Here is a 115,343-nt window from a genome sequence, read left to right as displayed (position 1 = left end):
TGTGGCTGAGGAGTTTGGAGCGACAACGAACTATAAAACACCAGTTGTTGAATCGCTTGGAACTGGTGGAGGATTTAAGGCATTTTGCGCAGGAGATGGGCTTGATACAACTGATATATCAAATGCTTCAAGACCGATAAAACTAAGCGAGTTTGAACTTTGTGAAAAAAACGGCGTTACTGATATAAGTGGCGTTATGATAGGATATGATGGGATTGCTGTTGCTCAAAGCAAAGATAATAAACCTATAAATTTAACCAAAGAGCAACTTTTCTTAGCCCTAGCTAAAGAAGTTCCAAACGAAGATGGCAAACTTATCCCAAATCCATATAATAACTGGAATCAGATAGATAAAAACCTTGAAAATCGCCCAATCGTAGTGTATGGACCTCCTGCAACTTCAGGCACAAGAGATAGTTTTGAAGAGCAAGTTATGCAAAGCGCTTCAAAAAAATTTAGCTCTTATGGCGATAAAGCAGGTAAATATAAAACCATAAGAGAAGATGGTAAATACATTCCAGCGGGCGAAAATGACAACTTGATAGTGCAAAAACTGGTTCAAGATAAAAATGCTTTAGGGATTTTTGGTTATAGCTTTTTGGTTGAAAACCCAGATAAAATAACTGGCGCAAACATAGGCGGCATCGCGCCAAATGATAAAACCATAGCCGATGGAAGCTATCCAATCGCTAGAAGCTTGTTTTTTTATGTTAAAAACAGCCACAAAAAAGATGTAAAAGGCTTGCAAGAGTTGGTTGATTTATACGTTAGTGATGCGATGATAGGCAAAGATGGCGTGCTAAAGACAATCGGACTTGTCCCTATGTCAGATGAAACGCTAAAGCGTGTTCAAAAAGCAATCAAAGAAGATATAAAACTAACAAAAGAGATGGTAAAAGCCGGAACTGTTTTTTAAGAAAAGGAAGGTCTTGAACTCACTTTTAATCCTAATCGTTGGCGCTATAATGGTGCTAACGATTTATAAATTTGGTAAAAAATACCTTGTTGGTTTTAATAACGGCTATATAAAAAGCTATGATGTGGCGATGGTCGGTAATGATAAAAAAATTGCCCAAAAAGCGGTGATTTGGCTCTTGTTTATCGCTACAAGCATTTCTATTTTTACAACATTTGGAATTTTGCTTTCTATTATCTTTGAAGCGGTGCATTTTTTCTCAAGAGAGGACGCGCTAGGCTTTTTCTTAGGAACAAACTGGTCACCAGATAGTTCGTTTTTAGAAGGTGCTGGAAGAGGCGAAGAAGCAGGAGCGAGTGCTTCAAGTTTTGGGGCTTTGCCGCTTTTTGCTGGAACTTTTTATATAACTATTATCGCTATGTTTATAGCAGTTCCATTAGGAATCTTTAGTGCAATTTACTTAAGTGAGTATGCAAACGCAAAAGCAAGGGGATTTTTTAAGCCGATTTTAGAAATTTTAGCTGGAATTCCAACCGTGGTTTATGGCTTTTTTGCGGCTTTAAGCGTTGCGCCGATTATCGTAAAAATGGCTGGATTTTTTGGTATAAAAAGCTCATACGAAAGCGCTTTAGGTGCTGGAGTTGTTATGGGGATAATGATAATCCCTATAATCTCTAGCCTTTGCGATGATGTTATAAGCTCAATCCCGCGTCGCATAAAAGAAGGCTCACTCGCTCTTGGTATGACAAAGGCTGAAACGATTAAATTTATCGTTGTGCCATCGGCAATGCCTGGTATCATAGCAGCTTGTCTGCTTGGAGTCTCAAGAGCTTTAGGCGAAACGATGATAGTTGTAATGGCAGCAAGTTTAAGACCAAATTTAACGTGGAATCCACTTGAGGATATGACAACAGTTACTGTTAAAATAGTTGAAGCTTTAACAGGAGATCAAGAGTTTAACAGCTCGCTAACTTTGAGTGCGTTTGCACTTGGACTTACGCTTTTTGTGGTTACGTTGCTTATCAATGTTATATCGGTTATGATAATTAGGCGATTTCACAAAAAGTATAAAATCTCAAATTTATAAAGGCTAAATTTATGATAGAACAAAACAATCCTTTTATAGTTGAGCAAATCGCTAAACGCAACAAAAAGGGCGAGAGATTCGAGTATATCGCACTTTCAGCGCTTATGATTTGCATTGCGTTTTTGACATTTTTTCTCTATACTTTAATAAAAGATGGGCTTCCAGCATTTAAACAAGCCTATGTTAAGGTTGAATTTACTCTTAGTCAAGAGATTATAAAAAACCCATATAGCGCAGTTTCTTCACAGCTTCGCCCACTTGTTTCTCGTGCGTGGCTTAGAAATTTACCAGCTAGAGTTAAAAATGATAAGATTGAAATAGGACAAAGTGTGAGCTACTGGGCGCTTAGCTCATCGCAAACCGATCAGTATATAAAAGAAAATTATAACAAACTAACAGATAATCAAAAAAATTTAGTAGATGATATGGTTAAAAATGGGCTTATAAAGCAGCAGTTTAACGGTCTGTTTTTTAAAACTGGAGATTCTAAAATTCCAGAAAGTGCAGGGCTTTTATCAGCTGCTATCGGTACGATAATGACTATGCTTGTAACTATGTCTTTAGCTTTGCCTCTTGGTGTGGCGACTGCGATTTATCTTGAAGAGTTTGCAAAGGATAACAAATTTACACAGTTTATAGAGATAAATATCAACAACCTAAATGCCGTGCCATCGATTTTGTTTGGGCTTTTGGGATTAGCCGTGTTTATAAACATTTTTGGAGTGCCTAGAAGTAGTCCGCTTGTTGGTGGTATGACTTTGGCTTTGATGAGTTTGCCAGTTATCATAGTTAGCTCAAGAAGCGCTTTAAGGGCAGTTCCAGCAACTATCCGCCAAGCTGGTTTTGGGCTTGGACTTACAAAACTTCAGATAGTAAAAGATCATGTTTTGCCTTTGGCGATGCCTGGAATTTTAACAGGCTCAATCATCGCTTTAGCCCAAGCTATGGGAGAAACTGCGCCTTTGATGATAGTTGGTATGATAGCTTTTGTTCCAGATGCGCCAGAGACTATAACTCAAGCAGCAACAGTTATGCCAGCGCAAATTTTCACATGGTCTGGAATGCCAGAGCGAATGTATGTAGAAAAGACAAGTGCTGGAATTTTGGTGCTTTTGACGATAATGTTGGTTTTAAATTCAGTAGCGATTTATTTAAGAAAAAAATTCCAAAGAAAGTGGTAAAATTATGCAAGTTATAGCTAAAAGTAGGGATTTAGACCTTTTTTATGGGGACAAACAAGCCCTTAAAAGGGTAGATATGGATGTTTATGAAAGACAAATCACAGCTTTAATCGGACCTTCTGGATGTGGAAAATCAACCTATTTAAGGTGCTTTAACCGTATGAATGACTTGATTGATAGTTGTAAAATAGATGGGCTTGTTGAGGTTGATGGATATGATATATACGCACCAAACATCGATGTAGTCGCGGTTAGAAAGCGTGTTGGTATGGTGTTTCAGCAGCCAAATCCTTTTCCAAAAAGCATATATGAAAACATATCTTACGCGCCACTTATGCATCAAATGGTTAGGCGTGGTAGCGAGTGTGATGAGCTTGTGGAGAAGAGTTTAAAACAAGCTGGAGTTTGGAATGAGGTCAAAGATAAGCTAAAAAGCTCTGGAACTAGCCTAAGTGGCGGACAGCAACAGCGCCTTTGTATAGCAAGGGCGATTGCAGTTAAGCCTGAGATTATCTTGATGGATGAGCCAACTAGCGCGCTTGATCCCATTTCAACAGGGGTTATAGAGGAGTTGATGAAAGAACTTAGAAAGAGTTTTACTATAGTTATAGTTACTCATAATATGCAACAAGCTACCAGAGTTGCGGACTTTACGGCGTTTTTTCATCTTGGGAATTTAGTTGAGTTTGATGCGACTGAAAAGGTGTTTTCTGCTCCTAAAGAGGAGAGGACAAAAGCTTATGTAACGGGGAAATTTGGTTGATGATGAGAGGTTTTTTACTACTTTTTTTATCGGCGGTTTATGCTTTTTCTTTAAGCATTGATGGGTGTGGAGCTACTTTTGTAACACATGCTTTTGATGAGCTTAGTAAGGCTTATCAAAAAAAGACAAATATATCTATAACTTATACTCCTATTGGTTCAAGTGGTGGCATAAAACAGGTTTTACGAGGTAAAGCTGACTTTGGTGTGAGCGAACTTGAGTATAAATTAGAGGATAACAGTTACCAACTTATCCCGTTTGTTAAAGGAAACATTAGCTTAGTTTATAACTTAGATGGCGTTGATAGGCTGGTTTTAGACGCTGATGTTATAAGTCAAATTTATCTTGGAAAGATTACGATGTGGAGCGATGAGCGGATAAAGGCGCTAAATTTAGGAGTAAATTTACCAGATAAAAAGATAAATGTAGTTCATAGATATGATGGTTCTGGAACGACTTTTGCTTTTACTTCATTTTTAGATAAAAACTCAAAAGAATGGAGAGATAAATTTGGTGTGGCGATGGCGCTGGATTGGGCTGTTGGAGTTGGTAAAAAAGGAAATCTTGGAGTAAGCGAGGCTATAAAACAAACACCGAATTCACTAGGCTACGTTGGTTACTCGCACGCTCGAAATTTTGGGCTTAAAAAGGCAAATTTAGCATATAATGATAAAATTTATAGTTCAGATAAAAAAGGCTACCCACTTAGAAGTTTTAGCTACTTTTTCTTAAAAATAGATGGTGAAAAATCTCAAGATGTGAGAAGATTTATCGATTTTATATATAGAAGTGGCGATGAGATTATAAACGAGTCTGGATTAATACCGCTTGATGAGAACGATAAGGTGAGATTATCGATAAGATAATTTCACTTTTATTTGTAAAATTTATAGATAACTTGCATTTATTAAAGTAGCTTTAGCATAAAAATTAAATTATACTTATAAAAATAGCCAAATTTTTAGCATATTTTATAAACTATTGTTATATAATATTGACAAATAGAAAAAATTCTATCAAGGAGATTATTATGTCAGGACAACGTTTTCATATAAATCAAACTTATTTAAAAAGGGACAATGGTGGAGCTAAAAATCCTAGTTGCATAAACCGCAGCGCCAAAAAACTAATAGCTATAAGCGTTATAGCTTCAGCCATGCTTTTACCGCTTCAAGCAGGAGAGAATATCGAGTGGAATAATGATAGTGAAAGTACTATGCTTAAAACCATTGCAAGCATTAGTAATTCGCTTGGACCAAATGATTTGGAAAATTCTGTATCAGGAAATGAAATCATAGTCAATGATACTTCTGGTAAAAACGATATCGCTGGTGGAGTTTATGGGGCTGTATCAAGTAGCACGAAAGATGTGACCAATAATACTGTTACTATAATAAATGGCAATATAGGTTATGAAGTCAATGGCGGATATAGTTACAATAAAGATGCTAAAAATAATACAGTTGATATAGGTAAGAATGCAAAAATTTTAAGTACAATCTATGGTGGAATTGCTAATAATGGTATATCGGAAGGCAATAAAGTCAAAATTAACGGTGGTAGTGTAAAAATAGTTACTGGTGGAAAATCTTCAAAGATGGCTACAAAAAATGAAGTTACAATCTTTAGTGGAGATATAAATAACTTCGTAAATGGTGCAATTACTAATGGTGGTAAATTAATAGGAAATAAAGTTACTGTAAAAGATGGCTATATAAAAGAAAGCGTTAGAGGTGGTGTCGATGCTATTGGTAGTGGCGAGGTACTAGAAAATGAAGTTATTGTAGAAGATGGAACCATAAAAAGATATGTCGCTGGTGGAGAGAGTTTTAGTGGTAAAGCAAATGAAAATAAAGTCACTATAACTGGTGGAGATATAGGCTATGTCTATGGCGGATATAGTAGCAATTCTAACGGAGAGACTTCATCAAATGTGGTTGATATGTCAAAAGGGACTGTAAACAAAGATATTCGTGGCGGGTATACCAATAAAGGTAATGCTGATTTAAATACAGTTAAAATAACAGGCGGTAAAGTAGGCGGTGGAGTTTCTGGTGGATTTACATCTTATGGGCTAGCGACGTTAAATAAAGTTGAAATTTCAAATGCAAATATAGTAGAAAATATTTATGGCGGATATAGTAGTAACGATAGTGCTTCTTCAAACAAAGTTACTATCTCAAAAACAGATATGGGTGCAAATGTTTATGGTGGGTATAATATTGGATATAGTAGCAAAAGTGAAGTTAAATCAAACATAGTTGAAATAAAAGATGGTAAAGTAAAAGGCGAAGTTTATGGTGGCTATAGTAATGGTATAACTTTGTTAAATAAAGCTACCATCTCAAACGCAAATATAGATAAAAGTGTTTATGGTGGCTATAGTAAGAGAAACAAAGTGACATCAAACAGTGTCCAAATCAATAGCGGAACTATAAAAGGAAATGTTTATGGCGGATATAGTGAAACTAAAATAGCAACACAGAACGAAGCTAAAATCGATAATACAACTATAAATGGAAGTGTCTATGGTGGCTATAGCAAAGAAAATGAAGCTTTATTAAACAGCGTCGAAATCAATGATGGAACTATAAATAAACAAGTTTATGGTGGGTATAGTTCTAAAGGAAAAAGCACTAGCAATACTTTAACAATCACAAATGGTAAATTTAACAGCGACGTATATGGTGGTTGGGCTGATGCAATGAGCAGTAGCGATGAAGGAGATGTTGCTAATAAAAATGTTGTAAATATTTCTGGTGGTGTTATAGTTAGACATCAGTCTGTCACTGGTGGTCACGGAAATGCTGGAGCTAGCGAGAACATAGTAAACATTTCTGGTGGAGATATAGGTGGTATTATATACACAGGAGATGGTAGACATGGAGAAGTGTTTAAAAATATTGTAACTATATCTCAAGATAGAGGCAAAACAACAACTATACAAAGCGATATCTATGGCGGTAGAAGCCAAAAAACAGCTAAAGTTGTAAACAACGAAATTCATATCTTAGGCGGAACTATAAATAATGACTATATAGTTGGTGGCGAGAGCGTCGAAAATATAACTAGTGAAAATAATGTAATAATAAAAGGTAAAACTATAAATCTTACAAAAACTGGCGGAATTTTTGGTGGTAGAAATACTAAAGAATTTGATGCTACAAAAAATAAAGTTGATATTTATAGTGGCGATATAACAATTAATAGTTCAATTTATGGTGGTAGTGCTTTTAAAGGTATGGCTAGTAAAAATGAAGTAAATATCTATGGTGGAAATATAGTAACTAATAATGGAATTCGTGGTGGTTATGCTTCAAACGGTGTTGCTAGTGAAAATAAGGTTTATATAGAAGCTGGTAATATTAAATCAGACATTTTTGGTGGAAGAAGTGCTTTTAATAAAGCCACATCAAACACTGTTGAAATCGCAGGTGGAACTATAGATGGCTATATCATAGGCGGTTTTTCTGCGAATGATAGTCAAGGCAAAACTCTAAGTGGCGCAGCTACTTCAAACACAGTTATCATAAAAGGCACTCCAAACATAACAAATTCAACAATTTATGGTGGTTATAATGACTTAAATCCGGCTGATTCTACATTTGATAAATTTGTTAGTGGAAATACACTAAATTTCTATTCAAAAGGACTAAACGCTAAAAACATAGCAAATTTTGAAAACATTAACTTTATAATGCCAAAAGATACCAAGGCTGGCGATACTATGCTAACCTTAAATGACAGCAAAAAGACAGATTTGTCTATGGCTAAAGTTGGCGTTGCAAAAGATGGTGGTGGAAGCGTGTTAAATGTAAATGACAGAATCAACCTTATAAAGACATCAGCAGGTGTAGTAAAAATGGCTGATATGAGTAACCACACAGATAAAATCAAAGCTTTGGTTGGCGCTACTGGATTTTACGACTTTAAGCTACATACTGATGAAAAAACTCTTTATGTTACAGTCTTAGGCGATGAGCCTGTTACTCCTGTAACTCCGCCTAAACCAGCTATCAAGACAAGACAAGAGGCTAAGTCATTCTTAGAAGGTAGCTTAGCTGGGGCTTCTATGGTAAACCAAGGTGCTGATATGGTTAGTGATGATACGCTAAAAGCTATGAAAGTGGAAACTGGCGAAGGCGGTTTGCATACCTTTGCTAGTATGGGCGGATATGACTTACGCTATGAAACAGGTTCGCACGTAGATGCAAAAGGCTTTAACCTTGCAACCGGAGTTTCAAGCTCGGTAGATGTGCTAAACTATGGTCTGTTCTTTGAGTATGGCAAGGGAGATTATGATAGTTTTAATGGCTTTGATAGCGGCGTTGTAAAAGGAAGTGGAGATAGCAAATACTACGGTTTAGGCGTTTTGTTTGATGTATCACTTGGAAACAACTACAGCTTAGATCTTGGTTTAAGAGCTGGTAGAAGCGAAACTGACTATAAAAGCTATGATTTTTCAAACGTTCTTCCAGACTTTGAGCTAAAAAGAAACTATTTCTCAGCTCATATCGGCGCAAACAAAGCATACCAGATAGATAAGAGCAACGAATTAAGCCTATATGCTAAACTATTTTATAGCCGTTTAAGCTCTGATGAAGCTGAGGTTACAAAAGGCGAATTTGTTAAATTTGATAGTATTACTTCGTTAAGAAGCAAACTAGGCTTTAGATATAACTACTTGCCAAGCGATGTGCTAAAACTATACGCTGGATTAGCATGGGAAAAAGAGTATGATGGCAAGGCAGAGGGCTTTAGCTATAGCACAAACCAAAGCATTCAAGCTCCAGAGCTTAAAGGCGATAGTGGCGTGTTTGAGATAGGCACAAATTATATCTTTGGCGGTTTTGACTTTGGGTTAAATGTTAAAGGATACGTTGGCGATAAAAAAGGCGTAAGTGGTGGCGTTAAAGCTGAGTATAAATTCTAAGCTTTTTAAGCTTGTGATTTGTGCTTTGGTTGATTGTGCTTTAAAACGTTATTTTGCGACTTTGAAAAAAGTTGCATATTTTATACCGTTTTGAAATAAACTATAAAATTGCAAAAGCGGTGGATGATAACACTGCTTTTGCTTTTGCGCTGTTTAAAACTATAAATTTAGCTCAGTTTTTAGTTGGGTTAAATAAATTTAGATTATAAATAAAGTTTAAATTTATGTGTTTGTTTAAAATTTAGTCTAAATTTATGGTTTGTTGGCAAAAAGCTAAATTGTGTAAAAGAGCCAAATTTAGTATTTTATAAATTTGAAAAACAGCTAAAACAGGTTTCTTATCAAATAAATTTTTAAAAGCTTTTTGTATGAATTTATAAGAAATTTAGAGCAATTAGAACTAAATTTTTATAAGTTTTGTCTAAAAATTTTTAAAAGCCACGCAAGCCACATCAAAAATTTTATAAAACTGCTAAAGCGATTTTTTGATTTACTATTAAAAGAATCGATATTTTTCTACTTTAATTTGAGCCGTATTTTATTTTGTATTAAAATTAATTAAACAGTTCAATAAACTCTTTTTTCTTATATAAGTTTCCACCTAAAAATTTACAACTCAACCAACTTTTCAAGAATTTAATAAAATTACAAAATTATTTTTTGATTTCTTGTTTTGAAAGCTGATATTTTTTGCTCCGACTTTATCTAGTTTTTGTTACTACATTAAATTTATTAAACTAATTTTAAGCTTTAAATATTTTGTTATATAAATTTCTAAACGAAAATTTTATAACTCTTGTAACTTCTTTTCTTATATAGTTTTCCACTTAAAAATTTTAAAACCAAACCAACAAAACCAAACCAACAAAACCAAACCAACAAAACCAAACCAACAAAACCAAACCAACAAAACCAAACCAACAAAACCAAACCAACAAAACCAAACCAACAAAACCAAACCAACAAAACCAAACCAACAAAACCAAACCAACAAAACCAAACCAACAAAACCAAACCAACAAAACCAAACCAACAAAACCAAACCAACAAAACCAAACCAACAAAACCAAACCAACAAAACCAAACCAACAAAACCAAACCAACAATTTTTATAAAATTTACAGCTTTAGTTTTTTGCTTTGAACCATCTTGCAAAATTTTATATCTTACTTCGCTACTAAAATTTAAACTTTTATTTTAAAACAATTTTCATTTTAGTTGATAATATAAACTTAGTATTTTAAAGATTTTAAATCGATTTATTTTAAGATAACTGATATTGTATATTAAATTTAGATAATTAGTCTATAGGCTAAATTCTCTTACTTTGAATATTAAGCAAATTTATATAATTTAGTCTCAAAACAAGTTAAGCGGATTTTCTCTTATCAATTTAAGTAAAATTTGATATAAGTTTTCTCTGTTATTAAACCTAAATTCACACTCTTTTAAGTGCAATATAAAATTATCTTTTTTATGCCTTTAAATTTACTTAACCTATGCTTTGCATAACCCCAGAAATTCTCTATACCATTTATGTGATTTTTACCATTAGCGAATTCATTTTTGCAGTGTTTTATACGGTAATGAGCTTTTGCTCCATAATCCACTAAACCATCATAAGCTCTGCAACTATCAGAGTAAATAATACTCTCATTTAGCTCACTAAACTCTCTTAATATTGACACTAGCTCACTTGCACTGCAGTTTTTAACTACTTGTGTATAGACCTTACCATTCTTGTTTTAACATACCAAATACTAGTTGTTTATTAGCTGCACCTATGCCTCTTTTGCCTCTTACTCTTTTAGCTCCTTCTATTTACAGTTACTAGCAAAGCGAAGTAAAAAGTAGCTTTCATCTATTTCTATCTCGCCATCAAATTTAGAAATTTTCTCGCATTCTTGTGCCATTAAAATTCTTATATCTTTTAGAATTTTATTGATAGAATTTCTAGAAGTATTACAAATTTTAGCTATCTTTACAGCTTCTAAATCAAGGCAAAAATACTTGAGAATTTCACAAAATTTCTTTTCAGAAATTCGGGAACGGTATATGTATTTGTTTTTCATCGACAGCATAGTAGTTAAAAACCCCTTTAAAAGTTTTTAACTTGTCTTGAGCCTAAATTTAATATCGTATTTAAATTTTAATAAGCTACCAGCTTGAACTATTTTTTTGTTATACAAGCTTCCATCTGAAAATTTTTAGAAGCAGCAAGAAGCAGATTATATAAATCTACTAAATTTTTTTAATTTATCGCTAAAATAGTCAATATTTTTTTAATTTTAGCCATATTTTATTTTAGCGTTGAATTTAATTAAACAGCTTAATAAATTCTTTTTTCTTAAATAAGCTTCCACCTAAAAATTTTTAAAAGCCACACAAGCCACACAAGCCACACAAGCCACACAAGCCACACAAGCCACACAAGCCACACAAGCCACACAAGCCACACAAGCCACACAAGCCACACAAGCCACACAAGCCACACAAGCCACACAAGCCACACAAGCCACACAAGCCACACAAGCCACACAAGCCACACAAGCCACACAAGCCACACAAGCCACACAAGCCACACAAGCCACACAAGCCACACAAGCCACACAAGCCACACAAGCCACACAAGAAATTATTTTTGATTAAATATGAAAAATATAATATTTTTTTTAGCTTTGATGTTAAACCAAATTTAATTTTATACATTAAATTTTTGCAAACAACTCAAACAACTCAAACAACTCAAACAACTCAAACAACTCAAACAACTCAAACAACTCAAACAACTCAAACAACTCAAACAACTCAAACAACTCAAACAACTCAAACAACTCAAATTTTATGAAAAATGTAAAATCAATCCCCGCTAAAACCATTTTAAAATGTTAAATTTCGTTATTAAAGCTACTATAAATTTATAAAATTTTATCTGTTTAAATTTTTTTAAATTCGCTTTGATTTATTACTAAATTTAATCTTTGTAATTGATGCTAAATTTAAGTTAAAGATATAATTTTTGATTTTAAATTTATATCTTTACTAAATTTGGTGTAGTTGTGGTTTGTAAATTTTAAAAGTATCACGCTTTAAATATTTAAAATTTCAGCTAGATTTTATTTATAAAGGTTTTAATTACTCATAAAAATAGTATGTGGCACTTAAATCATCTTAAAAACCAAAAGAATTTTAATAAACAAATTTATAAAATTCGCGCGAGTATTTTTATTAAAAATAATATTATAATGCTAAAATTATAAAATATAATTATGATAAAAAGCCTAAATTTATTTATAATTTAAACATCTCAAGCCAAATTTGTTTGAATTCATCATATTTTTACTAAGTTTTTTGTATAATAATAAAATTTTTCATTTAAGGTTTAAATTGGCAATTGTAGATTTACTAGAAGTTAGCAAGAAATTTGGAGCAAATTTAGTTTTAGATGGCGTAAATTTCAGCATTGATGAAAAGGAACGCATAGCCATCATCGGTAAAAACGGTGGCGGAAAATCCACTTTAATGAAAATCATATCTGGAGTTTATGAAGCCGATGAGGGGCGAGTCATCATCCAAAATGGTATAAATATACAAATGCTGGAGCAAAATCCTAAATTTGATGAAACCATCACTGTAAAAGAGGCGATAAATTCGCAACTTAAGGATATATTTGATGCGATTGATGAGTATCATAAAACTCTAAATTTAACAGCCGATGATCCCCACAACAGCGAACTTTTAAGCAAGCAAAACGACTTGATAAAATTCATTGAAAGCAAAGATGGCTGGAACATAGAAAATAAAATCGAACGAGTCATAGAACACTTTAACCTAAAAGAGTATGAAAACCGCCCAGTTTGCAGCCTAAGCGGAGGCGAAATTCGCCGTGTTGCGCTTGGAGCTTTGATACTTAAAAAGCCCGATATTTTGCTGCTTGATGAGCCGACAAACCACCTTGATGTTTATATGGTTAAATTTCTTGAAGATATGCTTTTAAACTCAAAACAAACTATCGTTTTTATATCGCACGATAGGTATTTTATAGATAAACTTGCTACTAGAACGGTTGAGATAGATACTGGCGCACTTAGGAGTTTTGATGGTGGATATGCGAGTTATTTGATAAAAAAACAAGAGATTTTATCTTCTCTTGCAAAAAGCCATGAAACGCTTTTAAAACAGCTAAAAAGTGAAGAAGAGTGGCTAAGGCGTGGCGTTAAGGCGCGTTTAAAACGAAATGAGGGAAGAAAACAGCGCGTTTTATCCATGAGAGAAGCGGCTAAGAAAAATCCAGGAATTATAAGAAAAGTTAAACTTGAGCTAGAGAGAGCAAATGTTAGCTTTAACCATGGTGGGCTTAGTCAAAACCGCAAAAAAATGCTTTTTGAGTGTAAAAATTTAACAAAAAGTCTTGGCGGAAAAATGCTTTTTGATAGTTTTAACACAAGGGTTTTGCAAGGTGAGCGTATCGGCATAGTAGGCAAAAACGGAAGTGGGAAAAGCACGCTTTTAAAGGTGCTTTTAGGCGAGCTTGAGCCAGATAGTGGTGTGCTAAAAAAAGGCGATATAAAGATAGGTTATTTTGATCAAAGTAGAAGTACTATATCAGATGATAAGAGTTTAATAGAGATTTTTTGCCCAAATGGTGGAGATCATATCACTGTAAGAGGGCATTATATGCATGTTTATGGGTATCTTAAAAATTTTCTTTTTCCAAAAGAGTATTTAGATAAGCCAGTAAGCGTGCTAAGTGGTGGAGAGAAAAACCGCTTGGCGTTGGCTAAACTCTTTACTCAGCAATATGACTGCTTGATTTTAGATGAGCCGACAAACGACCTTGATATCGCTACAATCAACATCTTAGAAGAGTATTTGATGAGCTTTGAAGGAGCTGTTATCATAGTAAGTCACGATAGATACTTTGTCGATAAGATAACAAATAAGCTTTGGGTTTTTGAAGGAAGCAAGATAAATCAAACTTATATGGAATACAGTGAGTATTTAGAGTTAGAAGATGAAATTGATGAGCTTGAAGATTTGGCAAAAGAGGCTGAAAAAGAGCAAGAAATAAAGCAAAAAGAGAAAACTCAAAACAAAAAACTCAGCTATAAACAAAACAAAATTCTAGAAGAGTATCCAGCTAGAATCGAAGCCATAGAAAAGCGCATAAAAGAGCTAAACCACGCACTATCAAATCCAGAAATCTATCAAAAAATAGGGCTTCAAGAGCTTTTTGAAGAGCTTGAAGAGAAAAAGGGCGATTTACAAAATATGGAAAATGAGTATTTTGAAGTGCTATCTATATCTGAAAATTTAGGCTAAAAAGCCTAAATTTAAAACTTTTTTATCAAAAAAATACCAAAAAGTATCAACAAAACCCCAGCTATCCTACTTAGTGAAATCTCCACAACAGGCAAACCAAAAACGCCATAATGATCAAGCATTATAGATATCAACATCTGCCCCAAAATAAGCGTGGCAAATGTTAAAGAAGCACCTAAAATAGGCGTTGCAACTATAACTATCCAAACATAAAAAGCTCCTATAACTCCACCTAGCCACACGATTGGTGGTGCGGATTTGGTTTGCACGATGCTATAAAAGTCAAATTTGATGATTAAAAGTGCTATGAAAAGCGTGATTGTTCCTATAAGAAATGATGCAAAAGCTGCAAAAAGTGGTTGTTTTATACTTGCGCCAAGTGCCGAGTTTAGCACAGCTTGTAAAGGCAGCATCATACCAGCAACCACAGCAGTGATTATAAAAAGTAGCTTCATTTAAGAATCAAACTTCCAAGTTGAGCGAGCAGTATCAACTTTATCGCAATTTTTCATATAAAGAGTTCGCCATGTATGCTCTTTTGAAAACGTGCTATCAGAGCTTTCGCCCATTTCAAGGCACATATCGCTATATTTATGTTTAATTTTTTGGTTTTTTGTAAACTCGAAAGCTTGCATAAATTTAGCATTTACAAAAGCGCTATCAAGCGAGCAAGGTTGCAAAACTAAAGGCGTGTAGTCTAAAACAGAGTTATTAACCCCAGCTATAGTAACGCACATGTTAGTAACTGGTGAGTAAATCTGCTCATTTTCAAAAACAAACGCCTCATCCGCGTAAAGTCCGGGCTTACAGTTATGACCTTGAAGTGGCATATCATATCTTATATATCTTCCAGAACCAAGCACATCAAGGCAATATCCATCGCTTTTTCTATCTAAGTTATCAACTAGCTTTATGTGATGAGGCTCTTTGGCAAAGGCAAAAACTGCTATAAAAAGTAGGAGAAAAAGTCTCATTTTGACTCTTTTATAAAGTTATAAAAGGCGTCTGCGTGTCTTGTTAAAAAGGCTTTTAGGCTCTCATCTGTGATTTTTCTATCTTGTAGTTTTTCATAAACGCCACCGATTAAAGCTTCGGGTTTGTTTAGAAATCTTAAATCCAAATAAACTCCAATTTGTCTTAAGTGATACTGCATTCTAGCCGTAGCTATGGGGCTAGGACTCGCTCCGATGATGGCTGCTGGTTTTTTAGCAAAAGCGTGGTTTTCAACTCTTGAAATACAATCAAGCGCATTTTTAAGCACGGCTGGAAGCGAGTAGTTATACTCTGGCGAGAAAAACAGCACGCCATCGCATTTTGCTATTTGCTCATTTGCTTTTATAACGATATCTAAATTCTCAACTCCACTATCATAAAATGGAAAATTTGATATCTCTATCTCTTCAAACTCAAATTTATCTTTTGCTAATTCTTGATAGTTTTCAAAAATTTGTCGATTTGCTGAGTCTTTTCTAAGGCTTGCAACCATAACTGCTAATTTCATTTTTTCTCCTTGATTTATAAAATATCAAATTTTATACCAACATAGTAAATAAAAATTGACTATCAAAATTTATGCTATTATTATAAAAAATTTAAAGGAATGCTATGAAAATTCAAAAGATTACAATTTTGGGTGCTGGAGCGCTTGGGCTTATGTTTGGCAAAAAGTTAAGCGAGTTTTATGGAAATGATAATGTTAAATTCCTAGCCGATGACGAGCGAAAAAAGCGGTATTTAAAAGATGGATTTATGGTAAATGGCAAGAGTTTTTTTCCAAATTTTATATCAAATTTAGATGATAAAGTTGATTTTCTTATAGTAGCACTTAAGGCAAACGCACTTGAAGATGGACTTTGCTTAGCAAAAAGTTTTGTTAGTAAAAAAACCATAGTTATATCGTTGTTAAATGGCGTAACTAGCGAAGAGATTATCGTAAAAACGCTAAATTTAGCTCCACTTTTTTGTGTTGCGCAAGGGATGGATGCTACAAAAATCAAGCGCGAGTTAAGCTATACAAAAGAGGGTGCGATTGTTATAGGCGAAAAAGATAAGAGCATATCAAATCGCTTAAATGGCATAAAAGAGTGTTTGCAAAATGCTGGAATTTGTGTAGAGATAGCCGGTGATATAGTGCTTCATCAGTGGAGCAAATTTATGTTAAATTGTGGTGTAAATCAAGTTTTAGCTATCTATAAAGCGCCATATGAGCTGATTCAAAAGGATAGTGATGAGCGAAAGCTTATGATAGAAGTTATGGAAGAAGTAAGAAGCTTGGCTGTTAGAATGGGGATAAATTTAGGTAAAAATGATATAAAAAAGTGGCTTGATATCATAGACTCTCTAAACCCAAAAGGCTACCCATCGATGGTTCAAGATGTGCTAGCAAAGAGAAAAACCGAAGTTGAAATTTTTGCTAAAACTGCTGTGGAGTTAGGAGATAAATTTGGCATTAAAACGCCGCTAAATAAGATGTTATATGAAAAGATAGTAAATTTAGAAAAAAGTTTTTAAAGATTAAATTTAAAAGTTTAAGAGTAAAAAAGTGGCGAACTATTTATAGCTAAAAAGCTATTTTGATTTATAAAAGCCAAATTTAAAAGCTATTTTAAGTGGTATAAAAGTTGCGATTTAGATAAAATTTAAAAGATTTAAAAAGCTATGATAAGCACGGTTTAGTATCTACTAAAAAGGCGTTTTATAAAAACAAAAAAGGGCTAAATAACCAAATTTAGCCCAAATTTTAAGTTTAAACTATCTTCTTACCAACTATTTTTAGCAGTAAAAACATACTAGCACAACCAACTAAAAGCGTTATCCAAACAGGCGCTCCAAAACCAACTGGTATATAGCCAAGCGCGATAGTAAGCACTCCAACGCTAAGTGCGTAAGTCATTTGAGTAGTAACGTGATCTATGTGGTTACATCCTGCTCCCATCGATGAAAGTATAGTCGTATCAGAAATCGGAGAGCAGTGATCGCCAAAAATCGCACCAGTTAAAACTGAGCCGATATTCATAATCATATAGCTATGAAGCGCTTCGCCCTCAAGCCCATTTAGTCCACCAATCGCAAAAGCTAGTGGCACAACCAAAGGCATTAAAATTCCCATCGTTCCATAACTTGTTCCGGTTGAAAAAGAGATGATTGAACCAAGTATAAAGATAATAGCTGGAAGCGACCAGTTAGGAATAGAATCTGAAAGTAGCTCAACAAGGTATTTTGAAGTGCCAAGCTCTTTGATAACTGAACTAAGAGACCATGCAAGAAGCAAAATCACGATAGTGATAATCATCGTTTTCCAACCTTTTAGCCAGACTTGAATCGCTTCAGAAACCTTGAAAATCTTTCTATAAACGCCTAAAAATATCGCAACGATTGTAGCAAAAAGTGCTGATTGAAACAAAACAACAGAAGCGTCTGCATTTCCAAAAGTTTCTCTAAGTGCGTAGAAAGAAAAAGGCGCTGCTTGCACTGCGGCTAAATTTTCACCCTCAAGTGCTGAAAGGCCATTGAAGTAAAATCCAGCAAAAGCAGCAACCATCAAAACCAAAATCGGCACAATAGCGTTTGATGTTTGAAGCTTTACCCCCTCTTTAGGAGTTAGGGTTTTATCTTCTAAATCATCCATTTGTTGGGCATTTGCTGAGGCAACTTCGCCAGTTTGCATAGCTCTTATTTGAGCTTTATACATAGGGCCAAATTCACGTTGCATTAAAGCAGTTGCTAAAACAAAGATAATCATAAAAATGTTATAAAAACGATAAGGTATAGTCTCTACAAAGATAGAAAATGCGTTGATGTCGGTTACACCGATGATTTCATAAGCTGATTTTATCAAAGAAAGCTCATAGCCAACCCATGTCGAGATTATGGCGATTCCTGCTATTGGAGCTGCTGTTGAGTCGATTATAAAAGCTAGTTTTTCGCGTGAGATTCTAAATTTATCCGTTACTGGCTTCATAACTGGACCGACTATAAGGGCGTTTGCATAATCATCAAAAAAAACGAAAATTCCCATAACCCACGTTGAAACTTGAGCTGATACATGGCTTTTAGCTTTTTTAGCAAGCCACTCTGCAACCGCGCGCGTTCCACCCATTTTTGTAATCAGTGCGATAACGCCGCCTATGGCTAAAACTTGAAGCATAATGCCTGCATTCCACGAGTCTGCCATGGAATTTATAACTTTAGAAGTAAAACCTATAAAGCCTTTTATAATGGACATAAAAATGCCATTTTCTGCGACGCTTAACATATAAGTTCCACTAAAAACGCCTAAAAACAGTGATAAAACAACATCTTTTGTGATAAATGCTAAAACTATCGCAACAAGGGGCGGAATAAGTGTAAATATGCCAAATTTAGCCGAGTTAATTGTAGCCAAATCATCGGCAAAAACGCCAAGAGGTATCAACAAAAAAAGCAAGAAAATAGGTAAAATCTTTTTCATGTATAACTTTCTATAAAAATATTTAACCTAGAAGTATAACAAAAAGAATCTTATTTCAAAATTTATATTTTAAAAAATCAAAATATTTTGTCTAATATGTCACAAATTTAAACATTTTCATTATTTTTTATATAAATTTAGAGCTTAAAAAATGCTTTATAGCGATATTTGGCGATGTTGTATTGTTTTTTAAACTTAGTTTTTATACAATCTTGTCTATTTTAAGAAAATTTAATGGAGAATGTATGCTTTTGTTTTTGATAACGCTTTTTTTACTTTATACGACTTTAAAGATTTTGCTTGAGCTTGTGGAGATAAAATTTATAAAAAATGAGATGAAAAATGAGCCAGTTATCTTAGAAAAAGAGGCTTTTTTGGAGGCTGGAAACATCGCAGTTGTAAATAAAAAATTTGATATCATAAGCTTGATTTTTGAGTTTTTTATCACTGTTTGTTGGCTTAGTTTTGGGCTAAAATTTCTTTATAATGCCTTTGTTACAGATGGTTTAATAATGCAAAATTTACTCTTTGTGATGAGCTATATCGTGATCTCTGCGGTTTTGAGTTTGCCATTTGATATATATGCAAAATTTATTAAAGATAAGAAATTTGGTTTTTCTACGATAGATGCGAAAACTTTTATCAAAGACTTGCTAAAGACTTTTGCTTTAACTATAGTGTTTGGTTCGCTTTTTGTCTGGCTTTTGTTGCTTTGTATCGATTTTTTGGGCGAATTTTGGTGGTTTTGGGCGGCTGTTTTATCGTTTGTTATAATTTTACTTATAAATTTTATCTATCCAACTATCATAGCTCCGCTTTTTAATAAAATGAAAAAGCTTGAAAATGACGATTTAAGCGCTAGTATCGAAGACTTGATGAGAAAGTGTGGATTTAAAAGTAGTGGAATTTTTTCAATCGATGCTAGCAAACGAGATAACCGCTTAAATGCCTATTTTGGTGGGCTTGGTGCTACAAAAAGAGTTGTGCTTTTTGACACACTTATACAAAAACTAACAAAAGATGAGATTTTAGCGGTTTTAGGGCATGAGCTTGGACATTTTAAACACAAAGATATAGTTAAAAATATCATATTTTCAGCGATTTTAATCTTTGTAATGTTTTTTATCTTTGGAAATTTACCAAATTCTGTGTTTGAAGCTGTCGGAGTGGCTAAAAGTGGTGGTTCAGTTATAGTTTTACTGATGATACTTTCAACTTTTTTATCATTTATCATCACGCCGCTTCAGTCGTTTTTAAGCAGGGCAAATGAGTTTGCAGCAGATAAATTTGGCGCAGATGTAAAAGATAACAAAGATATGATAAGCGCTCTTAAAAAGCTTGGCGAGCAAAACAGAGCCTTTCCTAAGTCGCACAAAGTCTACTCAGCATTTTATCACTCGCATCCAACGCTTTATGAGCGGATTTGTGAGTTGGAAAAAGATGGTAAAAATGACAGTATCTAAAGCCTTAAAAGAGGGCGAGAAGATTTGCGAGTCAAAATTCGTAGCAAAAGAGCTTTTGAAATTTCATCTAAATTTAAGCGATGAAAAAATTATCTTAAATTTAAGCTTAAATTTGGATAATCAAGATGGCTATTTTACTCTTTTAGATAGATACAAAAGTGGCGAACCGCTTGAATACATCGTTGGTAAGGCTGAGTTTTTAGAAGAAGAGTTTGAAGTAGAAAAGGGCGTTTTAATCCCTCGTTTTGAGACTGAAATTTTAGTGCAAAAAACTTTAGAAGTGGCGAAGGAATTTAAAAATGTAAGAATTTGCGAGATTGGTTTTGGAAGTGGGATTATAAGCATTAGTCTTAAAAAAAGGTTAAATCAAGCCGATATAATAGCAACCGATATCTCACAAATCGCGTTAAAAGTAGCGCAAAAAAATGCGAAAAAACATAGTGCAAAAGTTGAGTTTAAACTCTCATCTTTGCTTGATGAAGTTAGTGAGAATTTCGATATCATCGTATCAAACCCGCCATATATAGCAAAAGATTATAAGCTTGATAAATGGGTTTTAAGCGAGCCAAAAGAGGCTTTGTTTGGTGGAGAGGTTGGAGATGAAATTTTACGAAAGATTATAAATTTAGCTAAAACTAGAGCTAAATTTTTAGTTTGCGAGATAGGATATGATCAAAAACATAGCCTTTCACAAGCGTTAAAAGAGGCTGGATTTGAGTATGAATTTTATCAAGATTTAGCCGGTTTTGATAGAGGATTTGTTGCAAGAAATTTAAATTTAGGGCTATTTTACTAACTTTATGATAGGATTTTGTTATGGATTATAGCTCATCGATGTTGTATAGGTTATACTGTTATAAGGCGTTTGGATATCGCTATATAGATGAAAACGTGCTTATGTTTGATGAGTTTAGCCACTTTCGCACTCTTGATGAGTTAAAAAGCGAGCTTAAAAATTGTCAGCTTTGCCCATTTTCAAAGAGTAGAAACAATGTCGTAGTATCTAAAAAAAGCTTAGCAAAACTTATGGTAGTGATGGAAAATCCAACCGTGAGTGATGATTTAAGTGGTGAGATGTTTGTTGGGAATTTAGCTACGATGTTAAAAGAGATGTTAAAAGAGCATGGTGGCGTGAGCGAAGATGATATTTACGGAAGTTTTTTGGTTAAGTGCAAAGCTCCTAAAAATGGTGCTGTTACGAGCGAATCCGTTCTAAGATGTAGCCCATATCTTTTTGATGAGATAAAAAAACTTAACCCAAAGGTGATTTTAACTGTTGGTGAGATTTGCTCAAAAGTTGTATTAAAAGATGAAAATTTACCAAATTTGCAAATTTCTCATGGTTCGATTTTTAAAGAGGGTGGAGCGTTTGTGATGCCGGTTTTTGATATGGAGTATGTGCTAACAAACCCCAGTAAAAAGGGCTTGTTGATTGAAGATATAAAAAAGATAAGAGAGCTGTTATGAAAAAAATTTTGATTTTACTTTTTTTGGTTTTTGCGGTTGTTGATGCGAAGGTTCAAAGACTTTCAAGCATTCCGCCAGCTGGAGTTGAGTTTATCGATGTTGAACCAGGGATTTGCGATAAGGCGTGCTTGCAAAATTTAGTAAACAACAAGCTTGAATTTAGCTTTTTAGCAAGATATGATGCTAAATATGCTGATGGAAATTTAACAAATTTATATGCAAGACTTGGAGGTGGCGGCAATGCGCTTTTGCTTGCGCAAACCATAGCTCAAAACCAAAAAGATAAAGTCGCAGTTTTAATCCCAGAAAACGTTATAGGTGGTTACTCGCATGTGGTTTCTGATGCGATTTTTTCTTATGTTATATCGCAAAACATAAATGCAGAGGTTAAATTCTACTTAAGTGGAGATGAGTCGCCAAGCGCGTTAAGAAGCGCTTTAAGGCAGATTAAAAATGATAAAATTTCTTTAGTTGTAGCACCTCTTACGGTAAATGGTGCAAAATTTATAGCACAAAACTCAGAGCTTGAAATGCTCTTTTTTGTCCCAACGCTAAACTATGATATGGTTGGGATAAGCAGGGGGAATATCTTTTTTGGCGGGATTGACTATAAAGATCAAATCGCAAAACTGCTTGATGTCGCAAACTCGAAAATAGCACTATTTTCAGATGGAAGTGGGCTTGGAAATACGCTGAATTTTTATGTGGAGAGCTTAGGTGGTGAGATTTTTGCTAAGAATGTTATAAATAACGCTCAAACAACCATTCTTGGTATGGTTGATGATAGTTATAATGACTCAGCCGTTTTTTTAAATTTGCCACTTAACAAAACCGCACTCGTAACAAATCAAATCGCACTTGATAAGATAACGCCAACAGCGCTTTTAAGCACGCAGATAAACTACGCACCAAAGCTTTTAACATCTATTAAATTTAATGATAGAAAGAACCTTTTTATAGCAAATTCTATAACAAACATACCTAAAGATGTGGCAAACACAGCAGCTATTTTTGGGCTTGATATGAGTTATAACTGGGTTGCTTACTCAACTGCGATTGGACTTGACTATTTATACTCGACTTTTAAAAACCCAGAACATGAGCGAATTTTTAGCGAAAGAGTTGTCGGCTCAAGCATTATCTATAACACAAAAATTTATAAAACCACGCAATACGGCTTCATTGAAGTGCAGTAGCGCAAATGTTGGTTAAATTATTTAAAATTTTAACCAACATTTTAAATAATCTTCAAATTTTATTCATAAAGTGACACAACCTGTCATAACAATAAAGTATAATACTTAAAAAATAATTAAGAGTGATTTATGAAAACCTTGCGGGGGGGGGGGAGCATTATGATAGATTCGCAGTTAGAATAACTAGGATTATCGAGCTTTTACTCTGCGGCGAAAAACTTAGCATAGCCGAGCTTAGTGAAGAATTCAACGTAAGTGCTAGAACTATCAGGCGAGATTTAAAACAAAGAATCGCTCATCTTCCTGTTGTCTGTGAAAATGGATTTTATTTTCTTGATTATACAAACTACAATATAAAAAAATATGATTTAATTAAATTTAGTAAAAAAAGCGGTATTTTTGGACTCTATCCAGATGATAATTATGCTGATATACAAAACAATAACTCAATCAAAATAGTTGGTTTTGAGTATGAAAAAATCGACACAACACTCTTTAAAACTGCCAAAAGTGCTATAGAAAACAACCAAAGTTTAAAGTTTGATTATAAAGATAAAAAGCGGATAGTCAATCCATACAAACTTATAAATTTACATGGAATTTGGTATCTATGTGCTAGTGAAAACGACAAGCTTAAAAATTTTACTTTTAAAAACATAAAAGAGTTGGTCGTGGAAGGTTGTTTTGAAAAAAACACTAAATTTGAACGTCTAGTCGATGGCGAAATTTCTACATTTCCAAGTGAAAACTTAACAACTATAAAATTAAAAGCAAGCAAAAACATAAAAGAGTTTTTGCTTAGAAGAAAGCTTTTTCCAGAACAAAAAATCATAGAAGATGCAAAAGGAGGTTGGTTGATTTTTGAAACAAAGGTTGGTTTTTTAAACGATATAAAGGGGGTTATCCGTTATTGGATGCCAGAAATTTTTGTGTTAGAACCGCTTTGGTTAAAAGATGAGTTCTTAAACGAGTTACAAATTTATTTAGAAAAGGAGAGAAAATGTTGCTATACATGTTAGGTGAAGAGGCAAAAAAGATATTTTTAGACTTAGCTATTATATGTACTAGGTCTGATGGTATTATAGATGAAGTTGAGGATAAAATATTGCAAGAGTATTGCGATGAGATGAACTTAAAAGCCCCTGAAAAGCAGTTAAGATATGATGCTATCATAGAAAATTTTACTGAAGATTTTAACGAGTATAGAATAAAAATTGAAAAAAATATATATAGTTTAGATGAAAAAGCAAGCAAGATAGCTTATTTTGAATTGTTTGCTTTAACTATAAAAAGAGATGGGAGTCTAAGCGCTATAGAAACGGATATATTAAAAAGATTGAGAAAAAAAATTAATGAAAGAGATCATAATTTGAGCACTAAGATGAAAAATTTGGCTAAAAATATAGTAGCTAGTTTGAATTTTGTTGATGAAATAGAAGCTATGTATGCAGAAAGTAAAAGGAGTTAAAAATGTTTTTAAACAAATTTAAAAGTGATGATATGAAAAAAAGGTTTATAAAACTAGCTGGAATTTTACTGTTTGATTATGATAACTTTGATGAAGTTATGAATTCTTATATAAAAGAGTCAAATTTAAAAACTGTAAATTTAAGTGAATTAAAAGAGTATGCTCAAGAGATAAGCGTTGTGTTTGAGTTAGAAAAAGAGCTGTTTGAAGAGGAGATAAGGGAGCTTTTGCACAATATAGATATAAGGTATTATTTAGAGGCTAAAATACTAATGTCTAGTTTAAAAAGCGATATTAGACAAGAAATAAATTTAATAGCGATAAGAGAGTTAAATGCTACTGCGGAGGTTTACTCTTTATGCGAAAAATGGGTTGGAAATATTGTAAATTATAATCTAGCTCTTTCAAAAATTATTAATTCATAGATAAAAGATGTTTAGCTGTGATTGTTGTGGGATATGTTGTAGATATATCAAAGGCATTGAAGAGCTTAAAGAATTTGATAATGGAGATGGAATTTGCATAAATTTAGATAAAGATAAAAATTTATGTCAAATTTATAGTTCTCGCCCACCGATTTGTAGGATTGACGAGATGTATAAGGTGAAGTATCATAGATACTTTAGTAAAGATGAGTTTTATAAGATAAATGAAGAGTCTTGTAAAAAACTAAAAGAAATTTATAAAAAAGGATAAATTATGCCATTACCGTTGATACCGATTGCCATTATAGGGGTTAGTGCTATTTTTGGAGCTAAAAAAGCTTATGACACTTATAGCGATTCTGAGGAAAGCAAAAGAGTAAATAAACTTGCTCAAGACATTTATAATGATTCGCTTGAGCTTTTAGATACTAAAAGAAAGAAAACAAACAAGCATATAACAAACTTTGGAAGTTATAAGATGGCTATATTCAAAAATCAAATAAATGACTTTTTAGATAATTTTAAAAAGATTAAAAATTTTGATTTTAACGAAGAGCTTTTTAATGATAAAGAACTCCATATAGATAACCATGAGTTTGAAGAGTTTAAGAACGATGTTTTAAATATGACTACAGTTTTAGGTTCTGTAGCTGGTGCAACAGCTGGAGCGGTGGCTGGATTTGGCGCTTATGGCTCTGTTGGGCTTTTAGCTACTGCATCGACTGGGACAGCTATAAGCACGCTAAGTGGAGTAGCAGCTACAAATGCAACATTGGCGTGGTTAGGCGGAGGCTCTTTAGCAAGTGGTGGGCTTGGCATGGCTGGTGGAATGTATGTGTTAGGCGGCTTAGTAGCTGGTCCAGCTTTAGCTGTAGCTACACTTGTAATGGCAAGTAGTGCTGAAAAAGCTAAAAACGAAGCATATAATAACCTAAATAAAGCAAAAGTTTTAAAAGAGTCAAATAATACCATTATACTAAGTCTTAAAAAGATATCTAAATTAATAGATAGTATAAGAGATACGATAAAAAATACTGTAGATGTATTTAATATGTTTAATCCAAGTTTTATAAGGTTAGTGAATAGAAATATCGACTACGCTACATATGATAATAGCGAGAAAGAGTTAGTTCACAAGATGCTTTTACTAGCTCAAACTATTAAAAATATCATCGTTATCCCACTGCTAGATGAAGAAGGTGAGATAGATAAAAAATGTATAGTTGTAAATTTTAAAACTAAAAAAATACTTAGTAAAATTAAAGATATCGAAGCAGAATAAACAAAAAAGGGCAAATTTGCCCTAATTCTATAAAGGATAAAAAATGTCAAAACCGATATATGAAGAGATAATTGATGAGATAGCAACACAAATTCTTGCAAGGCGTGATTTAAACGTCTTTAAACTAAAAATTAAACTAAGTACCTTCAGTCTAAATACATTCAAAGCTTATGGATCTAGCGTAACTGCTACAAATAATATCTTTTATCAAAGCGATAAGAGAAAAGGCATGCTAAATCCAAACATAGAACCAAAGCAAAAACAAAACGAATCAGATGAAAGCTTTCAAAAAAGAAAAGCCGAATTTGAAGGAAAAAGCGATGAAGAAAAAGCAAAAATGCAAAAAGAAGCCAAAGAAAAGGGCAAAAATGCATACAGTGGTTATATGTTTGAACCATTAGAAGTAGGCAGCTCAAATATAAAAGATAGCCTGTTTGATACTGGCGCTAAAACCTATAGAACCGATGAGATAGCCGACTTAAAAACAGTAGCTGGAATGATTGAAGATGGTAAAAAGCCAGAAAATTTAAGTCCAAAAGATAGAAAAAAATATGAGCATGTATTGCAGAATTACACTGATGAATTAGAGCAGATGAAAGATAAAAATAGTGTAATATCAAAATTAGCTAAAGAATATAATGCTAATGATGAAACGACCGATACGATTAAAATCAGCAAAGATAACGGCAAGACAACAGCTCAACATAAAGTTGTAAAAAATGTCGATAGCATGCTTAAAAAAGTTCCATTAAAAGATGAAAATGGTAAAAACGTAAAAGATGAAAATGGTAATATTGTTTATAAAAAAGATGAAAATGGAAACTATGTCCGTAAATATAGTGAAGTTGACCAGTTTAAAGTTCCGCGCGATGACTATCAAAAACATATAAATGAGTTAGATAAGATAATCAATGACCCAAATACACCAGAAGATAAGAAAAAAGCAGCCCAAGATGTAAAAGAAAAGTTAAAAAAAGAGCAAAATTTTATTTGGAGAAGTATGTGTGAAAATCCAAAAACAACAGCTGTTGCAGTACAAACTGCTGTTGCTACTGGGCACATGGTTCAAGCTGGACTTTCTGATGGAGCTATGGTTGCTTTGTCTACTTTAGTAAACGGAGCTATATATGAGATAAAAGATGCCTTAAGCGAGAATGGCGAAAAAATAAGTGCGTTAGATAGGATAAAAAGACTTATAAAAAAAGCTATGGCTTCTTTTAAAAAAGATGGATTTATCAGAGGCAGTTCTTATGGCGCATTAGAAGTGTTGATGGGAATCGTATCTCAGGTATTTAAATCTTTTTCAAGAATGGTAACATCTATATGGAAAAGTGTTAGAGATTCAGCAAAATCTATTTATAATGCATTTTATGATTTTATTACTGGTAAAGTAAATAGTTTTGAAGATCTACTTTCTACTATAATAAAAGCCATTTTTTCGGCGTCTATTGTTATATTGGCTAATGTTTATGAAAAACAATTAGAAGCTTTTTTTGCTTCAATGGTAGGTCCTACAACTGCAGAATACCTATCTTCTTTTATAGTGATTGTTGTTGGAGCTATAGCAGTTGTTCTTGGAACTAAAGCTATAGAAGCTTCGATAAATTCTTTCTTTGTTATGTTTTCATCCTTAAAAAAATCAAACATGAAACGAGCGAAGATAGAAGCTATGGTTGATAAGTATTTACCAAAGCTTATGGAAGATAATGCAAAATTAGAAGAGATGATCTCAACTAAATTTTTAAATTTAAAGCTGAGTTTAGATAGCTCTTTTGCTGATTTGTAAAAAGCTATTTGCAATGATAACCACGTTGCTTTTGTAAAAAGCTTGGTTGGCATTAATAGTGCTTATGGAACTATACTTGAATATGCTGATTTTAATACGTTTGATAAAGCTATGCTAAGTGATGAGCCGATAAGGTTTTAAAGCCTAATGCTAGAAAATCGACCTATAGCGCTTAAGATTTGGTTTGGTTTCTTAGCAAAAGTTTTTTATGAATCTGTTTTGGTAAAATTTAGTATGTAAATTTAAGATATTTTATGCGTTGATGTTGTTAAAATTTACAGATAAAGTGCGAATTAAAGAGCTTTTATAGCTCTTTAAACTTTATTTGGTTAGAAAATTTAAATTGTTGTTTTGTGGAAATGCTCTTAAAATACAAATATCAAATTTTATTTTATATTTTTTGCTTATAATTCTTATAGTGATTTTGTTTAAATAACACTATAAATTTAGCGCGACAAAAGCTAGTAGAAATTTGTGTCGGCTTTTGCTTAAGAGTTAGTTTTTATGAGTAATATCTTAAAAATTTTAAGGCGTGAATTTGTATAGTTAATCTTTTATTAAAATTTAATGTCTGCTTGTTTCAAATCACTTAATTTAATTTTTCTAAATTTGCATATTTTCATAACAGTTGTAGTTAATTTTTAATTTTCTTGCTTACTTTTCATAAATTCAACTATCTCATCGTCCATTTTAGCTAGTTTTTTATCTACTAAAAATGCAACCGTGATATCGGCTTGAAAGATAAGTTGAGGCGCGCAAGTGGCATTTAAACTACCAACTTTATAAATTTCTTGATGTAAAATCGCACTTGCTTTTTTTGCACTTTTTATAGAAGTTTTTATCTCTAGTAAATCCCCTAAAAATGCTGGTTTTATAAATTTAGCCTCCATTGTTGTTACGACAAAATGCCTATTTGGCGTAAAAGGTGCAACGCTTGAGTTAAAAAACATCTCGCTTCTTGCTCGCTCGCAGAATTTTATGTAGTTTGCGTGGTATACTATTCCGCCAGCGTCGGTATCTTCGTAATAAATTCGAACTTTCATTTCTTAAACTACTTTTACGCTTGTTCTTTTGCTGCTCTTGGAAATCTCATAAAAAATAGTATAAACTGCGCTACCATCATGATTTTCATACACCATTCGCTAGTTTTGTGAATTTGTGCGAACGCTTCGTTTTGCGTTGCGACTACTCCTAAATTCTGCGCATCAACGATATAGTCGGTGAAATAAAAGACAAAAGCAGCACTTAAAACCAAATTTATCAAAGATAGCATTAAGGTTGAAAATTTGAAATTAAAGCTCTCGTTTTTTGCTGTTATGAAATTTAAAATTTCATAGATTATAGATATAACGGCGATTGTAAAAAGAATGTTGTTAAATTTAAGAAAAATTTGAGTCATCAGTTGTCCGCTTTGAAAGTGCGTCAAAATTCCTTCGCCGATGATACTAGCTGGGAAAAATATAACTGGAGCAACCAGCGCGCCAACGCTGATTTCGATACCAATCAATGCGGCTAGTAAAAATAGATATATGTTTAAAACTCTGCTCATAAAGTTCCTTTTTAGCAAAATGAAGCAAGAAGTATACATTAAAATGATAAATGATTAGAAAAGCTCATTTTTGTTAAAGTATGTCAAAAAGTTTTAAAGATGAAAATAAATTTGTTAAATTTAAAAATTGTATGATATTAAAAAGCTTTTAAGTAAATTTAAGATAAAATCATCGTTCTGTATATTTTATAAAAAAGGAAATCCATGAAAAGAACATATCAACCACACAAGACTCCTAAGAAGAGAACACACGGTTTTCGCCTTAGAATGAAGACTAAAAATGGTCGTAAAGTTATAAACGCTAGACGTGCAAAAGGTAGAAGCAGATTGGCAGCTTAGGTAAATTTGCTTCGATAAATGAAGCAAAAGAGTTTAAAAAAATTTACGATGAGGCGAAAAAATGGCATTGCGAATGTGCTGTTGTTTATTTTTTAGCTTCTGAGCAAAAAAAATTTGCAGTTGTAGCTAGCAAAAAAATAGGAAAAGCGGTCATTAGAAATCGTGCTAAAAGGCTTATTAAGGCTGCTTTTTTAAACATTAAAAACGAGCTAAAATCTGGAAGCTTTGTTATCATAACGAAAGCTGGGATAAATGAGATGAAATTTGGCGCAATAGAGAAAAATTTAAGATGGTCGTTTAGAAAAATGGATATTTTAAAGTGAAAAAACTCTCTCTTAAACTTATAAAAATTTATCAAATTTATATATCTCCCGCCCTTCCAAAATCCTGCCGCTACTATCCAACTTGTTCGGAGTATGCGGTTTGGCACTTTAAAAACAGCTCGTTTTTTAGAGCATTTTTTGCAACTTTTTTTAGAATTCTTAGATGTAATCAGCTCTTTAAAGGTGGGATTGACTATCCTGTTACTAAAAAGAGCTTTTCTAAGACAGACATTTTTTCTAGTCAAAGGGTAATCAGACCTAAATTTTGGTTTATACCTTTTAAAAATGGTAATTTTTATATAATCAAATCGTTAGATTTCAAAAAGGAAAAATAAGTGGAAAATCTTTCAATGCAAAAGAGAGTGATTATAGCGACGCTTTTGGCGTTTGTTTTTTTTATAGGTTATGATCATTTTTATCTATCAAAACTTAGACCACAAATAGATACAAACCAAACCGCAACCGTAGAGCAAAACCAAGCCCCATCTACAACTTCAACTTCAAAAGATGTAACAAATGTCGCACCTACTGTTAATACTCAAAAAGATATATTAACTATCAAAGGCGATACTTTTCATGCAACTATCGATGATTTAGGGCGTATAAATTCGTTTAAATTAGATGAAGCGATATATAAAAACGAAAAAGGCGATGCTATAAATTTAGTTGATCCAACTTTTTCGCCTATGCCTTTAGAGATGAGATTTAGCGATGCTAGCTTAAACCAAAAAGCATTTTCAACTCCATATAAAGCCTCTGTTTCAAGTATAGATTTAACAACCGGTGAAAAAAGTGTCGTTTTGACTCAAGATTTAGGCGATTTAGTTGTTACAAAAACTATTAAATTCTATCCAAAAGGCAACTACGAGCTTGATATAAAACTAAGCAAAGAGGCAAAATACTTCATAACTCCTGGTATGCGTCCAAATATCGCAGTAGATGGCTATACGGTGCATGGAGCGTTGATTAGACAAAGCGATGAGAGTTTAGATATCATAAAAGATGGCGGAGTGGAAAAAGGCGGTCAGAGCTTTTCAAACGCAAACATAGCGGCTGTTTTTGACAGATACTACTCAACTTTGTTTTATAGCTTTGATAACTCGCTAAATGTCGTTTTATCTGAAGATAAAAATGAAATCAATCAGCTTTTTGTATCATCAAATGGAGATTTTAAAACAAATGGCTTCATAGGTCCAAAAAATCAAAAACTTCTAGCTAGTATAAACCCACAACTTACCGATATCATCGAGTATGGTTGGTTTACATTTATTGCAAAACCGATGTTTTCGTTCCTTTCATGGCTTCATGGATTTACTGGAAACTGGGGATGGGCGATTGTGCTTTTAACTATTGTTATAAGAGTTGTGCTTTTCCCTTTGACATACAAAGGTATGGTTTCTATGAACAAGATGAAAGATTTAGCGCCAAAGATAAAAGAGTTGCAAGCCAAGTATAAAGGTGAACCGCAAAAAATGCAAGCTCAAATGATGGATTTATACCGCAAGCATGGGGCAAATCCTATGGGTGGATGTCTTCCGATACTACTTCAAATTCCAGTATTTTTCGCGATTTATCGAGTTCTTTTAAATGCTATTGAACTGCAAGGTGCGCCATGGATACTTTGGATACATGATTTAGCTATTAAAGATCCATATTTCATCTTGCCTATTATAATGGGTGCTTCGATGTTTTTACAACAACGTCTTACTCCAACAACATTTACAGATCCAATGCAAGAAAAAATTATGAAATTTTTACCTCTTATTTTTACATTTTTCTTCATAACATTCCCAGCAGGTCTAACGCTATACTGGTGTGTAAACAACATACTTTCTGTAATACAGCAAGTTATAGTCAATAAGATATTTAAAAAGCAAAAAGAGGCAGTTATTTTGGAGAAAAAATCATCATGAAAATTGAAGCAACAACACTTCAAGAAGCGATAACAAAAGCATCTCAAGAGATTGGATGCTCTGTTGTCGATCTTGATATAAAAGTTATCCAACATCCTAGTAAAGGACTTTTTGGATTTTTTAAAAAAAGCGCTATTATCGAGGCTAGATCAGAAAAAGAAATTTATAAAAAACATAGCCAAAAGCAAGAGTCAAAACCAAAAAAAGAGCCAAGACAACAAGAGCAAAAACACGTAGACGCAAAGCCAAATGAGCATAAAAAAAGCGAAAGCATTAAGAGCGAACAAGCTAAAAATGAGAAAAAACATAGTCAAAAAGCTTTTTCTAAAGATGATAGCAGCCAAAATTTAAGCAAAAAAGCAGAAGCTAAACCAGAGCAAAAAAATCTTGCTAAAAAAGATGAAAACAAAGATAAAGCGGCTAATAAAAAAGCTAAAAAAGTTCAACAAAAGCCAAAAACTGCGCTAGAACCAAAGCCAAAAGTTGATATAAATAGCGCTATACCACAAATCGAAGATGGGCTTAAGAAGCTTTTTAGCGGAAATTGCTTTGAGATTGATACTATAACTGTGGCTAAATTTGAGCATGATACAGTATTTATCAAGCTTGATGGAAAAGATGCCGCACTTTTAATAGGAAAAGAAGGATACCGATATAAAGCGTTTTCATATCTGCTTCATAATTGGATAAATTTAAAATTTGGCTTATCAATCCGCCTTGAAATATCAGAATTTCTTAAAAATCAAGAGGAGATGATAACTCAGTATCTGCAAGATATCATCGCTAAGGTTAAAGAAAATGGCAAAGCGCAAACTAAACCACTTGATGGAATTTTAGTTAAAATTGCACTCGATCAGCTAAGATATGAATTTCCAGATAAATATGTAGGAATTCGCTCCTCGCGCCATGGTAAATTTATCGTAGTTAGCGAGTCTAAAAAGAGCAATGACTGACACAATCGTAGCCGTTGCCACAGCTCATGGTATCGGCTCTATATCCATAGTAAGGCTAAGCGGCAAAGATGCTTTAAGCCTTGCTAAAAAACTTATAAAAAGCAAAGATTTAGCCCCACGCTACGCAACATTTTCTAAAATTTACTCAAAAGATGGTGATTTTATCGATGAGGGGATAGTTATATATTTTAAATCACCATTTAGCTTTACCGGAGAGGATATAGTCGAGTTTCAAACTCATGGTGGATTTGTTATATCAAATTTAATAACTGAAGAACTTATAAAACTTGGCGCTAGAATCGCTCAACCAGGGGAATTTAGCAAACGAGCTTTTTTAAACGATAAGATGGATTTGGCTAAGGCTGAGAGTATTCAAGCGTTGATTACTTCAAGAAGCGAAGATGGAGCTAGGGTTTTAGCGCGTTTAATGCATGGCGAGTTAAGCGAGTATGTGAACTCTCTTCGAGATGAACTTGTAAAAACGCTAGCTTATGTTGAAACTTGCATTGATTATGCTGATGATGACTTGCCAAGTGGAATTTTAGAGCAAACTAAGGCTATGCTTGAAGAGAATTATCAAAAATTATCTTCTATCGTTGAAGTTAGCGAGCAGAGAAAAGGCTTAATCGAAGGTTTTAAAATCGCTATTATCGGTAAGCCAAATGTTGGCAAAAGCTCCATTTTAAACGCACTTTTGCACTATGATAGAGCTATTATCAGTGATGAAGCTGGAACTACAAGAGATAGGATTGAAGAGAGTTTACAAGTTGGAACTCATTTAGTTCGCATAATCGATACAGCCGGCATTCGCGATGGAGTTTCAAATATAGAAAAAATCGGCATAGAAAACTCTATAAAAGCGACAAAAGAGGCTGATATCATACTTGCTGTTTTTGATAATAGCCGAGTGGTTGATGATGAAGATAGAAAAATCTTAGAAATTTGTAAAAACAGTGATAAAAAAATCATATATGTGCTAAATAAATGCGATTTACCTGCTAAATTTGAACTAAATTTAGATAACTCACTTCAAATTTCAGCTAAAAATAGCTCAAATTTGATACTTTGCGAGCTTAAAACTTATCTTGATACTAAAAATTATGATGGTATTATGCTTAGCTCAAACAGGCAAATTCAAGCTTGTAAAAATGCTAAAGAGGCGATTTTAAGGGCAAATAATCTTTTAGAAGAGAGCTTGTTGGAGTTTTTTACTTATGAGCTAAATTTAGCCATAACTGAAATTTCTAGCATAACTAAACCTTATGAAAGAAGCGAAATTCTTGATGCGATGTTTTCGCACTTTTGCCTTGGTAAGTAGTAAATTAAGCTAAAATTTAGTAGAATATATAAAATTTTATTAAGGCTTTAGTTTTGAAAGAGAAAATTGAATATTTTTTAGTTTTATTGCTTATGAAATTTGTTAAATTCGCGCCAGTATCGTTTATATATTGGTTTTTTGATAAGCTAGGATTGATTATGTTCTCTTTGCTTAAATCAAGAAAAAAAATAGCTATTAGTAATTTAAAAGCCGCTTTTAAAGACTTAAGCGATGATGAGATAGAAAAGATAGCAAAAGATAGCTTTAGATCTATTACAAGATGTAGTGTTGAATGCTTTTTGCTAATCAATAACAAAATAGATATCGATAGTTTGTTTGATAAGCCTTTTGAGTATGAAAAAGAGATAAGAGAGATTATGAAAGACTCTCAAAATGGAATTATATTTTTTACCGCTCATTTTGGAAATTGGGAGATAGCTTCAAAATATGTAGCAAAGCTTGGTTTTCCTCAACTTGTTATATCAAGAGAGGGAAATAACGCCTTAATAGAAGAAAATATCACATCCCCTTTTAGAGCAATGTATGATAATGAACTAGCATACAAACATGAGGCTATGAGTAAAATCGTAAAACATCTTAAAAAAGGCGGGATAATCGGTATTTTAACAGATTTAAAAGCATCTGGTGCAAATAGTGTTTTGATACCATTTTTTGGGAGAGAGTGCCATACTGTTAAAACTATTGGCTCGCTTTACATGAAGTATAACCCAAAAATAGTTCCATTTTTTACAAGACGCCTTGAAAATGGTAAATATGAGATTATTTTAGAAGAGTTTCCAAAGATTGCTTTAAGTGGTGATAAAGACAAAGATGTAAAAGATATAGTTCAAATTTGTAATAACATATATGAGCGAGTTATTAGAAAATCACCAGAACAGTGGTTTTGGATGCATAATCGCTGGAAAATGGACTAATGCAAACAAAGCTAAAAAATGCTCTTATTTTAAGTGATGGGCGAAAAGGTCATGAAAGCCAGTCTATCGCATTTTGCAAATATTTTGAGTGTGAGTATGAGATACTGCGCGTTTCTTATGCGAATAAATTTTTAAAAACTTTATCTTATGTGTTAGCATTTTTAGGTATTTGGATAAAGATTTTTAAGTCTAAAGAGCTTGATGAAAACTCTAAATTTGACTTTATAGTCTCAGCTGGAAGCACAACCTACTATCCACTTAAGTATTTTTCTTGTAAATTTAATGCAAAAAGTGTGGCTATGATGTCGCCAAGTGGCTATAAAACTGGCTTTGATATAGTTTTTGCTATGGAGCACGATGCTAAAAATGCGCCAAAAAATGCCATCTTAATACCTATAAATTTAACTTGTCTTGAAGAAAAGCACTACTTTTCGCCAACTAAAAAAGCAATCGGGATTGTTATCGGAGGGGATAGCAAGCATTATAAAATGGATGAAAGAGAGATTAAAAACACAATTCTTGAGCTTAAAAATAGTTTCAAAGAGTATGAAATTCTCATTACAACTTCGCCTAGAACTCCAAAAAATGTTGAAGAATTTTTAAAACAAGAAGAGTTTGATTTCAAAGTCATATACTCACAAAAGCAAATCAATCCAATCTATGATTTTTTAACAACTTGCGAATATATATTTATAACAAGCGACTCAACTTCTATGATAAGTGAAGCTGTAAGTTTTGGAAAGGCAAGCGTGCAAGTTTTAAAACTAAAAAGTAAAGAAAAAAATACTAAATTTGATAGATTTTTAGAAAATTTAGAGAATTTAGGACTGATTCATATTTATGATAAAAGCGTGAAAAAAACAGCCAAATTCGATATAAAGCAGACTATAAAAAGGCTTAGTCTGTGAGAATAATTCAAATTTTACCAGAGCTAAATTTAGGTGGCGTGGAGCGCGGAAGTGTTGAATTAGCAAAAGAGCTTGTTAAAAATGGTCATGAAAGTATAGTTATAAGTAATGGCGGAAAACTTGTGCTAAATTTAGAAAATGAAGGCTCAAAGCATTATAAATTTGATGTTTGCTCTAAAAACATTTTAACTTTTTTTTGGCGAATACGAAAGCTAAAAAAGCTTTTAAAACAGATTAATCCAGATGTTATTCACATAAGAAGCAGAGTTCCAGCATGGCTTGTATACTTTGCAAACAAAGAGCTTAAAATCCCAACAGTTGCGACCGTGCATGGGTTTAACAGTGTAAATTTTTATAGTAAAATTATGACTAAATTTGATTGCACCATTTGTGTAAGCAATGCCATAAAAGAGTATCTTATCAAAAATTATAGTATTAATGAAAAGGATTTAAAGGTTATAGCAAGAGGTGTAAATTTAGATGAATTTTCGCCAGATAAATTAGATTTTGAGTTTATAAAAACTTATAAAAATAGCTTTGATATCAATGATAAATTTATAATTGGATTGGTTGGGCGAATAACACAGCTTAAAGATATTGAGAGTTTTATCAAAGCGATAGCGCTTTTAAAAACTGATTTTAATGAAGTTGTTGGGCTAATAGTCGGGGATGCAAGACAAGATAAAATGGAGTATTTAAACTCTTTAAAAGAGCTTGTTAAAAGCTTAAATTTAGAAAAAAATATTATTTTTGCGGGCTCGACTTCAAAAATAGCAGAAATTTATCAAATTTGCGATGTTTTAGTAAGTAGCTCCAAAAAGCCAGAGAGCTTTGGTAGAAGCGTAGCTGAAGCCTTAAGTATAGGAACTCCAGTGGTTGCTAGTAATCATGGCGGAGTTAAAGACATTATAAAAGATGGTGTTAATGGCTATTTTTTCGAAGTTGGAAATGAAAAAGAATTAAGCGAGAGAATAAAACTTGCCAAAGAGCTTAAATTCGATGGATTTGGTTATATAAAAGAAAATTTTAGCTTAGAGAATATGGCAAATAATACTATGAAAATTTATGAAAGTTTAGTATGATTTATATATTAATTTTACTTATTATTGGATTTATCATTTTTTCATTCCGCTTTGCATGGTGGGCTAAAAATATATCATACGAGTATCCAAGAGTTTTGATGTATCATATGATAAGTAGACATTTGCCAAAAAATAAAAGTAAATTTAACCGCTTACGAGTTAAACCAAATGAGTTTGAAAAACAACTTTGTTGGCTTAAAAAAAACGGATTTTCAAGCTACACTCTTAGCGAACTTATTTTGCTTGAAAAAATACCGTTAAAATCAGTTGTTATCACGTTTGATGATGGGTATAAAGATAATTTTACAAATGCCTTACCACTTTTGCAAAAATACGGCTTTAAAGCAACAATTTTTATAGTAAATAACCGCTTTGATGGAAGTTGGGCAACCGATAAGGATTTAAACAAAAAAAGTGATGAGCTAAATAGCGAAGAGATGTTAAGCGATGATGATATTATCCAACTTTTAAAAAGTGAAATTATCGAGATCGGTTCACATACGTTAAATCATGCTAATTTACCATCTCTTAATAGTGATGAGAAATTCCATCAGATAAATCAATCAAAGCTCGAGTTTGAAGCTAAATTTGGCATAAACTGCACTGCTTTTGCATATCCTTTTGGGTTTTTTGATAATGATAGCGTTAAGTGCGTGGAAAAGTCCAAATTTAGTTGCGCAACTACAACTGTTAATAGTGTTTTCACTCCACGTTACTCAAAGTTTGAAATTCCGCGCATTATGATAAGCGGCAGGCAAGGAATTCTTAGCTTTATCCTAAAGATAAAAAAGGGTAGAAGTAGATGAAAAATCGGTTTAAACAAGTAGAATTTGAGTTAAATTTAGTAATTAAAGAAATCTTATGAATTTGGCTGTATTAAATTTAAAAAATTATTTAGCTAAGAAAAGTTGGCAAGAGTGCCTTTTTATATTTTTTGTGGCTGTTTGGATTATGTCACTTCCTTTTAAAAATGCCGTTTATCAGATATCTCAACCGCTTATTATCTTGTATTTTTTAATCTACATTTTCATTACTAAAAACTACAAACCTTTGCTTAAAAATTTAGAAAAAACAAGGCATTTAGCGCTTGGGTTTGGGCTTCTTTTTTTATCTATGATAGTAGCAAATTTTTTAAACCCCGAGCTTTTAGATAAAAAATCATGGCATATTACGTTGATGTTTCTTGTAAGATATGCGATGATGTTTGTTATGCTTGCATACTTTTACACGCTTGGTTTTTTTAGCAAAAAAGAGATTATAGCTGCTGTTTTTGCGTCGTTTTTTTTACTAACTTTTACAGCAATCTATCAAATTTTAGGCGATGTTAATGTGCTTTTTGATATCAAAGAGGGCTTAACTGGAAGTTTGACAAATCGCAATGCAACTGGGCTTATGATGGGGCTTGCTGTTACAAGCAGTATTGTTTTGTTCTCATATAGTAGAAAACTTAGCCCAGTTTTTATGATTTATTTTATATTTTTTATGATTTTTTCTTTTTCAAGATCGGCTTGGGTAGCTAGTTTTACGGCTGGAGTTTGTTTTTTAGTGCTAAATTTTAAGAGTTTTGATAAAAAAGATAAACGAGCTTTGTTGATTTATATCATTGTAATATTGCTTTTTTTATCTATTTTTTGGTTTGGTTTTGATAGCTTAAAGACAAGATTAAACGAGCTTTTAGAGGGAAATTCAAGCAACAGATATCTGATATGGAAGTATTCGTGGAGTATGTTTTTGCAAAACCCACTTTTTGGGTATGGAGTTGATACTTTTAGAAATTTACCAGACAGCGTTGTTAAATTTGATGGTCATTTTAACTCAACTCATAATATGCCACTTGAAATCCTTCTTTACACAGGTATTTTTGGTTTTTTGGCTTCATTTTTTACCATTTTTTTAATTTTTAAACAGTTGTGTAAAAATCTTGTTCTTTTACCAGTTGGAGTTCATTTTTTAGTAGCTACTCAGTTTGATTATGGTGCTTATAGTTCAAAAGAGCTTCTTAGCTATTTAACTATTTTAGTTTTCTTAGCTTATGCAGATGAATTCAGGAAAAAGACATTATGAAAATAGCTTATTTATCTTGTTCAAGATTTTATGGTGGAGTTGAAAAAATAGTCGTTGATACTCTAAACGAGTTGTCTAAAAGTAACGATGTTGCTTTAATAGTGCCAAAAAACTGCGAGTTTTTAGATAGGCTTGATAAAAATGTTAGAGTTTTTGAGTATCAAAGTTATGACAAAAGATATAATATTTTTTTATATATAGAGCTTTATAAATTTTTAAGATTGAATCAGTTTGAAATTTTACACGCTCATGGTGCAAAAGCCGCGCAAATCGGCTTTGTTTTAGAAAAAATTTTAAATTTAAAACTCGTTGCAACCAAGCATAATAACAGAAAAGGAAAAATTTTTAATCGTGTTAAGAATGTCATCGCAGTATCAAAACAAGTCGCTAGCACGATAAATCAGCCAAGTAGAGTTTTGTATTTTGGTATATCGCCTAAGATTATCACGCCAATACTTAGCGATATTTTTACTATCACAGCGGTTGGAAGACTCGATAAAATCAAGGGTTTTGATATCTTAATAAGTGAAGCTGCAAAGCTAAATTTTCCTTTTAAGCTCCAGATTATCGGAGATGGAAGAGAAAGGCAGAATTTAGAAAACCTAATAAAAAAACTAAAATTAAAAGATAGAGTTTTTTTATTAGGCTTTCAAGATGATATCCCACAGCTCCTAGCAAATTCTCATTTACAAGTCATAAGTTCGCACAAAGAGGGCTTGCCTATAACTTTGATGGAGGGAATTTTTTATTCGCCTATTGTAATTTCTACATTAGCAGGGGGGGGGATAGGAGAAATTCTAGACAAAAGATTTATCTACCACCATGAAAATTTGGCTTTAAAGATTGAAGAAATTTATGAAAATAGAGTCAAATTTAGCAAACTTTTTAAAACTACTAATGCTAAATTTAAACAAATTTTAACATTTCAAAATTATATTTTGGAACTTAGAAAGTATTATAAAGGTTTAATGTGAAAAGTTTAAAAATAGTTCATTGTGGCATTTTTAATCATAATGTAAATGGTAGTTTTTTTTACGGTTTAGATCGTAAAATTTCACATGGTCTTATTCAAAATGGACATTTTGTTTATGAATTCAGTTATCGAGATGTAGAGAGAAATCTGCGTATTTGCGGGCTTAAAAATAGCGGATTAAAAAAGATGAATGACAAGCTTGTTGATATTTGCAAAAATATAAATGCTGATGTTTTATTGCTCGGTAAGGCTGAAAAAATATATCCACAAACACTAATCAAACTTAAAAAAATATTACCAAATTTAAAAATAGCTCTTTGGTATGTTGATCATCTTGAAGAAAAAAAAGATTTTTTTGATAAATTTGAGTTGATTGATGCATTTTTTTATGCAAACGCTTTGAATTTAGAAAAACTTTCTTTAAAGTATAAAAATACAATTTTTTCATTTTTCCCAAATATTTCCGATGAAGCCTTTGATAAAAAGTTAAATTTAGAAAAAACAACCGATATTATCTATATAGCAAGAGATTATAAAGAAGATGTAAGACATAAATTTGCACTTTTGCTTGATGAGTTTTGCAAAAAAGAGGGCATAAATCATAAAATTTATGCAAGTCTTGGAAATCCTGCTATTTTTGGGAACGATTTTCACATCGCAGTAAATCAAGCAAAAATAGCGATAAATTTTAACAGAGATGATGAGCTTGAATGCACTACTTCAAAAAAACTTCTTGGAGCAAGCGATAGAATGGCGCAATTTCTAGGTTGTGGAACTTGCACTTTTAGCCCGAAAATAGCTGGTTTTGAAAAGCTTTATGAATATAAAAAAGATATAGTTTATTTTGATAATCCACAAGATTGCTTTTCTAAAATAAAAGAGTATTTAAAAGATGATAAATATGCCAAAATAGCTAAGCATGGACGCGAACGAACGTTAGACATCGCAAATGCTAAACGCACAACTAAATTTATGCTTGAAACGCTATTTGGATTAAATTTTGGCGAAAATTATGAGTGGAGAGAGTTTATGTATAAAAATGGAGAAAAAATTTGAGAATTTTACAAACTCTTACTTTTAACAAATTAGCCGGTGCTGAAAAGCTCTGCATAGACTTGTGTAATAGCTTATCAAAAGAGCATGAAGTCTATCTTTTGGCAAATAGCGGGGCAAAAAAATATCTTAATAAAGATGTTAAATTTATAGAATTTAGTTTCAAAGACAGTCGTTATAATCCATTTTTTTTATATAAAATTGCAAAATTAATCAATAAAATAAATCCAGACATTATCCACTCTCACAGCGTAAAAGAGGTTGAAATCATACATAATGCTAGATTTTTTTTAAATCGTATTGTTAAGATTGTGGTTACAAAGCATATGGTTAAATTTAAAAAACGACTTAAAATTGCTGATTTGTGTGTATTTTTATTAGAAAGTGATGATAGAAATTTAGTAAAAAATTCCACTGTTATTGAAAATGGCATACCATATATTTTACCAAATCCGGTTAAAAAAAGTGATAAATTTAGCATTATATCAGAGGGAAGACTTAGCAAACCAAAAGGTCATCATATTATTATTAAAGCGCTTTCAAAAGTTAATTTTGATTACGAACTTAGTATTTTTGGAGATGGCGAGTATAAAGATGAGCTGCAAAAATTGATTGATGAGTTAAATTTAAATGATAAAATTAAAATAGTTGGTTTTGTAGATAATATACAAGATTATTTAGCAAGTGCTGATTTGCAAATAATAGCGTCTGAATTTGAGTCATACTGCTTAGCTGCTATAGATGGAATTTATTACTCAAAGCTTATGATATCAACGCCTGTTGGGGTTTGTGCGAATGTTTTACCGCCAGAACTTTTATATCAAAACAGCGTGGAAAACTTGACTGAAAAGCTAAATGAAGTTTATGAAAACTATGATAAATTTAGAGAAATTTTTTCTAAATTAAAGCCGATAAAAGATAGGTTTGGTGTAGAAAAAATGAGTGAAAAATATATTCAAGCATATACAAATTTATTATCACCAAATTTAGCCTCTAATTTTAAAAGCGATAAAAATAGAATGAAAATTTTACACACTCTTCATTGGGTTCAGTTTGCTGGGACTGAAAAGGTTTGCGTTGATTTGTGTAACCAGATGAGTAAAAATTACGAAGTTTTTTTACTAAGCAGTCAAAACATATCGCCATATCTTGAAAAAGATGTAAATTTGGTTGATTTTGACTTTGAGCATAATCGCTACAATCCGCTGTTTTTATATAAGATTGCTAAGATTTTAAGCAAGATAAAGCCAGACATTATCCACTGTCATAATACAAAGGAGTTAGAAGCTATGCACCATGCGCGTATTTTTATGAAGCAAAAAATTCCTATCATAGCTACTAAACATACTCTAAGAGTTAAGAAAAACTATAAACTAGCCAATCTTTGCGTTGCGATTTTGGAGGATACTAAAGAGATTTTGCCGCCAAATTCACTTATTATAAAAAATGGCATGGCATATAAAGAACCTAAAAAACTTCCAAGAAGTGATAAATTTTATATAATAAGCTCGGGCAGGCTTGCAGATATGAAAGGTATGGATATAGTGATAAATGCTTTAGCGTTGGTTGATTTTGACTTTGAGTGTCATATATTTGGTCAAGGCGAGAAAAAAGATGAACTTAATGCTCTTATAAACTCACTAAATCTTAGTAAAAAAGTCTATCTTAAAGGCTTTGTAGATAATATAAATGATTATCTTTTTAGTAGTGATGTGCAAATCATAGCCTCTAGGTTTGAACCATATGGACTAGTGGCGATAGATGGGGTTTACTACTCGCCTTTGATGATTTCAACCAATACTGGGATTTGTTCGCAAATTTTACCAAGAGAGCTTATATTTGATACTTCGCCTGAGAGTTTGGCTTTAAAACTGACTGAAATTTATGAAAACTATGATAAATTTAAAGAGATATTTTCAAAAGTTAAAAGCAAAAAAGATGAATTTAGTATAAAAAATATGGCTCAAAAATATATAAAAGCTTATGAAAGTTTGTTAAAATGATGATTGTTTATATTATAATTTTTTGTCTGTTAGTTGCTTTTTCACTTCGTTATAACTGGTGGAGAATGCCACAAAGCTATGCTAAAGCTAGGGTTTTGATGTATCACTCTATAAGCGAACATAAGGGTGAAAAACACGATAAATGGCGAGTTAAACCGCTGGATTTTGAAAAACAAATGCTCTGGCTTAGTCAAAATGGCTTTACTAGCTATAAGATAAGCGAGCTTGCTAGTTTAGAACAAATTCCACCAAAGTCAGTTGCCATAACTTTTGATGATGGATATGAAGATAACTTTACAAACTCTTTTAAGGTTTTACAAAAATACAACCTTAAAGCTACGATTTATCTTGTCCCAAACCAAACTACAAACCACTGGGAAAGCTCAAACACAAGCCATATTTCGCCTATGCTTACACATTTGCAAATCAAACAAATGCAAAGCTCAGGGCTAATCGAATTTGGCTCACACACCTTATCGCACGAAAATTTATCAACCCTTGATGATGAAATTTTAAAAGCTGAATTGCTATATTCAAAAATCGAAATATCAGAACTTACAAACTCCGCTTGCACTGCTTTTGCTTATCCGTATGGTAAATTTGATGAGCGTATTATAAATGCGACAAAAGAGGCTGGTTATACAAATGCAGTTGTTGTAAAACGAGGGTTTTATGAGGCAAAAGATGATAAATTTAGCATTAAAAGAATTGGAGTTTTAGGGACTGAAAGCTTTTTTGATTTCTGGCTTAAATTTACAAGAATTAGGAATAAATTATGATTAAAGCTTCTGTTTTTATCATAGCTCAAGATGAAGAAAAACATATAAAAAGAGTGCTTGAAAGTGTTAAAGACTTTGATGAAATTATTATCGTTGATAGCGGAAGTATCGATAAAACACTTGAAATAGCAAGAGAGTATACAGATAAAATTTTTCATCATGATTTTGAAAACTATGCAACGCAAAAAGAGTTTGCTAAAAATCTTTGCGCCAACGAATGGGTGCTAAATTTAGATGCTGATGAAGAGTTATCAGATGAGTTAAAAAATGAAATCGTGCAAACTATAAAAAGCAACGATATAGACGCTCTTGAGGTCAAAATTTCTACACTTTATCTTGGGAAATTTACACACAAATACGGCAAGCATATTGAGCGAATTAGGTTTTTTCGTAAAAACTCTGGATTTTATCCACAAAAATTAGTGCATGAGAGTATTAAATTCAGCGGAGTTTGCAAAAAAGCAAAAGGGTTGATTAAGGATTATGGAACGCAAGATTTGCAAACTCAAATTAGCAAGATTAACGCCTATTCAACGCTTAGAGCTACAGAAAAGACTAATAAAAACAAACGCTCATCACTTGTAAAACTTATCTTTGTTTTTCCGGCTATTTTTTTTAAATCATACGTCATAAGGCGTAATTTTTTAAATGGAAGAGCAGGATTTATAGGCTCATTTATTAACGCATTTTACGCGTTTTTAAAAGAGGCTAAACTATATGAAATGAATTTATGGAGAAAAAAATAATAAAAAATGATAACACCGTAATCAAAGAAAAAAAACCATATATTAAAACTTCAATTTTAATTGTATTTTTAGCTGGATTTTTACTAGGGCTTACATACTTTGCGCATCGCCATTTTGGTAATTTTACAGCTGCTCAGATGGTTTTTCACTTTGTAAGCGATCTAGGAAATGCGCTTGATGAATACATTGTCTCATTTCGTGAAAAGGTGCTTTTACCGGCTTTTATAGTAAGTTTATTATGGTATTTAATGGCTAAATTTAATGGATTTTTTGGAAGACACTCTTTAAAATTTGCTTTAGTTTTTTTGTGTTGTTCTTTACTGTATTCAAATCATAAAATGAGTTTTTATGATATTTTTACATATAATTTTATCTATTCTGATTTTTATGAGAAAGAATTTAAAACACCAAATTTAAAAGATTTAAATCAAACTAATCCTAAAAATTTAATCATAATCTATGCTGAAAGTTTGGAATCAAAGTATGATTTACGCCACGAAGATGATAAAAATATCATTCCAAATCTTAAAAAAGTAGCCAAACAAGGTCTATCTTTTACATCTCACGATGGATTTGGTGGGCATACTCAGGTTAAAAATACTGGCTGGACGGCAGCTGGACTTTTATCGTACAATTGCGCTTTTCCGCTCTCATCTGTTGATAAAGAAAATCGCTATGAAAAGGCTATTTGCCTTGGCGATGTGCTAGATTATTTTGGATATGATCAAGAGTATCTTTTAGGAAGCGATGCAAGTTTTGCTGGGGCTGGTGAGTTTTTTAAAACTCATAAAGTTAAAATTACTGATTTAAAAACTTTAGGACTTAAAAACGATATTGGCTGGGGAATTTTAGATGATAAGCTTTATAAAATTGCCAAAGATAAACTAAGACAAAAAGCCACTTTAGACAAACCTTTTGCGCTATACATTTCAACAATAAATATGCATTTTCCAGGCAACTCTAGTCCAAATTGTAAAAAATATGATAATCGCTATACTCAAAGTGTGCGTTGTACAGATGATGAACTTAGTGAGTTTTTAAACTGGATTTTAGCTCAAAATTTTGCTAAAAATACTGCAGTTGTTGTGCTAGGAGATCATATCAGTATGGTTCAAAGATATTTTAAAAGCGATGCTAAAAGAGAAATCTTTAATCTTTTCTTAAATTCTGATTTTCAAAATATCAATACAAACCGCAAAGCAAGTCATTTTGATATGCTTCCTACTATTTTGCAAAGCGTAAATATAAGCATTGATGAGTTTGGTTTGGGGCGAAATCTAACTAAAAACAATCCAACTTTACTAGAAAAATATGGACTTGAAGAGCTAAATAAAGAAATCGGTAAACGAAACAAATTCTATGATGAAAAGTTGTTACAATAACTCTTTTAGATAGCGTGATTTTATGGAATAAATTTGCATAAAAGATATAAATTTTGGTATGATATTTTGTAGTTTTTATATTTAAAAACAATTTAAAAGGAGTATTTATGAAGACAAGAATTTTATTGACGATTTTATCGATTTTGGTTTTTACTGGTTGTGGGTTAAGTCCAAGTTTAGATGATAGCGATGATAAATATTGGCAAAAATACTTAGAAAATGACGCTAAAGTTCAAGAAATTTCTTTTATGTTATCTGCAAGTACAAAAGATTTAAAAAAGACGGAAATTGGCGATTACCTAGGTTATGCAGATATAAAAAATGTCCGTCCAAATGGTATCTACACAAGAGAGAAAATCGGTGAAATTTACTCATTTGGAGTAGATAATCAAAGCTTAATTATTATAAATTTAAATAATAATAAGTCTATGAATTTTAACGATAAAAGCGACATTGATACTATGAAAACTTTAAAAAAGATTAAATTTTACGCAATCGGTGGTGGTATGATTGAAACTATAGTTTATAGCGCTAAAGAGCCGGTTTGTAAAGTATTTAACGAAGGAAAAAAGGTAGATGCAAGAAGTGTTACAAACTACTATTTAGGCGATGAAGAGGATATGTTTGCTACTATTATCAACGCAAAAATAGGGCAAAACGAAAATGAAATAAAAAGCTTAAAATATGAGTTTTTTATAAATGAAAGAGATTTAGAAGATATAAAAAAGTCAGCAACTTCAAAAGATTTTAAGAACGATGTGATAGAAAAAGACATCTTAAAACAGCGTAGAATTTTAGAAAATATACTGTGTCTTAAGTGAAGTTATATTAAAATATCATAAATTTATTTAAGGGTGGGAAATGGATAAAAAGACTATTGAAGCACACAAAATCAGCCAAAGTGAGTATGAAAAGATACTAGAAATTTTAGGTCGTGATCCAAATTTACTTGAACTTGGTATTTTTTCGGCTATGTGGAGCGAACACTGCTCATATAAATCAAGCAAAAAATACCTAAATGGCTTTCCTACAAAAGCTCCATGGGTCATACAAGGTCCAGGCGAAAATGCTGGAGTTATCGATATCGGCGATGGTATGGCAGCTGTTTTTAAGATGGAAAGTCATAACCACCCAAGCTTTATCGAGCCGTTTCAAGGCGCAGCAACTGGAGTTGGCGGTATACTTCGCGATGTTTTTACGATGGGTGCAAGAGTTGAAGCGAATATGAACTCGCTTCGTTTTGGCGAAATTAGAGGAAATGATAAGATAAACAAGCACCAAAGATATCTTGTAAAAGGTAGCGTCGCTGGGATAGCCCACTATGGAAACTGCATGGGAATCCCAACAGTTGGTGGAGAGATAAGCTTTGATGAAAGTTTTAATGGGAATATTTTGGTAAATGCTTTTGCGCTTGGAATTTGTAAAAGTGATGAAATTTTTTATGGCAAGGCTGAAGGAACTGGAAATCCGGTGATTTATGTCGGTTCAAAAACTGGTCGAGATGGCTTAGGTGGCGCTGTTATGGCAAGTGATAGTTTTAATGAAGAAAACAAATCCCTTCGCCCAACCGTGCAAGTTGGAGATCCATTTGCTGAAAAACTTTTGATGGAAGCGTGTTTAGAGCTATTTAAGACTGATTATGTTATCGGTATACAAGATATGGGGGCTGCTGGACTGACTTCTAGTAGTTTTGAGATGGCTGGTCGAAGCGGAAGCGGTATGAAAATGCACCTTGATAAAGTTCCTATGAGAGAGGTCAGTATGACTCCATACGAGCTTATGCTAAGCGAAAGTCAAGAGCGAATGCTAATATGCGCTAAAAAGGGTTGTGAAGATAAGATAAAAGCTATTTTTGCTAAGTGGGATTTGGACGCTGAGGTTATAGGAGAAGTTACAAACACTGGCAAGATGGAGCTTTTTTGGTATGGCAAGCTAGCTGCAGAGATACCAATCGATCCGCTAAGCGAAGCAGCTCCTATCTTAGATAGACCTGTTAAAAAACCAGCTTATTTAGATGAGATAAAGGGTTTGAATTTATGCGGTTGTGGCGCTGATAAAGTAAGTAATCAAGAAGCTTTTGATATGCTTTTAAAAGATCCTAATATCTTAAATAAATCTTTAGTTTATGACCAATATGACGCAAATGTCGGTACAAACACTATCAAACAACCAGGAAATCTTGGTGCGGCTGCGATTAGAGTAAAAGAAAATGGCGTTGCAGTTGTTATGGGAATGGACTGTAATACAAGAATGAACTATGTAAATCCACGCATCGGCGGGGCTTTAGCAGTTGCTGCTAGTGGGCGAAAAGTTGCTATGAGTGGGGCAACGCCTTTGGCGATAACTGATTGTTTAAATTACGGAAATCCACTTAATCCAGAGGTTATGTGGCAGTTCGCGCAAGGTTGTGAAGGCATAAAAGAGGCTTGTCGTGAGCTAAACACACCTGTAGTTAGCGGAAATGTTAGCTTGTATAATGAAACAGAGGGTGTTAGCATTCAGCCAACTCCAGCAATAGTTAGTGTCGGAGTAAAAAGTGATGCGAAAATTTTACCAAGCGTGTTTGTAAAACCAAGCACTCCGGTTTATATGATAGGCGATGTAAAAGGCGTATTTGGCGGAAGTTTATATATGAAAGTGATTGAAAAGCTTGTAGCTGGAACGTTGCCTGAGATTGATTATAAAAAAGAAAGAGCGCTTTGGGATTTGGTTATTGAAGCTAACAAGCTTGAGATTTTAGAATTTGCAAACTCTGTTGGCATAGGCGGAGTTGCGATGACTTTGGCAAAGATGAGTTGTGTGTCAAATTTAGGTGGCGAGTTTAAAATGGCTTGCGAAGACAACCGAGATATTTTTGAAGAGAGTTTTTCGCGCGCGGTTGTGGGAGTTAAAGATGAGGCTAAATTTAAAGAGCTTGCTAGTAAATTTAAGCTCAATGTAACTAAGCTTGGAAATGTTGGCGGGGATAAATTTAAGATAAACGATGTTAGTAAAGATTTATGCCAAATGCGTGAAATTTACTACACTGAATTTAGTAAAATAGTCAAACAGGAGAGCTAAATGTTTAATAAAAACAAAGAACAAGAGCAAGTCCAGCAACAAGGCAAAATTCAGATAAAGCAACCACCGATTTTGTTTAGCGAGACTCAAGATATTATAAAAGAGATAGAAAAAAAGCTTGATGCGCCACTGATTACATACTATAACTCAGCAGCTGGTTCTGTGTGTGGAAACGATCCTATGGGGATATATGAGCAGCTTAAAGGCAAAAAATACAAAAAGCTTTATATATACATAAAATCAGATGGTGGAAGCGGCATAGCAGCACTTAAAATAGTATCTATTTTGCGCGATTGCTGTGATGAACTAATCGCACTTGTGCCATCAAACTGCGCTTCGGCTGCTACTATGATGGCGCTTGGCGCAAATGAGATTATCATGGGACCTTTGGCGTTTTTAACTTCAGTTGATACCTCGCTTCGCCACGAACTTAGTCCAGTTACTAGAAACAACGACCTTGCAAATGTCTCTATGGATGAGCTAAACCGCGTTATAAAACTATGGAAAGATAACGAAAAAGCAGGTGATGAAAATGCTTATAAATCCCTTTATAACTATATCCATCCGCTTGTTTTTGGCGCTGTTGATAGAGCAAGTTCTTTGTCTTTAAAAATTTGTAAAGAAATTTTACGTTATCACTTTGAAGATGAAGAGAGAATCAATACGATTAGCCAAAAGTTAAATAGCGGTTATCCGGCGCATGATTATCCGATTTTGTTTCGTGAAGCTAGCGAAATAGGGCTTCATGTCAAAAAAATGAGCGATGAACTTCATGACTTGCTTCAAGACTTAACAGAGCTTTACTCCGAGATGGGGCAACGTACATTCACAGACTTTGATGCAAACAACTATCACGATAATAACATCGCAAACATCATCGAGATGGTTGGAACTCAAATTTACTTCCAAGTCGATAAAGACTGGTTTTATAGAGCTGAAGAGCAACGATGGATAGTGCTAAATGATGAGAGTTCGTGGCGTAAAAACGAGCTTGTAGATGGTAAGTTAAAGAATACGATTTATTATATATGAGCACGATTTTACTCTTTTTATTTGTTATTTTTATCTTTTTTATGCTTAGTAGTGGCGTTTCAAAACGCCCACGACGTCAGTATCAAAGTAGGGATATCGAATTTAGTGAGGCTAAATATCTTGTTGGCTTGCTTGCTAAAGTTGCAAAAAGTGATGGCAGGGTAAATAAGCTAGAAGCAAATTTAATAAGCGAAATTTTAGATGATTTAACCGCTAAAATAGGCGGTTCAAACACACAAAGGGAAGAGCTTAGGCGAGTTTATAATAACGAAAAAGACAATCTTAAAAATGTATTTAAAATGGCTTTTGAGTATAAAACTCGCTTCAATCTTGACTTAAAAACCGCTGTTGGAAGAGTCTATTTTTTCTTAAATATAGCTTATATAGATGGCGTTTTCACTAGTGAAGAAAGGCGCGTGATATCTCAAATTTGTGATGGTTTTGAGATACCTTCTTATCTGCAAGATGAGATATTTGCTAGATTTGAAAGAGATTTTAAAGCTAGAAATTATCAAAGATATCAAAACAGAAACTATCAAGAGCAAAATTATCAAAACCACGCTAGAACGCAGCCTGGCAAGAAAAATCCATATGATGTTTTAGGGCTTAAAGATGGCGCTAGTTTTGATGAGATTAGAACTTCTTATAGAGCTCTTGTGAAAAAATATCATCCAGATATCTTGATGGGCAAAGGTGCAGATGATGAGATAATCAAAGCTGGAACTAAAAAACTTCAAGAGATAAACGAAGCTTATGAGGCGCTAAAAGCTAAATTTGGAAAGTGAATTTAGCTTTTAATAAATTTTTAATTAAGTTATTTTATAGATACTACTTATATATTTATTATATATGATTAGTTAAATTTAATATCATTGAAAGTGATACCGCGTAATGTTTGGCGTATCTTTTTCGCTAATTTTATATAAAAATTAAAAGTTATTTTATCACATGTTTTAGAGTTTTTATAGCTACTGTAATTTTATAAAATTTATCAATATTTTCATCACAACTACCATCTATAAGTTCATAAACTAAGTATTTTCTATCTCTATAGCTATTTTTTGAGCTTTAAAAATAGTATCGATAAGTTCATAAACTAAGTATTTTCCATCTAAAGCAAAACTCAAGAGTTGTTAGCACCATTTGAGAAGAGATAAAATAAAGTATTTATATATAATAATAATTTTTAATTAATTATTTTAATAAAATTTGAGTTATATAATCGCATTTTTCAAATCATTAAAGTCATAACCACGAGTAAATTTATAAGTTGTCTCGTGTTAGTAGCGGAAATTACTACTCTCTTTTATATGTGAGAAAGTAATAGTAGTAAATTTTTTAGCGCCATTTAAATTTGTCAAGCCAATTATAAAACTTTTTTATTAAATACTTTTGGAGTTCTATTTTTTATACAACTTTGTCTTGATAATCTATGTTTTAGTGTATCCAACTAGTAAAATGATACTATTTTTACATACCATCTCAATTTGAAATGCTTTTGGTTGGAAATCCACGTATTTTTGCCTTAACACATTTAAGCCTTTTATAATTTATATATTTTTATCAAATTTAGCATTTAAAATAATTAAATTTAATAAATATGAACTAAATACGGCTGTGTTTAGTTCTGTCTATCTTTAAATTTAAGATTTAAATTTTACTAAAAATTGACATTTGCTAAATTTAGCCTTTAAAATTTATACTCCACTTTTAAACCTCCACTTACTCCTGTTTTTTGCCCTATATAGCTTTTTAAATTTATATTGATATCAAATCCATTTTGATTAAAGATATTGCTACCTAACTCAAACATAGCGCTAGCACCTTTAAGTGAGGCTTCATCTACGCTATAGTCGTAACCTAGACTAGCGCCCTTTGCATTTGCGCTAAATTCATACTCATACGCCGCGCCACCATATATGTTAATATTTTCATCTGTTTTATAAGTATATCTTATGCCAGTTTTTAAACGGATTGAATTTATATCATCGAAGTAAAACTCATCTCCTCTAATGTTTTGATTTTTAGAAAATATGCGAGAGTAAAGCACTCGTGTGTATACATCAACACTGCTAAGACTGTTTAGCAAAAAGACTTTTCCGCCTCCAATATGCCCACCGATGTAATTTCTCTTAAGCTTAAACTCAGCTCTTCCCATAAAATCATCACTTTTATAATCCAACTGAACTTTACCAGCACGAAGTGAGCCATCAAGATAAAAATCATTACCAAGCTCTAAGTCAAAAAGCACTCCACCGCCGTAGTATTTGTTTTCGCCATTACCAAAAACATTGTTTTCAAAGCTATCATAGCTTCCTCTTCCAGCTTCAAAAAACAGACCATAGCTAAGTGAGTCTATAGTTTTTGATACTCCAGTTACAAAGCTTACGCCTTGTGCGTCTATGTGTGAGCCTGTTTTATGTTTTACATTTACTCCACTTATGATACCAAAGATGTTGTTTGCTTTTATTTCGTTAGAATTTATCATATCATTTATCAAATCCCCGCCATAGTTGATAAAAGCAGTTGAAGCTAGGCTTGATTGAAAAAATGACTTTATGGCTGGATTTATCGTTGGTTTTGGTGGTGTTGTATCTTTTGGTTGGTATAGATACAAGCTATTTTCATCTGCATAAATGTCGTATTTCTTAAAAGCAGAAACTCCAATCATAGCGTTGATATGGTTATCTAAATTTTGCGGTTTTATAAGTTTTCCGGCTGTTTTTATCAGAGTAACTCGCTCTTGTGGTTTTAGCTTAAATTTAGAGTCTAAAACAGCAGCGCCTATTTTAGTATTTTCTAAATTTGTCTCAGTAGTATCGCTAACGCTAAGTACTGTATCTGAGGCTTTTACGCCTTTTGGAATGTAAAAATAGATATTTTCAAAATTTCTTATACTAACAACGCTTAAATCTTTTGCATACAAATTTAGCGTATTGCCACTAATGGCATTTTGATTTCCAAACGACATACCGCCTATCAAAGATGAGCCTGTTAAATCTGTATTTTTTATCGTAATAGTATTTTTTATCGTAATAGTATTATTTGTCGCATCTAAAAAAGCTCTTGAGCCTATGATTTGGCTGTTGATTTTACTGCCATCTATAATAATAGTGTTGCCACTAGCCTTACCATTTGACGAGTAGCCACCATAAATAGATCTATTTTCTATAGTTGCGTTTTCGATCGTGACAGCATTATGATTAGCATTGCCATTTGACGAGTAGCCACCATAAATAGATCTATTTTCTATAGTTGCGTTTTCAATCGTGACAGCATTATGATTAGCATTGCCATTTTTACTTCTACCGCCTTGCATATCACCTATATGGTTAATAAAAGTTTTACCAAATATTTTAATTTGATTATTATAGGCATCGCCGTCTTGACTTCTGCCACCTTCTATTTCTTTGCTTTGTATATTTGTATTTGAAATTTCAACCATATTGCCATGGCTGTCATTGTTAGAGTAACTACGCCCACCGGTAATTCCGCTCTTTGATGATTCTTTCGTTGATGTAGAATTGATAATTTCGACTGTATTATTAAAAGATTCTCCTTTATCTGCATGACCACCTGTGATTCCACCAGAATTTATTGTTGTAGATGTGATAGTAACGCTGTTTTCACTAGCTTTTGCGTTGCCTTTTCCACCAGAAACGCTAGAGATTTTTCCACCGCTAATAATGACTTTATTTTTATTGACTTCGCCTGATTCGCTTTTTGCACCAAAGATGGTTCCAGTTACCACATTATTTATTAGATGAACTTCGTTGTTTGACGCATTTTCTTTACTCTCAGCACCAAGAATATTATTCGTTTCTGCAGCGTTTTTAATAATAAGTTTATTAGAATTTGCAGCTTTATTTTTGCTATATCCACCATAAATATATTTATTAAATTTCCCACCTTCTATATTAAGTTTGTTTTCTTTAACTTCATCTGTTTGACTATATCCACCATAAACTCTGCCGTTAATTGTGCTTATATTCAAGGAGATATCGTTATTTGATGGGTTTTTTGGTTTAAACTCGCCATTATCAAGCCAGTTTGCAATGTCTGTATCTGTTATGCTTGTTGTAGCATGTAACAGCGATGCCGATAATACAATGCTTATACTAACAGTAGAAATAAATTTTGTGATAAAGCTGCGATTTTGCATGACAACCTCCATTTTATAAAATTTAGTTACTTAAAATATATTAAATTTAATATATTTTAATATTTGTAAGTCTATATTTTGCTATTTTGCTAAATAATATAATTTTAAATTATCTCTTTTATCATCTTTATATTTGCTGAATTTAAGTATTTAATTTAAATTTTGTTAATATTTAACTATTTTTATCAGCCTTTTACCAAATTTATAGTAAAATTAAATCATTATTTTTAACTAAAAGGTGGGAAATGAGAGCATTAATCAGTGTTAGCGATAAAGATGGAGTTGTGGAGTTTGCCAAGGGTTTGGCTGGTTTGGGGTTTGAGATTTTAAGCACTGGTGGGACTTATCAACTGCTTAAAGATAACGGAGTAGCGGCTGTTGAAGTTAGCGAATACACAAAAAGCCCAGAGATGTTTGAAGGGCGAGTTAAGACGCTTCATCCAAAAATTCATGGTGGAATTTTATACAAAAGAGATGACTCAAGCCACGCCGCACAAGCAAAAGAATTTGAAATAGGCGGTATTGATTTGGTCTGTGTGAATCTTTATCCTTTTAAAGCAACTATCGCTAGAACTAATGACTTTGCTGAAATTATCGAAAACATCGATATCGGCGGACCTGCGATGGTGCGTTCGGCGGCAAAAAATTTCGCCGATGTGTTAATCATAACTGATATTTTAGACTACGATGAAGTGCTTGAAAAACTTCGCTCAAACAGCGCTGATATGGGCTTTAGGCGAAGTTTGATGATAAAAGCATATGAGCATACAGCAAGTTATGATGCTATGATAGCAAACTATATGAACGAGCGATTTAATGGTGGTTTTGGTGATAAAAAGTTTATAACTGGAACCAAAGTTTTTACCACTCGTTATGGCGAAAATCCACACCAAAAAGGGGCGCTTTATGAGTTTGAAAACTTCTTTAGTCAAAATTTCAAAGCCCTAAAAGGCGAAGCAAGTTTTAACAACACGACAGATATAAACGGAGCTTTAATGCTTGCAACTAGCTTTGGCGAGGCTCCTGCGGTGGCGATTTGCAAACATGCAAACCCATGTGGATTTGCTATAAAATCAAATTTGTTTGAAAGCTACACAGAGGCGCTTAAGTGCGATCCAATCTCAGCTTATGGCGGAGTAGTGGCGATAAATGGGACTTTAGATAGAGAACTTGCGCTTAAAATGCATGAAATTTTCATAGAAGTTATCATCGCTGCAAATGTTACAGATGAGGCGCTAGAAGTTTATAGTGATAAAAAACGAACCAAAATTTTCACTCAAGAGAGCAAATTTCTTGTAAGAAGTGATGATAAATTTGACTTTAAACATATCGATGGTGGATTTGTCTATCAAGAGCGTGATTTTATCCAAGATGATGAAGTTAAAAATGCTAAGTGTGTAACTACTAGAAGCGCGAGTAGCGCCGAATTTACCGATCTTGAGATAGCATGGAAGGTTGCAGCTTTAACTAAGAGTAACTGCGTGGTTTATGTCAAAAACTCAAGCTTAGTGGCAATCGGTATGGGTATGACAAGTAGAGTTGATGCGGCTCGTGCGGCTGTGGCAAAAGCGCGTGATTTGGGACTTGATATTAGTGGTTGTGCTTTAGCTAGTGAGGCATTTTTTCCATTTCGCGATAGTATCGATATAGCAAACGAAGTTGGGGTTAAAAATATAGTCCAACCAGGTGGCTCAATACGCGATGATGATGTGATAGCGGCTGCAAACGAGCATGACATGGCGATGTATTTTACAGGGATTAGACACTTTTTGCATTAGAAATGGGCTAAATTTAGAGCATTTATTTTGCTCTAAATTTAATTTTTCACGATAGGGTTTAAAATGCACGAATTTAGTATAGTTTCGTATCAAGATGGTTATAAACAAGAGATTTTAGAAGTTTGGGAAAGTTTAGTTCTTGCAACGCACGATTTTTTACTTTTAGATGATTTTAAAGAGATTAAAGGAGCTGTATAACACTGATTTTAACAAATTTGAGTTATTTTGCTTGATGGATACGGGCTTAAGAGCTGGTTTTGTTGCCGTTAAAGATAAAAAAAGTTTAAATGCTGTTTTTACGCCAGCGATTTTTGGGCGAGGACTTGGAGCAAAGTTACTTGGCTTTGCTATAAACGATCCAAAAGCAGATAAAATAGATGTTAATGAAAAACACAAGAGCTTTGAGACTTTATCAAAAATTTGGCTTTGAGGTTTTTTAAACGCACTTCAAAAGATGGCTCTAGTAGGGATTACCCGCTCTTAAAGATGAAGTTAAAATAAAATATAATTAAAAATAATAAATTTAGTTGTTTTATATCATAAGTATACCTAGAATTTCGTTTTGCATAAATCTCCTTTTTGTGCTATAATCGAACTTATGGAAAATAAATATTTAAAACATATAATATTCGTTACAGCATGGATGTGTGGTTGGATGACCGTAGACCCAAATGAAGATGTTTTTACAAAAATAATTGTTGCTGGTTTTTTACTAATCATTTTTTATCCTTTATCATATGCTTTTTATTGGCTAATTTATAAAACCATCATACTTTTTCGTAAAATTTTAAAACCCTAAAGACTCTTAGCCTTTAAAATCTCTTTTGAGATTTCAATAAATGCATCAAATTCAGCCTTTTTAAACCACAAAAGATGACTCTAGTAGAATGAAGTTGGGATAAATTTAAGTATTTTATTTTGCTTTATATTTAGGAATATAACTAAAAAATATAAAATAAAATAAAAATAAGATATAATATGAATTTATTACTAAAACAAGGCGTATTATGAATAAAGCTTATAGAAGCGAACTTGATGGATTAAGAGCGGTTGCGGTTTTATCTGTAATTATTTATCATGCAGAACTAATGTTTAGGGGGGGGGTATTACTACCAGGTGGATTTTTAGGGGTAGATATATTTTTTGTATTATCTGGCTTTTTGATTACTGGTATACTAATAGATAAATCCCCTACATTATTTGCTTTTTATAAAAGCAGGGTTGATAGAATTTATCCAGCTTTGCTTTTGATGTTATTTCTATCTTGCATTTTTGCTTATATTTATTTGATTCCTTCTGATTTATTAAATTTTAGAAAGCAATTAAAAGGAGCATTGGCTTTTTACTCAAATTATATTTTTATGTTTGAGGATTCTTATATTGCTGATTCTAGTAAATATAAAATTTTACTTCATACGTGGAGTTTGGGGGTTGAATGGCAATACTACTTGGTTTTTCCTTTTGTGATTTACACTATAAAAAAGTTTTTTTCATCGCAATTTGAACAAATACTTATAATTTTGTTTGGCATTTCATTTTTTTATTGTCTTTATTTGATGAAAATAAATAATACATTTGCCTTTTACTCTACGTTCGCAAGAGTTTGGGAACTATTTGCCGGTGGAGTTGTATTTTTGATATCAAAACAGTTAAAAGATAGCAAATTTGATAATTTATTATCAGCTTTTGGGTTAATGATAATTATATATTCTTTGATTTTTTTTAAAGACACAGATGCGCACCCTGGATTTATAAGCTTACTGGTTGTGTTTGGAACTATGATATTTGTACTTTTTATAAAAGAAAATAGTTTAATTTATAAAATTGCTACTCTTAAAATTGCTACTTTTATTGGTATTATTTCTTATTCTTTGTATTTATATCATCAACCTATACTAGTTTTTTATAGGCTTGCTTATGGAGAAATAGGCAAAAAAATATTTGTGATTTTGTTTTTATTAATGGTTTTGGTTTCTTACTTATCATATAAATTTTTTGAAAATCCATTAAGGAGAAGCAAAAGAAATAAAAAATATCTAATATTTTTATTTTTACTTCTTTCTATTATAGCTTTTTATAAAGGCGCTAAATATACAGATGGTTATAAATTTAGACAGCCAGAAAGTGTAAGAGAGGCTTTAAAATATTTCGAAGAGCCTGAGTATGTTAGGATTAAGCAAGATGGTAAAACTTGCAATGCAAGAAAACCGTTATCAGCTTGTAAAGTAAAAAATAATGGAAAAAACTTATTATTAGTCGGAGATTCGTTTGTAGGCGTATTTACCGGTATCATATCCGAACAAAAAAATCTAAATAGCTTATTTTTTAATTATGGGCAATGTCCATTACTAAAAGAGGGTGTTTGGTTTGGTTCTAGGCCAGAATGTTCGGATATAAATAAACTAAGATGGATTGAAATAGAAAAAATGAAGCCATTGAATGTTTTGGTTGGCACAAATTTTGTGCAATTTAATTATGGTAAAAAGCCAGTAGAAAATTATATCGCTGGAACAACTACTAAGTTTAAAGAAAAAGTTCCAAAGGAACAAATTTATAAAAATTTTAGAGAGAGCATAGAAAAGTTGATATCTTTGGGTCATAACCCTATCATATTGTTACAGCCACCAAGACCTATGAAAGATGGTAAGGATTATGATGTAGCAAAAGAGATGAAAAGACAGGTAAATTCAGGAGTGCTAAGCTTTGCGAAAGAATATCAAGCCGTGCCGTCTACAAATATAGATTTAGAAGTGCGTAAAGCTTTAAAAGGTTTAAACGTTACATTTATAGATATGAATGCTAAAATGTGCAAAGATGGCAAGTGTTTAACAATCGATAAAAATGGCTCTTTATACAATAGCGGCTTTCATTTATCGTATTTTGGAGCTAAATTATTTATAGAAGACATATTAAAAAATTTAAAATAATAAAGGTATTGATTTGTATAATTAAATCTTATTTTATAAAATAAAGTTATAGATAAAATTTTATTAAGATGAAAAAGAGCAATTTACTCAAATTTCTAATAAATAAAAGCCGACTTTAAACTATTTTTTACTAAATCTAACTTAAATTAATTAAAACTAGATTAAATTTACTTTTTGCTACTAAAATTTGGTTGAATTTCACGGAAAAATATAAAAAGCTTTATCAAATTTATAGTGATTTTAGCTTTTATAAGCTTGAATGCAGCGCAAAATAGTAAAAATTTAGTTGAAAACAAAGCAAAAGGAGATTATATGCAAAATTTGGTTGAAATTTACCTTGGTGGGGGATGTTTTTGGGGAAGTGAGGGGTATTTTAAACGTATAAAAGGCGTAGTAGAAACTGAGGTTGGATACGCAAATGGCACAACGCAAAACACAAGTTACTATCAGATAGGAAAAACCGACCATGCCGAAGTTGTGCGAGTTAAATTTGATGAAAATGTTGTTAGTTTGGCTGAAATTTTGGCTCACTATTTTCGCATTATCGATCCGCTTTCGATAAACCGCCAAGGCAACGATATCGGAAGACAGTATCGCACAGGGATTTACTATATAGATGAGAAGTTGATAGCGCAAATCAAAGCAAGTTTTAACGCCGAACAAGCAAAGTATAAAGAAAAAATCGCCGTTGAAATAGCGCCTTTGCAAAACTATGTCGTAGCCGAAGAGTATCATCAAGACTATTTGGGTAAAAATCCAAGTGGATATTGTCATGTGGATTTGAGTTTAGCTAGTAAGCCGCTATATGATGAAGCTAAATTTAGCAAGCCAAGCGATGAGGTCTTGCGCAAAAATTTAAGCGAGCTAGAGTATAAAGTCACGCAAGAAAAGGCAACCGAAAGAGCATATAGTAGCGAGTATGATAAGTTTAATGAGCGTGGAATTTACGTTGATATCGTCACTAAAAAGCCACTTTTTAGTTCATCAGACAAGTATGACGCTGGGTGTGGATGGCCAAGTTTTACTAAGCCGATAACGACTGATGCGTTAAACTATCATGATGATTTTAGCCACGCAATGAGCCGAATTGAAGTGACTTCAAAGCTAGGAGGAAGCCATTTAGGACATGTTTTTAGTGACGGTTTGAGAGAAAAAGGTGGGCTAAGATACTGCATAAATGGAGCTAGCTTAGAGTTTATCCCGCTTGAAAAGATGGTCAAGAAAGGATACAGTGAATTTATACCGTATGTGAAGTAAAGTGTAGATATTAGCTAAATTTAAATTTGGCATAGAAATTTATCTTTTTTGATTTGTTGCTAAATTTGGTATAATGATGGCAAATTTTAAAAGGAGTAAATACGTGAAAATTTACGAAACACTAATAAGCGAGCTTAAAAATGAACCAAATTTTGTAAGCGATGAAAATGATTTTAAAAAATGGGTTGTCATAGATAAAGCTAGAATCTACGATAAGGAACTACTTGAAATACTGCTTAAAAATGATGAGTTAAAAAATGAGTTCTTTGTAAAAGTTGATAATGTTTTTGTTTTTAAACAAGATTATTTTATACAATTTTTGGAGGCTAAAAAGTATTTAGACGACAGCTATACAAAATTTAAAAACAAAATTGGTTTAACAATTAATAATAAATTTTTAAACCAACAAAACGATGTTAGCTTAATTTGGCCTTATAAAGATTGTGTTTTAGAAGGTGGTGCAAGCAGAGATGAGATGAAGAAAGATGAGATATTTTTTAACGAAATTTTGGCTCGTGATGAAATAACTCAGCTTTTTGATTCAAAAGTTCTCACAAACTATAATTGCTATGGCGCAACCCCCCCCCGAAAATTTAATCGCAATAAAAATGGCGTAATAACTGATAACCTAATCATAAAAGGCAACAACCTTTTAGTTCTACACTCACTTAAAAAAGAATTCGCAAACCGAGTAAAACTCATCTATATAGATCCTCCTTATAACACGGGAAATGATAGCTTTAAATATAATGATAACTTTAATCATGCTACTTGGCTAACATTTATGAAAAATCGCCTTGAAGTAGCGAAACAGCTTTTAAGAAATGATGGTGTGATTTTTGTTCAAATTTCAAATACATCTAGTTCAATCAAAGAATCGCCAGAAATTGGATATTTGCAAGTGTTGCTTGATGAAATTTTTGGCAGGAAAAATTATATTTCTATAATAACATGGAAAAAGAAAGGAAACCCTAGCAATACAGATGGAGCTTTGGGAACTATAACTGAAAGTATTTTATTTTATGCAAAAAATAGCGATACTATAAAAGCTATTATAGAATATTATAAAAGAGAATATAAATATACTGATGAACATGGAGATTATAATTTAGAACTACCTTTAAAAACAGATGAAGGAGATTATAAGAGAGAAAGTATGAAATTTGAAATCAATACATCTAAAGGTAAGTTTACACCACCTATCGGAAAGAGGTGGACTTATGGAGAAGTTGTTATAAAAGATATAATAAATCAATCAAAATTTACTATTGTTAATGACAAATTTTATATAAAAAAATATCGAGAAGATTATTCTTTGGGTGACAATAAAAGAAAAAATAATTTATTGTTAGATTGTGGAAGCTTAAAATCTGCAAAAAATCATCTATCTGCTTTGGGTTTTAACAGAGAAGAGTTTGATACTCCAAAACCAGAGGAATTAATTAAAGAAATTATTGAAATTGCCACCCAACCTAGTGACATCGTCTTAGATTTTCACCTTGGCAGTGGAACAACTGCAACAGTTGCTCATAAGATGAATCGCCAATATATCGGTATAGAACAGATGGATTATATAGAAACTATCGCGGTAGAAAGACTTAAAAAGGTTATTGAAGGCGAACAAGGTGGCATTAGCAAAGCAGTTAAATGGAAAGGTGGTGGAAACTTCATCTATCTTGAACTTAAAAAATATAATGAAAATTTCATAGAATGTATCCAAAAAGCCAAAACAAAAGATGATATTTTAGAGATTTGGCAAAACATAAAAGAAAAGTCGTTTATAAATTACAATCTTGATATTAAGGCACAAGATGAGAATTCAGTAGAGTTTAAAAAACTAAGTTTGGATGAACAAAAAAGGCATTTGTGTGAAATTTTAGATAAAAATCAGCTTTATGTAAATTTAAGCTCATTAAACGACAAAGAGTTTGAATGTAGTGATGAAGAAAAAGAGATTACAAAAGCTTTTTATAAAACTTATGAGGGTTAAAAATGACAGACAAGTTTTTATATGAAAGTCTAAATAACGATATTGTTGATGAGTTGATATCAGAGATTGAATTACCAAAGTGCATAGGAGATAATCTAAAATTTAGCATTAGAGAGTATCAAACAAAGGCTTTTAAAAGATATGTGTATTTATATAAAAAAGGTTTTAATGTTTCTAAGAAACAAACTTTAAAAAGACCAGTTCATCTACTTTTTAACATGGCAACAGGAAGCGGCAAAACTCTTGTAATGGCGGGGATAATTTTATATTTATATGAAAAAGGTTATAGAAATTTTCTATTTTTTGTAAATAGTACTAATATTATCCAAAAAACAAAGGATAACTTTTTAAATCAATTTGCTTCGAAATATCTTTTTAAAGATAAAATTATTATAAATAACAAAGAAATTTTTATAAAAGATATTGAAAATTTTGATGGAAGTGATATGGATAATATAAATATCAAATTTACAACCATTCAAGGGCTTCATGTGGATTTAAACAATATAAAGGAAAATAGCATAACTTATGAGGATTTTGAAAATAAAAAGATAGTTTTGATAGCTGATGAGGCTCATCATATCAATGCAACTACTAAATCAAAACAAAAAACTTTTGATGAATTGATACCAAGCTGGGAAAATACAGTAGAAAAAATTCATAAATCAAATTATGAAAACATTATGCTTGAATTTACCGCAACTATGGATTTTAGTAATGAAAATATAAAAAATAAATATCTTGATAAAGTGCTTTATAAATATGATTTAAAAGAATTTCGTCTTGATGGTTACTCTAAAGAAATTCATCTTTTTAAAAGTAATTATGATGAAAAAGAGCGGATAATTCAAGCTTTGATTTTAAATTTATATAGAGCAGAGATTGCGACTATGAATGGGATAAATTTAAAGCCGGTTGTGTTATTTAAAGCCAAAAGCACAATAAAAGAATCTCAAGATAATAAAGAAAAATTTCATAATCTTATCGATGAATTTGACTTTAAAGTAGTAGATAAATTTAGAAAACAAAATAAGATAGAAATCATAGAAAAAGCATTTAAATTTTTTGATAAAAAGCAAATTTCAAGTAGTGAAATTTCAAAACGAATAAAATCAAATTTTAAGTTTGAAAACTGCTTAAGTGCGAACAATGATGAAGAAGCTGAGAAAAATCAAATTTTACTCAACACGCTTGAAGATGAAAACAACCCTATACGGGCTATTTTTTCAGTTCAAAAGTTAAATGAAGGCTGGGATGTGTTAAATCTTTTTGATATAGTAAGACTTTATGAAGGTCAAAATACAGGCGGTGCAAATAAAGACAGAATAGGCAACACAACACTTAGTGAGGCTCAGCTTATAGGACGAGGGGCGAGGTATTTTCCTTTTAGTTTAGATGTCAAAGAAAATAAATTTAAGCGTAAATATGATAATGATATAGATAGTGATTTGAAAATTTTAGAAGAACTTTATTACCATGCTAAAGATGAAAGTAGGTATATTTCAGAGTTAAAAACAGCTCTAGTTAGTAGTGGGATTTATGAAGACGAAGAAGATATGCAAATCAAAGAGCTTAAGTTGAAAATGGACTTCAAACAAAGTCTGTTTTATAAAAAAGCCTTTGTATTTTTTAATAAAAAAATTGAAAAAAGCTATGATAATGTTAAATCTTTTGCCGATTTAGATGTTAAAAAAAGAAATTTCACATTCAAGATAAGTTCGGAATACGGCAAGGTTGCAGCTGTTTTCGATGAGAAAAATTATCAAAAAGAGCAGTCAAATTTATCTAAAATCGATGTAGGTTTAAAAGAAATTCCTCTGCATATAGTTCGATTTGCTCTAAGTAAAAACCCATTTTTTTATCATGATAATCTCACTAAATTTTTTCCAAATTTAAGCTCTATTTTAGAATTTATACAAAATGATGAGTATTTGGGAGGATTAGAAATCACGTTTAGCGGAATTAATATACACAAAGAAAAGATTAAAAATAATGAATATTTAAATGCGATAATTAAGCTTTTAAGTGAAGTTGAGTCTGATATAAATGCAAATTTGAGTAAATTTGAAGGTTCTAGTGAGTATGAAAAAGCACTTATAAGCAAGGTTTTTATAGATAAAAAATTAAAAATAAACAAAAATAATGAAAGAATAAATGGTCAAGAAGAATTTATAAAAGATAAACCTTGGTATGCTTATGACGCAAATTTTGGCACTACTGAAGAAAAGAATTTTGTTGAGCTTTTTGCTAGAAGATTTAATGGTTTAAAGAAAAAATTTGATGATATTTATTTGATTAGAAATGAAAGAGTTGTTAGAATTTATGATAGATTAGGACGAACGTTTGAGCCTGATTTTTTGTTGTTTTGCAAAAAAAAAGATAAAAACGACTCTTTGACATATCAGGTTTTCATAGAGCCAAAAGGGTTGCACTTGAAGGATTATGATAAATGGAAAGAGGATTTTTTACATGTCATAGCAGATAAAAAAAATAGTTTAAAGATTAATACTGATGAATACCTAATCACAGCGTTGCCTTTTTATAATCAATCAGATGAAAATGAATTTAGCATAAGCTTAAATAAAGCATTAAATATATAATAATTTAAAATTTAGTCTAAGCTTGAACATAGCTTAGACTAAAATTCTCACACAAGAAAGAACTGCAAAAACAAAACTGTGGTATAAAACATTATAAAATATTATAATAGTAATTAACAAATTAAGCGCTCACCAAGAGTTTTTGCTCTTAAAAAACGAAAGCCAAAACCTAGCAAAGTATTCAAGCAAGAAAATCAAAGCAAATTCGCTAAGTCATTGTTTAAAACAAATGCCTTTTGCGCGCCGATTATAATTATCAAATTTACGTCAACTAAAAAGCCATTGATTAAATTTGTCAAATTTAATTTTAAAACAAAGACTAAATTTAGTTAAATTTCACTTAAAAACAGAGCAATTTTATAGATAAATTTTATAAAAAGCTCTGTTTAATTTATGCGTTAAAACTGACCAAAAAGATCGTTTAGCGCTTCGCTTATGCTTGGGTGAGTGAAAATTTGGTTTTGAAATACCTTGTATGTAGCACCAAGTTCCATTGCTATGGCGATTTGATTTATTATCTCGCTAGAATCAACGCTATGAAATGCCGCGCCTAAAATTTTGCCACTTTTAGCATCGATTATCGCTTTTAAAAAGCCATCATCATGAGATAGAATTTTTGCTCGTGGCACGCCTGATAGGGCAAGTTTGGCAACTTTTATTTCATAGCCTTTTGCAGCCGCTTCTTTTTCTTTAAGCCCAACGCTTGAAAGAGGTGTGTTCAAAAACAAGCTTGAAGCGTGAGTTGCGCGGTTGTTAATCGTGCGTGAAGAATCGCCGCAAAGGTGCGAAAATACGATGCGATAGTCATCAAGCGAGATGTAAGTAAACAGTTCGCCACCCTTAACATCGCCAACGGCGTAGATGTGTGCGGCTGTGGTTTGCAAAAATTCATTTGTGATGATATTGCCACGCTTATCAGTTTTTACTCCAGCGTTTTGAAGTGCTAAATCAGCGGTATTTGCCACTCGACCAGTCGCTGCTAAAAACGCATCAGCCTCTATAGTATGAAGTTTGCCAGCGCTTTCAAAAGTAAGTTTTTCGCCAACGATTTCTTTTAAATTTGCACTTAAAATCACTTCAATACCTTGTTTTTGAAGCGAGCTAAGCACGCTAGCTGCGACATCTTCATCTTCTTTTGGCATAAAATCACTCTTTCTAGCGACAATTGTAACTTTAGAACCAAAATTTGCAAAAAGCGATGCAAACTCGAGTGCGATATAGCCCATTCCAAGAACTACAAGATGTTTTGGAAGAGTTGTTAGCTCTAAGATTTGTGTGCTTGAGTAGACTAAATTTGAGCTTATAAGGCAGTTTGGTTTTTGCTCAACCGAGCCTGTGTTTATGATGATATTTGGGGCGCAAACTACTTGAGTTGTGCCATCGTTTTTTGTGATTTTAACTTCTTTTTCGCTAAGAAATGAACCAACGCCATCGATTACATCAATGTTAGCATTATCATCTAGCATAGCGTAATTTTTAGCGCGAAGTGCCTTTATAAGAGCATTTTTGTTTGCAACAGACTCTGCGTAATATGCCATTTTATCGCTGTGAAATTTAGCGAATTTTGACTGTTCGACCATCTTTTTAGTTGGGATACAGCCGATGTTTATACAAGTTCCGCCATACATTTGAGGCGATTTTTCTATAACTGCGACTTTTTTGCCAAGTGCGCCAAACTTTGAAGCTAGAGTTTTTCCAGCCTTACCAAATCCAATAACTACTAAATCATAGTTTTTCATAACAATCCTTTAAATTTTTTAAAAATTATAACTTGTGATAAAAAAATAGGCGGTAAATATGTAGATAACGTATATAAACAAGAGCGAATTTTAGCTACGCTTATAGAATAAATTTTAATAATTTAGCGAGTGTGATAAAAATATTATTTTTTTGATACAAATCAAGATTTATAAAAAAATTTGTATGTATAATTGGTCTATAAAATTAAATTAGGAGATAGAGATGAACTTAAATTTTAAAAACTGGGAAGAGTTTAGTGTAGATGGCGCGAGTGTGCCGTTTTATAAAAAAGCAGATGAAAGTAGTGAATACATCGGTTTTGAAACAACATCTTGCACACCTCCAGGACCTATGGTAAATGCGATGTTTGCACTAAATTTAGTAAAAGATAAAAACACCAAAGTCGTGATGATAAATCATAAATTTCCTGCCGGACTTATACCGAAAATCGAGGATAAGTTTGACTATTTAAGAACTGATCTTGATAATGGTGCGGTTAAAATCGAATTTAGCCTTAAAGATGGAGCGGTTTTACAAGCCTATGACACGAACCAAGTTTGTCACGGATAAGTTATGCTACTTAACACCTTTGCCCCGCCGTTTAAGCTAATCGGCGGGTATTTTTTAGTAGGACTTGTTTTTTTACTTTTAAGCGTTTTTTGGTTTGTTTTTGCAGATTTTAACGCGCCAGCATCTCTTCAAACAGCGTCATTTTTCCATATATTTTTAACCGGTTTTGTAATGAGCATTATCATAGCTGCTTTGTATCAGTTAACTTCGGTCATACTTGAAAAAGAGTTTTTTACTATCAAATTTTCTTTGCTAAATTTAGCTATATATTTTATATCTGCGAGTGCTTTAAGTTATGGTATGTTAAGCGGAAATTTAGTCTTTATGCACGCTGGTGGCGGGGTGCTTTTTCTTAGCTTTTTATACTTTTGCACAACTTATCTGCTTAGCTTTTTAAATGCTAAGGTTAGAACTTACGCTTTTTATGCGCTTCTTTTGGCTGGAATTTACTTGCTAGTTGGCATAGTTTTAGGATTTTGCTTACTTTTGATAGTTAGCGGAAGCCTTAGCTTGGACTTTGAGCTTTTTTTAAAGCTGCATGTATATTTTGTTTTAGGTTTTATTTACTTAATTATACTTGGCGCTTCAAGTGTGCTGATACCGATGTTTGCGCTATCGCATAAGGTTAAATTTACTCTTTATAAGGTAGCTTTGATAGTTTATGTTTTGATTTTAGTTATGCTATTTATAAATTTAAACTTAGCTTATATGCTATTTGCGATAAGCTTTTTAGCCTTTATATCTCAAGTAGCTTTAATACTTAAAAACAGAGTTAGAAAAGCGTGGGAATACTGGAATTTAAATATAGTTTTTGCCTTTTTTGCGTTACTTATCGGCGCTGTGTTTTTCGCGTTTGGAAAAGTTGGCGAGGCGCTGTTTTTGTTGTGCTTTGGGTTTTTATACGCTTTTATAGTTGCTCATATGTATAAAATAGTGCCATTTTTGATATGGTATCACTATATAGCGCCGTTTGTTGGCAAGACAAAAGTTCCGATGCTTGAGGATATGATACTTAAAAAACTAGCATATATTGCGCTTTGGTTAAATGTAGCTGGAGTTTTGGTCTATGTGTTTGGACTTAAGATTGTCGGGCTTGGTTTGGTTGGCATGAGTGTTTTGCTTGTACTGGTAAATATGATAAATATTTTTAAATATATTAAATTTGGAGTGAAAAATGAACAAAGTTGATGAAATTTATAAAGAGATTAGAACTGTAATAGATCCTGAAGTAGGGTTTGATATCGTTAGTTTGGGCTTGATTTATAACGTTAAAGTTGAAGGTAAAAAAGCAGTTGTTACTATGACTCTTTCTACGAAGTCTTGCCCACTTCATGAGCTTATACTCTCGTGGGTAAAGGACGCTAGCATGAGAGTTGATGGTATAGATGAGTGCGAGATAGATCTTGTATGGGAGCCTGCTTGGAGTATTGAGATGGCGGAGGCGCATGTTAAAGAAAAACTTAAGTTTTAATACCGTTTAAATTCCGCCTCAAAATAGGGGCGGATTATGCTAAATTCTACTTTTACCGCTTTTTAAACTATACATTTTAAATTTTTGTTGTTATTTTAAAATCTCTTTAAGAGATATTATGCGGAAAACAACCACACTTTTTATCTTATAAAAAGTCCGCATTTTTGTGCTTAAGACTTGAGTTGTTTGGTGATAAATTTGATAATAATTCAAAAGATTTACTTAGATAGTAAAAACTCATATCCTTACATACAGAGTCAAAAGATGGCTTAGTTTAGCAAAGCTGTTGTATTGATACCAAAAAAAGAGTTTAAGGGATAAATAAGCTTTGGATACGAAATATAGAATTAGATGAGTATATACTTTAAAATAAAACAAAAAACACAAGAGATTTTTGCAAAGACGTTTTTAAAAGAGCCATATACTTGAAGATAGGCGCTCTTTATAATGGCGATGAGTCTATAAACTTTAAGGTTGTGGTTTTTTAAAGATAAATAGAGATGAATTATGCTAGAAGTTGATATGATGATAAAGTTTTGGGACATTTTAGCGGTAAAATAATCGAATAGTTTGGCTAACAGTTCTAAATTTAACTACAAATTATATGAGATTTTATAAAGAAAAATTTGATAGTTTTGTTTTAGATGATAACAAAAGGATGCCTAAATAGCATCCTTTTTATAAGGGGTTTTTAAATTTAGTCCATTTTGTTTCTAAGATATGATGGCTTTTTTTCAAGCTCTTCGTATATATCATCGCCGCCGCTTACTTTTTCAAGTATGCGCTGTCTGTTATTTATATATGGTCTTTTTATCTCTTGAACATCGGCTATCATGGGCTCATTTTGAGTTTTATAGGTTGATTCAAATCCAGTTGCTATGAGTGTAACTTCAACTCTATTGTTTTCTACATTTTCATCAGAAGTCGTACCAAAGATGATATCAGCGCTATCATGAGCTGCTTCTTCTATGATACTAACTGCTTCACCAATCTCAAGTAAAGAGCAAGATGGATGAATTCTAAAGTGGATTAAAACACCCATTGCACCGTTAATCGACATATCATCAAGCAATGGCGACTGGATAGCATCTTGAACTGCCTCTTTTGCTGCGTCTTCGCCCTCACTAACACCAACGCCCATAAGCGCTAGCCCTCTGTGAGACATAATTTTTTTAACATCTGAGAAATCAAGGTTTATATCACTATCGCCAGAATCAAGTATGATAGAAGTCATGCCATTTACCGCTCTTGCCAAGACATCATCGACCATTTTAAAGCTCTCTTTTAAGCCGGCTTTTTTGTCGATTAAGCTAAGTAGCTTTTGGTTTGGTATCACTAGTATCGAGTCGCACTCTTTTTTAAGCTCTTCTATGCCTGCTTGAGCAAGGGAAAATCTCTTTTTGCCTTCAAAACTAAATGGAGTTGTTACAACGCCGATTGTTAAGGCTTTGTTTTCTTTGGCTGCTTTTGCTACAACTGGTGCTGCGCCTGTTCCAGTTCCACCACCAAGACCAGAGGCTACAAAAACGATATCAGAGTATTCTAAGGCATCTTTTATGACATCATAACTCTCTTCAGCGGCTTCTTTGCCAACTTCTGGAACCATACCTGCGCCTAAGCCTTTGGTTTTGTTCTCTCCTAGTTGAATTTTTGTCTTTGCTAGTGATTTATCAAGTGCTTGAGAGTCTGTGTTCGCGACGATAAGATCGATACGGTTAAATCCCTCTCTTATCATATGATTTATCATATTTCCGCCGCCGCCGCCAACGCCGATAACTTTCATTTGTGCGCCATAAACGCCTCTGTTCTCCTCCACGCTAAAACCTCTCATATCTTCCCCTTGTTAAAATAGTTGTATTAATCTGTTCCATAGCTTCTTAAGCGAATTTGGTTCGCCACTTTTGTTAGAAACGGTAGAAAGCTTCACTGATGTATTATCTTCAATCTTTTCTTGTGCAGATTGATTTATACTATCAGTTTGCGCCTCTTCTTGATAAGAGTTTATATACTCAATCCTTTGATTGTCTATTAAATTTTTATCTTCATATTTTAGTTCGCCTTTTGAGTCAAGTTCGTAAGGCGTAAATTCGCCAGCGCCATACAAGCAAAGCCCAACCACGCAAGCATTAGCTGGGTCATCTGAAATTTCATATAATCCAGCTACTTTTTTTGGCTTAGCAACCCTAACTGGTATGTTATCAAATATAGCTGTGGTTAAATTTCTTATATCATCTAGCTTTGCCATACCGCCAGTTAAGACAACTCCTGCGCCTAGTTGATCTATATATCTACTATCTTCTAGTTTATTTGCAAGAAGCATTAAAGTCTCTTCTATGCGCGCGTAGATAACATTTGTTATAATATCTAAGCTTATAGTATGTGTTGCGCTAGTCTCGCCCATAGTCTTAACTTCTAGCTCTCTTGTGTTTTCTGAAATTAGCTTTTCATAATTTAGTTTTAACTCTTCTGCATCTGCTAAAGGTGTATTGACAGCGTGTGATAAATCGTTTGTTATACTTGAAGAGCCTATCGGTAGCACATCGTTGTATCTAAGCGAATTTCCAAGATGAACCACTATATCGCAAGTTGCGCCACCCATATCGATAAGCGCCACTCCTAACTCTTTTTCATCTTTATTTAATGTAGAAATCGCAGATGCGTAGCCAGATAAGACCATATTATCTATCTTTAGTCCAGCTATTTCTACTGATTTGATTAAATTTTTGATAGAATTTTCATTTGCGGTTATAACGTGTGTGCAAACTTCAAGTCGCGAGCCGCTCATTCCTATAGGGTCTTCTATATGCTCTTGCCCGTCTACTTTAAAATCGTATGGTAACACATGTAAGATGATTTGATCTTTGCTATAAACAGCATTTTCTTTAGCTAACTGCATAGCGCGTTTTATTTCGTTTAAAGTTATTTCTTGATTTGAAACACTAACTATACCTTGAGATTTAACGCTTTTTGTATATGAACCAGAAATAGATACTATAACTTTATCTGGTTTTGTGCCAGCACTTTTAGTAGCCTCTAATATAGCATCGCTGATGGATTTTGCTGCTCGCTCTATGTTAGTAATACTACCTTTTCTTATGCCTGAGGTTTTTGATTTGCCTATACCACAAATAGAAAAGTGTTTGTCTGTAACTTTTGCAATAGCTGCCGATACATCGACTGAGCCAATATCAAGACCTAATATATAGTTATTCAATATTATTACCTTTATAGTATTGTTCTATCTTATATCTTTTTTCAAGCGAATTTAGTAAATCCTGCTCTAACTCTGTGTTTTTTATATTTGCTACTTCTTGCGATAAAACAGTTTTAAACTGCTCCTCTTTTTCAGGATTATCAAGTTTTTGATCTGTTATATCGTATAAAACAGCTTTATTTCCTACTATGATATATCCTTTGTTGCTACTAGATCTATCAAATAGCTGGCTTAAAAACTGACTAAATTCGTTTTCGTTTAAGTCTTTATAGCTCATTCTTGTATCTCTTGATACATAGCCGATATCTTCGCCAGAGAAATTCTCTAAAGCTTTTTTAGCTAGTTTTTCTAGCTCATCTTTTGCTTTTACGCCCTTAAAAATTTCTTTTACTTGAGATTGTGCTTGTTCAAAAGTCATAGTTTTTGGTGGATTTACTTTATCAATTTTGACTATTAAATACCCATCTTTATACTCAAAAGGTTTGATAAATTCGCCAACTTTTTGATGTTGTATCTCATCTAATGGAAACTCATCGTTTTGACTAACTGTTAGTTTATCGTTAGTTGAAATTTCACCTTTTTTGAGCGCAAGATACTTTTTAAGCGCTGTTGTTTTAGTTAGTTCTAGTTTGAAGTCTTTTGCAGCTTCTTCTTTTGCAGCTTCAAACTCTTTTACTTTATCGTTGCTATCTATATATGAAGTTTTGTGTTTCTCCCAAAAATCCATCAAAGCCGCGCTATCTATAGTCACGTCTGGAGATATAAAAAGAGTTTCAAGTTCATAGCTAGTAACTGTTTTATAGTCATCTTTTGTATCTTCCCAGAATTTTTTTATCTCATCTGAAGTAGCATTTATATCGCTAAAATCCATCTTGATAACGCCTAAAGATAGCCTATCTTGCATAAAAAAAGCAGCCGATAAAGCGTCGATATCTTTTTTTGAAGCGGTTAAGTCTAAAGCGCTATCTAGTTTGTTTAAAATAACGTTATTTTTAAGGCTTTTTTCAAAATCAGCAGGTTTCATGCCTACTCTTTGCAAAGAGCTTATATATAAATCTTTATCAAATTTACCATCTCGTTGAAATTCCGGCAAGCCGATAAGGTGTTTTAATATATCCTCATCGCTAGCTCCTATGCCTAAATCTTTAGCATAGTTTAGTTTCATCGCTTCTCTTATGGCAGTTACTAAAGCAACTTGATCTAAATGTAGCTTATCTGCCTCTTCTTGAGTCATTTTTCCTTCTAGGATGTTGTTGTAATAATTATATAGATTATTATACTTTTGTTGAAATTCTTGATACGAAACAGTCATATCACCGACCTTTGCAACAGAAGTTGATCTATCTCTGTTCATATCAAACTGACCCCATCCAACAAAACCAGCGCCAACAAATGCGATAGTGCTTACCCAAATGGTTGGGATGAGATACTTTTTATGCTTTTGCATCCAATTAATCATAAATTTCCTTTTACTAACTAACAAATTCCTTAATTCTACTGAATTTAAACTTAAATTACCTTAAAATCGAAGTTATAATCGCGCTTTTTTAGAAATTTTACTAACAGATTTGTTAGTAAAAATAGAGTTGTTATAAAAAATATTTAATTTAATTGTAAATTTTCTCATACTGCAAAATTTTACAGCTATTATCAAGAAGAGCTATATCTTTTGCAAGGTTTTGAAGCGTTCTGTGATAGGCTACAACGCCGTATCCTCGTATGATGATAAAGTTTTTTTTCTGCTCTTGAAGGTATTTGCAAATTTCATAAGGAGCTCTTTCATACCAATCATCGAAATTTTTTGGATCATAAATTTTAATCTTTTCAAATTTTTTATACCCAAAATAGTCTTTTGGTATGATATAATCGTGGTTTAAAGAGTAGCTAACAGTGTGAGGAGGCATGGCAAAAACTGCATATTTGGCTTCAAAAATAGTTTGATAAATATGCAAATGTATATCACTATCAATACTTGCGTCATTCCACCTATAATCTTTTTTATCATATAAAAGCACAAAATCCTCTTTTTTCAAGTCATCAAAAATAGCATTTTTTTTGTTGATAATAAATTTATTTGAAGCGATTTTTGCTGAAATTGAGCCGTGAAAAATTCCAAAAAAGCTTTTTCTAAACATCGATAAAGAGAGTTTTTGTAGCAACTCTATTGAAATTTGAAGATCCACTAAATTTAACCTTTTTAAATATTTTTGTGATATTATACTAAGAAATTTAAAAATGTGAGGTTAAGTTGCAAGAGATTCATACGCCAGTTTTGCTTGATGAAGTGATAGATGCTTTTAAAGATATAGATAACGGCGTTATCATAGACTGTACGCTAGGATATGGCGGGCATAGTGAGGCGATTTTAGAAGCAAATAAAAATATAAAAATAATTGCTTGCGATAGAGATATAGAAGCGATTGATTACTCTTCAAAACGGCTTGCTAAATTTAAAGATAGAGTTGAAATCCACAGAAGTACATTTTCAAATTTAATTAAACAAATAGGGCATGAAAATATACGAGGAATTCTCGCTGATATCGGTGTTTCATCGCTTCATCTTGATAAAAATGAGCGTGGATTTTCTGTTAAAAGCGAAACTTTAGATATGAGAATGGATCAAACCCAAATCTTAGATGCAAAATTCGTAGTAAATTCATATACTTTAGATGAGCTAACAAGGATTTTTTCTGAATTTGGAGAGCTTAGCGATGCAAGAAATTTAGCTCAAAAGATAGTTGAGTTTAGACAAACAAAAGAGATAACAAGCGCAAAAGAGTTAGCAAATTTAGTTGGTTTAAATCCCATAAGAGGCAAGGGCGTAGCAAAGGCAACGCTTGTGTTTCAAGCTATTAGAATCGAAGTAAACAAAGAGTTAGATGAGCTTAAAAATTTACTAACAAGCATAAAAAATTTAAATTTAAAAAATGCGCGAATTGCTATAATAACATTTCACTCCCTAGAAGATAGGCTTGTAAAACAAGCTTTTAAAGAGTGGAGCAAAGAGTGCGTTTGCCCTGATTTTGTTATGAAGTGTGAGTGTGGAGGAAACCACGCTATAGGCAAGGTTTTAACCAAAAAGGCACTAACAGCTTCAAGCAAAGAAGTTAGTAAAAACTCGCGAAGCAAATGCGCAAAATTAAGAATTTTTGAGATAGATAGATGATAGAAAAAAGCGAAATTTTAGATGATTATGAGCTTTCTTTACATAAAGAGGTAAATTTATCCTTTTATAACCTGATTTTAGCCTATGTTTTTATGGCGGCGATTATCGTGCTAACTGTGCCTACGATTTATATAAGAAATGAAATTTATTATATAAGTAGAGATATACAGGATTTAAAGACCAAACAGTCGGTTTTACTAGAAGAGAACAAAGCGCTAGAGCGAAAAATAGAAGCGATTAAATTTAAAAACGAAATTCTTGATCCAGCCACAATAAAGCTTGAGGATTAAGGAATGCAAAGTAGCTATATCTTTATATCGTTGGCTTTGTTTGTAGCTTTTGTTGTTTTGGCTTTGTTTGTTATGATGATAAGACAGCGCGATTTTTTCTATCAGCAAATTTTAAATATGCAAAATTTATTAAACGAGCAAAGTTCTAAAAGCCAAGCTTCTATTAGCGATATAAATGACGCTATTATCGATAGATTTTTTTTCTTGAATCAAACGCTTAATGAGAGCATAAACTCATCAAATTTAAACACAACTAACAACTTAAGTAATGGACTAAACTCACTTGATACAAAATTTAAAAACATACTTGAAAAAATCAACGAACTAGAAAATGCAAACGAATCTAGCAAAAGTTTAAAAGATGAAGTTATGAGACTAAACTCGATTTTTAGTAACCAAAAACTAAGGGGAAATTTCGGAGAGTTTGAGCTTGCAAAAATTTTAGAGCTAAGTTATGGAGAAAACAAAAGCTTTTATGAACTTCAAAAAAGGTTTGATAACAACACCATAGTTGATGCGGTTTTAAAGATAAAAGATGGGCTTGTTTTGCCAATCGACTCAAAATTTCCACTTGCAAACTATCAAAGAATTTGCGAGGCTTGCTCTTTAAATGATAAAAAAAGTGTGCAGATATATGAAAAAGAGTTTAAAAAAGATTTGAAAAGACAGATAGATGATATATCTTTAAAATATATTTTGCCACCGCAAACAACGGAGTATGCGGTGATGTTTATACCAAGCGAAGCGATATTTCTTTATATATGCTCAAATTTAAGCGAAGTATTTGAGTATATGAACCAAAAGGCTGTTTTTATGGCGTCTCCATCAACATTAATGGCACTTTTATACTCTTTTAAAACTTTTTTAAGAGACGAAAGTATAAGCAAAAATGCAAACACAATCAAACAAGAGATTTTTAATCTTTCCAAAGATTTTGATAAATTTAAAGAGCAAAACAAAAGCATACTAAACTACTCAACTAAACTAAAAGACGCTACAACCGTGCTTAATGAAAACTCAGAAAAAATCAGCTCTAAATTTGATAAGATAAAAAATCTAAATTTTTAATCTTGTTTTACCAAGCTATCCAAAACATACTGCTCTAAATCTCTTCTAGGAAGCTCTTTTTTTACAGCTTCATCATAAATTTCTTCAACTTTTTGAGAGTATTTTTCATAAGCAAAGTATGGAAAATGCACTTGCCAAGCCGATTTTATAAGTCTTTGCGTTAGCTCTTTTCTAGCCCAAACTTTGAAAAGATCAAAAGATATGAAAACTAAAGCGGTTATTAAAACAGATACGATTATAGAAAGATGAAAATCAACTTTTAAAAAAAGACTATGGGTTATAATGATAAAAGGTATCAAAAAGACAAGACATATAACTCCAAAAACGATATAAGATCTGCCGTATCTAAAGCGGAAATTTAGCTTAGCAGGATCAACAAGCATGCCTTCGTTAAACGCTACATTTGCATCGAGCAAATCGCGAAAAAGGACTGGTTTTTTAGATACTATAAACATGCTATCTATGATTTCATCTTTTAGTTTTTTGTTTTTCATTTTTTAATCCATAAATTTTTTACATATTTTAGCCAATAAATTCTCAAAATATCTTTATAGGGCTTAAATTTTATAACTAACAAAACAAAATTTAGCTAAAATGTTAGTTAAATTTTTAAAAAGAAAAGAGAGAAATTATGTCTAATGAACTTAGTGGCATAGTCTATGTAAATGGCGAATTTATGGACGCAAACGAGGCTAAAGTTAGTGCTTTTGATAGGGGTTTTATCTTTGGCGATGGTATTTATGAAGTTGTTCCAATCGTAGCTGGAAAACTTGTAGATAGAAAGAATTTTTGGGAGAGATTTGAGCGAAGTTTGGCGCAAATTGAGCTAGAAATTCCGCTAACTCATGATGAGTATGAGAAGATGTTTTATGAACTGATAGAGAAAAATAACATCAAAGAGGGCGCTGTTTATACGCAAGTTACACGTGGTGTTGCGATGAGAGACTTTGATTTTATACAAAATGCTAAACCTACTTGTTTTGCGTTTGCATATCAAAAAGATATATTTAATAACCCTTATGCAAAAACAGGTATCGAAATCGTAAGCGTTGAAGATATTAGGTGGAAAAGGCGAGATATAAAGTCTGTTTCGCTTCTTGGTCAATGTATTGCGAAACACGAAGCGCACAAAAAAGGAGCTTTTGAATGCTTTATGGTGGAAAATGGGCTTGTAACTGAAGGAAGCAGTTCGACTGCTTTTATCATCAAAGATGGAGTTTTGATAACAAAACCTTTGAGTAACGAGATACTGCCGGGCATTAGAAGAAAGGTCATACTTGGCTTTGCAAGCGATGCTGGACTTAAAGTAGAAGAAAGAGCTTTTAGTATGCAAGAGGTTTATGGCGCAGATGAGGCGTTTATAAGTGCGGCTACATTGATGTTGCTTCCTATAATTAAGGCTGATGGAAAGCCGATAAATGGTGGAAAAGTTGGTAAATTTGTTCCGATTTTACGTGATATGTATGCAGCTCATCTTAAAAAAGAGGCTGGAGTTTTATAAATTAAAATAAATTTGGATAAGTTTTTTAGAATTTATCCAAATTCTTACCTTCTACTAGATAAATTTTATAAAATAAATATCTAAATTTTAATTATAAAACAAGTTTTGATACAAAAATTGTTTAAGTAAAATCATCCTGAAGAAGTGCTTGATGAAAGCAGCTATATTGTTTCAATACAAAATTTGTTTAAGCAAAATAGGTTAGAATACCGCTGTTTAATCTTTGCTCAAATTTGTTTCAATACAAAATTTGTTCAAGTAAAATTTTCTTATTTAAAAATCCCTTTTAAAATTTCTGTGTTTTAATACAAATTTTAGCTACAAAACAACTAAAACATTAAAATACTATTTTAATATATGGTATTTTAAAATAAAATAAAGCTTATTAATTTCCATATAAACAGGTCTAAAGTCAGTAAATTCAGAGTAGGAAAATTAAATTTATAAACATAATTTATATTTTACGCTAGATAAAATTAACTTTGATGTTATAAGTAGAAACTACAGTTTCTAAGATGAAAAAGAGTCATAATTAGCGTTTTTTACATCTTAAACAAATCAATTTTGCAATATGTCGCTAAACGCAAGATGAGTTTAAAATGCCTTGTTTTAGAGTACGTATTAATAAGTAACCAAAGTTGTCATGATAATCAAACAAATGCAGATATAAACTCTTCTCTTGTACTTATCTTGCGAGTAATAAATTGTCGCAAATAAAACCCATAAAAACTCTGTGTTGTTTCACTAAAAATTTTATGCCATAATTTAACAAATATAGATAAAACCTAATATACCGACTTTAATTATGTTAACTCTAAAAGATAGCGATTTAAAAAATACAGATTAAAAAAGCCAAACACTAAAAAAGAGATTATAATAAATTAATATTTTTACAAAATTAAAATTTTATAAATTTATAGAAAAACCTAGATTTTAATTTATCTTATTTTAATTTATTTTAAAAGCTACATTTATGCGACTAATTGACAAAAAATTCAGGGCGATACTCAAAGTGCATAGTATCGTAATGCTTCCAGCGCCCACCCCAGATAAAACCGTGTTTTTCAAAGATTTTAACTATCGCAAGTGGAATTTGGTTAGTGAATTTAAACTTTTTATCCCACTGCCAATAGTTGCTTTTTGCTGCATTTATATCGATGGCGATGCCGTAGCTGTGGGCTGATGGGCGGTTTGTTTTAGCGATTTTACGCCATTTAAACGTTCCGCCGATATCTTGCAGAAATGCTAAATTTGACAAATCCTTACTAACTAGCTCATCAAGCTCATCACTAACTTTGCTAAGTGCCGCCGCTGCGCCATTTTTTGAGTTGAATTTTAGCTTTAAATTTAAGCTGTTTTTTAGCCACACGACATCTACTAAATTTGCTTTTACTTCTTCTTCGCTAGAGCCGTAAATTTTACCTAAAAACTCATAGTTTCTAACTCGTCCGATATCGTTTTTTGGTGCTAGAATTTGGCTAAAAGCAGGGTAAGTTCCGTTTATCATATCCTCTATATCGCCATTTTCTAAAAGCTCTTTTTGGCTTTTTTTAACTTTATCATCAAATTCCAAGCTTGTTTTATCTTTGAAAAATACTCTGTTATCTACTAAATTTACACCATACGACTGTTTTAAAATCTCGCTTGCTGTGCGCTTTTGTTGTGATGGTTCTAGCGTTTTGCTAGCGCTATCATTTTCAAATTTATTTTGGTTAATTAAAGCTTTGCTATCTTTTAAACCGCTTTGTGCTTGTAAAACCAAATTTGCCTCGTTGCTTTGGTTTTTATCTTCTGGCAAAATGCTCATAGATGTAAGTCTTGATAAGAGTAACTTATCATTTGATATATCTTTTCTATCTTTTCCTATCTCAAGAGTTGTTATCGCAGTTTGTCCGATAAGTGCGCGCCCACCACTTTTTGTGCCGATTCCCCACGCGTTGTGCGTGATAGTAACCTTGCCATCAACCACGCCCGTATAGAGCATAACGTGACCTGGCATATACAAAACACTTAGATACGGCGTGCCATCTTTTTTGATAATCTCAAGTTTTTCATCATTTGAAAGTCCGGCTAAATTTATACTTTTATAAACGTTTGCTTGTGCTTTTGAGTTTCGTGGTAGCCAAATTCCAAAACTAGCCATAATGTCTTTAGTAAACAACGAGCAGTCTCTATAGTAGCTAAATCCGCCCCAGCCATACGGCTCGCCAAGGATGCTTGCGATGGATTTTTTTATATTTTTATCGCTTAGCACGGCTGGCCAAATGGTTGCGTTTTCTTTTGAGATGTGATAGTTTTTTAACCCTTTTTGAGTAAAAACTTTGCCATAAAAGTTATCTTTATCGCTTCGTTCAAACATCAAAATAGTCCCAACTCGCCCGTAAAAAAGGAAGTTTCCATGGCTATCTTTTATGGGCGTTCTATCTTTTAAAATGGTTATGAAATTTGAGTTTTTAAACATATTTGTTTGTTCTTTTGAGATAAATTTAACATCTCTTGTATCGACCCAGCCCCACACGGCGTCATTTTGCACAAAAGCAAAATCCCCATCTTTGCTTAGATGAGATACAAAAAGTGGGTAGTTTATGCCTAAAGTTGAGTTTGAAAGATAGTCAAATGGATATCCTTCGCTTGGATTTAGCTTTAAGTCATAAAAAATCGGCTCGTGTGTCGGAATGTTTCGTAAAAATGTGTTTTTAACTGTAATTGCTGGTAAAGATAGAGCTCCAAAGGCATTTTCGTTTGCGTTTTCTTTAACTTTGTTAAAAAAATCATCGCCATAAGCGCGTCTGCTTGGTGAGTAATATGTTCTAAATTTGTTATTTTTATATGTTTCAAGTCCCCAAAAAGCATCTTTTTTAGGCGTATCTGGCTTGGTGTTACTCCATACTTTAAAGTATCTTTTTAGAAAAACATTTTTATCAAATTTAAGTGGATTTGTTATGGCTGGTAAGATATTTACATCTTGTTTTAAGTCCAAATTTAGCAAACTTAGGTGGTTTGGATACTGCGAAGAGTCCAAATCTGCATCTTGTTGTCTGGTAGAGCAAGAGATAAAAAAGAGTGCGATGAGCGGTAAAAGAAGAAATTTTGACAAATCCAAATCCTAATGTAAATTTTTGGATATAATTCTATAAAAAATAGGATAACTGTTGATTAACCAAATACTTGAAATTTTAGAAAACTCAAATGTATTCTTAACCGGTGGTGGCGGCGTTGGCAAAAGCTACACAACGCAAAATATAATGCAACATTATAAAGATAACAAGAAAAATGTTGTAGCCTTAGGAAGCACTGGCATAAGCGCTGTAAATATCGGCGGCATGACGCTTCACTCGTTTTTTTGTCTTGGAATTTGTAAAAATATCGATGAGCTTAGAGGTTATGATAAAAGCAAATGGCGAAAGCAAAAGCTTAGTGATTTAAAGAAAATTTTAGAAAAAACTGACTTGATAGTTATAGATGAGATTTCGATGGTTTCAGCTGAGCTTTTTGATCTTGTGAGTTACCGTTTGGCAAATTCAAATTTTAAAGGCAAGCTACTTGTGGTTGGAGATTTTTACCAACTTCCTCCGGTTATGAAAAAAGATGAGGAGAAAAACAGATCGCTTTTTTACTCAACATACGCTTTTTCAGCTCTTTCTTGGAGAAATTCAAAGTTTGTTTATATAGAAATTTTAAAGTCAAAACGAACTGATGACTTGGAATTTTATGAGAATTTATCTCATATAAGAGTTGGAAAACTAAACCAAAAAACGATAAATTATATACTTAAATTTATCTCTAGTGAAATTCCGCTAAATGGCGAAAATACCGTTCTTTTTGGTAGAAACAAAGAGGCTGATGAGCTAAATAAATTTATGCTTGAAAAGCTTGCAAATGATACCGAAATTTCACAAGGGTATTATGAAATTTACTCCTCAAATTTACCAGATGATAGAGTTGAAAAATGGCTTAAGAATTTAAATGTTGTGGATAGTTTTGAGTTTAAAATCGGTGCAAAAGTTATATTTACTACTAATAAATACTCGCTAACTCATGAGAAAATTTTATTTTATAATGGCGAGAGTGGAACCATAAAAGATATAGAGAAAAAAGATGGGCAAATCGAGTCGATTATAGTAGAAAAAAACAATGGAGAAATTATAGAAGTAGAGCGAAATAGCTATGATTTAACCGAAATCGCCATTGAAAGCGATAGCCTAGACTACACTGTTTTAGCAAGCTACTATCAGTTTCCAATACGCCTAGCTTATGCCATAACGATACATAAATCGCAAGGAATGAGTATAGAGAATTTGGTTTGTGATTTAAACAACATATTTACCGATGGGCAGCTTTATGTAGCGCTTTCTCGCGCGGTTGATCCTAAAAAACTAAAGATTATTTATAACAAAAAAGAGAGCTTTGAAAGCTATATAAACCGAGTTGTAAAAGTAAATGATGAGGTTAGAAATTTTTATAACGAGCAGGCGTTTATATACTTTGAATAAATTTAGTGCTTTTAAAAATACAGGTTAGGGTAGTTTTAATTTGCGAAATTTATGGTTTTAAAATGTTTGATAATTTTTAAGATTGTTTTTGTTTTTAAACGTTTTATTGATATTTTGCATTAAATTTGTACTTTTAAAGCTAAATTTGATTTGCTTTTAGTGAAAATAAATTTTTAAAAAAGCAAGTAAATTTTTAAAGATAATGGCAGTGAGTAGTCGTTTTAATTTTATAAATTTATGTTTTGTGATTTAAAAAAATATTTTAAATCTTTGCTTAAATTGTCTTTTTTAAGCTTTTTAGTTTAATATTTTTATATTACATACACATAAATTTTAATAAAAATTATCTAAATTTATAGTAGTAAATAGCTAAAAACATATCGCTAATTCCTAGATTTTCTAAATTTATATTCTAAAATTTTGCCAGCAGTATCTTGTAAAATTTAAGTTCAAGTTAAAATAGTTTTTTAAATTTGACCGCAATTTTCGCTATATTTAGTCATATTTTTTAATAGTTTTTATAAATTTAAAATACATTTTTCTACGCTTGGAAATCTCTAATTGATATAGAAATTTCCAAACTAAATTTGTATTTTTACACAACAAGTTATTTTAAAACTTATATATCATTGAGTGATGATATCATATCCTTTTGGTATAATCGGCTCAAGTTTGCTCTCATCTATAGGCTCATCTTTCTTGACATTATTTAGCTTAATTTCTATATCATTATCAAGCTTATCTTTATAACTTATTTTGCTAATAAGATTATTTTCTAGCTCTATTTTATATGTTATATCATCAAATTTAGCGCTATAGCTTCCATCTTTTTCTTTTTTTGCGCTTTGTAAAACTGCGGTTAAATTTGGAATTTGATCTAGTTTTGTGAGTATGGCTTGCTCTAAATCGGGCTCGATAGATACGACGCGAGTCTTGCTAAAGTAGATATCTTTAAGATTTGGCGTGCTGTAGTGCCAAAAAGCAAGCTCTTTTGTCGTGATAAAATTTCCACTATATTTTATGCTACTTCCATCACTGGTTACTGTTTGTGTAAAATCGCTGCTTAAAGTGTTAAACTCAAGCGGGTTTGCAAAGGCAAAATTTAGGCTAAAAAGCAGGGTTAAAAAGAGTTTTTTCATAGATATTTCCTTATTAGTTTATCATTGTTTTCTATTGATATGCCTAGATTTAAAGCTTTTGCTATGTGGGTTGTAAATGCTAGATTATTTGGGCTGTCATTTGGCACTATAATCGCAGTATTTTCGCCAACAAAGATATAAAACATATCTCCAAATTTTACTATCTTTTTGATATCTTTTGCGCTAAATTTGTTAAAAGAGTTATTCTTTTGTATCGATACGCAAATTTCGTTATCTTTATAAGACGCTGTTATCTCTTTGTTAATGGAGTTAATAAAGTATTTTTGTATATATTTTTTAAACTGTTTTTTAACGCTAGATTTAACATAAAATGGGTAAAAACAAAGCATTAAAATAAAGACTAAAAACAAAATAAATCCATTTGTTGGTGATGAAGTATATGATATATAAAAAATCGCAAAAAGCCAAATTCCTACAGATAAAGAGCGCCAAAAAAATCTTTTTTTTCTCTCTTTTGGATTGGTTTCATATATATAAAGCTGATAAATTAGATAGTCTAACTTAGTTAGCTTATAGCTTATTTGCATATTTTTCCTTTGAAATTTTGTAAAATCGGATAATTTTAACCGCTTTTGTTAAATAGATAAATTTTATTATTTTTTGATAATGGTTAAATAAATAAGAAGTTAGCAAATTTAGACCAAATTTAAATTTTTATATATTTTTAAGGTTTAAATTTAAAGAGAAGATGTTTTAAAAAATTTATAAGATAAACAAGGCTAAATTTGGAGATTAAGATAAAATCTCCAAATTTATCTAACTTTTTATTTGATTTTACCAGCCAGCAGGCAAGTATCCAAGCTTTGAAGCGATAGCATAAACCGCGCTTAAGCAGTAAAGCACGATAATGCTTACATAGATAAATGGACTAGTCATCCAGTTTGGGCAGTGCCAGATGTCATCTTTGTTTGTGCCTTTTTTTCTTGAACCTTTTAAAATCATAATAGGCATAATACTAAGCACAACGCCACTAAATACCCCGACAAAATACAGAGCATCAACAAAGCTAACAAACCCACTATAAGCAAGGAAAAACGGTGGAACAACGACAACTACAAGAACTCCGGCTCTAACAAGCATATCATTATCTACTTGCAAACTAAATTTATCTGCTATGTTTGTAAAAAAGCTTCCGCCAAGTCCCCAATAAGATGTAAGCATAGCAAAAAGTGCAAAACCGTTCGCAACAAAAAACGCCCAGCTACCAAGCGCCTCGCCCCAGCCAATAGTTGCAACTTGAGTTATATTATCAAGCCCACTTAGCGATATAACAGAAAGTGGCACAAGAGCAAGCAAAACAAAGGTTGTTCCCATACCAGCGATTACTGCTTTAGGGAGTTGTTTTGGATTATGCGCAAAACCTCTTGCCATCTCAGGTACGATGTACTGAGCGCAGTAGATAAAGACAACAACGTTAAAAACTGGCACCATATAAACCCAATCGCCTTCAAAAATATGCGAAAAGTCGGTTTGTGGAGTTAAAAATGTAGCGACAATCAATACTAACAAAAGTATTATCATAGCCGCCGTTACGAACTTCTCACCTCTACCAATCGCCTTTAGTCCAAACCATAAAACACCAGCTGCTGGTATAAAAAACAAAATGCTTCCAAGCTTTTTATCTATGCCAAAAAGCGAGTGCATCAAATCTCCACTTCCACTCATATAAGCAATCAAAGCGCCGATTGAATTTACAGCAACTGAAGCAAACATTATCCAAGAGCCAACGCCACCAACATAACGTTTAGAAAGCCCACTAAGCTGCTCGTGTTCTTTGGTTCTTAAAGTTGCTTCTGCAACATAAAGCATGGTTATCGTTGTTAAAATTCCAACCAAAACAAGCCAAAAAAGAAGCGGTAAATACCCAGCTTTTCTAGCCGCAAAAGAAAGAGATAAAATCCCAGCGCCGATGTTTGTGCCTACTATCATAGACACGCCTTCGCTAAATTGTAGTCTTTTGACTTTTAAAACATCAGACATCTACTCTCCTATATCTAAGCAAGTGTATTTTAGTTGAGTGTACTCATCTATGCCGTATTTGCTGCCTTCTCTGCCAAGCCCACTAAATTTAACCCCACCAAATGGCGCTACTTCGTTTGATATCGCTCCTGTATTTACTCCAACCATGCCGTATTCCAATGCTTGTGAGATTTTAAACTGCCTAGATACGCTTGTAGTAAAGATATAGCTTGCTAGTCCAAAGTCGGTGTTGTTTGCAAACTCGACTACCTCTTCATCGGTTTGGAATTTAAAAATAGGGCAAAGTGGTCCAAATGTCTCTTCTTGTGCTACTAGCATATCTTGCGTTACATCTTGCAAGACTGTTGGCTCAAAAAACGTTCCGCCTAGCTTGTGAGTTTTGCCACCAAGCAGGCATTTAGCACCTTTATTTAGCGCATCTTTTATATGCTCTTCTACTTTTAAGACCGCTTTTTCATCGATTAGTGGACCTTGTTTTGTGCTCTCTTTCAAGCCATCGCCAACTTCTAGTTTTGCTACTGCTTTGGCTATCATTTGAGAAAATTTATCATAAATTCCCTCTTGCACATAAATTCTGTTTGCGCAAACGCAAGTTTGACCGCTGTTTCTAAATTTACTCGCTAGTATGCCATCAACCGCTTTATCTAAATTTGCATCATCAAATACGATAAATGGTGCATTTCCGCCAAGCTCTAAGCTTAGTTTTTTCATAGTTTTTGCACTTTGCTCATATAAAAGCATTCCAACTTCGGTTGAGCCTGTAAAGCTAATCTTTTTAACTATCTTGCTATCGCAAAAGCATTTGCTAATCTGACTAGCGCTACCGTTAATAACTACAAAAAGATTCTCATCAACTCCGGCTTCATAAGCTAAATTTGCTAAAGCATACGCACTTAGTGGAGTTTGACTTGCTGGTTTTAGTATCATCGAGCAACCAGCTGCTAGAGCGGGAGCAGCTTTTCTTGAAATCATCGCACTTGGAAAATTCCAAGGCGTTATAGCAGCAGTTACACCAATAGGCTCTTTTGTTACTAAAAGTTTTTGATCATTTCTAACACTTGTTAGTATATCCCCATCAACGCGGCGCGCTTCTTCGGCAAACCATCTTATAAAACTTGCACTATAATCAACCTCGCCTCTTGCTTCATTTATGCTTTTTCCTTGCTCTAAAGTCATGATTTTAGCTAAGCTCTCTTTGTGCTTTTTCATAAGCTCATACCATTTATATAAAATATCAGCTCGTTGCAAAGCTGTCTTTTCTCGCCAATTTTTTTGCGCTATTTGCGAGCTTTTTATAATCTCTTCAAGCTCGCTAACGCTTGTTTTTTTAACATAGGCTAGAACTTCTAAGTTATAAGGGTTTGTTACTGCTATGGCATTTTCTACTTTTTCAAAGCTGATATCTTTGTGTTTTAAAAGCTCTTTCATCGTTATTCCTGTGCTTTGATAGCTGCGTTTTTAAAGATTTGTAACGCTTTTTTAAAGGTTTCATCTTCGATTGTTAGTGGATATAAAAATCTAATGACATTTGAATGCACGCCACAAACTAAAAGTAAAAGCCCATCTTTCATGGCATTTTCTTGTATTTTTTTAGCAAAAGTGGCATTTGGATTTTCATCATCACCAAATTCAATCGCAACCATAGAGCCAAGACCTCTTATATCACTAGCTTCTTTTAAATTTAAGCTCTTTAAAAACTCTTTTAACTCATCTCCTAGTTTGTTTGATCTATCTAAAAGTTTCTCTTCTTTAAAAACTTCCAAAACAGCCAAAGCAGCGACTGTGCTAAGTGGATTTCCAGCGTATGTTCCACCAAGACCACCTGGCTCAACACTATCCATAATCTCAGCTTTTCCACAAACTCCAGATAAAACCATACCTCCAGCCAAGCTTTTTGCCATTGTCATGATATCGGCTTGCTCGCTAAAATGCTCCATCGCAAACAGTTTTCCAGTTCTTCCAAATCCACATTGAACTTCGTCTGCTATTAAAACTATTCCAAATTTATCGCAAATTTCTCTAAGTTTAGCAACAAAATCTTTTGGCGCGACGTTAAATCCACCCTCTCCTTGAACTGGTTCAAAGATAATCGCAGCGACATCATGAGGCGCTATGTCGCTTCTAAAAATTCTCTCTAAGCTTTTAATAGCATCTTGTGTTGAGATGTTTTGAGTTTTGCTCGGATAAAGAGCGTGGAAAACGCCATATTGCATAGCGCCAAAGTTGTTTTTATAAGGTTTTACTTTGCCAGTTAGTGCTAAAGTCATCATAGTTCTTCCATGAAATGCTCCTGTAAATGCGATAACGCCACTTCTTTTTGTATGCGCTCTTGCGATTTTAACGGCATTTTCGACAGCTTCTGCGCCAGTTGATAAAAATATCGCTTTTTTATCGCCTTTTATAGGGACTACGTTGCAAATTTGCTCCGCTAGGCTGATATAACTTTCATATGGACTTATCTGAAAAGATGTGTGAGTAAAGCAATCAAGCTGCTCTTTTACCGCTTTTACGACTTTATCGTGTCTATGACCGATGTTTAAAACGCCTATACCGCCAGCGAAGTCTATAAATTCTTTGCCATCCGTAGTAGTTATGGTAGCGTTTTTTGCTGATTTGACATACCAATCACACATTATACTTGCGCCACGTGGCAAGAATTTAGCCTTTTTTGCATCAAGAGTTTGCATTTTCAATCCTTAATTTTGAAATTAGGGCTAAATTATACAGAGTGCGACTTATTTTTTGATAAAAAAATTATTATAATGTCATTTCTTATGCGTTGTTTTAAGAAAGGAGTAAATTTGTATTATATACCTAAAAGCTCGATTTTATCAGCTTCACGTTATTGAATTTAAATTTAGTAAATGATTGTCGTTATTATAAAGGCTATGATGTAAATTGAGCAAAGTTTTAGAAATTTTTAAATTTAATATTTTAAAATTTTATATAATTCAGTAAATTTTCTATCATAAAGTTTAAAACAAACTTAAAATATATTTAATATAGCTTATATAAATCTTACTATAAATTTATATATAGTCTAAATTTATATAGTAAAAAGCGAACTTTTTAAAGCAGTGGCTAAAATTTAATTAAATATATGATAGAATACTAGGTTAAATTTAAAATTTAAGGTAAAAAATGATAAAAAACATTACTAAGATGATATTTGGAACGCAAAATGATCGTATCGTAAAACAGTATGCAAAAAAAGTCATTCAAATCAACGCTTTAGAACCTAAATATGAAGCTTTGAGCGATGATGAGTTAAAAAACGCTTTTGCTACTTTAAAATCGCTTATTCAAGAGGGTAAAAAAACCCTAGATGATGTGCTTTTTGATGTGTTTGCTATAGTTAGAGAAGCTAGTAAAAGGGTTTTAAATATGCGCCATTTTGACGTTCAGTTAATAGGCGGTATGGTGCTTCATGATGGAAGAATAGCTGAGATGAAAACAGGCGAGGGAAAAACACTAGTTGCGACTTTGCCAGTTGTGCTAAATGCTATGACGGGGCGTGGCGTTCATGTCGTTACGGTAAATGACTACCTTGCAAAAAGAGATGCTAAAGATATGGGAGCTTTATATAACTTTTTAGGCTTTAGTGTCGGCGTAATCGTAGGTGGAGAGTATAACGATAGTGTTAGAAAAGAAGCGTATGATGCTGATATAACTTATGGGACAAATAACGAATTTGGCTTTGACTATCTACGAGATAATATGAAATTTAGACTCGAAGACAAGGTTCAAAGAGAGCATAACTTTGTTATCGTTGATGAGGTGGATTCGATTTTAATCGATGAAGCAAGAACTCCACTTATCATCTCTGGACCTACAAATAGAACTCTTGATGGATATGTTAAGGCAAATGAAGTAGCTAAAAAGCTAGTCAGAGGCGAGCCAGCAGCAACTCCACAAGAAAAACCAACTGGAGATTTTACTGTAGATGAGAAAAACAGAACCATTTTACCAACTGAACAAGGCATCACTAAAGCAGAAGAGCTTTTTGGCGTTGATAACTTATATAGCCTTGAAAATGCGGTTTTAAGCCACTATCTTGATCAAGCTTTAAAAGCAAATCACCTTTTTGAAAAAGATGTGCATTACGTGGTAAAAGATAACCAAGTTATCATAGTTGATGAATTTACAGGAAGGCTGAGCGAGGGAAGGCGTTTTAGCGAGGGACTTCATCAAGCACTAGAAGCAAAAGAGGGTGTGAAAATTCAAGAAGAGAGCCAAACTTTGGCTGATATAACATTTCAAAACTACTTTAGACTTTATAAAAAACTAGCTGGTATGACAGGAACTGCACAGACTGAAGCGGCTGAATTTAGTCAAATTTATAGCCTTGATGTTATATCTATACCTACAAATGTGCCGGTTAAAAGAGTTGATCAAAACGACTTGATTTATAAAACTGAAGCTGAGAAATTTGGCGCTGTTATCGAAGAGATTAAAAGACTTAATGCCAAAGGACAGCCGGTTTTAGTAGGAACTGCTTCGATTGAAAAGAGTGAAAAGCTTCATGAGCTTCTTAAAAAAGAAAAAATCGCACACTCAGTTTTAAATGCTAAAAACCATGAAAAAGAAGCGCAAATCATCGCAGACGCTGGTGCAAAAGGCGCTGTAACGATAGCTACAAATATGGCTGGACGTGGAGTTGATATTAAAATCAGTGATGAGATTAGAGAGCTTGGCGGACTTTATATCTTAGGAACTGAAAGACATGAAAGTAGGCGAATCGATAATCAGCTAAGAGGTCGTTCAGGAAGACAAGGCGATCCTGGAGAGAGCAGGTTTTATCTAAGTTTAGAAGATAACTTGCTTAGAATTTTTGGAAGCGATAAGATAAAAAACATCATGGAGCGACTTGGTATAAAAGAGGGCGAGAGTATCGAGTCTAGGATGGTTACAAAAGCTGTTGAAAATGCGCAAAAAAAGGTAGAAAGCTTGCACTTTGAGTCAAGAAAATATGTCCTTGAGTATGATGATATAGCAAATGAGCAAAGAAAAACTGTATATAGATACAGAAACGAACTACTTGATCCAGAGTTTGACTTAAGTGATAAAGTTGATGCAAATAGAGAGGATTATGTTAATTATCTTTTAGAAAGTGCTGAAATTTATAATGGTATGTTAAAAAGCGACTTTAACTTAAAAGCGCTTGGCGAGCTAGCATTTAGCGAGACTGGCGAGGTTTTTGATCCGCTGGATTTAGACAAGGCTGATGATTACGCTAGTTTAAAAGATATGATGGTAGCGCAGCTTAAAACATCTTATGATACAAAAATGTCAGTAGTCGATGAAGAGCAGAAGAAAAATATAGAAAAACAACTATATCTTCAAATAGTTGATCGTGACTGGAGAGAACACCTTTATCAGATGGATATCTTAAAAACTGGAATTGGCTTAAGAGGGTATAATCAAAAAGATCCTCTAACTGAGTATAAAAAAGAGAGTTATAACCTTTTCATAGAGCTTGTTGCAAGGCTAAAAAGCGATAGTATCAGAACTCTTCAAAGTATACGTTTTAAAACTAAAGAAGAGGTAGAAGCTGAAGAGAGAGCTCAAAAACTTATGCAAGAGCAGATGGCGGCTGAGTTAGAAAAAAGCATAAAAACTAATAAAGAAGAGCAAAGCAGTGAGCAGCAATTTAGTAAAAAACCAAAGCGCAACGAGCCTTGCCCTTGCGGAAGTGGTAAAAAGTACAAAGAGTGTTGTGGTAAAAGTGGACCTAAAAAAGGGGCTTTAGCCGTTTAGGCTAAGGAGCTAAATTTGATAAAATATCTAGTTAGTAAATACCTGCGTTTTGATAAATCACAGCCTTTTATAACACTTTGCGCTATTTTGGCGTTTTTGGGTGTGAGTATTGGGCTGATGGTTTTAATCATAGCTATGGCTATTATGAATGGTTTTGATAAAGAGTTTGAGCGTAAACTCTTTACGATGAACTATCCCATAACGATAATGAGCCATTTTAAAGGTTCAATTACAAAAGATGAGCTAGCCACCTTAAAAGCGCAATTTCCAGATATAAAATTTAGTCCTTATATAAGTTCTCAAGTAATAGTAAAAAGTGCTAACAGGCTTGAGGGTGGTATGATATTTGGTGTAAATATCGCTGATGAAAAAGAGATAAATAGTGTAGTTAAAGATGGTATAAAAGATGCAAATTTAAGTGGTTATGGAGTGATGCTTGGCAAAGGCTTAAAAGATGAGTTTTTGCTTAGCGATGGAGAAAAAGTTACTCTGATATTTACTAAAAATGATCCGGGTGGATTTGCTTTGATACCTAAAATGAAGCGCTTTGAGCTAAGAGCGGATTTCACTTCAGGCTTAATCGCATATGACAAGGCTTATATCTATGCTGATATAAATGACTTGGCAAGAGTTTTAGGATACAGCGATGGTAAATTTGATGGGATTCATATATACTCAAAAGAGCCATTTAGCGATATAAAACGCATTAGCGAGGTTTTGCCACAAGGAATGAGAGCTATTGGGTGGTGGGAGCAAAATGGTAACTTTTTTAGCGCGTTAAAACTTGAAAAAAGAGCCCTTTTTATCGTACTTATGCTCATAATTTTAGTTGCAAGTTTAAATATCATAAGTTCGCTTTTAATGACTGTGATGAATCGCCGTCAAGAAATCGCGCTTTTGCTATCTTTAGGAACTTCCAAAAAAGAGATAAAAAAGATTTTTTTCACACTTGGCATGGTTATAGGCGGGGGTGGTATAGTTTTTGGGCTTGTTTTGGGGCTTTTTGGGGTGTGGCTACTTGGAAGTTTTGATATAGTAAATTTACCAGCTGATGTTTATGGAAGCTCGAAACTGCCGATGGAGCTTTCGCTAACTGATTTGGTTATGATAGTTGTAGGAGCTCTTTTTATCGTACTTCTTTCATCTTATTATCCAGCCAAAAAGGCAACGCAAATCGATGTTTTACAAACTCTAAGAAATGAGTAAATTTAAGTAACTTTTTATATAAATTTACCCAGATGTAGCAAAATATAGTGAAAATTTGGTATCTAATTTCACTATATTTTTTGTATAGTTAAATTTATTCGCACGTTATAAATTTAGAAAAATACTATATAAATTTGGTATTTTGGTTTTGCTAAACCATAAAAAGAATATAGATTTAAAACTTAGCTAAGCAAACAAATTTAAATAAATTTTTTAAAATAAAATATCCATAAAATTTTACGAAGTGTCATATGAAATCTTAAAAATATGTTTTAAAAGTATCTATTTTCTAATATCTTTAAATAAATATCTATCATCAAAACCTAAATATAGATAGATTTACTTTAAATTTATCTATATTTAACAAACCATTATATAAAATAGCGTATTTATTTTAGGTTGGCTGTATGAGTTGCTGTTATAATATCTTTAAATTTATATCTATAAAATCGTTTATTAAATTTATAAAATTTACATTTTGCTTTATTTTATTAAAAATTAAATTAATTTATTTAATAAATTTTAGATTAAAAAATTTATTTACCACCATGATTTATAGCCATACGATAAGGTAAATATATGATAAAAAGTATTATTCAAAATTATTTTATAAATGTTGATAAAAAGGGCTTTAAAACTTACTTTAAATTTAAAATTTTATTTATAAAATTAGCTGGCACAATTAAAAAAATATTGTTTAAAAGTATTAAAACTATTTTTATATTTTTAACCACTATTTTTTTAACTAGCGGATTTGCTGCTGATAAAAACTATGATTTATCAACCGTATCAAACACAAATAAGCAAAAAAGTACTAAATTCGACTATCTAAATGACGCTTTTGATGGTGCAAAAGATTTGGATGTTGATTATAAATCAAGTATTAAAAAAAGATATCCTAGTTATATGGGTGATAAATTTAGCTTTGATAGTTTGCTTGAATTTACTCTTTTGAACTCGCCTGGTATAAATTTAGCTAAAATAGATGTGTTAAGTGCTTTAAATGAGTTTGATTATGCAAGAGCAAATTACTATCCAGAACTTGGAATTAGCGCAAATACTGAGTATTCTAAACGCTTTGATAGTGGAGTAAACTCGGTTTATATAGGAAATGATAGTTTATCATCTCAAACTACATATAGCAACTCGTTATCGCTTGTTTTAAGATATGATTTGTTTAAATTTGGAGCTGATTATTATGCCGCCGAAGCTGCTCGCGAAAATATCACAAATACAAGATATAAAAAGTGCGTTTATGAGTTAAATACTTCATTAAATTTATTAGAAAGCTATTATGAAGTACTTATGTATAAAAACAGAGTCGATATCTATGAAAAGTTAAAAAACTTATATAAAATGCTATATAACTACCAAAAAAGGCTTCTAAAAGCTGGTGAGATAGATAAACTTGCCCTTGCTAATAGCGCTATATCGCTAGCCGATACAAGCTATGAATTAGAGGAGTTGTGGCTAAATGCAAATAACTCTTTAAGCAAATTAAATGCAATTTCGGGAGCAAAAGTAAAAGATATATCTTTGCTTGATGATTTTGGTTTAAATGATACAAATTTAGGATTTAATAAATTTGAAGATACTATTATAGCAAAGCAGTTTGACTACGAACTTATGCAAAACGAACTTGCTCTAAAAGCAGAAGAAAAATCATACTATCCAACTATATCATTTTATGCACGATATGATTTATATGGAAGCGATATGGATAGCTATAGGGCTTCTCAAAAGGATTTGGAAAAACATGGTTATAGAGTAGGACTTAGCTTTTATATGAGTTTATTTGATGGTGGTAAAAGAGATACAAAAGTGAAAGAAAAAGAGATAAATAAAAATAGAATATTGCTTAAAAAAGAAGAAGCAAAACTTGAGTATGAAAAAGATATAGCAGATCTCTCGTTATACTTAGGAAATAAAGATAGGATTGAAAATATTTTAAAAGAGCTACAAACATTATCAAACGATACTCACTCTATGCAACAACGCCTTAACCAAAGCGGAGAAAACTCAAAGATAGATGTGTTAAATGCTATTATAATAGCGCTTAAAAAAGAGCTTGATTATAAAGAGCATATCATAAAAACTGGATATAATGCTACTAAAGCAAATTTACTATTAAGAAATTGGTGTGGCGAGTAGAGGATAAATACATGAGTAATAACACTGTTTATAACCATATCTGCTATAAAAAAATGATAGTACTAAAGAGTTCCTATGCGCAACTTCATCTACAGCCGTATCTAACACTTCAATTCTAATTATATGTCCAAAAACTACTAACAATAATGCAAATCACACCTCTACCCAAGCAAACATTACTATAACCAATGAAGCTTATATTTTGATATGATGTGTAGCCTAGATGATGGAAGTGTAGATAATGATACGTTTAACTATAAATAATACTTTAAATTTAAACACAAACAACAACTCAACTTCCAAACACTTTAAAAATGTTGCTTAGTAATAAATTTCATTTTTAAATTGTTTAAATAAAATTAAATTAAAATTATACTTTAAGATTTAAAAATATATAATTTAACTATGTAAATTTAGAATAGTTTGATTAGGAAGCTAATATAAACAAAGGGATAGTATTATGGCTGTTGTGCTAGTGTTTTTTATCTTTTGTATTATCATGTTTTTTATAATGAGAAGTATTTGGCTAAAAAACCTATTCATTTTTTAAAACAATGCTTCCGCTTGTTAGTTTGTTTATAATTTTTACTATAGACATAATTCCTATTAATTTAACTTTTAATTATCTTTGTAAAAATAAAGCAGGAATTATAATTTATAAACAAGCAAAAATTGATGGTATATACGAACAGTTTCTTATAGATTGTAATATTAGAAAAATAAAGCATATGAATGATTTATACTTTGAGTCTGGACTCAAATTTCAAGAATACGATACTAAAAAAACTCTTTAAGCAAATTAAATGCAATTTCGGGAGCAAAAGTAAATAAACAAGCTATTTGCCATATTTACAAGGATGAAAATGGCGATATACAAGCTGAAATTTTGGATAAACAAAAGGCAAAGTATGCTTTTAAATATTATGGGTATAGTGGATGCAACAATGCATCCAATGAGCGTTGTAATATATGGATAAAATCAAAAGGACTTATTTTAAAAGATATTAGTGGAAATAAAATTGCGGAGTATAGGAGTTATGAAAAAATAAATTTATTTAATTATATATATCTATCTATATTTGGTGAGCTTTCTTGGGGATATGTAGGTTGCGAAGAAATATATAAAAATATTTCAGACGCGATAGATAATAAGAACAAAATATTAAAGGAATTAAATTATGAGTATTAAAATTTTTGATTATGAAGCAAATGCGTGGTTGGCTGTTGCTGCTTACAAAAAGATAGATAAGGATATTGGAAAAAAAGGAACTTTATTTAGAAAATGGTTTGACGATAAATTCAAAGAAATTTCATCTTTTGCGGATAGTGCCACTGGGTTTTTCAGCTACGCTATATAAAAATAAATCTACTGGAAAGCATACCTTGGCAATCGCTGGAACAAATCCCTATGAATTTAAAGACTTGTTAAACGACATCTATTTAGGAGTAAAAGGCAAAGCTTACGAACAAGAAATTTCTTTAGAATCTTTTTATAAAAATTTAATCAATAATGGTGTCATTGGTAAAAATGAACAAATAGATGTCGCCGGACATTCATTGGGTGGTTTTTTGGCTCAAATTTTTCTTTCTAGGCATAAAAACATAGTTGATAAAACATATACTTACAATTCGCCTAGTATAGGTGGTGTTGTGGAGAATATCAAGAAGTTATTTGGTGATGTTCAAAATATTCATAGCGATAAAGTTTATAATATAATTGCAAAAAATGGTCCAATATTTACTGCTGCAGCTGGAACTCATACTGGTAAAAATGTAGAAATTTCACAAAGTGGACATGGTAGTATAGATCTTGCAAACAAATTGAGTCTATATGCTATGTTTATACAAGCTGATTCGAATCTAAATATAGAAGATATGACAAAATATTGTGACGCGATTGATAAAAGTTATTTTTCTTTGTATAAAAAATCAATCGATGTTTTTAATAAGATTTTAAATCTTAAAAGTTTGGGCGATTATAGAGACGATATTATTAATATAAAAAATAACTTAAATTCGACTTTAGATATAGATTTTCTATATTCAGCCCTACTGGTAAATAAAAATTTTTCAAGCTCATCTTTATCAACTCCAGCTTTATATGCATTGATAAATTTAAATCCTTTTATAGTATCAAACATAAACTCAAGTGCTTATGATGAAATAGCTAAATTCAAAGATGAATATAGCACTAATTATATAAAAGATAAAGCTAAGATGTTAGAGTCAGCTCTTGATAATACTAAAAACACAGGAACATACTTTAGTGATAAACAATCAGGAGTAAGTCTAGACCTAACTCAAGACTTTAATAATATATTTGATGAATATCACTTTGGAACTAACTCAAATGATACTATAACAAGCTTAGGAACAAAAAATGGTGAGGAATAAAATTTATACCCTAGCAGGAGATGATACCATAACAGCTTCATTAGGCAATAACTACATAGAAGCCGGAAGCGGAAGTGATACTATAGATTTAAGCAGTACTTCTAAAAGTAGTAAAAATATAGTTTATGCAGATATAAAATATAGTAAAAACAGCAACGATAAAGATAGTGGAAATGATGTAATCATAGGAGGAAAAGGACAAGATACTATCTATGGTGGAAGCGGAAGTGATACCTACTATGTAGATGATAAAGATATCATTACAGATGATAGCGATGGAGAGGGTAAGGTCTACTTTAATAACACTCTTTTAACTGGTGGAACATATGATAAAGATAAAGGTTTTTATCTAAGTGGTGATAAAACAACTGAATATCACTTAAATGGCAATACTCTTATAGTAAAGAAAGATAGTAAAGCCTTAACTATAAACAACTTTAACAAAAATTTAGAAGAGACAAAAGGATATCACTATTTAGGTATAGATCTTATAGAAGTAGATGAGATAGTAGTAACCATATCAGATAGCTCAGCTAAAGAAGGAGACAGTGCTAATCAATCAATGAAATTTAATGTATCATTAAATAGAGCATTAGAAAAAGATGAAAAACTTACGTTAAATATAAATAATGAAGATATAGTTTTTAAAGAAGGGGAATCCAGTAAAGAGTATACTTATAAATGGAATGGCAATAAAACAGAAAATGAGGATATAGAGTTTACGGTAAACGCCACTGTAGTAGAGGATAAAACATCTAAGAATATAAAAGCAAGAGATATAACAGAAGGAATTGGCAAGATAAGTGATGATGATAAAGATGATGACCCAAACAACCCGGACCCAGAAACATATGATCCACTAGCAATTGATTTAAACAACGATGGAACTATATCTTTAAGTAAACTAGATGGAACTATATACTTTGATTTAGATAGCAATAACTTCAAAGAAGCAACTAACTGGATAAATAAAGATGATGAACTAATAGCAATAGATTTAAACAACAATGGCATATAGATAATGGAAATGAGCTATTTGGTAATAAAACCAAATCAAACAACACTATCTCATATACAAATCCAAATTCAAAAAATGGTTACGAAGTACTAAAAGAGTATGATAGCAACAACGATAATATCATAGATAAAAACGACCTTAAATTTACTAAACTCCTACTATGGTAAGATATAAACCAAGATGCCATCTCTCAAAACAATGAACTTATAAGACTATCAGATAAAGTTAAATCAATAAATTTAAACTACACAGATACAACCAGCACACAAACATCAACCGCTACACTAAATGATACAAACAACACTACAGTAACTACACAAGATTTATACTTTAATGTAGATTTAAAAGACTCACAAGAGATTATAGATAACAACTCTATACCACCTTATATAAAAACACTTCCAAATGTAACTGCTACTGGAAATATGCAAAATTTACATACTGCTATGAGTAAGAATGATAAATTAACTACTATGGTAAATCTATATCTTATGATGGATAGTAAAACAAGAAAGAGTCATATAGATGAGATTATTTATAAATGGGCTAAGGTAAGCAATATAGATAAAAATAGCCGTGGAAATAACATAGATGCTAGAGTTATGGGAGTATATGAGAAGATAACAGGTAAACCATTTACTTGGTTTGGAAGGATAAATGATAACAACCCAAACGGATATGTAGCTCCACTTATTATAAATTCCTACAATGAGTTTAAAAGTTATGTCTATACTAACTTAGAGCTTCAAACCACATATAAGAAGTTGAGCTTAGATTTGAAATATCAGCACTTTAACGCTCAAACCAATAGATATGAGTATAAATTTAACTCTTTAAACCAAGAGCTAACTAAACTATATGAAGCTAAAAAATATGATGATATCATAACCTTAACAGACACTATAAGAAAAGCAACTATCTATAAAGCAAACTACCAGAACTCACTTAAAACAAATTTAATAACTTTAGCTAAAGATGATGGCAAATTTTTATCTATAATACTTGGAAGTGTAATAAATGGCACGAGTAATAGCGATAATTTATATGGAACAAACGAAAACGAATTTTTAATAGGTGATAAAGGCAACGATACTTTAAATGGTGGAAATGGTAATGATATATATAGTTTTTCTAAAGGAGATGATAATGATACCATCTATGATAGTGCAGGGGCAAATGATACAATCATATTTAATGATATAAAATCATCACAAGTAAAGCTAACAAGAGATTTAGCTGACTTAGTTATAACCACCATAGATGATAAAGGAGTTAAAACAGAAGATAGCATAACTATCCAAAACTACTTTAACATAGTAGAAGAGCTAGGAAATGGTGTTGTTGAAAATATTAAATTTAGCGATGGAGTTATTTGGGATTTAAACGAAATACTTAAAAATGCTCCTATTATAGCTACAGATGGTGATGATAGGCTAACATTAACAAACAAAAATGATACATTTGACTCATTGGGTGGAGATGATACTATAAATGGAGGTAATGGAAATGACACTATAAATGGAAATGATGGAGATGATATACTTCATGGAGATAATGGTAATGATATACTAGATGGTGGAAGTGGAGATGATACTTTAGAAGGTGGATTTGGAGATGATGTTTTAATAGGTGGACGTGGTAATGATATACTAAAAGGTGGAGTTGGAAATGATATATATGTATTTGACGAGATGTTTGGAAATGATACTATAATTAACTCGAACCACAGTGCTAATCTAACTGATGTGGATTGTATCAAATTTAACAATCTCTCTTCAAAAGATATCAAACTCATTAGAGATGATAAAGATTTACTTCTTATTAAAATAAACCATATATCTATATTTAAAAGCATATTAGATAGAACAAACTCTATAAGGGTGGAAGATTTCTTTATAAATGATAAAGAAAACTCTACATCGCTAAACAGTCTATCCAGCATAGATAAAATCATATTTAGTGATAAAATACTAAATTTACAAGATATAAAAAATACCGTAATAACCCCAACCAATCAAGATGATATTATATACGCATATGCCATTGGTAGTACTATATCATCATTAGATGGAAACGATAAACTTTATAGGGAATGTAGGTAATGATATATTAAATGCTAATAATGGCATGGATACTATCATAGGTAACAAAGGTGATGATGTATTAAGTGGTGGAAATGGCGATGATGTTTATCTGTTTAACAAAGGTGATGGAAAAGATATAGTGAGTGATAACTCTATTTTTTCTAACCATGATATTATTAAATTTATAGATGTAAATAAAGATGAAATCTCACTTTATAAAGATAAAGATAATCTTATAATAAAATATGGCGAGAATGATTCAATCACTATAAAAGGCAATTTCTCAAATTTAGCTAATAAAATAGAATTTTTTGAGTTTAAAGATAAAGCAATAAGCTATAATAGACTAATGCAAACTACACCTATTGAAGAGAATTTAACTATATTTGGAACATCTAATGATGACACCTTAATATCTAAAGCAAACAACTCAACTCTACAAGGAGAAAATGGTAATGATACATATATCATAACTAAAGAAGCAACCAACACAACTATCAAAGATAAAGAGCTAATAAATTTAATAGAAGGTGGAGATGATACCTTAATACTTCAAGGAGTTAAAAAAGAAGAGATTAGCTTTAAACTAGATGGAGTATTTATGCAAGACTTAGTTATAAGATATGGAAGCGATAACAACACTACTTTAACAATCAAAAACCAAACAAACAAATATTCTCAAATAGAGACAATCAAACTAGATGATAACTCATTTATCTCAAATGAACAAATAGATAAGATAATACAACAAGTAAATGCTTATACGAGCGATAATGGTATATCAAACATAACTCACGATGAAGCAAGAAACAATCAAGCCATTATGCAAATATATGCTAGTGGATGGGGAAGTTAAGAGATAAGAGATATAAAAGAAACAAGTAAGTAAAGAAAAGATAAAAAAGAAAGAAGTGAATCTATAAAAGAGATAAAGAAAAATAAAATAAGATAAAATCAAAATTAAAATTAGACACTGGATTTTAAATCTAGTGTCTTTTGCTAAAAGTATTGAATTTACAAGCTATATATAAAAACCATCGAAGAAAAAGAAATTACAACTTATTTAAGCCAAAGAAAAATACTTAAAATATAATGGATTCTAAATATCAAAGATTTTCAAATCATATATACGACTAATAAAAATTCTCTTTAAATTCATATTAAAACATCATTAAAATAACATAAATTTAAAGAGCATTTAACTTCCATTGATGTAGAATTACAAGGCAAATTTCTATATAAATCAAAATATGCAAATTTAGCAGACTTAAATTTAAAACAACAATACATCAAATTTAAGTTTTTAAAATAGATAAAAATAAATATTAAAAATTATATAAATTTACTAAAAGGAAAAAATTGAAAAAGGTATTTAAATTCTTAGCCATATTAATAATACTTTTAGTAGCTAAGCTACTATATAATGAGTATAAACTAAATCAAACCTCTCACTTCACAATCACTTCAGACACAAACGTTTCTGCTATACCAGGACTTAGTAAGTATGTAACTCAAGAAGAGGTTGATGAGTTCGCATTCGATTATTGGGATATACATACATATAAGGTAGATAATAATGAAACTCTTGAATCGCTTAGGCACATGCTTCAAGAAAAAGATACTAGTAGTGTTATAGGTTTTTTTAAAAAATATAATCTTAGTGTAGATGCACCACTTCACTATGGAGTTACCCCACTTATGTATTCTAGCTTTTATGATGATGTAAATACAACCAAAGAGCTTATAAAACTAGGTGCGAATATCCATCAAAAAGATAAATACAAACTTAGCCCACTAGCTTATGCTATAGAAAATAATTCTATAAAAACAGCAGAAATTTTACTTAAAAACGGTGTTGACCCAAATTCTGTAAAATATATTCAAAAGTATTTAGATAGCCCTGCATATGCTTCTAATTTGATAGATTATATAGTAGTAGATGGAGAAAATATAGAAATAAAATATAATGTAAAAATCGCAGAGAGGTCAGAAGATAGTTATCGCCCATCTTGGACAGTATTTTTTTATCTAGGCTATAGCAACTTTGTAGAAATGGCTGATTTGCTTTTAAAGAATGGTTATAGGGCTGATTATTGTAAGCATAGTGGAGATAAAGTTCCTATATTGGATATATGTTATGATGGACTTGAAAACATCCCCAACTACGAACCTATGTTAGAACTTATGCTTAAATACAACGTCCCTGGACAACCTACAAAAGAGCAACTAAAAGAGGCGTATGATGAGTGTTATGAAGATAGAGCTTGGTTTTTAAACGGAGATTATGATGATTATATATACAATGCAACAAGACTTAATAAAATTATGGAAAAAGAAGGAATGAAAATAAAACAACCAATCTCTAAAATAGAGTATGATAGTAATAAAGCAAGAACCTTAAGGTATTATAATAAACACTGTACTGATAAAAACGGAACTTTTAAAGATACAAAAGCATATATAGACTATGCAAACGAAAGCGCAAAGGAATATGCAGTATCTAGATTTTTACGAATAAACAAGAATAACCCATCTAAGGTGATTTACCTTGATAAACACTCAAGTAAGTCTAACTCAAATTTAACAGATAAAAATAAAAATAAAAACTAAAAACTAAATAAATTTAAAAAGGAGTACCATATGTCAAACTTTAGTCGTTCTAACTATATAAAAGATAAAGTTCAAAAATACAGTGCAAACATAGCTGGTATAGTTAACAACTACAACGACCCTGTTGGACTTGCAAAAGAATTAACTGATTTGTTTAAAAACGCAATAGAAGACACTATCGATAAAAATGTCAAAGATGCTAGTGAAGCAGATAAGCAGTTTGCTAATATGCAGAAAAAAGGAGATGACTTTATCTATGCTAAAGATAACAACACTATCTACGCATACTCCGGTAACGATACAATCATATCTTATAACAATGACATAGTATATGCAGGAAATGATGATGACACCTTAATATCTAAAGCAAACAACTCAACTCTACAAGGAGAAAATGGTAATGATACATATATCATAACTAAAGAAGCAACCAACACAACTATCAAAGATAAAGAGCTAATAAATTTAATAGAAGGTGGAGATGATACCTTAATACTTAAAGGAGTTAAAAAAGAAGAGATTAGCTTTAAACTAGATGGAGTATTTATGCAAGACTTAGTTATAAGATATGGAAGCGATAACAACACTACTTTAACAATCAAAAACCAAACAAACAAATATTCTCAAATAGAGACAATCAAACTAGATGATAACTCATTTATCTCAAATGAACAAATAGATAAGATAATACAACAAGTAAATGCTTATACGAGCGATAATGGTATATCAAACATAACTCACGATGAAGCAAGAAACAATCAAGCCATTATGCAAATATATGCTAGTGGATGGGGAAGTTAAGAGTTAAGAGATATAAAAGAAACAAGTAAGTAAAGAAAAGATAAAAAAGAAAGAAGTGAATCTATAAAAAAGGTAAAGAATTAAAGAGATAAACAATAAACAAAAAAAGTATAAGAGATGGCAAGAGTATATGCTAACCATCTCTTTTATTTAAACATTATCTAACTCTTTGGTTTAGATATTATATAAATTTAGAATATAGACTAATCTTTAAATATAAAAAACATCTTTAGTTTTTACTATAAAAACAAAGAATAAAGTTATTAAAGATAAATCAGAGAAAGATAAAAGAAAGAAACGAATCTATAAAAGAGATAAAGAAAAATAAAATAAGATAAAATCAAAATTAAAATTAGACACTGGATTTTAAATCTAGTGTCTTTTGCTAAAAGTATTGAATTTACAAGCTATATATAAAAACCATCGAAGAAAAAGAAATTACAACTTATTTAAGCCAAAGAAAAATACTTAAAATATAATGGATTCTAAATATCAAAGATTTTCAAATCATATATACGACTAATAAAAATTCTCTTTAAATTCATATTAAAACATCATTAAAATAACATAAATTTAAAGAGCATTTAACTTCCATTGATGTAGAATTACAAGGCAAATTTCTATATAAATTTAACATAGATATATTTAGTATAATTAAATTTAAAACAACAATACATCAAATTTAAGTTTTTGAAATAGATAAAATGAATATTAAAAATTATATAAATTTACTAAAAGGAAAAAATTGAAAAAGGTATTTAAATTCTTAGCCATATTAATAATACTTTTAGTAGCTAAGCTACTATATAATGAGTATAAACTAAATCAAACCTCTCACTTCACAATCACTTCAGATACAAACGTTTCTGCTATACCAGGACTTAGTAAGTATGTAACTCAAGAAGAGGTTGATAGCTTTTCTTTTAGGTATTGGGATATAGATGTAAATGAGGTAAGAAATAACCCTTTTATGGAAAACTTTCGTCAAATTTTAAAAAGTAAAGATACGGCTAATATTTTGTTATTTATAAAAGATAATAATATAAGTGTAGATACACCGCTTCACTATGGCGTTACGCCTTTGATGTATTCGAGTTTTTATAATGATGAAAACACTACAAGAGAACTTATAAAACTTGGAGCTGATATACACAAGAAAGATAAATATGGTTTAAGTCCTATGGCTTATGCTATTTCAATGAATTGCGTTGGAGTGGTCAAAGATTTATTTGAGCATGGAGTTAGATTTGAAGAGGTTGATTTTGTTCAGGGATATCTTTTAAGCCCTGGAAATAGCAGTTTAAAAGATGTAAAGTTTTATGATGATAGAACAGAGCTTGTGTACGAATATAACTGGTATCAAAAAGTAGCAAAAGGCAAAGCAGGTTTTAGTTTGTTTGATTATCTTTTGCAACACAATTTAATCGAAATAGCAAGAATGGCACTAGAGAGTGGTTACCGTCCACTACCTTATTGTAATTATGGTGATATCGCAGAGTGTGCTAACTCATATTATGATTTTTATAGTAGTGAAGAGATAGATAGAATGATAGAAAATGAAAGCACAAGTATTAAGTATATGGGTGTTGAGCTTTTTATGGATTATCAGTTTTATTCTTTTTCATTATATCGTCGAATGGAAAAAGTTCCAAATCATGAAAAGATGCTTGATTTGTTTTTAGAATACAACATTGCTGGGCAGCCAAGTAAAGGAATGTTAGAATATGAGATGAAAATTTGTATTGGTGATTTTAGATATGCGGTAATGTTTAAATATGACATGATATATTTTAATATACTTGATAAAAATCCAAAGGAAGATGAAATAAAAAAATTATATTCTACAGATGTTGCAAAGATGAATTATGAAGAGATATTAAAAGAGTTTGGTAAAAGCGGCAGAAGATTGGATAATAAGCAGCTAGAAGATTTCAATTTTTATACTAGAGCCATTAGAGATTTTGGAAATTTTTGCGGAGAAGATTATATGAGTTTAAATTTTTCATCCATAGCTGATATCTTTGAGTGGCGAAGGAGTAAAGACAGAAAAGGAATATTTAAGGGAACAAAAGAGTTTGTTAACTATAGACATATGAAAGAAAATAGAATGCAGATATTTAATTTTTTCGAATATGATGATAAACCAACGGATTCCAATGAGTCGGTATATGTTGATAGAAATGAGACTAAACCTAGTAGTAACATTATTATAATGAGATAAGGATAAATTTATGACTGAGTTTAACAAAGAGGAATTTATTGAAAAAAGAGTAAACGGGACTACTGATATTATTAAAGGTTTTGTTGGTGGTGATGATTTGGATTTTGCTAAGGGTGTTGTAGCAAAACTTCAAGCATTTTATGAGGATATTTTAAGCGACGCAAAAACAGAGACCGAAGCTGAAATGATATTAAGAAAACAAACAATGGGCTTTTTGTTTGGTGCAGCTGGAGTCGCTATAGACTTGCTTACTGCTACTGAGGTAAAAAAGTTTAATTATGATATATTTGATGGAACTAGTAAAGAGTTGGGTAGGAGTTTACATTATGATGAAAATAGACGAGAGATATTATATCTTGCTAAAGTAGCTGCTGGAGTTGCAGTAGAGTTTATGATGACTAAAAATGTTATTACAGGAGCTATATCTCAAATTGTAGATATTAAAAATATTTTCGTTCAAAATCATATAATACAAATTGATTACTACGATGTAAATTCGGCTCAAAATTCATCTATAACAGAGAGAAAATACATAATAGCAAATCCAAGTTCTAATTTCCATACCATACTAGGTGGTGTGTGGAGTAAAATAAAAGCAGATATAGATGCCGGACTTAGGAGGGTAGTTTTATCTATTAGTAATGAAATTGGTTCTATTAATAAAGAGTCGGTAGAAATTGTTTATCATAAGGAATATATGGAAAATCAATTATTGCCAAATACTTTCGAGTTTAGAAATTTTTCAGAGAGAAAAATAGCTTCGTTGTTAATACAAACAGACTACCCTTATAGTAAAAAAACCTATATTGCAAAAGCAAAAAAAGCAGATGCTTACGAGCTTATGACAAATTATTATATAAACAGGTCAAAGCATATTTTGGAAGATTTAAAAGATAGTGTTAGAAAAAAATTTGCCGCACTTTGTTTGAAAGAGTTAAAAGGCTATGCTTTATCTAACGAAGGATATCCAGATGATGGTGATTATACGGAGCTTTCTATATATTCTGAAAAGCATTTAAACTATAGAGTAAAATTTTTAGATGAGTATTTACACCAAGAATTTGGTGCATCTTTAAAAAATGGTATAAACTATAAAGATATAGCTACTAATAAAAAAGTTGTAAGTGAAAATAATATATATGTAACCTTTGTAGACCAAGAGTTCGCCACTGTATCATCAAAACAACAAATTATTTTTGGATATTCTAATAATGACAGGATAACATCTAGTGGATCTGGTACAGCCTACATCGAATCCGGTCTTGGTTGTGATACTATAACTACAGGAGATGGTAATGATATCATCTATACAAATGCAAAAATAGATGATGGAAATGATAAAGAAGATTCTAACACTACTAATACTGTAAACTCAGGTAAAGGTAATGATCAAATATATGGCTCTAAAGGAGTTGATAACATAACTGTAGATGATGGAGTAAATGCTATATATTCTAAAGATAGTGATGATAGTGTAAATACAACCAAAGGTAAAAACACTATCTACTTAGGAGCTGGAAGCGATAGTGTAAATACAAATGGTGGAGAAAACACTATCTATACAGGATTAGATAACACAAGCCAAGAAGATAAAGATAGTAAAGATGATATAAATACTATAAATTTAACTAACGGAAATAACACAGTATATGGCTCTAAAGCACAAGATATAGTAACTTCAAATGAAGCTAAAAGCGACATCTTTACTAAAGATGGAGATGATAAAGTAAGTATCAGTGGTGCAGAGTTAAACAATGTATTTACAGGAAGTGGAAATGATACTATAACTATAAATGGTGGCAAAGGACATATAGTTTATACCCATAAAGATAGCATAGATGGCTTAGACTTAGATACTAAAGATAGTACTAACACAGTAGAGATAAATTTAGGTAAAAATACCATCTATGGTGGTAAAGGCAAAGAAAGCTTAACTATAAAAGATGGAGATAATACAGCCTATCTATATAATTATTTAAAATCAGCATAAATTCAACATCTAAATTCCCTTTAAATTTATATTAAAAAATTATTAAAATAACATAAATTTAAAGAGCATTTAACTTCCATTGATGTAGAATTACAAGGTAAATTTCTATATAAAAACAGGTATAAAACATAACTTTATAAAATAAGGACTAAATTTGAACCAAACATCTAAAAATTTTATCATAACCATAGCTGTTATATTTATAACTATACTTGCATATCTTTATAAAACCAACCAACTACCAAATTTAACCAACCAAACCTCTCACTTCACAATCACTTCAGACACAAACGTTTCTGCTATACCAGGACTTAGTAAGTATGTAACTCAAGAAGAGGTTGATGAGTTTGGGTTTAGCTATTCTGATATCCATTGTGATAAGGAGACAAATTCCACTCTTATACCACTAAGAAATGCACTACAAGAAAAAGACACTTATAAAGTTATAAACTTTTTAAAAGAGCATAATCTAAGTGCGGATATTAAAATGGTAGATGGAAAGACTCCTATAATGTATAGCTCTTTTTATAATGATTTAAATACAACAATGGAATTATATAAAATAGGAGCAAACCTACATATTAAAGATAGATATAAACTAAATGCTCTAGCATATGCTATAAGCATAAACTCTGCGAACACAGTTAAATTTCTACTTGATAATAATGTAGCTATGCAAGAAACCCCAGTGGTTCAAATGTATGGTGCAGGAGTAGCTAGTTTCTATAGACAGATAGATAAGATTATTATAAATAACTATGATATGCAGATAGGTTATGAAACAGGAATAACTCTGTTTAAGTGCGGAGAAGGTAGATATGGTGATGGTTTAAATCCTTTTTTATACATAGTTTATTCAAATTTATATGACACAGCAAAAGTTGTTTTAGAAAGTGGATATAAGCCAACTGAATGCAGTTGGGGTTCTAATAAATACGCAGTTGATTGCTATAAAAAGATAACAGAATATGACAACTACGAACCTATGCTAGAACTTATGCTTAAATACAATGTCCCTGGACAACCTACAAAAGAGCAACTAAAAGAGGCGTATGAGAAATGCTATGAAGATAGAGCTTGGTTTTTAGAGAGAGATTATGATACCTATGTACATAACGTAGAAAAAATAAACAGGATAATGAAAAATAATGGAGAAAAACCAGAAGGACCCATATCCAGAATAGAATATGAAGCTGGTTTAACAAGAACACTAAATCGCTACAACAAGCATTGCTCTGATGAAAATGGAACTTTTAAAGATACAAAAGCATATATAAACTATGCAAATGATTATAGCAAAAACTATGCAGTAGATTCTTTCATTAATAGAAACAAGAATAACCCATCTAAGGTGATTTACCTTGATAAACACTCAAGTAAGTCTAACTCAAATTTAACAGATAAAAATAAAAATAAAAACTAAAAACTAAATAAATTTAAAAAGGAGTACCATATGTCAAACTTTAGTCGTTCTAACTATATAAAAGATAAAGTTCAAAAATACAGTGCAAACATAGCTGGTATAGTTAACAACTACAACGACCCTGTTGGACTTGCAAAAGAATTAACTGATTTGTTTAAAAACGCAATAGAAGACACTATCGATAAAAATGTCAAAGATGCTAGTGAAGCAGATAAGCAGTTTGCTAATATGCAGAAAAAAGGAGATGACTTTATCTATGCTAAAGATAACAACACTATCTACGCATACTCCGGTAACGATACAATCATATCTTATAACAATGACATAGTATATGCAGGAAATGATGATGACACCTTAATATCTAAAGCAAACAACTCAACTCTACAAGGAGAAAATGGTAATGATACATATATCATAACTAAAGAAGCAACCAACACAACTATCAAAGATAAAGAGCTAATAAATTTAATAGAAGGTGGAGATGATACCTTAATACTTAAAGGAGTTAAAAAAGAAGAGATTAGCTTTAAACTAGATGGAGTATTTATGCAAGACTTAGTTATAAGATATGGAAGCGATAACAACACTACTTTAACAATCAAAAACCAAACAAACAAATATTCTCAAATAGAGACAATCAAACTAGATGATAACTCATTTATCTCAAATGAACAAATAGATAAGATAATACAACAAGTAAATGCTTATACGAGCGATAATGGTATATCAAACATAACTCACGATGAAGCAAGAAACAATCAAGCCATTATGCAAATATATGCTAGTGGATGGGGAAGTTAAGAGTTAAGAGATATAAAAGAAACAAGTAAGTAAAGAAAAGATAAAAAAGAAAGAAGTGAATCTATAAAAAAGGTAAAGAATTAAAGAGATAAACAATAAACAAAAAAAGTATAAGAGATGGCAAGAGTATATGCTAACCATCTCTTTTATTTAAACATTATCTAACTCTTTGGTTTAGATATTATATAAATTTAGAATATAGACTAATCTTTAAATATAAAAAACATCTTTAGTTTTTACTATAAAAACAAAGAATAAAGTTATTAAAGATAAATCAGAGAAAGATAAAAGAAAGAAACGAATCTATAAAAGAGATAAAGAAAAATAAAATAAGATAAAATCAAAATTAAAATTAGACACTGGATTTTAAATCTAGTGTCTTTTGCTAAAAGTATTGAATTTACAAGCTATATATAAAAACCATCGAAGAAAAAGAAATTACAACTTATTTAAGCCAAAGAAAAATACTTAAAATATAATGGATTCTAAATATCAAAGATTTTCAAATCATATATACGACTAATAAAAACACTCTTTAAATTTATATTAAAACATCATTAAAATAACATAAATTTAAAGAGCATTTAACTTCCATTGATGTAGAATTACAAGGTAAATTTCTATATAAATTTAGATAAAGGAAATACCTTGAAGTTTCTAAAAGAGATTATCGTTATTGTAGTGGTTGGTTTTTTATTTTTAGTGACAAATGACTATTATAAAAGCAAAACTAAACAATCAAATTTTGTTGTGTATCCTAATATGAAGGTTGATTCCAACTCGCCGATATCAAAGTATGTTACCCAAGAAGAAATAAATGCTTTTTCTTATGAAAACTGGGATATAGATGATGATGGCGACCATCGTAAAGAAAACGATTTGCAAAAGCAACTAAGACGCTTTTTAAAAACAAAACAAACTGTATCTGTATTAAATTTTATAAAGGATAACAACCTAAGCGTTGATATGGACATGTTATATGGATTAAGCCCTTTAATGTATTCTAGCTTTTATGATGATGAAGTAACATCTAAAGAGCTTATAAAATTAGGAGCAGATATCAATAAAAAAGATAAGTATAATCTAAGCTCACTAGCTTATGCTATAGAGAACAACTCAACTAAAACTGTAAAACTTTTATTGGATAATGGAGCTAAATTTAATGAAATAAAAACAATACAAGCTTATTTGGGTTCGCCTAATTATAATTTAATTAAAAATATTACTATCAACAAAAATAATATAGATATAAAATATGAAGCAGAATATGGTAAAAAATATATAAGAATATACGAAGACAGCAAAGGCAATGTCTCTACAGATTACTATGCTCCAGAGAGTAGTTTGTTTGAATATATAGTTTATAACAACTTTTTAGAAATAGCAAAAATGTTATTAGAAAGTGGATATAAGCCGTTTACATATAGATTTACCAATGATATAAATGATTTATTGCCTAGCAAAAAAGATGGATTTTATATAGATATTAATGATTCTAAAAATAAAAACGAAATAGATTATTTAAAAAAAGCAAACACTCATTATAATATATTAACTTACATCCCCAACTACGAACCTATGCTAGAACTTATGCTTAAATACAACGTCCCTGGACAACCTACAAAAGAGCAACTAAAAGAGGCGTATGATGAGTGTTATGATGATTATATATGGCATAAAAGCAGATTAGAGAATAAAAAGCCAAAAGAAATTTATTTTAGCTTAAGAGCAGAGCTTTCTAAAAATATGTGTTCTGATGAAAACGGAACTTTTAATGATATAAAAGAGTATATGGAATATAAAAATAAAAGAAAATTAACAGATAGTATAGTATACGTAATAAGAGCAAATAAGGTGATTTTAAAAGATAAATCAGATACGATTTATAATAAAATCAATACAATAAATCAAAAGAAATTTATAGATTAAAAGGAGTACCATATGTCAAACTTTGATAAAAAGAAATTTATAAAAGATAGAATTCTTTCAACTGCTGAGATAGGAAAAGGTATATTAAAAGGAGATTCATTAGATGTTGCACAGGGTTTACTTGGTAAGTTAGAGCCACTATATGAAGATATACTTAAAAATGCAAAAACAGAAGAAGAAGCTATAGAAGCCTTAAAAAAAGCTCCACCTAAAAGAATGGCTTTTGTATTTAACGGAGCTGGTATTATAGTGGATTTATTAAATATAAGTAAGATAAATGAATTTAAATTTGATATATTTGAAGGCACAAGTAAAGAAGATGGCAAAGAGCTATATTATAATGAAGAAAGAGCAGCTGGGCTGTATGCACTGAAAGTATTAGCATCAGCTGCTGTAAATTTTGTAGTTTCTAAAAATATAGTTGGTGCTATTTTTACATTTTTTGTTGATACTACAGATATATTTACAAGCAATCATTTGGTTCATATAGATTATTATGACGCAAATCCAGAAAGTGAAACTAATATAAATGTTCAAGAAAGAAGATACATAGTAGTAAATCCAAAAGGTGACTTTGATACCATACTTAACTCGGCTTGGAGCGGTATAAGCTCGGATATAAATAGTAATCTTAGAAGAGTGATATTTTCTATTGACGGTGGTAAATCACTAAGAAGTGATAATGTAGAGTTTATATATCACAAAAGATATAAATTAGGGAGTAAATTAAATACCTTTGAATTTAGACAAGGAAGAGATGAGAAAAAGATAGTTTCTGTTTTAAAACGAATTGGTTACCCAATAAATAATAACAAGATAGCCCATATGACTTTCTCTAAAGGTGAAGAGCCTAAACAACTCATAGCCAACTACTATGCTAACTATGGAGCAGGAGCTAGTAGTGTTATGAGTGATTTGGATAATAGTGATAAAGCTCTCCAACAAGCTGCCGCTTATGCCTTAGAAAACCTAAAAGGATATGCTCTAGCAGGAGATATCTCCAAAAAAGAGTATATAAACATCGAAAACTACTCTGATAACCATCTTAACGACAGAGCTAACTTCTTAAAGTTAAGAGTTCAAGAACTAACTGGTTCTGCTGGAATTTATAGAAATACACACTATTATGATACAAAAGAGAATATATCTGCTGGAGATAAAAACACTATATATAATGAAAAGGTTGATAAAGTAGTGTTTATAACTGGAGATTATACGGACTCTAGGAGTTTATTTGGTAAAAAAAGATTCTATGGATATAGTGATGATAATACCATAATTAGCTCTGATGATATAGGTGTTTACATCGAATCCGGTCTTGGTTGTGATACTATAACTACAGGAAGTGGCAATGATATCATCTATACAAATGCAAAAATAGATGATGGTGATGATAAAGAAGATTCTAACACTATTAACACTGTAAACTCAGGTAAAGGTAATGATCAAATATATGGCTCTAAAGGAGTTGATAACATAACTGTAGATGATGGAGTAAATGCTATATATTCTAAAGATAGTGATGATAGTGTAAATACAACCAAAGGTAAAAACACTATCTACTTAGGAGCTGGAAGCGATAGTGTAAATACAAATGGTGGAGAAAACACTATCTATACAGGATTAGATAACACAAGCCAAGAAGATAAAGATAGTAAAGATGATATAAATACTATAAATTTAACTAACGGAAATAACACAGTATATGGCTCTAAAGCACAAGATATAGTAACTTCAAATGAAGCTAAAAGCGACATCTTTACTAAAGATGGAGATGATAAAGTAAGTATCAGTGGTGCAGAGTTAAACAATGTATTTACAGGAAGTGGAAATGATACTATAACTATAAATGGTGGCAAAGGACATATAGTTTATACCCATAAAGATAGTATAGATGGCTTAGACTTAGATACTAAAGACAGTACTAACACAGTAGAGATAAATTTAGGTAAGAATACCATCTATGGTGGTAAAGGCAAGGAAAGCTTAACTATAAAAGATGGAGATAATACAGCCTATCTAGGAGATGGAGATAATAAAGTAAGTATCAGTGGTGGTAAAAACACTATAAGTTTAGGGATAGATAAAGATAGTGTTACTATAAGTGGTGGTAAAAACACTATCTATACAGGAGATGGAGAAGATACTATAACAGCTACTAGTGGAGATAATACCATCTACGCTGGTTTAGGAAAAGATAGCATAACTACAGGAAGTGGAGATGATAAACTTTATGCAGGAGATGATAAAGACGCTGATGAGTTAAGTGGCGGAAGTGGAGATGATGAATACCATGTCAGTGCTAATGATATAATAAATGATAGTGATGGTAAAGGTAGGGTATGGTTTAAACACGACAGTCCTATAACTGGTGGAATAGAAACAAAGCCAGGAAGTAAAGTATATACAGATAATAGAGGATATACATATCAACTAAATGGAAGTGAACTAAAAGTAACATATAATCTTGATAAAGATAGTATAACTATAAAAAACTACAACCAAGAACAAAACTCACTAGGTATAACTCTAACCAACAAAGTAGGCTTAAAGATAAAAGATGTCACTGAAAATGAAGGAAGTAAAAAAGCAACTATAACACTAGAGTTAATAGGAGAGATTGTAGGTGATGGTAAACTAGAAGTCTTTATGAGAAGTAGTGATATGATGCGTAGTAGAAGTGCTAGATCTAGTTTAGGTGCAATTACTTTTAAAAAAGGCGATACTACTAAGACATATAGCTATGATATCAAAGACTATGATGATTTTATAGTAAATAATGAAAAAAGAAGATTTATAACTAACTTAGTTCCACATATCATAGATACTCCATCTGTAAAAAACAGTGTTTCATATGATTCATCTAGCAGTAAGTATGGAGAGTTAAACATAGTAGATGATGATAAGCCAGTGTATATAAATGTAAGAGGAAATAGTACTAGTGAAGCAGCTGAAATAATAAGAGGAATGGTTGGAGTAAATAGGGGACTAAAAGTAAGCGCAAACAATCAAAAAGAGTATGTAAGTCTAAACATAGGTAGTAATAAATTTAAATTTATAGGTGGTTACACACAAGATATATTTACCGCCTCAAAATGGACTGATGATGAGATAGAAGAAGAAGATAGCAAATTTTATGTAAGCCCATACCATATAAGTTCAAATGCTACAGTATACTATAAAGGTAAGGGTGCTAGATTTGCAATATTTGATGATGATAAGGATAAAGATTACCCAGATCCAGAAGATGAAACCTCTCCTTTAGTCATAGACTTAAACAAAGATGGTATAAAAACTACAAACCTAAAGAACTCTGTGTTCTTTGATCTTGATAATAATGATTTTAAAGAAAAAACAGCTTGGTTAGATAAAAATGATGCTTTTTTAGCGATAGATAAAAACAATAATGGCATAATAGATAATGCAAATGAGCTGTTTGG

General features: G+C 31.9%; 93 protein-coding genes and 2 pseudogenes (2 of these 95 only partly in view). 72 read left to right on the top strand and 23 right to left on the bottom strand.

The window, feature by feature from the left end; genetic code table 11:
- From CGEO_RS06565 to CGEO_RS10305, 7 genes are all read left to right on the top strand, one after another.
- Window positions 1-916, top strand: partial view of a PstS family phosphate ABC transporter substrate-binding protein gene (locus CGEO_RS06565; RefSeq protein ID WP_075531778.1) — the 3' portion only. 110 nt of this gene lie to the left of the window's left edge; 916 of the gene's 1,026 nt are visible here — the last part of the coding sequence; its start codon lies off the left edge, out of view; the stop codon is at window positions 914-916.
- A 130-nt stretch (window positions 917-1,046) separates the two neighbouring features.
- On the top strand, window positions 1,047-2,003 hold the full coding sequence (gene pstC / locus CGEO_RS06560) for a phosphate ABC transporter permease subunit PstC (protein WP_242647963.1): 957 nt from the start codon (window positions 1,047-1,049) through the stop codon (window positions 2,001-2,003).
- Between the two features lie 11 nt (window positions 2,004-2,014).
- Window positions 2,015-3,184: a phosphate ABC transporter permease PstA gene (gene pstA, locus CGEO_RS06555; RefSeq protein ID WP_075531777.1), complete on the top strand. Its 1,170-nt coding sequence runs from the start codon at window positions 2,015-2,017 to the stop codon at window positions 3,182-3,184.
- Window positions 3,185-3,188: 4 nt separating this feature from the next.
- On the top strand, window positions 3,189-3,947 hold the full coding sequence (gene pstB / locus CGEO_RS06550; protein ID WP_075495343.1) for a phosphate ABC transporter ATP-binding protein PstB: 759 nt from the start codon (window positions 3,189-3,191) through the stop codon (window positions 3,945-3,947).
- 2 nt (window positions 3,948-3,949) lie between these two features.
- Window positions 3,950-4,813: a phosphate ABC transporter substrate-binding protein PstS gene (locus CGEO_RS06545; RefSeq protein WP_075540596.1), complete on the top strand. Its 864-nt coding sequence runs from the start codon at window positions 3,950-3,952 to the stop codon at window positions 4,811-4,813.
- Window positions 4,814-4,977: 164 nt separating this feature from the next.
- Entirely contained in the window at window positions 4,978-8,880 is a 3,903-nt protein-coding gene (locus tag CGEO_RS06540) for an autotransporter outer membrane beta-barrel domain-containing protein (RefSeq protein WP_075540597.1), read from the top strand.
- Window positions 8,852-8,974 (top strand): hypothetical protein, encoded by a 123-nt coding sequence (locus CGEO_RS10305; RefSeq protein ID WP_277995663.1) that lies wholly within the window; start codon window positions 8,852-8,854, stop codon window positions 8,972-8,974. Before CGEO_RS06540 ends, CGEO_RS10305 begins: the two co-directional genes overlap by 29 nt.
- Before the next feature lie 680 nt (window positions 8,975-9,654).
- Here CGEO_RS10305 and CGEO_RS06535 read toward each other — a convergent pair.
- The 4 genes and pseudogenes from CGEO_RS06535 to CGEO_RS06520 all read right to left on the bottom strand — a co-directional run bounded on the left by CGEO_RS06535 (window position 9,655) and on the right by CGEO_RS06520 (window position 11,759).
- A complete protein-coding gene (locus CGEO_RS06535) occupies window positions 9,655-10,035 on the bottom strand; it encodes a hypothetical protein (protein WP_172658121.1) in 381 nt (126 codons plus the stop codon).
- 204 nt (window positions 10,036-10,239) lie between these two features.
- Window positions 10,240-10,958: pseudogene (locus CGEO_RS06530) on the bottom strand (IS1595 family transposase).
- A gap of 285 nt (window positions 10,959-11,243) precedes the next feature.
- Window positions 11,244-11,507: a hypothetical protein gene (locus CGEO_RS06525; protein WP_172658120.1), complete on the bottom strand. Its 264-nt coding sequence runs from the start codon at window positions 11,505-11,507 to the stop codon at window positions 11,244-11,246.
- 81 nt (window positions 11,508-11,588) lie between these two features.
- Complete coding sequence (locus tag CGEO_RS06520; protein WP_172658119.1) at window positions 11,589-11,759, bottom strand: hypothetical protein; 171 nt, start codon at window positions 11,757-11,759, stop codon at window positions 11,589-11,591.
- A 508-nt stretch (window positions 11,760-12,267) separates the two neighbouring features.
- On the opposite strand from CGEO_RS06520, the gene abc-f reads away from it, so the two are divergent.
- Window positions 12,268-14,202, top strand: a complete 1,935-nt coding sequence (abc-f, locus tag CGEO_RS06515) for a ribosomal protection-like ABC-F family protein (protein WP_075494989.1) — start codon at window positions 12,268-12,270, stop codon at window positions 14,200-14,202.
- 11 nt (window positions 14,203-14,213) lie between these two features.
- Here the strand turns inward: abc-f and CGEO_RS06510 are convergent, their stop codons facing one another.
- Genes CGEO_RS06510 through CGEO_RS06500 form a run of 3 tightly spaced genes read right to left on the bottom strand, consistent with a single transcriptional unit; the run spans window position 14,214 to window position 15,703 of the window.
- Window positions 14,214-14,657, bottom strand: a complete 444-nt coding sequence (locus CGEO_RS06510) for a DMT family transporter (protein WP_075531802.1) — start codon at window positions 14,655-14,657, stop codon at window positions 14,214-14,216.
- A complete protein-coding gene (locus CGEO_RS06505) occupies window positions 14,658-15,176 on the bottom strand; it encodes a DNA-directed RNA polymerase subunit beta family protein (protein ID WP_075494993.1) in 519 nt (172 codons plus the stop codon).
- Window positions 15,173-15,703 (bottom strand): NADPH-dependent FMN reductase, encoded by a 531-nt coding sequence (locus CGEO_RS06500; protein ID WP_075494995.1) that lies wholly within the window; start codon window positions 15,701-15,703, stop codon window positions 15,173-15,175. The genes CGEO_RS06505 and CGEO_RS06500 overlap by 4 nt, the downstream gene beginning before the upstream one ends.
- Window positions 15,704-15,807: 104 nt before the next feature.
- Here CGEO_RS06500 and CGEO_RS06495 point away from each other — a divergent pair, with 104 nt between their 5' ends.
- Complete coding sequence (locus CGEO_RS06495) at window positions 15,808-16,713, top strand: ketopantoate reductase family protein (RefSeq protein ID WP_075540538.1); 906 nt, start codon at window positions 15,808-15,810, stop codon at window positions 16,711-16,713.
- A 235-nt stretch (window positions 16,714-16,948) separates the two neighbouring features.
- Here the strand turns inward: CGEO_RS06495 and CGEO_RS06490 are convergent, their stop codons facing one another.
- Window positions 16,949-18,652: a Na+/H+ antiporter NhaC family protein gene (locus tag CGEO_RS06490; protein ID WP_075540537.1), complete on the bottom strand. Its 1,704-nt coding sequence runs from the start codon at window positions 18,650-18,652 to the stop codon at window positions 16,949-16,951.
- Window positions 18,653-18,897: 245 nt separating this feature from the next.
- Here CGEO_RS06490 and CGEO_RS06485 point away from each other — a divergent pair, with 245 nt between their 5' ends.
- From CGEO_RS06485 to CGEO_RS06440, 10 genes are all read left to right on the top strand, one after another.
- Complete coding sequence (locus CGEO_RS06485; RefSeq protein WP_075540536.1) at window positions 18,898-20,115, top strand: M48 family metallopeptidase; 1,218 nt, start codon at window positions 18,898-18,900, stop codon at window positions 20,113-20,115.
- On the top strand, window positions 20,102-20,911 hold the full coding sequence (prmC, locus tag CGEO_RS06480) for a peptide chain release factor N(5)-glutamine methyltransferase (RefSeq protein ID WP_075495054.1): 810 nt from the start codon (window positions 20,102-20,104) through the stop codon (window positions 20,909-20,911). The genes CGEO_RS06485 and prmC overlap by 14 nt, the downstream gene beginning before the upstream one ends.
- A 20-nt stretch (window positions 20,912-20,931) precedes the next feature.
- Entirely contained in the window at window positions 20,932-21,582 is a 651-nt protein-coding gene (locus CGEO_RS06475; protein ID WP_075495003.1) for a uracil-DNA glycosylase, read from the top strand.
- Window positions 21,579-22,778, top strand: a complete 1,200-nt coding sequence (locus CGEO_RS06470; RefSeq protein ID WP_075495005.1) for a type 1 periplasmic-binding domain-containing protein — start codon at window positions 21,579-21,581, stop codon at window positions 22,776-22,778. Before CGEO_RS06475 ends, CGEO_RS06470 begins: the two co-directional genes overlap by 4 nt.
- 122 nt (window positions 22,779-22,900) lie before the next feature.
- Entirely contained in the window at window positions 22,901-23,797 is an 897-nt protein-coding gene (locus CGEO_RS06465; protein ID WP_172658118.1) for a helix-turn-helix transcriptional regulator, read from the top strand.
- The gene (locus CGEO_RS06460) at window positions 23,779-24,246 is read left to right on the top strand and encodes a hypothetical protein (RefSeq protein ID WP_075495009.1); all 468 of its coding nucleotides are present in this window, start codon (window positions 23,779-23,781) and stop codon (window positions 24,244-24,246) included. Before CGEO_RS06465 ends, CGEO_RS06460 begins: the two co-directional genes overlap by 19 nt.
- Window positions 24,247-24,248: 2 nt before the next feature.
- Window positions 24,249-24,671 (top strand): hypothetical protein, encoded by a 423-nt coding sequence (locus tag CGEO_RS06455; RefSeq protein ID WP_075540533.1) that lies wholly within the window; start codon window positions 24,249-24,251, stop codon window positions 24,669-24,671.
- Between the two features lie 7 nt (window positions 24,672-24,678).
- On the top strand, window positions 24,679-24,942 hold the full coding sequence (locus CGEO_RS06450; protein WP_075540532.1) for a YkgJ family cysteine cluster protein: 264 nt from the start codon (window positions 24,679-24,681) through the stop codon (window positions 24,940-24,942).
- A gap of 3 nt (window positions 24,943-24,945) precedes the next feature.
- A complete protein-coding gene (locus CGEO_RS06445; RefSeq protein ID WP_075540531.1) occupies window positions 24,946-25,953 on the top strand; it encodes a hypothetical protein in 1,008 nt (335 codons plus the stop codon).
- 43 nt (window positions 25,954-25,996) lie between these two features.
- Window positions 25,997-27,739: a hypothetical protein gene (locus CGEO_RS06440; RefSeq protein ID WP_075540530.1), complete on the top strand. Its 1,743-nt coding sequence runs from the start codon at window positions 25,997-25,999 to the stop codon at window positions 27,737-27,739.
- 641 nt (window positions 27,740-28,380) lie between these two features.
- Here CGEO_RS06440 and CGEO_RS06435 read toward each other — a convergent pair.
- Window positions 28,381-28,782, bottom strand: coding sequence for a YbgC/FadM family acyl-CoA thioesterase (locus tag CGEO_RS06435; protein WP_075495019.1), 402 nt, complete (start codon window positions 28,780-28,782; stop codon window positions 28,381-28,383).
- A 14-nt stretch (window positions 28,783-28,796) separates the two neighbouring features.
- On the bottom strand, window positions 28,797-29,288 hold the full coding sequence (locus CGEO_RS06430) for a DUF4149 domain-containing protein (RefSeq protein ID WP_075540529.1): 492 nt from the start codon (window positions 29,286-29,288) through the stop codon (window positions 28,797-28,799).
- Window positions 29,289-29,492: 204 nt separating this feature from the next.
- Between CGEO_RS06430 and rpmH the strand changes: the two genes are divergently transcribed.
- The 21 genes from rpmH (at window position 29,493) to CGEO_RS10300 (ending at window position 50,936) form a co-directional block, all read left to right on the top strand.
- Window positions 29,493-29,627: a 50S ribosomal protein L34 gene (gene rpmH, locus CGEO_RS06425; protein WP_075495023.1), complete on the top strand. Its 135-nt coding sequence runs from the start codon at window positions 29,493-29,495 to the stop codon at window positions 29,625-29,627.
- Entirely contained in the window at window positions 29,615-29,950 is a 336-nt protein-coding gene (gene rnpA / locus CGEO_RS06420; RefSeq protein WP_082255683.1) for a ribonuclease P protein component, read from the top strand. The genes rpmH and rnpA overlap by 13 nt, the downstream gene beginning before the upstream one ends.
- Window positions 29,947-30,285 (top strand): membrane protein insertion efficiency factor YidD, encoded by a 339-nt coding sequence (gene yidD, locus CGEO_RS06415; RefSeq protein WP_082255680.1) that lies wholly within the window; start codon window positions 29,947-29,949, stop codon window positions 30,283-30,285. Before rnpA ends, yidD begins: the two co-directional genes overlap by 4 nt.
- Before the next feature lie 15 nt (window positions 30,286-30,300).
- Window positions 30,301-31,863 (top strand): membrane protein insertase YidC, encoded by a 1,563-nt coding sequence (gene yidC, locus CGEO_RS06410; RefSeq protein ID WP_075495056.1) that lies wholly within the window; start codon window positions 30,301-30,303, stop codon window positions 31,861-31,863.
- Window positions 31,860-32,816, top strand: a complete 957-nt coding sequence (locus CGEO_RS06405) for a Jag N-terminal domain-containing protein (protein ID WP_075540528.1) — start codon at window positions 31,860-31,862, stop codon at window positions 32,814-32,816. Before yidC ends, CGEO_RS06405 begins: the two co-directional genes overlap by 4 nt.
- Window positions 32,809-34,134 (top strand): tRNA uridine-5-carboxymethylaminomethyl(34) synthesis GTPase MnmE, encoded by a 1,326-nt coding sequence (mnmE, locus tag CGEO_RS06400; RefSeq protein WP_075540527.1) that lies wholly within the window; start codon window positions 32,809-32,811, stop codon window positions 34,132-34,134. The genes CGEO_RS06405 and mnmE overlap by 8 nt, the downstream gene beginning before the upstream one ends.
- Window positions 34,135-34,187: 53 nt before the next feature.
- Window positions 34,188-35,069: a lysophospholipid acyltransferase family protein gene (locus tag CGEO_RS06395; RefSeq protein ID WP_075531809.1), complete on the top strand. Its 882-nt coding sequence runs from the start codon at window positions 34,188-34,190 to the stop codon at window positions 35,067-35,069.
- Complete coding sequence (locus CGEO_RS06390) at window positions 35,069-35,977, top strand: ELM1/GtrOC1 family putative glycosyltransferase (RefSeq protein WP_075540526.1); 909 nt, start codon at window positions 35,069-35,071, stop codon at window positions 35,975-35,977. The genes CGEO_RS06395 and CGEO_RS06390 overlap by 1 nt, the downstream gene beginning before the upstream one ends.
- A complete protein-coding gene (locus CGEO_RS06385; RefSeq protein ID WP_075495035.1) occupies window positions 35,974-37,059 on the top strand; it encodes a glycosyltransferase family 4 protein in 1,086 nt (361 codons plus the stop codon). Before CGEO_RS06390 ends, CGEO_RS06385 begins: the two co-directional genes overlap by 4 nt.
- Window positions 37,056-37,865 (top strand): polysaccharide deacetylase family protein, encoded by an 810-nt coding sequence (locus tag CGEO_RS06380; RefSeq protein WP_075540525.1) that lies wholly within the window; start codon window positions 37,056-37,058, stop codon window positions 37,863-37,865. The genes CGEO_RS06385 and CGEO_RS06380 overlap by 4 nt, the downstream gene beginning before the upstream one ends.
- A gap of 55 nt (window positions 37,866-37,920) precedes the next feature.
- Entirely contained in the window at window positions 37,921-39,123 is a 1,203-nt protein-coding gene (locus CGEO_RS06375; protein WP_075540524.1) for an O-antigen ligase family protein, read from the top strand.
- On the top strand, window positions 39,120-40,097 hold the full coding sequence (locus tag CGEO_RS06370) for a glycosyltransferase (protein ID WP_075540523.1): 978 nt from the start codon (window positions 39,120-39,122) through the stop codon (window positions 40,095-40,097). Before CGEO_RS06375 ends, CGEO_RS06370 begins: the two co-directional genes overlap by 4 nt.
- Window positions 40,094-41,152: a glycosyltransferase family protein gene (locus CGEO_RS06365; protein ID WP_075540522.1), complete on the top strand. Its 1,059-nt coding sequence runs from the start codon at window positions 40,094-40,096 to the stop codon at window positions 41,150-41,152. The genes CGEO_RS06370 and CGEO_RS06365 overlap by 4 nt, the downstream gene beginning before the upstream one ends.
- Window positions 41,149-43,152: a glycosyltransferase gene (locus tag CGEO_RS10205; protein ID WP_082258998.1), complete on the top strand. Its 2,004-nt coding sequence runs from the start codon at window positions 41,149-41,151 to the stop codon at window positions 43,150-43,152. Before CGEO_RS06365 ends, CGEO_RS10205 begins: the two co-directional genes overlap by 4 nt.
- On the top strand, window positions 43,149-43,931 hold the full coding sequence (locus tag CGEO_RS06350) for a polysaccharide deacetylase family protein (protein ID WP_075495045.1): 783 nt from the start codon (window positions 43,149-43,151) through the stop codon (window positions 43,929-43,931). Before CGEO_RS10205 ends, CGEO_RS06350 begins: the two co-directional genes overlap by 4 nt.
- The gene (locus CGEO_RS06345) at window positions 43,928-44,677 is read left to right on the top strand and encodes a glycosyltransferase family 2 protein (protein ID WP_075540521.1); all 750 of its coding nucleotides are present in this window, start codon (window positions 43,928-43,930) and stop codon (window positions 44,675-44,677) included. The genes CGEO_RS06350 and CGEO_RS06345 overlap by 4 nt, the downstream gene beginning before the upstream one ends.
- Window positions 44,662-46,059: a sulfatase-like hydrolase/transferase gene (locus CGEO_RS06340; RefSeq protein ID WP_075540520.1), complete on the top strand. Its 1,398-nt coding sequence runs from the start codon at window positions 44,662-44,664 to the stop codon at window positions 46,057-46,059. The genes CGEO_RS06345 and CGEO_RS06340 overlap by 16 nt, the downstream gene beginning before the upstream one ends.
- 107 nt (window positions 46,060-46,166) lie before the next feature.
- A complete protein-coding gene (locus tag CGEO_RS06335) occupies window positions 46,167-46,880 on the top strand; it encodes a DUF8095 domain-containing protein (protein WP_075531814.1) in 714 nt (237 codons plus the stop codon).
- Window positions 46,881-46,920: 40 nt separating this feature from the next.
- Window positions 46,921-49,119, top strand: a complete 2,199-nt coding sequence (gene purL, locus CGEO_RS06330) for a phosphoribosylformylglycinamidine synthase subunit PurL (protein ID WP_075540519.1) — start codon at window positions 46,921-46,923, stop codon at window positions 49,117-49,119.
- Window positions 49,120-50,151 carry an SDH family Clp fold serine proteinase gene (locus CGEO_RS06325; protein WP_075495050.1) on the top strand — a complete coding sequence of 344 codons (1,032 nt, stop codon included), beginning with the start codon at window positions 49,120-49,122 and terminating at the stop codon, window positions 50,149-50,151. It abuts the gene before it with no gap.
- Window positions 50,148-50,936 carry a DnaJ domain-containing protein gene (locus tag CGEO_RS10300; RefSeq protein ID WP_075495052.1) on the top strand — a complete coding sequence of 263 codons (789 nt, stop codon included), beginning with the start codon at window positions 50,148-50,150 and terminating at the stop codon, window positions 50,934-50,936. The genes CGEO_RS06325 and CGEO_RS10300 overlap by 4 nt, the downstream gene beginning before the upstream one ends.
- Before the next feature lie 905 nt (window positions 50,937-51,841).
- On the opposite strand, the gene CGEO_RS06315 is transcribed toward CGEO_RS10300, so the two are convergent.
- A complete protein-coding gene (locus CGEO_RS06315; protein WP_075540518.1) occupies window positions 51,842-54,313 on the bottom strand; it encodes an autotransporter outer membrane beta-barrel domain-containing protein in 2,472 nt (823 codons plus the stop codon).
- Window positions 54,314-54,558: 245 nt separating this feature from the next.
- Between CGEO_RS06315 and purH the strand changes: the two genes are divergently transcribed.
- From purH to CGEO_RS06285, 7 genes are all read left to right on the top strand, one after another.
- Entirely contained in the window at window positions 54,559-56,091 is a 1,533-nt protein-coding gene (gene purH, locus CGEO_RS06310) for a bifunctional phosphoribosylaminoimidazolecarboxamide formyltransferase/IMP cyclohydrolase (RefSeq protein ID WP_075540517.1), read from the top strand.
- Window positions 56,092-56,154: 63 nt separating this feature from the next.
- Window positions 56,155-56,289 (top strand): hypothetical protein, encoded by a 135-nt coding sequence (locus tag CGEO_RS10295; protein ID WP_277995649.1) that lies wholly within the window; start codon window positions 56,155-56,157, stop codon window positions 56,287-56,289.
- Complete coding sequence (locus CGEO_RS10070) at window positions 56,258-56,521, top strand: hypothetical protein (RefSeq protein WP_075540516.1); 264 nt, start codon at window positions 56,258-56,260, stop codon at window positions 56,519-56,521. Before CGEO_RS10295 ends, CGEO_RS10070 begins: the two co-directional genes overlap by 32 nt.
- Before the next feature lie 577 nt (window positions 56,522-57,098).
- Entirely contained in the window at window positions 57,099-59,018 is a 1,920-nt protein-coding gene (locus CGEO_RS06300) for an acyltransferase family protein (protein ID WP_172658117.1), read from the top strand.
- A gap of 312 nt (window positions 59,019-59,330) precedes the next feature.
- Window positions 59,331-60,275 carry a peptide-methionine (R)-S-oxide reductase MsrB gene (gene msrB, locus CGEO_RS06295; protein ID WP_106381580.1) on the top strand — a complete coding sequence of 315 codons (945 nt, stop codon included), beginning with the start codon at window positions 59,331-59,333 and terminating at the stop codon, window positions 60,273-60,275.
- 103 nt (window positions 60,276-60,378) lie between these two features.
- Window positions 60,379-62,265, top strand: coding sequence for a DNA methyltransferase (locus tag CGEO_RS06290; protein ID WP_172658116.1), 1,887 nt, complete (start codon window positions 60,379-60,381; stop codon window positions 62,263-62,265).
- A 2-nt stretch (window positions 62,266-62,267) separates the two neighbouring features.
- Entirely contained in the window at window positions 62,268-64,865 is a 2,598-nt protein-coding gene (locus CGEO_RS06285) for a DEAD/DEAH box helicase family protein (RefSeq protein WP_075540379.1), read from the top strand.
- Window positions 64,866-65,263: 398 nt separating this feature from the next.
- On the opposite strand, the gene CGEO_RS06280 is transcribed toward CGEO_RS06285, so the two are convergent.
- The gene (locus CGEO_RS06280) at window positions 65,264-66,604 is read right to left on the bottom strand and encodes an FAD-dependent oxidoreductase (protein WP_075540378.1); all 1,341 of its coding nucleotides are present in this window, start codon (window positions 66,602-66,604) and stop codon (window positions 65,264-65,266) included.
- A 223-nt stretch (window positions 66,605-66,827) separates the two neighbouring features.
- Here CGEO_RS06280 and CGEO_RS06275 point away from each other — a divergent pair, with 223 nt between their 5' ends.
- Genes CGEO_RS06275 through CGEO_RS06265 form a run of 3 tightly spaced genes read left to right on the top strand, consistent with a single transcriptional unit; the run spans window position 66,828 to window position 68,646 of the window.
- Window positions 66,828-67,175 carry a hypothetical protein gene (locus CGEO_RS06275; protein ID WP_075494369.1) on the top strand — a complete coding sequence of 116 codons (348 nt, stop codon included), beginning with the start codon at window positions 66,828-66,830 and terminating at the stop codon, window positions 67,173-67,175.
- A gap of 3 nt (window positions 67,176-67,178) precedes the next feature.
- On the top strand, window positions 67,179-68,363 hold the full coding sequence (locus tag CGEO_RS06270) for a peptidase M50 (protein WP_075540377.1): 1,185 nt from the start codon (window positions 67,179-67,181) through the stop codon (window positions 68,361-68,363).
- Window positions 68,350-68,646 carry a metal-sulfur cluster assembly factor gene (locus CGEO_RS06265; RefSeq protein ID WP_075494371.1) on the top strand — a complete coding sequence of 99 codons (297 nt, stop codon included), beginning with the start codon at window positions 68,350-68,352 and terminating at the stop codon, window positions 68,644-68,646. Before CGEO_RS06270 ends, CGEO_RS06265 begins: the two co-directional genes overlap by 14 nt.
- 697 nt (window positions 68,647-69,343) lie before the next feature.
- On the opposite strand, the gene ftsZ is transcribed toward CGEO_RS06265, so the two are convergent.
- From ftsZ to CGEO_RS06245, 4 genes are all read right to left on the bottom strand, one after another.
- Window positions 69,344-70,477 carry a cell division protein FtsZ gene (gene ftsZ / locus CGEO_RS06260; protein ID WP_075494372.1) on the bottom strand — a complete coding sequence of 378 codons (1,134 nt, stop codon included), beginning with the start codon at window positions 70,475-70,477 and terminating at the stop codon, window positions 69,344-69,346.
- Window positions 70,478-70,489: 12 nt separating this feature from the next.
- On the bottom strand, window positions 70,490-71,860 hold the full coding sequence (ftsA, locus tag CGEO_RS06255; protein ID WP_075494373.1) for a cell division protein FtsA: 1,371 nt from the start codon (window positions 71,858-71,860) through the stop codon (window positions 70,490-70,492).
- A complete protein-coding gene (locus tag CGEO_RS06250; protein ID WP_075531624.1) occupies window positions 71,853-73,319 on the bottom strand; it encodes a peptidylprolyl isomerase in 1,467 nt (488 codons plus the stop codon). The genes ftsA and CGEO_RS06250 overlap by 8 nt, the downstream gene beginning before the upstream one ends.
- A gap of 148 nt (window positions 73,320-73,467) precedes the next feature.
- On the bottom strand, window positions 73,468-74,043 hold the full coding sequence (locus tag CGEO_RS06245; protein WP_075540376.1) for a class II aldolase and adducin N-terminal domain-containing protein: 576 nt from the start codon (window positions 74,041-74,043) through the stop codon (window positions 73,468-73,470).
- A gap of 65 nt (window positions 74,044-74,108) precedes the next feature.
- Here CGEO_RS06245 and rsmH point away from each other — a divergent pair, with 65 nt between their 5' ends.
- Genes rsmH through CGEO_RS06230 form a run of 3 tightly spaced genes read left to right on the top strand, consistent with a single transcriptional unit; the run spans window position 74,109 to window position 76,384 of the window.
- Window positions 74,109-75,026 (top strand): 16S rRNA (cytosine(1402)-N(4))-methyltransferase RsmH, encoded by a 918-nt coding sequence (rsmH, locus tag CGEO_RS06240; RefSeq protein WP_075531623.1) that lies wholly within the window; start codon window positions 74,109-74,111, stop codon window positions 75,024-75,026.
- Window positions 75,023-75,316 (top strand): hypothetical protein, encoded by a 294-nt coding sequence (locus CGEO_RS06235; RefSeq protein ID WP_075494377.1) that lies wholly within the window; start codon window positions 75,023-75,025, stop codon window positions 75,314-75,316. The genes rsmH and CGEO_RS06235 overlap by 4 nt, the downstream gene beginning before the upstream one ends.
- Before the next feature lie 3 nt (window positions 75,317-75,319).
- Window positions 75,320-76,384 carry a DNA recombination protein RmuC gene (locus CGEO_RS06230; RefSeq protein ID WP_075494378.1) on the top strand — a complete coding sequence of 355 codons (1,065 nt, stop codon included), beginning with the start codon at window positions 75,320-75,322 and terminating at the stop codon, window positions 76,382-76,384.
- Here the strand turns inward: CGEO_RS06230 and CGEO_RS06225 are convergent.
- Window positions 76,381-76,878 carry a hypothetical protein gene (locus tag CGEO_RS06225; RefSeq protein WP_075494379.1) on the bottom strand — a complete coding sequence of 166 codons (498 nt, stop codon included), beginning with the start codon at window positions 76,876-76,878 and terminating at the stop codon, window positions 76,381-76,383. The genes CGEO_RS06230 and CGEO_RS06225 overlap by 4 nt on opposite strands.
- Window positions 76,879-77,015: 137 nt before the next feature.
- Here CGEO_RS06225 and CGEO_RS06220 point away from each other — a divergent pair, with 137 nt between their 5' ends.
- Window positions 77,016-77,885, top strand: a complete 870-nt coding sequence (locus tag CGEO_RS06220; RefSeq protein WP_075494380.1) for a D-amino acid aminotransferase — start codon at window positions 77,016-77,018, stop codon at window positions 77,883-77,885.
- Between the two features lie 979 nt (window positions 77,886-78,864).
- Here CGEO_RS06220 and CGEO_RS06215 read toward each other — a convergent pair.
- Window positions 78,865-80,982, bottom strand: a complete 2,118-nt coding sequence (locus CGEO_RS06215) for a bifunctional C40 family peptidase/M15 family metallopeptidase (RefSeq protein WP_172658115.1) — start codon at window positions 80,980-80,982, stop codon at window positions 78,865-78,867.
- A 55-nt stretch (window positions 80,983-81,037) separates the two neighbouring features.
- Here CGEO_RS06215 and CGEO_RS06210 point away from each other — a divergent pair, with 55 nt between their 5' ends.
- Window positions 81,038-82,378, top strand: coding sequence for an ATP-dependent DNA helicase (locus CGEO_RS06210; RefSeq protein ID WP_075494381.1), 1,341 nt, complete (start codon window positions 81,038-81,040; stop codon window positions 82,376-82,378).
- Window positions 82,379-83,004: 626 nt separating this feature from the next.
- Here the strand turns inward: CGEO_RS06210 and lolA are convergent.
- The 5 genes from lolA to gabT all read right to left on the bottom strand — a co-directional run bounded on the left by lolA (window position 83,005) and on the right by gabT (window position 88,205).
- On the bottom strand, window positions 83,005-83,517 hold the full coding sequence (gene lolA / locus CGEO_RS06205; protein WP_075494382.1) for a LolA-like outer membrane lipoprotein chaperone: 513 nt from the start codon (window positions 83,515-83,517) through the stop codon (window positions 83,005-83,007).
- A complete protein-coding gene (locus CGEO_RS06200) occupies window positions 83,514-84,065 on the bottom strand; it encodes a YcxB family protein (RefSeq protein WP_075494383.1) in 552 nt (183 codons plus the stop codon). The genes lolA and CGEO_RS06200 overlap by 4 nt, the downstream gene beginning before the upstream one ends.
- A 247-nt stretch (window positions 84,066-84,312) precedes the next feature.
- Entirely contained in the window at window positions 84,313-85,518 is a 1,206-nt protein-coding gene (locus tag CGEO_RS06195; protein WP_075494384.1) for an aromatic amino acid transport family protein, read from the bottom strand.
- On the bottom strand, window positions 85,519-86,946 hold the full coding sequence (locus CGEO_RS06190) for an NAD-dependent succinate-semialdehyde dehydrogenase (RefSeq protein WP_075540375.1): 1,428 nt from the start codon (window positions 86,944-86,946) through the stop codon (window positions 85,519-85,521). It abuts the gene before it with no gap.
- Window positions 86,947-86,948: 2 nt separating this feature from the next.
- On the bottom strand, window positions 86,949-88,205 hold the full coding sequence (gene gabT / locus CGEO_RS06185) for a 4-aminobutyrate--2-oxoglutarate transaminase (RefSeq protein WP_075494386.1): 1,257 nt from the start codon (window positions 88,203-88,205) through the stop codon (window positions 86,949-86,951).
- A gap of 454 nt (window positions 88,206-88,659) precedes the next feature.
- Between gabT and secA the strand changes: the two genes are divergently transcribed.
- From secA to CGEO_RS06100, 17 genes and pseudogenes are all read left to right on the top strand, one after another.
- Window positions 88,660-91,275 (top strand): preprotein translocase subunit SecA, encoded by a 2,616-nt coding sequence (gene secA / locus CGEO_RS06180; protein ID WP_075531618.1) that lies wholly within the window; start codon window positions 88,660-88,662, stop codon window positions 91,273-91,275.
- A 15-nt stretch (window positions 91,276-91,290) separates the two neighbouring features.
- Window positions 91,291-92,481: an ABC transporter permease gene (locus tag CGEO_RS06175; protein WP_075494388.1), complete on the top strand. Its 1,191-nt coding sequence runs from the start codon at window positions 91,291-91,293 to the stop codon at window positions 92,479-92,481.
- Window positions 92,482-93,060: 579 nt separating this feature from the next.
- Complete coding sequence (locus tag CGEO_RS06170; RefSeq protein WP_075540374.1) at window positions 93,061-94,632, top strand: TolC family protein; 1,572 nt, start codon at window positions 93,061-93,063, stop codon at window positions 94,630-94,632.
- An 886-nt stretch (window positions 94,633-95,518) separates the two neighbouring features.
- Window positions 95,519-95,821 (top strand): hypothetical protein, encoded by a 303-nt coding sequence (locus CGEO_RS06165; RefSeq protein WP_075540372.1) that lies wholly within the window; start codon window positions 95,519-95,521, stop codon window positions 95,819-95,821.
- Window positions 95,811-95,990 (top strand): hypothetical protein, encoded by a 180-nt coding sequence (locus CGEO_RS06160; protein ID WP_075540371.1) that lies wholly within the window; start codon window positions 95,811-95,813, stop codon window positions 95,988-95,990. The genes CGEO_RS06165 and CGEO_RS06160 overlap by 11 nt, the downstream gene beginning before the upstream one ends.
- A gap of 25 nt (window positions 95,991-96,015) precedes the next feature.
- Window positions 96,016-97,026 carry a hypothetical protein gene (locus CGEO_RS06155; RefSeq protein ID WP_075540370.1) on the top strand — a complete coding sequence of 337 codons (1,011 nt, stop codon included), beginning with the start codon at window positions 96,016-96,018 and terminating at the stop codon, window positions 97,024-97,026.
- Window positions 97,013-98,211 (top strand): annotated as a pseudogene (locus CGEO_RS06150) (SPM autocatalytic domain-containing protein). Before CGEO_RS06155 ends, CGEO_RS06150 begins: the two are co-directional and overlap by 14 nt.
- Before the next feature lie 258 nt (window positions 98,212-98,469).
- Entirely contained in the window at window positions 98,470-100,146 is a 1,677-nt protein-coding gene (locus CGEO_RS06145; protein ID WP_082258987.1) for a calcium-binding protein, read from the top strand.
- Complete coding sequence (locus CGEO_RS06140; protein ID WP_172658114.1) at window positions 100,112-100,984, top strand: calcium-binding protein; 873 nt, start codon at window positions 100,112-100,114, stop codon at window positions 100,982-100,984. Before CGEO_RS06145 ends, CGEO_RS06140 begins: the two co-directional genes overlap by 35 nt.
- Window positions 100,985-101,487: 503 nt before the next feature.
- A complete protein-coding gene (locus CGEO_RS06135; RefSeq protein WP_172658113.1) occupies window positions 101,488-102,738 on the top strand; it encodes an ankyrin repeat domain-containing protein in 1,251 nt (416 codons plus the stop codon).
- Window positions 102,739-102,768: 30 nt separating this feature from the next.
- Complete coding sequence (locus tag CGEO_RS06130; protein ID WP_172658110.1) at window positions 102,769-103,539, top strand: hypothetical protein; 771 nt, start codon at window positions 102,769-102,771, stop codon at window positions 103,537-103,539.
- 745 nt (window positions 103,540-104,284) lie between these two features.
- Window positions 104,285-105,760 (top strand): ankyrin repeat domain-containing protein, encoded by a 1,476-nt coding sequence (locus CGEO_RS06125; protein ID WP_075540620.1) that lies wholly within the window; start codon window positions 104,285-104,287, stop codon window positions 105,758-105,760.
- Window positions 105,761-105,770: 10 nt separating this feature from the next.
- Complete coding sequence (locus CGEO_RS06120; RefSeq protein WP_172658112.1) at window positions 105,771-107,750, top strand: autotransporter outer membrane beta-barrel domain-containing protein; 1,980 nt, start codon at window positions 105,771-105,773, stop codon at window positions 107,748-107,750.
- Window positions 107,751-107,904: 154 nt separating this feature from the next.
- Window positions 107,905-109,173 carry an ankyrin repeat domain-containing protein gene (locus CGEO_RS06115; protein ID WP_172658111.1) on the top strand — a complete coding sequence of 423 codons (1,269 nt, stop codon included), beginning with the start codon at window positions 107,905-107,907 and terminating at the stop codon, window positions 109,171-109,173.
- Window positions 109,174-109,203: 30 nt separating this feature from the next.
- The gene (locus CGEO_RS06110) at window positions 109,204-109,974 is read left to right on the top strand and encodes a hypothetical protein (protein WP_172658110.1); all 771 of its coding nucleotides are present in this window, start codon (window positions 109,204-109,206) and stop codon (window positions 109,972-109,974) included.
- A gap of 648 nt (window positions 109,975-110,622) precedes the next feature.
- The gene (locus CGEO_RS06105; protein WP_172658109.1) at window positions 110,623-111,903 is read left to right on the top strand and encodes an ankyrin repeat domain-containing protein; all 1,281 of its coding nucleotides are present in this window, start codon (window positions 110,623-110,625) and stop codon (window positions 111,901-111,903) included.
- Window positions 111,904-111,915: 12 nt separating this feature from the next.
- On the top strand, window positions 111,916-115,343 hold the 5' portion of the coding sequence (locus CGEO_RS06100; RefSeq protein WP_172658108.1) for a calcium-binding protein. Its footprint extends 577 nt past the window's final position; the window shows 3,428 of its 4,005 coding nt (coding positions 1-3,428); its start codon is at window positions 111,916-111,918; its stop codon lies off the right edge, out of view.

The sequence above is a fragment of the Campylobacter geochelonis genome (assembly GCF_013201685.1).
Lineage (GTDB): Bacteria > Campylobacterota > Campylobacteria > Campylobacterales > Campylobacteraceae > Campylobacter_B > Campylobacter_B geochelonis.
Note: the sequence above shows the minus strand (reverse complement) of the source record. Positions and strands in the feature narration are given on the sequence as shown.

Bases quoted from the DNA above. Each gene is read 5' to 3' on its own strand.
- CGEO_RS06370 (WP_075540523.1), top strand. From the start codon at position 39,120: ATGAAAATAGCTTATTTATCTTGTTCAAGATTTTATGGTGGAGTTGAA.
- CGEO_RS06335 (WP_075531814.1), top strand. From the start codon at position 46,167: ATGAAGACAAGAATTTTATTGACGATTTTATCGATTTTGGTTTTTACT.
- CGEO_RS06545 (WP_075540596.1), top strand. From the start codon at position 3,950: ATGAGAGGTTTTTTACTACTTTTTTTATCGGCGGTTTATGCTTTTTCT.
- msrB (WP_106381580.1), top strand. From the start codon at position 59,331: ATGCAAAATTTGGTTGAAATTTACCTTGGTGGGGGATGTTTTTGGGGA.
- CGEO_RS06470 (WP_075495005.1), top strand. From the start codon at position 21,579: ATGAAAAAAATTTTGATTTTACTTTTTTTGGTTTTTGCGGTTGTTGAT.
- mnmE (WP_075540527.1), top strand. From the start codon at position 32,809: ATGACTGACACAATCGTAGCCGTTGCCACAGCTCATGGTATCGGCTCT.
- CGEO_RS06495 (WP_075540538.1), top strand. From the start codon at position 15,808: ATGAAAATTCAAAAGATTACAATTTTGGGTGCTGGAGCGCTTGGGCTT.
- purL (WP_075540519.1), top strand. From the start codon at position 46,921: ATGGATAAAAAGACTATTGAAGCACACAAAATCAGCCAAAGTGAGTAT.
- lolA (WP_075494382.1), bottom strand. From the start codon at position 83,517: ATGAAAAAACTCTTTTTAACCCTGCTTTTTAGCCTAAATTTTGCCTTT.
- gabT (WP_075494386.1), bottom strand. From the start codon at position 88,205: ATGCAAACTCTTGATGCAAAAAAGGCTAAATTCTTGCCACGTGGCGCA.
- CGEO_RS06315 (WP_075540518.1), bottom strand. From the start codon at position 54,313: ATGCAAAATCGCAGCTTTATCACAAAATTTATTTCTACTGTTAGTATA.
- CGEO_RS06275 (WP_075494369.1), top strand. From the start codon at position 66,828: ATGAACTTAAATTTTAAAAACTGGGAAGAGTTTAGTGTAGATGGCGCG.
- CGEO_RS06440 (WP_075540530.1), top strand. From the start codon at position 25,997: ATGTCAAAACCGATATATGAAGAGATAATTGATGAGATAGCAACACAA.
- CGEO_RS06220 (WP_075494380.1), top strand. From the start codon at position 77,016: ATGTCTAATGAACTTAGTGGCATAGTCTATGTAAATGGCGAATTTATG.
- CGEO_RS06325 (WP_075495050.1), top strand. From the start codon at position 49,120: ATGTTTAATAAAAACAAAGAACAAGAGCAAGTCCAGCAACAAGGCAAA.
- CGEO_RS06145 (WP_082258987.1), top strand. From the start codon at position 98,470: ATGCAAAATTTACATACTGCTATGAGTAAGAATGATAAATTAACTACT.
- CGEO_RS06130 (WP_172658110.1), top strand. From the start codon at position 102,769: ATGTCAAACTTTAGTCGTTCTAACTATATAAAAGATAAAGTTCAAAAA.
- CGEO_RS06190 (WP_075540375.1), bottom strand. From the start codon at position 86,946: ATGAAAGAGCTTTTAAAACACAAAGATATCAGCTTTGAAAAAGTAGAA.
- CGEO_RS06110 (WP_172658110.1), top strand. From the start codon at position 109,204: ATGTCAAACTTTAGTCGTTCTAACTATATAAAAGATAAAGTTCAAAAA.
- CGEO_RS06445 (WP_075540531.1), top strand. From the start codon at position 24,946: ATGCCATTACCGTTGATACCGATTGCCATTATAGGGGTTAGTGCTATT.
- CGEO_RS06505 (WP_075494993.1), bottom strand. From the start codon at position 15,176: ATGAGACTTTTTCTCCTACTTTTTATAGCAGTTTTTGCCTTTGCCAAA.
- CGEO_RS10070 (WP_075540516.1), top strand. From the start codon at position 56,258: ATGATTTTAAAGAGATTAAAGGAGCTGTATAACACTGATTTTAACAAA.
- CGEO_RS06250 (WP_075531624.1), bottom strand. From the start codon at position 73,319: ATGATTAATTGGATGCAAAAGCATAAAAAGTATCTCATCCCAACCATT.
- CGEO_RS06140 (WP_172658114.1), top strand. From the start codon at position 100,112: ATGGAAACGATAAACTTTATAGGGAATGTAGGTAATGATATATTAAAT.
- secA (WP_075531618.1), top strand. From the start codon at position 88,660: ATGATAAAAAACATTACTAAGATGATATTTGGAACGCAAAATGATCGT.
- CGEO_RS06200 (WP_075494383.1), bottom strand. From the start codon at position 84,065: ATGCAAATAAGCTATAAGCTAACTAAGTTAGACTATCTAATTTATCAG.
- CGEO_RS06300 (WP_172658117.1), top strand. From the start codon at position 57,099: ATGAATAAAGCTTATAGAAGCGAACTTGATGGATTAAGAGCGGTTGCG.
- CGEO_RS06235 (WP_075494377.1), top strand. From the start codon at position 75,023: ATGATAGAAAAAAGCGAAATTTTAGATGATTATGAGCTTTCTTTACAT.
- CGEO_RS06475 (WP_075495003.1), top strand. From the start codon at position 20,932: ATGGATTATAGCTCATCGATGTTGTATAGGTTATACTGTTATAAGGCG.
- purH (WP_075540517.1), top strand. From the start codon at position 54,559: ATGAGAGCATTAATCAGTGTTAGCGATAAAGATGGAGTTGTGGAGTTT.
- CGEO_RS06345 (WP_075540521.1), top strand. From the start codon at position 43,928: ATGATTAAAGCTTCTGTTTTTATCATAGCTCAAGATGAAGAAAAACAT.
- CGEO_RS10300 (WP_075495052.1), top strand. From the start codon at position 50,148: ATGAGCACGATTTTACTCTTTTTATTTGTTATTTTTATCTTTTTTATG.
- CGEO_RS06500 (WP_075494995.1), bottom strand. From the start codon at position 15,703: ATGAAATTAGCAGTTATGGTTGCAAGCCTTAGAAAAGACTCAGCAAAT.
- pstC (WP_242647963.1), top strand. From the start codon at position 1,047: ATGGTCGGTAATGATAAAAAAATTGCCCAAAAAGCGGTGATTTGGCTC.
- CGEO_RS06380 (WP_075540525.1), top strand. From the start codon at position 37,056: ATGATTTATATATTAATTTTACTTATTATTGGATTTATCATTTTTTCA.
- CGEO_RS06540 (WP_075540597.1), top strand. From the start codon at position 4,978: ATGTCAGGACAACGTTTTCATATAAATCAAACTTATTTAAAAAGGGAC.
- CGEO_RS06270 (WP_075540377.1), top strand. From the start codon at position 67,179: ATGCTACTTAACACCTTTGCCCCGCCGTTTAAGCTAATCGGCGGGTAT.
- CGEO_RS06230 (WP_075494378.1), top strand. From the start codon at position 75,320: ATGCAAAGTAGCTATATCTTTATATCGTTGGCTTTGTTTGTAGCTTTT.
- CGEO_RS06280 (WP_075540378.1), bottom strand. From the start codon at position 66,604: ATGAAAAACTATGATTTAGTAGTTATTGGATTTGGTAAGGCTGGAAAA.
- CGEO_RS06455 (WP_075540533.1), top strand. From the start codon at position 24,249: ATGTTTTTAAACAAATTTAAAAGTGATGATATGAAAAAAAGGTTTATA.
- CGEO_RS06170 (WP_075540374.1), top strand. From the start codon at position 93,061: ATGATAAAAAGTATTATTCAAAATTATTTTATAAATGTTGATAAAAAG.
- CGEO_RS06430 (WP_075540529.1), bottom strand. From the start codon at position 29,288: ATGAGCAGAGTTTTAAACATATATCTATTTTTACTAGCCGCATTGATT.
- CGEO_RS06510 (WP_075531802.1), bottom strand. From the start codon at position 14,657: ATGAAGCTACTTTTTATAATCACTGCTGTGGTTGCTGGTATGATGCTG.
- CGEO_RS06350 (WP_075495045.1), top strand. From the start codon at position 43,149: ATGATGATTGTTTATATTATAATTTTTTGTCTGTTAGTTGCTTTTTCA.
- pstA (WP_075531777.1), top strand. From the start codon at position 2,015: ATGATAGAACAAAACAATCCTTTTATAGTTGAGCAAATCGCTAAACGC.
- CGEO_RS06225 (WP_075494379.1), bottom strand. From the start codon at position 76,878: ATGAAAAACAAAAAACTAAAAGATGAAATCATAGATAGCATGTTTATA.
- prmC (WP_075495054.1), top strand. From the start codon at position 20,102: ATGACAGTATCTAAAGCCTTAAAAGAGGGCGAGAAGATTTGCGAGTCA.
- rpmH (WP_075495023.1), top strand. From the start codon at position 29,493: ATGAAAAGAACATATCAACCACACAAGACTCCTAAGAAGAGAACACAC.
- CGEO_RS06390 (WP_075540526.1), top strand. From the start codon at position 35,069: ATGCAAACAAAGCTAAAAAATGCTCTTATTTTAAGTGATGGGCGAAAA.
- CGEO_RS06520 (WP_172658119.1), bottom strand. From the start codon at position 11,759: ATGGTTTTAGCGGGGATTGATTTTACATTTTTCATAAAATTTGAGTTG.
- CGEO_RS06485 (WP_075540536.1), top strand. From the start codon at position 18,898: ATGCTTTTGTTTTTGATAACGCTTTTTTTACTTTATACGACTTTAAAG.
- pstB (WP_075495343.1), top strand. From the start codon at position 3,189: ATGCAAGTTATAGCTAAAAGTAGGGATTTAGACCTTTTTTATGGGGAC.
- CGEO_RS06195 (WP_075494384.1), bottom strand. From the start codon at position 85,518: ATGTCTGATGTTTTAAAAGTCAAAAGACTACAATTTAGCGAAGGCGTG.
- CGEO_RS06460 (WP_075495009.1), top strand. From the start codon at position 23,779: ATGTTGCTATACATGTTAGGTGAAGAGGCAAAAAAGATATTTTTAGAC.
- CGEO_RS06405 (WP_075540528.1), top strand. From the start codon at position 31,860: ATGAAAATTGAAGCAACAACACTTCAAGAAGCGATAACAAAAGCATCT.
- CGEO_RS06285 (WP_075540379.1), top strand. From the start codon at position 62,268: ATGACAGACAAGTTTTTATATGAAAGTCTAAATAACGATATTGTTGAT.
- CGEO_RS06435 (WP_075495019.1), bottom strand. From the start codon at position 28,782: ATGAAAGTTCGAATTTATTACGAAGATACCGACGCTGGCGGAATAGTA.
- CGEO_RS06160 (WP_075540371.1), top strand. From the start codon at position 95,811: ATGAGTATTAAAATTTTTGATTATGAAGCAAATGCGTGGTTGGCTGTT.
- ftsZ (WP_075494372.1), bottom strand. From the start codon at position 70,477: ATGAGAGGTTTTAGCGTGGAGGAGAACAGAGGCGTTTATGGCGCACAA.
- CGEO_RS06375 (WP_075540524.1), top strand. From the start codon at position 37,921: ATGAATTTGGCTGTATTAAATTTAAAAAATTATTTAGCTAAGAAAAGT.
- CGEO_RS06490 (WP_075540537.1), bottom strand. From the start codon at position 18,652: ATGAAAAAGATTTTACCTATTTTCTTGCTTTTTTTGTTGATACCTCTT.
- yidC (WP_075495056.1), top strand. From the start codon at position 30,301: ATGCAAAAGAGAGTGATTATAGCGACGCTTTTGGCGTTTGTTTTTTTT.
- CGEO_RS06450 (WP_075540532.1), top strand. From the start codon at position 24,679: ATGTTTAGCTGTGATTGTTGTGGGATATGTTGTAGATATATCAAAGGC.
- CGEO_RS06265 (WP_075494371.1), top strand. From the start codon at position 68,350: ATGAACAAAGTTGATGAAATTTATAAAGAGATTAGAACTGTAATAGAT.
- CGEO_RS06120 (WP_172658112.1), top strand. From the start codon at position 105,771: ATGACTGAGTTTAACAAAGAGGAATTTATTGAAAAAAGAGTAAACGGG.
- CGEO_RS06340 (WP_075540520.1), top strand. From the start codon at position 44,662: ATGGAGAAAAAAATAATAAAAAATGATAACACCGTAATCAAAGAAAAA.
- CGEO_RS10295 (WP_277995649.1), top strand. From the start codon at position 56,155: ATGCACGAATTTAGTATAGTTTCGTATCAAGATGGTTATAAACAAGAG.